This window comes from Bacillus sp. TH22, assembly GCF_016651015.1.
GTDB lineage: Bacteria > Bacillota > Bacilli > Bacillales > Bacillaceae_G > Bacillus_A > Bacillus_A mycoides.
The window spans coordinates 3931382-4046724 of sequence record NZ_JAEKER010000001.1 but is presented as its reverse complement, the minus strand read 5'-3'; the positions used below and the strand labels follow the sequence as shown (position 1 = coordinate 4046724).

At 36.6% G+C, this 115343-nt stretch carries 115 protein-coding genes, 2 tRNA genes and 5 other annotated features (1 of these 122 cut by a window edge); of the genes, 23 read left to right on the top strand and 94 right to left on the bottom strand.

From position 1 onward, the window contains the following. Window positions 1–839: 839 nt before the first annotated feature. On the top strand, window positions 840–1052 hold the full coding sequence (locus tag JFU18_RS20645; protein ID WP_201034352.1) for a DNA-binding protein: 213 nt from the start codon (window positions 840–842) through the stop codon (window positions 1050–1052). Window positions 1053–1878: 826 nt separating this feature from the next. On the opposite strand, the gene JFU18_RS20640 is transcribed toward JFU18_RS20645, so the two are convergent. The 15 genes from JFU18_RS20640 to JFU18_RS20570 form a co-directional block, all read right to left on the bottom strand. Beyond that, window positions 1879–2241, bottom strand: coding sequence for a helix-turn-helix domain-containing protein (locus JFU18_RS20640; RefSeq protein ID WP_201034353.1), 363 nt, complete (start codon window positions 2239–2241; stop codon window positions 1879–1881). Window positions 2242–2274: 33 nt separating this feature from the next. Beyond that, complete coding sequence (locus JFU18_RS20635; RefSeq protein ID WP_201034354.1) at window positions 2275–2451, bottom strand: hypothetical protein; 177 nt, start codon at window positions 2449–2451, stop codon at window positions 2275–2277. A gap of 29 nt (window positions 2452–2480) precedes the next feature. Beyond that, the gene (locus JFU18_RS20630; RefSeq protein WP_201034355.1) at window positions 2481–2681 is read right to left on the bottom strand and encodes a hypothetical protein; all 201 of its coding nucleotides are present in this window, start codon (window positions 2679–2681) and stop codon (window positions 2481–2483) included. Beyond that, the gene (locus tag JFU18_RS20625) at window positions 2678–3367 is read right to left on the bottom strand and encodes a hypothetical protein (protein WP_201034619.1); all 690 of its coding nucleotides are present in this window, start codon (window positions 3365–3367) and stop codon (window positions 2678–2680) included. The genes JFU18_RS20630 and JFU18_RS20625 overlap by 4 nt, the downstream gene beginning before the upstream one ends. Before the next feature lie 701 nt (window positions 3368–4068). Further along, complete coding sequence (locus JFU18_RS20620) at window positions 4069–5067, bottom strand: tyrosine-type recombinase/integrase (RefSeq protein WP_201034356.1); 999 nt, start codon at window positions 5065–5067, stop codon at window positions 4069–4071. A gap of 110 nt (window positions 5068–5177) precedes the next feature. Continuing rightward, a tRNA-Arg gene (locus tag JFU18_RS20615) sits at window positions 5178–5251 on the bottom strand. 1 nt (window position 5252) lies between these two features. Beyond that, window positions 5253–5326, bottom strand: a tRNA-Gly gene (locus tag JFU18_RS20610). Window positions 5327–5434: 108 nt separating this feature from the next. After that, window positions 5435–5938: a metallophosphoesterase gene (locus tag JFU18_RS20605; RefSeq protein ID WP_137057153.1), complete on the bottom strand. Its 504-nt coding sequence runs from the start codon at window positions 5936–5938 to the stop codon at window positions 5435–5437. Between the two features lie 13 nt (window positions 5939–5951). After that, window positions 5952–6560, bottom strand: a complete 609-nt coding sequence (locus JFU18_RS20600; protein ID WP_201031852.1) for an XTP/dITP diphosphatase — start codon at window positions 6558–6560, stop codon at window positions 5952–5954. An 11-nt stretch (window positions 6561–6571) separates the two neighbouring features. After that, window positions 6572–7309, bottom strand: a complete 738-nt coding sequence (gene rph, locus JFU18_RS20595; protein ID WP_002015340.1) for a ribonuclease PH — start codon at window positions 7307–7309, stop codon at window positions 6572–6574. Window positions 7310–7440: 131 nt separating this feature from the next. Then, on the bottom strand, window positions 7441–8490 hold the full coding sequence (locus JFU18_RS20590; protein ID WP_002129281.1) for a GerMN domain-containing protein: 1050 nt from the start codon (window positions 8488–8490) through the stop codon (window positions 7441–7443). Between the two features lie 130 nt (window positions 8491–8620). Further along, window positions 8621–9433 (bottom strand): glutamate racemase, encoded by an 813-nt coding sequence (gene racE, locus JFU18_RS20585; RefSeq protein WP_002015338.1) that lies wholly within the window; start codon window positions 9431–9433, stop codon window positions 8621–8623. 383 nt (window positions 9434–9816) lie between these two features. Continuing rightward, on the bottom strand, window positions 9817–10041 hold the full coding sequence (gene gerE, locus JFU18_RS20580) for a spore germination transcription factor GerE (RefSeq protein WP_000659484.1): 225 nt from the start codon (window positions 10039–10041) through the stop codon (window positions 9817–9819). A gap of 165 nt (window positions 10042–10206) precedes the next feature. Continuing rightward, a complete protein-coding gene (locus JFU18_RS20575; RefSeq protein WP_201034357.1) occupies window positions 10207–11502 on the bottom strand; it encodes a purine/pyrimidine permease in 1296 nt (431 codons plus the stop codon). A gap of 112 nt (window positions 11503–11614) precedes the next feature. Beyond that, a complete protein-coding gene (locus JFU18_RS20570) occupies window positions 11615–12856 on the bottom strand; it encodes an amidohydrolase family protein (RefSeq protein ID WP_201032274.1) in 1242 nt (413 codons plus the stop codon). Between the two features lie 362 nt (window positions 12857–13218). Here JFU18_RS20570 and JFU18_RS20565 point away from each other — a divergent pair, with 362 nt between their 5' ends. After that, the gene (locus tag JFU18_RS20565) at window positions 13219–13404 is read left to right on the top strand and encodes a PspC domain-containing protein (protein WP_002129290.1); all 186 of its coding nucleotides are present in this window, start codon (window positions 13219–13221) and stop codon (window positions 13402–13404) included. Window positions 13405–13474: 70 nt separating this feature from the next. Here JFU18_RS20565 and JFU18_RS20560 read toward each other — a convergent pair whose 3' ends face one another. Continuing rightward, entirely contained in the window at window positions 13475–14047 is a 573-nt protein-coding gene (locus JFU18_RS20560) for a helix-turn-helix domain-containing protein (RefSeq protein ID WP_002034214.1), read from the bottom strand. 101 nt (window positions 14048–14148) lie between these two features. Between JFU18_RS20560 and JFU18_RS20555 the strand changes: the two genes are divergently transcribed. Both JFU18_RS20555 and JFU18_RS20550 read left to right on the top strand, forming a co-directional pair. Next, on the top strand, window positions 14149–15114 hold the full coding sequence (locus tag JFU18_RS20555) for a DMT family transporter (RefSeq protein ID WP_002129291.1): 966 nt from the start codon (window positions 14149–14151) through the stop codon (window positions 15112–15114). Window positions 15115–15256: 142 nt separating this feature from the next. Further along, window positions 15257–15922, top strand: coding sequence for an aquaporin (locus JFU18_RS20550; RefSeq protein WP_002067333.1), 666 nt, complete (start codon window positions 15257–15259; stop codon window positions 15920–15922). Between the two features lie 84 nt (window positions 15923–16006). Here the strand turns inward: JFU18_RS20550 and JFU18_RS20545 are convergent, their stop codons facing one another. The 5 genes from JFU18_RS20545 to JFU18_RS20525 all read right to left on the bottom strand — a co-directional run bounded on the left by JFU18_RS20545 (window position 16007) and on the right by JFU18_RS20525 (window position 20103). Then, window positions 16007–16888: an IS3 family transposase gene (locus JFU18_RS20545; protein WP_201031949.1), complete on the bottom strand. Its 882-nt coding sequence runs from the start codon at window positions 16886–16888 to the stop codon at window positions 16007–16009. Between the two features lie 8 nt (window positions 16889–16896). Further along, window positions 16897–17193 (bottom strand): transposase, encoded by a 297-nt coding sequence (locus tag JFU18_RS20540; RefSeq protein ID WP_201031948.1) that lies wholly within the window; start codon window positions 17191–17193, stop codon window positions 16897–16899. 94 nt (window positions 17194–17287) lie between these two features. Beyond that, the gene (locus JFU18_RS20535) at window positions 17288–17719 is read right to left on the bottom strand and encodes an Rrf2 family transcriptional regulator (RefSeq protein WP_002088848.1); all 432 of its coding nucleotides are present in this window, start codon (window positions 17717–17719) and stop codon (window positions 17288–17290) included. A 270-nt stretch (window positions 17720–17989) separates the two neighbouring features. Beyond that, complete coding sequence (locus tag JFU18_RS20530) at window positions 17990–19216, bottom strand: ABC transporter permease (protein ID WP_002167617.1); 1227 nt, start codon at window positions 19214–19216, stop codon at window positions 17990–17992. A 2-nt stretch (window positions 19217–19218) separates the two neighbouring features. Beyond that, a complete protein-coding gene (locus JFU18_RS20525) occupies window positions 19219–20103 on the bottom strand; it encodes an ABC transporter ATP-binding protein (protein ID WP_016120853.1) in 885 nt (294 codons plus the stop codon). A 354-nt stretch (window positions 20104–20457) separates the two neighbouring features. Here JFU18_RS20525 and JFU18_RS20520 point away from each other — a divergent pair, with 354 nt between their 5' ends. Continuing rightward, window positions 20458–21285: a 5'-nucleotidase, lipoprotein e(P4) family gene (locus tag JFU18_RS20520; RefSeq protein WP_085312452.1), complete on the top strand. Its 828-nt coding sequence runs from the start codon at window positions 20458–20460 to the stop codon at window positions 21283–21285. A gap of 28 nt (window positions 21286–21313) precedes the next feature. Here JFU18_RS20520 and motB read toward each other — a convergent pair whose 3' ends face one another. After that, on the bottom strand, window positions 21314–22102 hold the full coding sequence (gene motB, locus JFU18_RS20515; protein ID WP_085312453.1) for a flagellar motor protein MotB: 789 nt from the start codon (window positions 22100–22102) through the stop codon (window positions 21314–21316). Beyond that, window positions 22092–22886 carry a flagellar motor stator protein MotA gene (motA, locus tag JFU18_RS20510; protein ID WP_002088856.1) on the bottom strand — a complete coding sequence of 265 codons (795 nt, stop codon included), beginning with the start codon at window positions 22884–22886 and terminating at the stop codon, window positions 22092–22094. Before motA ends, motB begins: the two co-directional genes overlap by 11 nt. A 264-nt stretch (window positions 22887–23150) precedes the next feature. Here motA and JFU18_RS20505 point away from each other — a divergent pair, with 264 nt between their 5' ends. Beyond that, window positions 23151–23930: a M15 family metallopeptidase gene (locus tag JFU18_RS20505; protein WP_201031854.1), complete on the top strand. Its 780-nt coding sequence runs from the start codon at window positions 23151–23153 to the stop codon at window positions 23928–23930. Between the two features lie 36 nt (window positions 23931–23966). Here the strand turns inward: JFU18_RS20505 and JFU18_RS20500 are convergent, their stop codons facing one another. The 4 genes from JFU18_RS20500 to sdhC all read right to left on the bottom strand — a co-directional run bounded on the left by JFU18_RS20500 (window position 23967) and on the right by sdhC (window position 27835). Next, complete coding sequence (locus JFU18_RS20500) at window positions 23967–24410, bottom strand: acyl-CoA thioesterase (protein ID WP_002088859.1); 444 nt, start codon at window positions 24408–24410, stop codon at window positions 23967–23969. A gap of 237 nt (window positions 24411–24647) precedes the next feature. Next, window positions 24648–25409 carry a succinate dehydrogenase iron-sulfur subunit gene (gene sdhB / locus JFU18_RS20495; RefSeq protein ID WP_002088861.1) on the bottom strand — a complete coding sequence of 254 codons (762 nt, stop codon included), beginning with the start codon at window positions 25407–25409 and terminating at the stop codon, window positions 24648–24650. Then, a complete protein-coding gene (gene sdhA, locus JFU18_RS20490) occupies window positions 25402–27195 on the bottom strand; it encodes a succinate dehydrogenase flavoprotein subunit (protein WP_002034228.1) in 1794 nt (597 codons plus the stop codon). Before sdhA ends, sdhB begins: the two co-directional genes overlap by 8 nt. 13 nt (window positions 27196–27208) lie before the next feature. Further along, a complete protein-coding gene (sdhC, locus tag JFU18_RS20485) occupies window positions 27209–27835 on the bottom strand; it encodes a succinate dehydrogenase cytochrome B558 (RefSeq protein ID WP_002015407.1) in 627 nt (208 codons plus the stop codon). A gap of 309 nt (window positions 27836–28144) precedes the next feature. On the opposite strand from sdhC, the gene JFU18_RS20480 reads away from it, so the two are divergent. Beyond that, window positions 28145–28594 carry a YslB family protein gene (locus JFU18_RS20480; RefSeq protein ID WP_002015405.1) on the top strand — a complete coding sequence of 150 codons (450 nt, stop codon included), beginning with the start codon at window positions 28145–28147 and terminating at the stop codon, window positions 28592–28594. Window positions 28595–28709: 115 nt separating this feature from the next. Here JFU18_RS20480 and uvrC read toward each other — a convergent pair whose 3' ends face one another. From uvrC to JFU18_RS20440, 8 genes are all read right to left on the bottom strand, one after another. After that, window positions 28710–30494 carry an excinuclease ABC subunit C gene (gene uvrC / locus JFU18_RS20475; protein WP_002088863.1) on the bottom strand — a complete coding sequence of 595 codons (1785 nt, stop codon included), beginning with the start codon at window positions 30492–30494 and terminating at the stop codon, window positions 28710–28712. A gap of 307 nt (window positions 30495–30801) precedes the next feature. Then, window positions 30802–31116 (bottom strand): thioredoxin, encoded by a 315-nt coding sequence (trxA, locus tag JFU18_RS20470; RefSeq protein ID WP_000974757.1) that lies wholly within the window; start codon window positions 31114–31116, stop codon window positions 30802–30804. A 211-nt stretch (window positions 31117–31327) separates the two neighbouring features. Next, entirely contained in the window at window positions 31328–32305 is a 978-nt protein-coding gene (etfA, locus tag JFU18_RS20465) for an electron transfer flavoprotein subunit alpha (protein ID WP_002015402.1), read from the bottom strand. Between the two features lie 36 nt (window positions 32306–32341). Beyond that, window positions 32342–33115 carry an electron transfer flavoprotein subunit beta gene (gene etfB, locus JFU18_RS20460; RefSeq protein ID WP_002088867.1) on the bottom strand — a complete coding sequence of 258 codons (774 nt, stop codon included), beginning with the start codon at window positions 33113–33115 and terminating at the stop codon, window positions 32342–32344. A 78-nt stretch (window positions 33116–33193) separates the two neighbouring features. Next, window positions 33194–33970 (bottom strand): enoyl-CoA hydratase, encoded by a 777-nt coding sequence (locus tag JFU18_RS20455; RefSeq protein ID WP_002088868.1) that lies wholly within the window; start codon window positions 33968–33970, stop codon window positions 33194–33196. Window positions 33971–33981: 11 nt separating this feature from the next. Then, window positions 33982–34569, bottom strand: a complete 588-nt coding sequence (locus JFU18_RS20450) for a fatty acid metabolism transcriptional regulator FadR (protein WP_012261773.1) — start codon at window positions 34567–34569, stop codon at window positions 33982–33984. Window positions 34570–34675: 106 nt separating this feature from the next. Further along, on the bottom strand, window positions 34676–36361 hold the full coding sequence (locus tag JFU18_RS20445) for a long-chain-fatty-acid--CoA ligase (RefSeq protein WP_201034358.1): 1686 nt from the start codon (window positions 36359–36361) through the stop codon (window positions 34676–34678). A 193-nt stretch (window positions 36362–36554) separates the two neighbouring features. Beyond that, entirely contained in the window at window positions 36555–37484 is a 930-nt protein-coding gene (locus tag JFU18_RS20440; RefSeq protein WP_201034359.1) for a BclA C-terminal domain-containing protein, read from the bottom strand. 406 nt (window positions 37485–37890) lie between these two features. Here JFU18_RS20440 and JFU18_RS20435 point away from each other — a divergent pair, with 406 nt between their 5' ends. The 4 genes from JFU18_RS20435 to JFU18_RS20420 all read left to right on the top strand — a co-directional run bounded on the left by JFU18_RS20435 (window position 37891) and on the right by JFU18_RS20420 (window position 41993). After that, a complete protein-coding gene (locus JFU18_RS20435) occupies window positions 37891–38865 on the top strand; it encodes an ABC transporter substrate-binding protein (protein WP_002143295.1) in 975 nt (324 codons plus the stop codon). 7 nt (window positions 38866–38872) lie between these two features. After that, a complete protein-coding gene (gene fhuB / locus JFU18_RS20430; protein WP_088293454.1) occupies window positions 38873–40909 on the top strand; it encodes a Fe(3+)-hydroxamate ABC transporter permease FhuB in 2037 nt (678 codons plus the stop codon). Window positions 40910–41022: 113 nt separating this feature from the next. Then, the gene (locus JFU18_RS20425; protein ID WP_201031858.1) at window positions 41023–41526 is read left to right on the top strand and encodes a DinB family protein; all 504 of its coding nucleotides are present in this window, start codon (window positions 41023–41025) and stop codon (window positions 41524–41526) included. A 134-nt stretch (window positions 41527–41660) separates the two neighbouring features. Further along, complete coding sequence (locus tag JFU18_RS20420; protein ID WP_003191665.1) at window positions 41661–41993, top strand: YfjL-like protein; 333 nt, start codon at window positions 41661–41663, stop codon at window positions 41991–41993. A gap of 63 nt (window positions 41994–42056) precedes the next feature. On the opposite strand, the gene JFU18_RS20415 is transcribed toward JFU18_RS20420, so the two are convergent. The 8 genes from JFU18_RS20415 to JFU18_RS20380 all read right to left on the bottom strand — a co-directional run bounded on the left by JFU18_RS20415 (window position 42057) and on the right by JFU18_RS20380 (window position 49224). Further along, window positions 42057–42752: an ABC transporter permease gene (locus tag JFU18_RS20415; protein ID WP_137056845.1), complete on the bottom strand. Its 696-nt coding sequence runs from the start codon at window positions 42750–42752 to the stop codon at window positions 42057–42059. Window positions 42753–42776: 24 nt separating this feature from the next. Then, entirely contained in the window at window positions 42777–43646 is an 870-nt protein-coding gene (locus JFU18_RS20410; RefSeq protein WP_201031859.1) for a DUF4097 family beta strand repeat-containing protein, read from the bottom strand. Between the two features lie 37 nt (window positions 43647–43683). Beyond that, on the bottom strand, window positions 43684–44388 hold the full coding sequence (locus JFU18_RS20405) for an ABC transporter permease (protein ID WP_201031860.1): 705 nt from the start codon (window positions 44386–44388) through the stop codon (window positions 43684–43686). Window positions 44389–44422: 34 nt separating this feature from the next. Then, window positions 44423–44584 carry a hypothetical protein gene (locus JFU18_RS20400; RefSeq protein ID WP_201031861.1) on the bottom strand — a complete coding sequence of 54 codons (162 nt, stop codon included), beginning with the start codon at window positions 44582–44584 and terminating at the stop codon, window positions 44423–44425. Continuing rightward, complete coding sequence (locus JFU18_RS20395; protein WP_201031862.1) at window positions 44577–45500, bottom strand: ABC transporter ATP-binding protein; 924 nt, start codon at window positions 45498–45500, stop codon at window positions 44577–44579. Before JFU18_RS20395 ends, JFU18_RS20400 begins: the two co-directional genes overlap by 8 nt. A gap of 240 nt (window positions 45501–45740) precedes the next feature. Further along, window positions 45741–47039, bottom strand: a complete 1299-nt coding sequence (gene ltrA, locus JFU18_RS20390; protein ID WP_201034360.1) for a group II intron reverse transcriptase/maturase — start codon at window positions 47037–47039, stop codon at window positions 45741–45743. Window positions 47040–47594: 555 nt separating this feature from the next. Beyond that, complete coding sequence (locus JFU18_RS20385) at window positions 47595–48530, bottom strand: HAMP domain-containing histidine kinase (protein WP_201031863.1); 936 nt, start codon at window positions 48528–48530, stop codon at window positions 47595–47597. A gap of 1 nt (window position 48531) precedes the next feature. Then, a complete protein-coding gene (locus JFU18_RS20380; RefSeq protein WP_201031864.1) occupies window positions 48532–49224 on the bottom strand; it encodes a response regulator transcription factor in 693 nt (230 codons plus the stop codon). Between the two features lie 170 nt (window positions 49225–49394). Between JFU18_RS20380 and JFU18_RS20375 the strand changes: the two genes are divergently transcribed. Together JFU18_RS20375 and JFU18_RS20370 are read left to right on the top strand one after the other, a co-directional pair. Continuing rightward, entirely contained in the window at window positions 49395–49568 is a 174-nt protein-coding gene (locus JFU18_RS20375) for a hypothetical protein (protein ID WP_002015431.1), read from the top strand. After that, window positions 49569–49763 carry a YwbE family protein gene (locus JFU18_RS20370; RefSeq protein WP_001014315.1) on the top strand — a complete coding sequence of 65 codons (195 nt, stop codon included), beginning with the start codon at window positions 49569–49571 and terminating at the stop codon, window positions 49761–49763. Window positions 49764–49806: 43 nt separating this feature from the next. Here the strand turns inward: JFU18_RS20370 and JFU18_RS20365 are convergent, their stop codons facing one another. Further along, window positions 49807–51006 (bottom strand): class I SAM-dependent rRNA methyltransferase, encoded by a 1200-nt coding sequence (locus JFU18_RS20365; RefSeq protein ID WP_002067464.1) that lies wholly within the window; start codon window positions 51004–51006, stop codon window positions 49807–49809. Between the two features lie 247 nt (window positions 51007–51253). Between JFU18_RS20365 and isdG the strand changes: the two genes are divergently transcribed. Beyond that, window positions 51254–51577, top strand: coding sequence for a heme oxygenase (isdG, locus tag JFU18_RS20360; protein WP_002015426.1), 324 nt, complete (start codon window positions 51254–51256; stop codon window positions 51575–51577). 69 nt (window positions 51578–51646) lie between these two features. Here the strand turns inward: isdG and srtB are convergent, their stop codons facing one another. The 13 genes from srtB to zapA form a co-directional block, all read right to left on the bottom strand. After that, window positions 51647–52411, bottom strand: coding sequence for a class B sortase (gene srtB, locus JFU18_RS20355; protein WP_201034361.1), 765 nt, complete (start codon window positions 52409–52411; stop codon window positions 51647–51649). 31 nt (window positions 52412–52442) lie between these two features. Next, window positions 52443–53213: an ABC transporter ATP-binding protein gene (locus JFU18_RS20350; protein ID WP_002088890.1), complete on the bottom strand. Its 771-nt coding sequence runs from the start codon at window positions 53211–53213 to the stop codon at window positions 52443–52445. After that, window positions 53203–54186 (bottom strand): FecCD family ABC transporter permease, encoded by a 984-nt coding sequence (locus JFU18_RS20345; RefSeq protein WP_002034255.1) that lies wholly within the window; start codon window positions 54184–54186, stop codon window positions 53203–53205. The genes JFU18_RS20350 and JFU18_RS20345 overlap by 11 nt, the downstream gene beginning before the upstream one ends. A gap of 27 nt (window positions 54187–54213) precedes the next feature. Continuing rightward, window positions 54214–55095, bottom strand: coding sequence for a heme ABC transporter substrate-binding protein IsdE (gene isdE, locus JFU18_RS20340; protein ID WP_201031866.1), 882 nt, complete (start codon window positions 55093–55095; stop codon window positions 54214–54216). Between the two features lie 69 nt (window positions 55096–55164). Beyond that, window positions 55165–58365, bottom strand: a complete 3201-nt coding sequence (locus JFU18_RS20335; protein ID WP_201034362.1) for an NEAT domain-containing protein — start codon at window positions 58363–58365, stop codon at window positions 55165–55167. Window positions 58366–58397: 32 nt separating this feature from the next. Continuing rightward, on the bottom strand, window positions 58398–58856 hold the full coding sequence (locus JFU18_RS20330) for an NEAT domain-containing protein (protein WP_012261783.1): 459 nt from the start codon (window positions 58854–58856) through the stop codon (window positions 58398–58400). A gap of 23 nt (window positions 58857–58879) precedes the next feature. Further along, complete coding sequence (gene isdC, locus JFU18_RS20325) at window positions 58880–59602, bottom strand: heme uptake protein IsdC (protein WP_201034363.1); 723 nt, start codon at window positions 59600–59602, stop codon at window positions 58880–58882. A gap of 459 nt (window positions 59603–60061) precedes the next feature. After that, a complete protein-coding gene (gene brnQ6 / locus JFU18_RS20320) occupies window positions 60062–61387 on the bottom strand; it encodes a branched-chain amino acid transport system II carrier protein BrnQ6 (protein WP_061673924.1) in 1326 nt (441 codons plus the stop codon). Between the two features lie 113 nt (window positions 61388–61500). Beyond that, window positions 61501–61751, bottom strand: a binding site (T-box leader). A 107-nt stretch (window positions 61752–61858) separates the two neighbouring features. After that, window positions 61859–62548: a 23S rRNA pseudouridine(2604) synthase RluF gene (locus tag JFU18_RS20315; protein WP_201031870.1), complete on the bottom strand. Its 690-nt coding sequence runs from the start codon at window positions 62546–62548 to the stop codon at window positions 61859–61861. Window positions 62549–62744: 196 nt separating this feature from the next. Further along, window positions 62745–65105 (bottom strand): endonuclease MutS2, encoded by a 2361-nt coding sequence (locus JFU18_RS20310; RefSeq protein WP_012261787.1) that lies wholly within the window; start codon window positions 65103–65105, stop codon window positions 62745–62747. Between the two features lie 19 nt (window positions 65106–65124). After that, window positions 65125–66843, bottom strand: a complete 1719-nt coding sequence (gene polX / locus JFU18_RS20305) for a DNA polymerase/3'-5' exonuclease PolX (protein ID WP_002088901.1) — start codon at window positions 66841–66843, stop codon at window positions 65125–65127. Window positions 66844–66898: 55 nt separating this feature from the next. Beyond that, the gene (locus JFU18_RS20300) at window positions 66899–67438 is read right to left on the bottom strand and encodes a CvpA family protein (protein ID WP_002034246.1); all 540 of its coding nucleotides are present in this window, start codon (window positions 67436–67438) and stop codon (window positions 66899–66901) included. Between the two features lie 2 nt (window positions 67439–67440). After that, window positions 67441–67710 carry a cell division protein ZapA gene (zapA, locus tag JFU18_RS20295; protein WP_002088902.1) on the bottom strand — a complete coding sequence of 90 codons (270 nt, stop codon included), beginning with the start codon at window positions 67708–67710 and terminating at the stop codon, window positions 67441–67443. Window positions 67711–67833: 123 nt separating this feature from the next. On the opposite strand from zapA, the gene rnhC reads away from it, so the two are divergent. Further along, entirely contained in the window at window positions 67834–68772 is a 939-nt protein-coding gene (gene rnhC / locus JFU18_RS20290; protein ID WP_098635294.1) for a ribonuclease HIII, read from the top strand. 217 nt (window positions 68773–68989) lie between these two features. On the opposite strand, the gene JFU18_RS20285 is transcribed toward rnhC, so the two are convergent. From JFU18_RS20285 to JFU18_RS20260, 6 genes are all read right to left on the bottom strand, one after another. Next, window positions 68990–69124, bottom strand: a complete 135-nt coding sequence (locus JFU18_RS20285; RefSeq protein ID WP_002112167.1) for a YuzL family protein — start codon at window positions 69122–69124, stop codon at window positions 68990–68992. A gap of 82 nt (window positions 69125–69206) precedes the next feature. Beyond that, window positions 69207–70109, bottom strand: coding sequence for an SDR family oxidoreductase (locus JFU18_RS20280; RefSeq protein WP_002129335.1), 903 nt, complete (start codon window positions 70107–70109; stop codon window positions 69207–69209). 129 nt (window positions 70110–70238) lie between these two features. Beyond that, window positions 70239–71630: an asparagine--tRNA ligase gene (asnS, locus tag JFU18_RS20275; RefSeq protein WP_002034242.1), complete on the bottom strand. Its 1392-nt coding sequence runs from the start codon at window positions 71628–71630 to the stop codon at window positions 70239–70241. Between the two features lie 52 nt (window positions 71631–71682). Then, window positions 71683–71934, bottom strand: a binding site (T-box leader). Window positions 71935–72086: 152 nt separating this feature from the next. Beyond that, window positions 72087–74507 (bottom strand): phenylalanine--tRNA ligase subunit beta, encoded by a 2421-nt coding sequence (gene pheT, locus JFU18_RS20270; RefSeq protein WP_201031872.1) that lies wholly within the window; start codon window positions 74505–74507, stop codon window positions 72087–72089. A gap of 18 nt (window positions 74508–74525) precedes the next feature. Continuing rightward, window positions 74526–75560 (bottom strand): phenylalanine--tRNA ligase subunit alpha, encoded by a 1035-nt coding sequence (gene pheS, locus JFU18_RS20265; protein WP_002015457.1) that lies wholly within the window; start codon window positions 75558–75560, stop codon window positions 74526–74528. A 43-nt stretch (window positions 75561–75603) separates the two neighbouring features. Beyond that, window positions 75604–75832, bottom strand: a binding site (T-box leader). Window positions 75833–75924: 92 nt separating this feature from the next. Next, window positions 75925–76722 (bottom strand): TrmH family RNA methyltransferase, encoded by a 798-nt coding sequence (locus tag JFU18_RS20260; RefSeq protein ID WP_002015458.1) that lies wholly within the window; start codon window positions 76720–76722, stop codon window positions 75925–75927. Window positions 76723–76804: 82 nt separating this feature from the next. Between JFU18_RS20260 and sspI the strand changes: the two genes are divergently transcribed. From sspI to JFU18_RS20235, 5 genes are all read left to right on the top strand, one after another. Further along, window positions 76805–77014 carry a small acid-soluble spore protein SspI gene (gene sspI / locus JFU18_RS20255; RefSeq protein ID WP_000009511.1) on the top strand — a complete coding sequence of 70 codons (210 nt, stop codon included), beginning with the start codon at window positions 76805–76807 and terminating at the stop codon, window positions 77012–77014. A 325-nt stretch (window positions 77015–77339) separates the two neighbouring features. Then, window positions 77340–77897: an HD domain-containing protein gene (locus JFU18_RS20250; protein WP_201031875.1), complete on the top strand. Its 558-nt coding sequence runs from the start codon at window positions 77340–77342 to the stop codon at window positions 77895–77897. Window positions 77898–78036: 139 nt separating this feature from the next. Continuing rightward, the gene (locus JFU18_RS20245) at window positions 78037–78750 is read left to right on the top strand and encodes a CPBP family intramembrane glutamic endopeptidase (protein ID WP_002167594.1); all 714 of its coding nucleotides are present in this window, start codon (window positions 78037–78039) and stop codon (window positions 78748–78750) included. A gap of 112 nt (window positions 78751–78862) precedes the next feature. Then, window positions 78863–79234, top strand: a complete 372-nt coding sequence (locus JFU18_RS20240; RefSeq protein WP_201031876.1) for a DNA-binding protein — start codon at window positions 78863–78865, stop codon at window positions 79232–79234. A gap of 24 nt (window positions 79235–79258) precedes the next feature. Continuing rightward, window positions 79259–79615, top strand: a complete 357-nt coding sequence (locus JFU18_RS20235; protein ID WP_201031878.1) for an ammonia permease — start codon at window positions 79259–79261, stop codon at window positions 79613–79615. Window positions 79616–79636: 21 nt separating this feature from the next. Here the strand turns inward: JFU18_RS20235 and JFU18_RS20230 are convergent, their stop codons facing one another. Then, window positions 79637–81430, bottom strand: a complete 1794-nt coding sequence (locus JFU18_RS20230; protein WP_085312483.1) for a DHA2 family efflux MFS transporter permease subunit — start codon at window positions 81428–81430, stop codon at window positions 79637–79639. 12 nt (window positions 81431–81442) lie between these two features. Continuing rightward, window positions 81443–82096, bottom strand: a complete 654-nt coding sequence (locus JFU18_RS20225) for an HlyD family secretion protein (protein ID WP_002190842.1) — start codon at window positions 82094–82096, stop codon at window positions 81443–81445. 296 nt (window positions 82097–82392) lie between these two features. Here JFU18_RS20225 and JFU18_RS20220 point away from each other — a divergent pair, with 296 nt between their 5' ends. Next, window positions 82393–83010, top strand: coding sequence for a TetR/AcrR family transcriptional regulator (locus JFU18_RS20220; RefSeq protein ID WP_002015467.1), 618 nt, complete (start codon window positions 82393–82395; stop codon window positions 83008–83010). Window positions 83011–83051: 41 nt separating this feature from the next. Here the strand turns inward: JFU18_RS20220 and JFU18_RS20215 are convergent, their stop codons facing one another. The 19 genes from JFU18_RS20215 to JFU18_RS20125 all read right to left on the bottom strand — a co-directional run bounded on the left by JFU18_RS20215 (window position 83052) and on the right by JFU18_RS20125 (window position 103175). After that, window positions 83052–84137 carry a M42 family metallopeptidase gene (locus JFU18_RS20215; RefSeq protein WP_002088917.1) on the bottom strand — a complete coding sequence of 362 codons (1086 nt, stop codon included), beginning with the start codon at window positions 84135–84137 and terminating at the stop codon, window positions 83052–83054. Between the two features lie 69 nt (window positions 84138–84206). Then, entirely contained in the window at window positions 84207–84698 is a 492-nt protein-coding gene (locus tag JFU18_RS20210; protein ID WP_085312485.1) for a dUTP diphosphatase, read from the bottom strand. Window positions 84699–85215: 517 nt separating this feature from the next. Continuing rightward, window positions 85216–85572 (bottom strand): 50S ribosomal protein L20, encoded by a 357-nt coding sequence (gene rplT, locus JFU18_RS20205; RefSeq protein ID WP_001138364.1) that lies wholly within the window; start codon window positions 85570–85572, stop codon window positions 85216–85218. A 38-nt stretch (window positions 85573–85610) separates the two neighbouring features. After that, entirely contained in the window at window positions 85611–85811 is a 201-nt protein-coding gene (gene rpmI, locus JFU18_RS20200; protein ID WP_001125945.1) for a 50S ribosomal protein L35, read from the bottom strand. 21 nt (window positions 85812–85832) lie between these two features. Then, the gene (gene infC / locus JFU18_RS20195) at window positions 85833–86336 is read right to left on the bottom strand and encodes a translation initiation factor IF-3 (RefSeq protein WP_002015470.1); all 504 of its coding nucleotides are present in this window, start codon (window positions 86334–86336) and stop codon (window positions 85833–85835) included. A 63-nt stretch (window positions 86337–86399) separates the two neighbouring features. Further along, window positions 86400–86520 (bottom strand) — a sequence feature (ribosomal protein L20 leader region). A gap of 206 nt (window positions 86521–86726) precedes the next feature. Beyond that, window positions 86727–88664, bottom strand: a complete 1938-nt coding sequence (gene thrS, locus JFU18_RS20190) for a threonine--tRNA ligase (protein ID WP_002034275.1) — start codon at window positions 88662–88664, stop codon at window positions 86727–86729. Between the two features lie 48 nt (window positions 88665–88712). Continuing rightward, window positions 88713–88940: a binding site (T-box leader), on the bottom strand. A gap of 31 nt (window positions 88941–88971) precedes the next feature. Beyond that, window positions 88972–89853 carry a putative sporulation protein YtxC gene (gene ytxC, locus JFU18_RS20185; protein WP_201031882.1) on the bottom strand — a complete coding sequence of 294 codons (882 nt, stop codon included), beginning with the start codon at window positions 89851–89853 and terminating at the stop codon, window positions 88972–88974. Between the two features lie 233 nt (window positions 89854–90086). Further along, entirely contained in the window at window positions 90087–91025 is a 939-nt protein-coding gene (gene dnaI / locus JFU18_RS20180; RefSeq protein ID WP_002015473.1) for a primosomal protein DnaI, read from the bottom strand. A 33-nt stretch (window positions 91026–91058) separates the two neighbouring features. Continuing rightward, complete coding sequence (locus tag JFU18_RS20175) at window positions 91059–92465, bottom strand: replication initiation and membrane attachment family protein (protein ID WP_002015474.1); 1407 nt, start codon at window positions 92463–92465, stop codon at window positions 91059–91061. A 145-nt stretch (window positions 92466–92610) separates the two neighbouring features. Further along, a complete protein-coding gene (nrdR, locus tag JFU18_RS20170; protein WP_001203686.1) occupies window positions 92611–93072 on the bottom strand; it encodes a transcriptional regulator NrdR in 462 nt (153 codons plus the stop codon). A gap of 196 nt (window positions 93073–93268) precedes the next feature. Continuing rightward, a complete protein-coding gene (speD, locus tag JFU18_RS20165; RefSeq protein WP_002003660.1) occupies window positions 93269–93652 on the bottom strand; it encodes an adenosylmethionine decarboxylase in 384 nt (127 codons plus the stop codon). A 385-nt stretch (window positions 93653–94037) separates the two neighbouring features. Beyond that, window positions 94038–95066 (bottom strand): glyceraldehyde-3-phosphate dehydrogenase, encoded by a 1029-nt coding sequence (locus tag JFU18_RS20160; protein WP_002129350.1) that lies wholly within the window; start codon window positions 95064–95066, stop codon window positions 94038–94040. 109 nt (window positions 95067–95175) lie between these two features. Next, window positions 95176–95778, bottom strand: a complete 603-nt coding sequence (coaE, locus tag JFU18_RS20155; protein WP_002129351.1) for a dephospho-CoA kinase — start codon at window positions 95776–95778, stop codon at window positions 95176–95178. 53 nt (window positions 95779–95831) lie between these two features. Continuing rightward, window positions 95832–96464 carry a sporulation membrane protein YtaF gene (gene ytaF / locus JFU18_RS20150; RefSeq protein WP_002129352.1) on the bottom strand — a complete coding sequence of 211 codons (633 nt, stop codon included), beginning with the start codon at window positions 96462–96464 and terminating at the stop codon, window positions 95832–95834. Window positions 96465–96536: 72 nt separating this feature from the next. Beyond that, a complete protein-coding gene (gene mutM / locus JFU18_RS20145) occupies window positions 96537–97367 on the bottom strand; it encodes a DNA-formamidopyrimidine glycosylase (RefSeq protein WP_201031885.1) in 831 nt (276 codons plus the stop codon). A 12-nt stretch (window positions 97368–97379) separates the two neighbouring features. After that, window positions 97380–100013 carry a DNA polymerase I gene (gene polA, locus JFU18_RS20140; protein WP_201031886.1) on the bottom strand — a complete coding sequence of 878 codons (2634 nt, stop codon included), beginning with the start codon at window positions 100011–100013 and terminating at the stop codon, window positions 97380–97382. 285 nt (window positions 100014–100298) lie between these two features. Beyond that, complete coding sequence (phoR, locus tag JFU18_RS20135) at window positions 100299–102062, bottom strand: sensory box histidine kinase PhoR (RefSeq protein WP_002167588.1); 1764 nt, start codon at window positions 102060–102062, stop codon at window positions 100299–100301. Then, complete coding sequence (gene phoP / locus JFU18_RS20130) at window positions 102055–102774, bottom strand: two-component system response regulator PhoP (RefSeq protein ID WP_002015484.1); 720 nt, start codon at window positions 102772–102774, stop codon at window positions 102055–102057. The genes phoR and phoP overlap by 8 nt, the downstream gene beginning before the upstream one ends. A 164-nt stretch (window positions 102775–102938) precedes the next feature. After that, complete coding sequence (locus JFU18_RS20125; protein ID WP_002129357.1) at window positions 102939–103175, bottom strand: hypothetical protein; 237 nt, start codon at window positions 103173–103175, stop codon at window positions 102939–102941. Between the two features lie 90 nt (window positions 103176–103265). On the opposite strand from JFU18_RS20125, the gene JFU18_RS30235 reads away from it, so the two are divergent. Continuing rightward, window positions 103266–103397 carry a hypothetical protein gene (locus JFU18_RS30235; protein ID WP_274606769.1) on the top strand — a complete coding sequence of 44 codons (132 nt, stop codon included), beginning with the start codon at window positions 103266–103268 and terminating at the stop codon, window positions 103395–103397. A 54-nt stretch (window positions 103398–103451) separates the two neighbouring features. Here JFU18_RS30235 and JFU18_RS20120 read toward each other — a convergent pair whose 3' ends face one another. From JFU18_RS20120 to JFU18_RS20100, 5 genes are all read right to left on the bottom strand, one after another. Continuing rightward, a complete protein-coding gene (locus tag JFU18_RS20120) occupies window positions 103452–103925 on the bottom strand; it encodes a MaoC/PaaZ C-terminal domain-containing protein (protein WP_002015489.1) in 474 nt (157 codons plus the stop codon). A 216-nt stretch (window positions 103926–104141) separates the two neighbouring features. After that, complete coding sequence (mdh, locus tag JFU18_RS20115) at window positions 104142–105080, bottom strand: malate dehydrogenase (protein ID WP_002034284.1); 939 nt, start codon at window positions 105078–105080, stop codon at window positions 104142–104144. A gap of 19 nt (window positions 105081–105099) precedes the next feature. After that, complete coding sequence (icd, locus tag JFU18_RS20110) at window positions 105100–106392, bottom strand: NADP-dependent isocitrate dehydrogenase (RefSeq protein ID WP_002088934.1); 1293 nt, start codon at window positions 106390–106392, stop codon at window positions 105100–105102. A gap of 160 nt (window positions 106393–106552) precedes the next feature. Then, window positions 106553–107668, bottom strand: coding sequence for a citrate synthase (gene citZ, locus JFU18_RS20105; protein ID WP_012261808.1), 1116 nt, complete (start codon window positions 107666–107668; stop codon window positions 106553–106555). A 419-nt stretch (window positions 107669–108087) separates the two neighbouring features. Next, window positions 108088–108549, bottom strand: coding sequence for a DUF441 domain-containing protein (locus tag JFU18_RS20100; RefSeq protein ID WP_000625507.1), 462 nt, complete (start codon window positions 108547–108549; stop codon window positions 108088–108090). 420 nt (window positions 108550–108969) lie between these two features. Between JFU18_RS20100 and ytvI the strand changes: the two genes are divergently transcribed. Continuing rightward, window positions 108970–110088 (top strand): sporulation integral membrane protein YtvI, encoded by a 1119-nt coding sequence (gene ytvI, locus JFU18_RS20095; RefSeq protein WP_002143350.1) that lies wholly within the window; start codon window positions 108970–108972, stop codon window positions 110086–110088. Between the two features lie 474 nt (window positions 110089–110562). On the opposite strand, the gene JFU18_RS20090 is transcribed toward ytvI, so the two are convergent. The 5 genes from JFU18_RS20090 to accD all read right to left on the bottom strand — a co-directional run. Beyond that, window positions 110563–110952 (bottom strand): FxsA family protein, encoded by a 390-nt coding sequence (locus JFU18_RS20090; RefSeq protein ID WP_201031887.1) that lies wholly within the window; start codon window positions 110950–110952, stop codon window positions 110563–110565. A gap of 231 nt (window positions 110953–111183) precedes the next feature. Then, the gene (pyk, locus tag JFU18_RS20085) at window positions 111184–112941 is read right to left on the bottom strand and encodes a pyruvate kinase (protein ID WP_002015497.1); all 1758 of its coding nucleotides are present in this window, start codon (window positions 112939–112941) and stop codon (window positions 111184–111186) included. Window positions 112942–112994: 53 nt separating this feature from the next. Further along, on the bottom strand, window positions 112995–113954 hold the full coding sequence (gene pfkA, locus JFU18_RS20080; RefSeq protein ID WP_002034288.1) for a 6-phosphofructokinase: 960 nt from the start codon (window positions 113952–113954) through the stop codon (window positions 112995–112997). A 128-nt stretch (window positions 113955–114082) separates the two neighbouring features. After that, window positions 114083–115057, bottom strand: a complete 975-nt coding sequence (gene accA, locus JFU18_RS20075; RefSeq protein ID WP_000818787.1) for an acetyl-CoA carboxylase carboxyl transferase subunit alpha — start codon at window positions 115055–115057, stop codon at window positions 114083–114085. After that, a protein-coding gene (accD, locus tag JFU18_RS20070) for an acetyl-CoA carboxylase, carboxyltransferase subunit beta (RefSeq protein ID WP_002015500.1) crosses the window boundary here: on the bottom strand, window positions 115045–115343 show its 3' portion. The gene runs 571 nt beyond the window's last position; only the last 299 of its 870 coding nucleotides appear in the window; its start codon lies beyond the right edge, outside the window — the gene reads right to left on this strand; its stop codon occupies window positions 115045–115047. Before accD ends, accA begins: the two co-directional genes overlap by 13 nt.

Here is a 115343-nt window from a genome sequence, read left to right as displayed (position 1 = left end):
ACTGAAATCGAACAGAATGCGCAGACCCCCTGTTTTCGAGAGAGGCGCCCATTTCCCGTTTTCAGCTAGTGTAAAGGCGATAACTCAACGTTAACCTACCGTAATCCCCTCGCATATCTCCGCGAAGTCTTATAAATGTAAACTACCGTCAACTTCTTTACGCTTATTTACATGCTTTTAACGTTTACTCTCGCAAGGGGTTCGGCGTTTCATCGAAAATATTACACGAGGTTACATCAATATTAACATTCGATTTATACAGTATGGAATTTAAATAAACAGAGGTACGATACAGATGCGGGAAAGGTCGAAAATAGTAAATGGACTAACCACCCTAGCACCCTTTTATCAGTTATTTAGTAGTCTTTTAAGAGGAATGTGTTTTCGCTACTTATGTTTTTAATCAATTTAAGGAAAAAGCATACGATTCAATTGCCTCATGTCAACTATATTGTATAATGAGGTTATAAAGAAAAAGAGGTGAAAACATGAATTTGTGGATAATCTTAGCTGCCGTTACAGCAACCTTAAGTCAAAATAGTGTAGATACATACTACAAGGTTAAAGAGAAAAGAGTCGCTCCCACCAAGAAGACGACTCAAAGTAACCACAGGGAGAGAGAAACCTCTCCTATACCTAAGATTATAACACATTCATACTAATTATGAAAAAATTCATCTGGACAAATGTCCCTGTTGCTTTATTTTTAATTTTTGTTTTAACAACCCTTGATTATAACAATCTAGATACGGGGAGTTATATCTACATTATTTTTACTGGAATAGCTTTATTTTTAATGTTGGTTAATATAATTACCCTGTATATAAAGGAGAAGAACAATGTTTAATTTTGAAACAAAAGAACAACTAACAAAATTCATACAAGATGAAATTTTGAATTCCTCGGAAGCTTTGGATATTCTCGGGTGTTCGAGACAGTATTTAAACAAGTTGATAAAAGAGGAAAAGCTAATACCGATTAAAGAGACAAGACGCGATAGATTATTCTATAAACAAGATATTTTAGTAAGGAAGGAAAAAATGAGAAAATAAAAAGCAGTTTGTGCATATCGCCTAATTATTAGTAATGTATAGAAAGAATGGCGAGATACATTACTAAACAATATAACAAAAAACGAAGTGGGCGCAAATTAATGCGTACCGCTTCGTTTAGAAGTGTTAGAAAATTATTATACAATTTCGCATACCTCAAAGCATAGTAGGTTATGATTACTTTAGGCTTGTTCCTAATAGTTTCAAAATAAAGATTTAGTTTTTTGTATAGAAAATAACTTTTGGAATCTATAACCAAGTTGGGTTATAATACGAATATACGAAAAAGCCTGTCATATTGGTAGTACGGCAGACTTTGCAAGGTGGTGAATACATATGGATGCAATCACCGTTACTGCGGTTTGCTCTTTACTCATGGTTGTTATGGGAATGATTAACATGAGCAAAGGAAAGAAGTAATATTTTTATCTAAAGTCTTTCAGTGTTGGTAGCACTTGAGAGACTTTTTTCTTTATATAGTATTCCACATCTAATGCAGAATATTACTTATAAACCTGTAGTTTACTAATTAGGTATGCAAAGTCTTCATTTTGAGAACATTTAGCTCATTGTTGTCCCTTAGGCAACATAAAGATAAAAAAAATAATCTAACAGTTAACTTTAAGTGAACTCATGTATCCCCGAAAGCGGCTTTCATCCCCCCGCCACCTGGGTCATTATGCTAACTTTTTATCATAATGGATACTTTTAGTATTCTTATAGCAACATTATAACTTAACTTAGAGTCCACTTACAAGCGAGTTAAGCTAAAAAATTCGCTTGAAGCGAACTCCGCCATCTTCCTGAATGTGATTTCTAATAGTTGTTATAAGGTGTCAGCTCCCCGTAATATGTGCGCCTCTAGTTTAGTTATGCGTTCATTAGCCTTTTCAAGCTCCCTTTGCAGTTCGACTATAAGGTCATATACATTATCGAATTCAGTGATATGAATTTCATCCCCAAATATTTGTGCCTCAGTCGCTCCCAGCGCTTTTGCTATCCTTTTAATGGCTTGCGTTGGTACTATTGTATTTCCATTTATGTAGTCGCTCATTGTACTTCTCTTAATTCCAGTCCTATCTACTAAGTCAACTTGCCTATATCCTCTTAGAATCATCAATTCTTTTATATTTGACGATATACGCTCCGCCACGGCTTTGTCTTCTGCTGATTTTAGATTACGAGCCATTATATCTGTCCTCCGTTGTATTTATTAAATCAATCACTCTCGAGTATCTCTGTCTCTTCTTCTCAGTATAATTTCGGTTAAACACGCCAAACCTACCGATAACGCGAATACAACACCGAAAGCTGATACGTATAGATTACCGAATGCCCTCGTTGCCCACATAAATAAAAATGCGAATATAATTAAATACCTCTCTTTACGCTTCCTCATAGCATAATTCCTCCGTCTTTTCCGAACCTTTATACATCCTCATCTTCTTTCCTCTTCCGCACAAACTGTCCAATCCTAGCAGTAATAACCGATGCGAGTACAGCCATTGCAAATACTACTGCTAGCCCACCTATGACGGCGTTTCCAATTATCTTCGTAACAACCAGCAATACAAATGCAACTATTAACAGGTTCACCCTTGTATTTTTCTCTTTCTTTCTATCCTTCACGCCTTATCTCCCTTTCTAATATTTCTTTTTCGGATTCTCTGCTTAAATCCCCTCACCGTACTTCTAGCAGAATCAAATGATCGCCCTGTCTTCTTCGATAATGCTCTAGAAATCGCAACCTCCGTAACTTTTTCGTTATTCTCTACCGTATGTATCATAGTATCTAGTACAATGAAATCTATTTTCTTCTTGCATATGTTTTCATATAGCTTTGCGTAAGTATCTCGGTTAGTCATTACATTGCAGATCGCCTTTTCTTCGGTAGTATCTGTACAGTCCTCTAGCGTTTCAAGCACTTTAATATCGCCTATAAGTGTTAGCACCTTCCTCCTTTGTCCTCTTCCTCTTTCTCCGCAATATTTACGTAAAGCTTGATAAATAAAACACTTAATCCTCTTATCGAAATCTCCCCTATTTATATCAAACGTTCTAATCGTATATTCTATTCTGCGGAAACAATCATCTATAAAGTGTACTTCGTTATTTATCTTATACCAGTTATCTTTAGCTAATCGCTCAATCAGTGGTATGTAATGCGCTTCAATTTTTTCTACATACTTATTATCGCATATTCCAGTGTAATAATCTTCCACTTCTTCCTTAGCTAGTATCGCTATTCTATTTAATGTTTCGTTTATGTCCTCGTCTTTATTTGCGTATCGCCTTATAGTAAGTCTGCTTTCCATGCGTAAGTCTTCCACCTCTTATAGCACCTGTATCCTCCGATATTCAACTCACTTCCGCTAGTCGCGTTTAATATCGAAGTTATGCTATTGACAATCGGTGACACATCGACTAGCAGAGGTGAGGAAGTCGTAGGAAGCTGGGCGCAGTTTGAACCCCTATTTCGCATAGATAAAAAAATAACAAAGCGTTTTAAACTTCGTCATAATTTCGTAGTTTCTATGCAAATAGAGGTAAGGCGTTAACAACTAGCGTCGGCTCGTTGTGTGAGGTTTTCAGTAACGCATTCCCCGTCCTTGTGCTTTCACACATATCGACTTTCTACACTACAAAACGTCCCATAGTGCGTAAATCTTTCGATACACCCTGTTACCGTAGTAACAACGTATTTCCACCCTTGCCGTACAATGCCCGCAATCGGCTAGACCTATACGACGCACGGGGAATGATATGCGTTGGATTGTATAGCGCTGATTTATTTGCGTCGGCTCTAGCTAACCTTTTACGTTTTTATAGCGCTACGGCATGCGCTTTTTGACTTACCGCATCAGTACCTAAAAAAGACATTACTAAAGACGCCTTGCAATCTTCGAATTTTTTCGATAGAATGCAAAGTAGATGGTCGGACTGATACGGCTTGTCCGTTATTTAGTTTCGATGTTAGTAGTTTTGAGTCTCCAGTTGGCGCTGGGGACTTTTTTATTTATAAGAAATTCCTTAAACTTTCCGCTACTTCATTTTTATCTAAATGTAGATAACGTGTTGTAACAGATATATCACTATGTCCTAGCGCTTTAGATATTAATGCAACGTTTGCGCCTTTCTTTAAAAGATTCTTCGCAAATCCTCTTCGTATAGCATGCGGATTGATGTTTTTTAGTCCATATTCCTTCGCATGTTTAGTCATTCGTTTTGTTATGATGTTATTCGTCGGACTAGTTACGACACTTCCGCCACTCTTCGTAATAAAGAGATAATCATTTTTCGCTTTATACTCTCTGCGAATGATTTCATTTTGTTTCATAAGAACGTCTAGCAATCGTGCGAGAGCATCGTCAAACGGCAGATATATCGATTCATGATTCTTAATAATACCGCCGTCAATACTTAATACTTTCGCATCTAAATCGACGTGTTTATGTTCTAATTGCGCCAATGTGCCGACACGTATTCCCGTTTGATACATAAGTAAGATAGCGGTAGCGTCTCGTAAATCTAAGAATCGTGTTAAATCGAGTACCGATAACAATATATTAATTTCTCTATCCGTCGCACCTTCTTTAACAGGCGTATCTACCTTTATCTTCACATTGCGCCAAAAGTTAATATCAATCCACCCGTTATCGTGGCAACGTCCTAGAAACGCCTTTAGACACTTCAAACGAGTTAATTTCGTTTGATTGCTAACGTTCATAGACGATAGCCACCCGTAAATATGATTAACGTTTAATTCTTCTAAGTACTGCGTATCTGTTATCTTCGTAAAGTGGTTAACGTGTAAATAATAGTCATTTATCGTACGCTCACGTAAGCCTGTCGCCTTCATTTGACGCACAACTATTTCGAGTGCTTTGTCAATTGTTAAATTAAATGTATAACGACCCTCTGTGGTCTCTTTCTTTCGCTGATCGCTTTTCAATCTATCGCTAAAAATATTCGATAAGTCTTCGCTAATCGTTAAAGAATCGCGTCTTTTTGACATAAAAAAATAAGCCCCCTAACTCGTTAGTGACCGCACATTGTACGATTCAACTGACGAATTAGAGAGCTTATATATCGCGGATTTTGACGTCACCGCAAAGGTTTTTTTAGCGTCCCAGGAGAGATTCGAACTCCCGACCGTACGCTTAGAAGGCGTATGCTCTATCCGGCTGAGCTACTGGGACATGGAGCGGGTGAAGAGAATCGAACTCTCGACCAGAGCTTGGAAGGCTCTTGTTTTACCACTAAACTACACCCGCATATGTTATTTTATTTTTCTTCGTTAGCGCCGTTGCCCTATCGACAATATTTATTATATTCATAACTACTTATAAAGTCAACACTTTTTTAAAAGAGGATAATTTTTCTTATCCTCTTTTAAAAATTGCTTGTTCCACCAGCTGTCCATCTAATGTTTCAAAACGAACTTCTATATGATTTTCATCCATTTCTAATAAAGCGAATGTCTTTTCCACACGAGAGCGCGGGAGCAAAATACTTCCTGGATTAATAAATAAAATCCCATCAAGTAATTCTGCCCCTAATACATGAGAATGTCCAAAGCACGCTACTTGTGCTCCTATTTCTTCTGCATGATACGCTAACGTTTGTAACGTCATTTTCACATTATGACGATGACCGTGTACAACTAAGAAACGAATTCCATCTACATCAGTTACAATTTCATCTTGAAAGTTAGCATAATCACAATTCCCTTTTACAACTTGGAAACCTTGTAGCTCTTCGTGAGCAGGCGTTAGCTCTGAATCACCACAATGAATCATGACATCTACTTTCCCTTCATATTTCTCTTTTAACTGCTGTAATTCCTTCACAGAGCTATGACTATCGCTTACGATTAAAGCTTTCATCAATCTCTCTCCCTTATTCTTCTAAAAACCATTCCGGGATTTTCTCTTCTAATTTACGAAGAGCGCGTCCGCGGTGGCTAATCGCATTTTTCTCATCCGAATTTAGCTCAGCCATCGCTTTTTTATATTCTTCTACATAAAAAATCGAATCGTATCCGAAACCATTTTCCCCGCGACGCTGTTCTAGAATTTTCCCTTCGCACGTTCCGTTTACAATAACCGGCTCTTTATCCACTTCAGGGAAAGCAACTGCTAGCGCACAGTAAAAACGAGCTGTACGTTTTTCTAAATCGACGTCAGTTAACTCTTGTAACACTTTATCTATATTCGCCTGATCATCTTTCGGCTCTCCAGCAAAACGAGCTGAATACACACCTGGTTTCCCGTTTAAGGCATCTACAATAAGACCAGAGTCATCCGCAATTACGATGGAATTCAACTGTCTACTAAGACTGTCCGCCTTTAAAATTGCATTTTCTTCAAATGTTTCACCAGTTTCTTCGACTTCTTCAATATGAGGAAAATCGTGTAAAGATTTCACTTCTAAGTCAAATCTCTCAAATAACTCAGCAAACTCACGTACTTTTCCAAGATTTTTCGTCGCTACAACAACTTGCTTCATATTTTCCACCTCTACTCTATATGAGATACGATGTCACCTAACGCTTCTTTTTGCTTTTCAACAAGTTGGAAAATCCCTTGTTCAGCAGCATCAAGTAATTCATTTAATTCAGCTCTGCTAAACGTCGCTTCTTCTCCAGTTCCTTGCACTTCAACAAACTGACCTTTTCCAGTCATAATAACGTTCATATCAACGTCTGCTTTAGAATCTTCAGCATAATTTAAATCTAAAACAACACCTTGTTCTTCAACAACACCTACTGACGTTGCCGCTAAATAATCTTTCACCGGAATTTTAGATACTTTTTCTGCTTGCAATAATTTTTCAAAAGCTAATACCATCGCTACATAAGCACCTGTAATAGAAGCTGTTCTCGTTCCGCCATCCGCTTGAATTACATCACAGTCAATCCAAACCGTTCTTTCGCCAAGCGCTTCTAAATCAACAACCGCACGTAATGCTCGTCCAATTAAACGCTGGATTTCCATTGTGCGCCCTGTTACTTTCCCTTTACTTGACTCTCTGATTGTACGTTGCTCTGTCGCACGTGGAATCATTGAGTATTCTGCTGTTACCCAGCCTTTTCCTTCTCCGCGCATAAACGGCGGTACACGCTCTTCAATTGTCGCTGAACAAATTACCTTTGTATCCCCAACTTCAATTAGTACTGATCCCTCTGGATGTTTTAAATAATTTGTATGAATATGTATATGGCGTAGCTCTGCTTTTCCTCTACCATCTACTCGCATAAAAATAACCCCCTCATAAATACTCTCATTAGTATAGCCAAATTTAAATGTACGATATGTATAACAATAAAAGAAGGGGAACTCAAAAAGCAATTCCCCTTTCTTACATAAGTATATCAAATTATTCGCGATTAAAAACTACCTGTATTCACGTTTTGTGGACGATCAACAGGTTTTATTAACTTTTCACCTTTCTCATCCATAAGATTTGCTTTCCCATTCACTTCAATAGAAACATTTTTCACACCTTGTTTTTCCGTTAAAGATAAGACTAACGATTTCAACACATAATTTGAAATCATGTTTTTGTCTGGGTTCACAAATATATTTTCATTAAAGTTTAATGTAATATTTCCGTTCTCCACTTTTGGATTCGTAATAAGCTTAGCTCCTGGATTAAAATCATTTAGTAGCGACCCTTGAATCGGACCTTTTACAAGCTCATCCACAATTGCCGAGTAATCATTTTCTTTTCCTTCTGCAACGCGCCTTGTTACCGGTACGTAATATTGCTGCTTATTATTATTTTGCGCCATAAAGTAAAGTGTAACCGGTTTTGTATGCGTCACATCTGCTACTTGTTCATCATCAAAGTTAATACCATTCGCACGACTTACACCTTCACCAAGCGGTGTACCCGCAACAGGCATCTTCACTAACTTTTCACCATTTATTTGGAACTGCACTTGTTTTATTTCTGTAAATTGAGTCAAAGTCCACGCTACTGATTCAACAATTTGACGTTCTTCTTCTTTTGAATAATTTTTCATTTCTTTAGAGAAATCAATTACTGCTGTCCCGCCTTTTTTCAAATTCAAGGTCATCGTCGTATTCGCTGGAAGGACTGCTCGAAATCCATTTGGCAATAAATTTGTAACTGGTCCATCTTTCACAAGATACTCTAACGTTTGCTGTACAACTTCATTCGCTTTCGGAGTAGGCATTGCAATAGTTTGCGGTACGACATATCCATTTTTATCAACGAGGTATAACTCTCTATTTACTGTTTGCCCTTGTTTATCTTTTTTAGCAGTTTCTTTCTTTTCACCTTCTGTATACGTAACTTTTTTTGGCGGATCAATTTGTTCTGTCGCTTTCTCTTGATTTAACAAGCCACACCCTGATAATAAAATCGCACTCACAGTAGCACCAACAACCCATTTAAAAGTGGATTTAGGCATGCCATTCCCCCCTAAAATCTAAGTTTGTACTATTATGTATACGAGCTGTTTCATGTTTTAGAACAAGCTATGGCTACTTATATAGAAAAAACCCCTGATTTCTCAGGAGTTCTCTTATATGAATCTACTATTATTCTGTTTCTAAATTGATATGCTTCACATTTTCAATCGGCTGACCGAACCACTTTGATGCAATTTCTTTAAACAGGCCTATTTTACCAGTCGTTAAGAAGAGATGATCACTTTGTTCTTCTCCCTCATTTAGCATCTTACTATGGTATAAAATCGTACTTACCTCACGCGCTGTTTCATCACCCGAACTAATTAATTGTACTTGATCCCCCATTACCTTTTTAATAACAGGACCTAAAATCGGATAATGTGTACATCCTAGAATAAGCGTATCAATGTCAGTACTTTTCAACGGTTGCAATGTTTCTCTTACAACTTCATACGCCATTTCACTTTCGAAATTCCCACTCTCTACAAGCTCAACGAAAGGTGGGCACGCTAAACTTTCTACCATAACACGGTTATTAATAGACTTTAGCGCCTCTTCATAGGCGCCACTTTTTACTGTTCCAATCGTTCCAATAATCCCAACATGATACGTATTTGTCACTTTTAAAGCTGTACGTGATCCTGGATGAATAACTCCAACTACTGGAATTGGTAATTGTTTCTGCATTTCTTCTAATACAACCGCAGTTGCTGTATTACACGCAATAACTAACATTTTGATATTTAAATCTAATAAATGCTCCGTCATTTCCCACGTAAATTGACGCACTTCTTCACGAGAACGCGGACCATAAGGGCAACGTGCTGTATCCCCTAAATATATAATACGCTCTTTCGGCAACTGACGAATTAATTCCTTCGCTACTGTTAAACCGCCCACTCCTGAATCAATAACACCGATCGCTCTATTCAACTTAATCACCCGTTTTCTCATTCATCATCTTTTATGTTTATCAGTATATTTCACACACTTTAAGTTCGCTAACTTAAAGTGCCCCTGTATAAAAATTTTCATTTGTACCTATATAGATCAGGACCTTTTTTATTTTGCTCCTTTTTTTCATAATTTGCAAGACAGAAAAATAACCGACCTTCTATATGAAAGTCGGTTTCTTCTATATAAAATGCTCATTCAAAATAAAACTCCCGCTACTTTTATTAATAGCGGGAGTTTTATTTCTATATTTTATTTATCGCGTTCTTTATAGCCTTACCTATTTATGTATGAAACATTCTTATCATTCATATGGAGCATGAAACAAACAGAAAAATAGCCGACCTTTTGTATAAAAGTCGGCTGCTTTCTTATAGTTCAAGCTCTCCCATACGAAGAAGCTCAACAACTGCTTGTGAACGTCCTTTAACCCCTAGCTTTTGCATTGCGTTTGAGATGTGATTACGTACTGTTTTTTCACTTATAAACAGTTCACCTGCAATTTCCTTCGTCGTTTTATCTTGAACCAGTAATTCAAATACTTCTCTTTCTCTCTTTGTGAGTAACGGTTTAGATTGATACGCTTTTTCCTTCAACTGGTATAACCCTCCTTGCTTAAGCCAGAGCTGTATATGTGTAAGTTGGGTGTTTATTTAGTCAAGATATTGTATGAACGAAATGTGCAGGTGGTGAATGAAAATAGGCTTTATTTCTTATGTTATTTTAGACTTTTATACAGTGCGTACACTCTTTTTATCCACTTACTTTTCAGTACGCCATATTTGTTCTAGCAATATACTTACAACAGTACCTACGAACAAACCATTTCCGAATATATATTGCATCACAGACGGCAAGGATTGGAGTGCTCCAGACGGTAAAAACATAACACCACTTCCAAATAATATAGCAACTCCTAAAATCGTTACATTCCTTTCGCTGATTGGCACTTGTTTTATATTATTAAATCCAATTCCAATTAACTGTACGAACGAAGCCATTAAAACCGCAGATGCGACCGCGGATGGCAGAGAGGCTAAGTAGCGGATAATACTTGGAAACAGCGACATACCGACTAATAGTACACATGCAAATAAGAATGAACGCATGTACTTTTGATTTGTTAAACGTATGAAACCTGCCGTTGCTGGTAGTGGAACGACACCTACAGTTGAAAACAAAGAGGAAATCATATGCGAAATCCCTCCGACCCACGTACCATTTCTCAACTGTTTTTGTTCAATAGTCGCTTTATGAATCGTAGCTTGATTGATTGCTATAATAGCTGCCACTGTATTTGAAACTAAAATACATACCATAACGAAACTTGATACAGCCATACCTGTATTCCATTTTGGAATTCCCCACGCGAATATATGTGGAAGTTGCACAAACTGAGTTACTTGAGATGGGATCGTCACTTTTCCTGCAATGAGAAAAATAATCCAGCCACTAATTAACCCTATTAAAACCGCATAACTTTTAACAAACCCTTTTCCGAAGTTGGAGAGTATGACTACGAATAAAAATATGCCAAAAGCAATTAATGCTGTAAATCCATCAATTTGAGAAGCAGTAGCTGTAATTCCTAGCATTCCTTTTAAAAATACACCACTTAATTGTAAACATAATAAAAGTAAGAACGTCCCTGTCACGAGCGGCGTAAATAAAAATAAAATACGCCCGATAACTCCCGTTACTCCTAGCCCTATTAAAACAACTCCCGCAACCATCATTCCTAATTCTAAAATTTGCAATGTACTATGTAATTGATCCTGCCCTACAGTTGCATAAGCAAGCACGGTAAATACACCAACCCAAGATCCTGCTGGTCCATCCGCAATCGGAAGCTTATGTCCAAGCCATCCTTGTAAAAAAGAAGATATACCAACTACGAAAAACGTACGCTGCATTAAATAAAATACTTCTTCCGTCGTAAGATGAAATAATCCGCCAACGACAATTGGTAGCGCGATTGAGTTTGCTAATAAAAAAATAAACCATTGCAAAGTTCCCATAATATGATTTTGATTATGTTGATTGTCCAAACTTTTCATCCCTTCTTGCTTCCTTATAAGGAAGTATAGTACTTCCGTGTTTCTACTAAATAAAAAAGAAGGGTTCTATTTTCACAATTAGAACCCTTCTCAAAACATCTAAACGATTCCTCTATACAAGATTATCAGATTTCACTTGATTTAAATCCCCTATAACAACATTTCCTTTATACATAACTACACGCTTCTCTGTTTGACGAGCCACTGCTTCCGCGGCGCATGTTGCATTCGTTAAAACAAAACTTGCCTCATCACCTACATTCGGCCACACTCGTTTCCCTTCATTATTTAACGTTTCTTTCCCTCCAGTAATAAAACGAAGAGCTTTCCCTAAAGACCTTTCATCACTCCAACCAAATCGTTCTGCCAATCGATTTGCCTTTTGAAGCATATCACCTGTGCCAAACGGAGACCAATGATCTGTAATACTATCATTTCCTAATGAAACTTTAACTCCTTTTCGATCTAATAATGGAATTGGGATTACTTGTTTACCGATTGGAACGGTTGAAGTGATATCAATCTTTAATGCTGCTAGTCTTTCTGCCACTTCTTCAGCTTCTTTATCAGTAACACCACCAAGTCCAAGCGCATGACTAATTGTTACACGACCTTGCCATCCTGCTTCTTCCGTTAGACTGGCTAATCTCTTCATTGTAAACGTTCCAAGATTATTCGCATCGTGCAAATGAATATCAACATCCGCATTAAATTCTACCGCAATGTCCATAATCGTATGTAATGATTTTTCAATATCATTATCTACTGTAGCTGGGTCCACTCCGCCAACTAATTGTGCGCCCATACGCATCGCATCTTTCACAAGTTGCATAGAATTACTTCGCAATAATCCATGTTGCGGAAATGCAACTATTCTACCAGACAACCGATCTTTATATGTTCCTAAAGCCGCTAACGTTGCCTCTAAATTACGAAGTCCAATAACCGGATCCACATTACAATGCGTTCTAATATTTGTTGCGCCATTTCGAAGCAATAACTCTAGCATATTTTCCGCCCTGTCTTGAGCAGTTGCTAATTGCTTTGGTAAAATCGTTTTTTCTTCATTAAAACGTGTAAAAATATTTTCTGCTGGCATACAAGCTTTCCAAGGCCCACTATAATATGTTTTATCAATATGAATATGCATCTCTTCAAAAGCTGGTAAAACTAATAAACGATTAGCATCAAAAGTTAACGTTCCTTCCTCTTGGGCGATTCCCGCTATAATTCTTTTAATTCGCCCATCTTCAATAAGAAGACTGCATATCTCAGTTTCCGTTTGTGAAATTTTCGCTTCTTCATATGTATAACCTGTTTCAAGCTTTACATTAGTCAACCAATATAATGTCATTACCATTTCCCCACCTTATATTAGAAAATACGTCACACCCTCATTTTCATTTTAATACCAACTGAAAATTAAGACAATTAATCCACTGTATTGTCCTTTCACAAAAAAATGTAATATAACCTAATGGTCTTCTCATAAAGTGAAACTATAATCAGTGGGGGGGCATCCCCCACTGATTATTAGCCTTCACCAATCGGGCGTTTACGGGCAGTTGATCTCCCACCTAACTTCTTTGCTTCAGCCAAATTTTGAGGTGGGAGTTTTACTACCCACAAATAGCGGGATAAATTTCCATATAGAATAAAAGTACACTGTATCACTCATACATAACAGCGGTGATATAAAAAGGAGAGGATCATAATATGTCGAAGAGGTTATATAAATCCGAAACTGATAAAATGTTATTTGGTATATGCGGTGGTTTAGGAGAATATTTTGATATTAGCTCTACTCTCATTCGCATACTTTGGGTCATTGCTATTTTATGTTTTGGGACGGGGTTTTTAGTTTATTTTATTTGTTTATTACTTATGCCACGCTCTTACTAATAACTTTCTTTCATATATTTGAGCATAGCGTATAAAAAATCCCCTATAGATTTTTCTATAGGGGATTTTTTCATGAAGAATATTTCATCGTTAAATGTAATACCGCTACTTCATCCTCTTCATTTTTATAACTATGTTTCTTATTAGCTTCAAACTGAATGGAGTCAAACTCATTTAGCACATATACGTCGTTCTCAACTTGAATAGAAACTTTCCCTTTCATTACTGTTACCAGCTCAATTGCTCCTTCATGATGAGCTTCCGGTTCATATATACTATTCGCTCTTAAACAAGCACGGTGCATTTCCATCCCTGTTTCTTTCGTGTAACGGAACATCGTTTCTAAATGCCATGCTTGTCCTACATCTACTGCAAATCCTTCTCCGCAGCGCGCAACAGCTACAGGTTCTCCAACAACCATTAATCTCGATAAAGGAATCGATAACCCTTTCGTTATTTTCCAAATGACAGCTAACGTTGGATTCGTTTCGCCTCTCTCAATTTTCCCTAATGTTAATTTACTAACCCCTGTTTTTTGGGCTAATTCTTCTAAACTTAATTTTTGTTCATTTCGAATTTGTCTTAATAGCTGACCTACTTGCTGAATTACTTCTTTCGTTTGCATATCTTCATTTTCTTTCATATATAAAAACCACCTTAAAATATAAAAAAGTTTACTTTTATTAACTTTAAGTATATTATAATATACATAAATACTCAATTCCGAAAGGAGTGCCATACTTCATGCGCGCAATATTACTAGGTCTTTTATCATCGGCCTTTTTTTCTGCAACCTTTATTATTAACAGAGCAATGAATGTATCTGGAACAAGCTGGGCTTGGACTGCTTCCTTCCGTTTTCTATTTGCTCTCCCTATTTTATTCCTTATCGTTTTATTTCGCAAAAACTTAGGAGCTTTATGGGCAGAATTAAAAAAACATCCATTTGTATGGATCGGGTGGGGCTCGGTCGCTGGCATCGGCTTCTATTCTTTATTAAGTTTCGCAGCTGTTTTTTCTCCAGCTTGGCTCGTTGCTGGAACTTGGCAAGTTACGATATTAGCAGGTTTACTACTATCACCATTATTTTTCGTTAAAATAGAAACGAAATCAGGTACAAAACTTGTACGTGGAAAAATTCCACTTCGCAGTTTATATGTAGCATTATTTATTTTACTTGGTGTAATTTGTATGCAAGCGACTGCAGCGGGTCATATTACAATGACTCAGTTCATCTCGGGATTTTTACCTGTCGTATTAGCAGCTTTCTTATATCCGTTCGGTAACCGAAAAATGATGGAACTTGTTGGCGGGCGTCTTGATACATTCCAACGTGTATTAGGAATGGCAATCGGAAGTCTCCCTATTACAATCCTACTTGGTATATACGGATTTTCCACTACCGGTATTCCATCATCAAGTCAAATGATGCAAGGATTTTTGTTAGCATTATGTTCCGGAGTTATTGCGACGATGACATTTTTCTTTGCTACTGACTTAGCAAAAGACAATCTTGCTTTACTTGGAGCTGTTGAAGCAACACAAGCTGGAACGATGGTCTTCACTGTGCTTGGTGAGATTATTTTCTTAAATGGTTCATTCCCTAGCGGGCTGTCACTGATTGGGATGATTATTATCATGCTAGGAATGATCGTAAATAGTGTTTTAAACCGTTCTGTTCCAGTCATTAAACAAAAAAAATCAGCATAAAAATAGATATGGTTCTTCTTCATAGAACCATATCTATTTTTATTATCTCCCTATTTCGCCTTATCAGAATAGTATTTCATTAGCTGTTTATACTAAAACCTATGTTATAATACCTTTCATGCGCATTAATAGGAGGTAAATTATGTTAAAAAAAGCAATTGCTGAATTTATTGGTACATTTGTACTTGTATTATTCGGAACTGGAGTAGCTGTCATTGGTGGCGGAATTGAAGGAATTGGAACATTAGGTATCGCTATGGCTTTCGGATTATCTATCGTGGCTATGGCATATAGCATTGGAACAATTTCTGGATGTCATATTAACCCAGCAGTATCAATCGCTATGTTCATCAACAAAAGAATGAACGCTATGGAACTTAGCTATTATTTATTAGCTCAAATTTTAGGTGGTTTATTAGGAACTGCAACGTTAGTAACAATTTTACGATCTGCTAAATTACCTTTAGATAATTTAGGACAAAATAGTTTTGGAACTCTTGGTTTATCTGGAGCATTTTTAGTTGAATTCATTTTAACTTTCGTATTTGTTTTAGTTATCGTTGCTGTAACAGGTAAAAAGGGAAGTTCTTCTTTAGCTGGACTAGTAATTGGTTTCACATTAGTATTAATTCACTTATTAGGTATTCCGTTAACTGGAACATCTGTTAACCCAGCTCGTAGTATCGCACCAGCTCTATTCGCTGGCGGAGAAGCAATTTCTCAACTATGGGTGTTCATCGTTGCCCCAATTTTTGGTGGTATCGTAGCAGCTGTTGTAGGAAAGTTTATTTTAAATACGGAAAAATAGAACTTTCAATATTTCCGAATAAAAAAAAGCGAGCCCTCATCATGCAGTGACCCCTGTCAAGTAGACAGTATTAAAAAAGCGCAACTAAGCAACCTGAGTTCTATATTTATATGGACTCAGGTTATTTAATTTCTTTTGAAATCTTTGATGATTATAAAAGTACATATATTTACGCACGGCAAGTTTGACCTCATTCGCTTTATGGAAGGAGTGTAAATGAAAACACTCTGCCTTAAAGTGACTGAAGAAGTTTTCCATACAAGCATTATCCCAACAGTTGCCTCTTCGAGACATACTTGCCTTCATCTGATATTTTTTAAGTAATTGATTATATTGACGAGATGTATACTGGGACCCTTGATCACTATGTAAGAGGATTCCCTTCACATTTCGTTTTTTCTTTGCCTTTTTAAGTGTATCTAACACAAGTTTTAAGTCGTTTCTACGACTGGTTTCATAGGCAACAATTTCATTATTGTATAAATCCTTAATAGCGGATAAGTACAAGCGCTGTCCATTGAAAATCAAATAGGTAATATCGGTTACCCATTTCTCATTCGGTTTTGAAGCTTGAAACTCCCTATTTAGATGGTTCTCTGAAATCACATAAGCTTCTTTTTTTCCGTAATAAGGTCGTTTTTTCCTAATTACGGCTTTGATACCTAGTTCACTCATCAATCTTTGGATGCGTTTATGATTCAAATGAAGGTTATATGTGGCTTTCAGCCACACTTGTATTCTTCTATATCCATAAATTCCTCTTAATTTTTTATGACACTTCAATATCTTTTTCTTAATTTCGATATCCTCTGATTGTTTTTTTGAAGGCGTCGTATGCCGTTTTATCCATTTGTAGTACCCACTTCTGGTTACACCAGCAATATCGCATAGAATGGTCACTGTATAACCTGTTTTTGTCATTTCATGGATGACTTCGAATTTTTTTATTTTGGATACGACTTTCATTCCTCCTTTTACATCCCTAAGAGCTTTTTTAACATTTCATTTTCCGCTTCTAATCGTCTGATCTTAGCTTCAGGATCTTCGGGTCTAACCCTTGGTCTACCTAAACCTGGTCCTTTCGCTTTACCGCGTTTTTCTTCTAGTCCTTTGATTCCTTCAGCTTCAAAGTGTTTCACCCAACGACTTACAACCGAGTGATGAATACCTAATTCTTTCGCAATGGTTTTATAGCTCATGCCTTCTATTAAGTATAAATCTATAGCTTGTTTCTTAAATTCTACATCGTAAGTGACTCTAATTTTTCCCATGAAAAAATCCCCTCCATAGTAAACAGGTTAATGTGCTTTCTTTTTCCTGTCTACTATAAGGGGATCATATCATCATGAGGAAGCTCGCTTTTTTTTATTCTTTAATTTTCGACTTTAAATTTGTAACTAATTGCTGCACCGTTACATTTGCAAGTACGTTTTCCATCGCTTCTTGCGATTGTATTAAAATAATCTCTAATACCGATTGAATATTAGCTCCTACTGGACATTCAATGTTGGGATTTTCATGGAAAGAAAATAGATGTCCTTCTTCTACAACTTCCACAGCTTTATATACATCAAGTAATGTAATTTCATCTAAATCACGAGCAAGTGTCGTACCACCTTTACCAGCTTGTACATCAACAAGTCCTGCTCTCTTCAACATTCCTGTAATGCGACGAATCACAACTGGATTTGTATTCACACTACCAGCAATCCATTCAGAGGTACAGCGAGAGTTTCGATCTATTGCAAGTAACGTTAACATATGAACACCTACTGTAAAACGACTACTAATTCCCATCTGCACACCCTCCTTTTTATTCATTCTATTAAAAGACAACTCTTATTATTATATACTATTTTTAATTTATACATAAAGTGAAACTTTAATCAGTGGGGGTTTTGTTCATCCCCCACTGATTATTAGTTGAACCAATCGGGCGTTTACGGGCAGTTGATCTCCCATCTAACTTCTTTGCTCCAGCTGAATTTTGAGATGGGAGTTTTACTGCCCGTTAATGCGGGGTAAAGAAAAAGCATGATTCCATTAGAAAATCATGCTTTCCCTCTATTATTGACGCTTTATAAATTTCGCTAAATCTTTAAACTTCACTTTATCAGAGTAATTCATTACACCATTTACATAGATACGACTTGTAACAGCATTTAATATACCAATTGTCGCCAATAAAACTACTAATGTTATCGTAATCTCTAGCATACCTGCTTCACCGGCTACAATCCGCGAGAAGGTAACCATCGGTGTGAAAAACGGAACATACGAACTTACAACAACAATAGTACTATTTGGATCACTTAATGATTTAATACTAATGAAGAATGCAGCCATGATCAAAATCATTATCGGGAAAGATACAGCTTGTAAATCCTCTGTCTTAGACACAACAGCTCCAGCCGCAGCGTACATCATCGCATAAAGTAAATACCCCGTAATGAAATAAACAAGAAACATACTTATAACCTTTGCATCTAATTTTGTAAAGTCAATTGGAACACCAAGTAATGAAGCACTTTCTAAATCGACCCAACCTAACAAATAAGGAATAAGATAACCACACGCCAATATTACAAGTTGTAATAACGCCGTTGAAACAACCGCCAAAATTTTCGCATACATCATCGTAAGAGGCTTTACTTTCGGAAGCATTACTTCCATTACACGTGACGCCTTTTCAGATGCAATATTCATTGCGATTGTATTTCCGAAAGCTACAATAAACATATACAAAGCAAATGTAAAGAAATATGCAATTCCGAAAGAAGATGTACGATCTTTTATCGCTTCTTGCTTCACTTGAATTTCTGCTTGTAATTGCTGCGCAATTTCTGGTGAAACATTATTTTTTGCAATCGTCACCTTCGTATATTGTTGTTTTAAATAACCCGCCATAATCGCAGAAGTCGCTTGGCTTGGAAATCCATTATACATATATGTAACTGCTGGAGTCCCATCCTTTTCCGTCACATGGAATAGACCATCTAAATCTCCCTCTTCTACTTGCTTATGCAGTTTATCAAAATCATCTTTTGAACCGACCGTTATTTTTGCTGATGGCAATAGCTTATTTAGCTCTTCTTTTTGTACTTTGTATGTGGAACTCTCTACTACAACTGCAATTTTATCTTTATCCTTATTTTTATCATCGCCTGAAGTAAAATGATTAAATGCAAAAATCCCAAACACAACCAAAAATAAAATCGCACTCGTAATTAATGATTTTTTAGATAAAAATGCTTCTTTAAAATAAAATGAAAATACATGAGAAAATTTACGCATCTTTATTTCGCCCTCTCTACAAAGATTTCGTTTAACGTCGGCTCTAACATTTTAAATTGTCGTAAACCAACACCTTGTTCTTGCAATTGTTGCAAAATCTTTAGAGCTTCTGCATCATCTTGTACTTTCACATAAAGAAGGCCTTGTTGTTTTTCATATGAAACATGTATAGCTTCTAATCCTTTTTCATTCTCTTTTGTATCTTCGATTGTTAAATTACGAAAACCGTATTCTTTCTTAATATCACTTAATTGTCCTTCTACGACCGCTTCACCTTTTTTCAAAATACATACATGTTGGCAAAAAGCCTCTACTTGCTCCATACGGTGACTAGATAAAATAATTGTCTTTCCGCTCTGTACTTGTTCTCCAATAATACTAGCCAACATTCCAGCATTAACTGGATCAAGTCCGCTAAATGGTTCATCCAAAATAAGAAGTTCTGGATCATGAAGAAGAGCAGCAATCAATTGAATTTTTTGCTGGTTCCCTTTCGAAAGTTCTCCTGCTGTTTTGAATTTATATTCTGGGATTGCTAAGCGCTCTAACCAGTAATCAATTGCAAGATCCACTTCTTTTTTCGTCATTCCTTCTAATCTGCCAAAATATCGCAACTGATCTATTACTCTACTTTTTGTATATAAGCCTCTTTCTTCTGGTAAATATCCAATTGTTACCCCGCTATCACCAAATGATTTTCCATCCCACGTAATAGAACCTTCATTTGGCGTTAATAAACCTAGTAACATTTTAATTGTCGTTGTTTTCCCTGCACCATTTCGGCCAAGTAACCCTAACACTTCACCTTTCGGTAAAGAGATTTGCAAACCATTAACTGCTTTAGATTCTCCGAATATTTTTGTTAAGTTTTGAATTTGTAAACTCAATGTATAAAGCCTCCCCTTTAGTATCATTCGTACCCTCTGTTAAAGCCTATGATTGTTCAGAATGAAATATAGTACTATATTTCATTCTCTTATATGTATCACTACACCTAACCCATCATTTGTTTCATTTAGTTAAAATTGTAAATAAAAATCCCGTTTTTGTCAATTATAATTGTCATTACGACAATAAAACTTGTCAAAATAATTATTATTATTTAACCCATCTTTCTAATATAGGACAAACTACTACATATACAAAAGACAATATGCAAATGTTCATAAAAAAAAAATATAAAAAGCATTATATTTTAATATATAATATTAAATGATTTACTAACATCAAGGAGGATACATATGAAGATGAAGAGGGGTATTACCACTTTATTATCTGTAGCCGTTCTTTCCACATCGCTTGTAGCATGTTCAGGAATAGCTGAGAAAACAGTGGCGAAAGAAGAAAAAGTACAATTAACAGACCAGCAATTGATGGCTGATTTATGGTATCAAACAGCTGGTGAAACGAAAGCACTATACTACCAAGGATATAATCTTGGTCAATTGAAGCTTGATGCAGCTCTTGCAAAAGGGACAGGCAAAAAACCTGCTATCGTACTTGATTTAGATGAAACTGTTTTAGATAACAGTCCCCATCAAGCAATGAGCGTAAAAACAGGAAAAGGCTATCCTTATAAATGGGACGATTGGATTAATAAAGCTGAAGCTGACGCTCTTCCAGGCGCGATTGATTTCTTAAAATATACAGAGTCTAAAGGTGTAGATATTTACTACATCTCAAATCGCAAAACGAATCAACTAGATGCAACTATTAAAAACCTTGAGCGCGTTGGTGCTCCACAAGCAACAAAAGAGCATATCTTATTACAAGATCCGAAAGAAAAAGGGAAAGAAAAACGTCGTGAACTTGTTTCTCAAACACATGACATCGTCCTATTCTTCGGTGACAACTTATCTGATTTCACTGGTTTTGATGGGAAATCTGTAAAAGATCGCAATGAAACAGTGGCAGAATCAAAAGCACAATTTGGTGAAAAATTCATCATTTTCCCTAACCCAATGTACGGTGACTGGGAAGGTGCTTTATACGATTATAATTTCAAAAAATCAGATGCAGAAAAAGACAAAATTCGTCATGAAAACTTAAAATCATTTGATGCAAAATAACAAAGAGGATGGCTTGCGCCATCCTCTTTTATTGCATATTTCTTGTTAAAGGCAAGATAAACACTTCAACACGTCTATTTTTCGCTTTTCCTTCTGGCGTATCATTTGGTGCAATTGAACGGTATTCTCCATAACCAACTGCACTAAATTTTTCTGGTTGCAATTCTTTATTTTGAAGTAACACCTGCATAAAATTAACTGCACGCTGCGTACTTAATTCCCAATTCGATGCAAACTGTGCGTTTGAAATAGGAACATTGTCTGTATGGCCCGATACGGTAATTTCACGAGGTGATGCTGAAACAAGTAGGTTAGACATCTCTTTTGCAATCCCTAACGATTCCAACTTCACATCTGCTTTCCCTGAATCAAATAGTACATTTTCTAATATCGTTAACATTAATCCTTTTTCAGTTAACTTAGTTTGAAAAGAAGAGGATAGTTGTGTCTCATTAATATATTGATCAATCTTTTTTTGTAATGCTTTCAACTCATCCATTTCTTTTTTTTCTTTAGCTCTATCTTCCGCTTGTTTTTTTGCTTGTTCTGCCTCAAGGCTATTTGCTGATAATTCTTTTTCCTCATTTGGTTTTTGATCGCTTAAAAATTCTTTATTTCCTGTTCCACCGGCTAACTCACTTCGAAAAGCAACTGCCATCTGTTTAAACTTCGCAGCATCTATACTACTCATTGCGAATAATACGATGAACAATGCAAATAACAACGTTAACATATCAGAATACGGAATTAACCAAGTTTCATCAATATGCTCTTCATGTTTTTTCTTTTTGCCTCTTCTATTTTTCTTACTCCGCATTTTTTTCCGCTCCTTTTTCTAGCTTCTTACGCTCAGTTGCAGAAAGCGCACCTAAAATGCGGTTTTTCATAATAAACGGATATGTACCTTCTTGTAACATTAATAAACAATCAATAATTAAACGTTTCTTCTCTAATTCAGCAGCAGACTTTTGCTTCAATTTGTTTGCAAATGGATGCCATAATACGTAACCTGAAAAAATACCGAAAATCGTTGCAATAAACGCACCTGAAATAGCATGCCCTAGCTTTTCAATATCAGTTAAATTTCCAAGTGCAGCTACAAGACCAATAACAGCACCTAAAACCCCTAGTGTAGGTGCATATGTACCAGCTTGCGAAAAAATAGCAGCCCCTTTTGCATGTCTCTCTTCAATCGCTTCTAATTCGGCTTCTAAAATTTGTTCTAAATCCTCTGCAGATACACCATCAATAACAAATTTCATACCACGCAAAAGAAATTCATCTTCAATTTCATCTAATTGTTGCTCTAAAGACAAAATACCGTATTTTCTACTCTCAGATGTCCAATGAACAAATAATTCTAGCAATTGTTCATAACTTAAATCTTTTTTATTTGAACCAAAAAGAACTTTAAATAATTTTGGAACTTTTTTTAGTTGATTCATCGGAAATGCAATACACACTGCAGCAAATGTACCGACGAAAATAATTAGTGCTGCGGCAGGATTTAGTAAGGCTGTTATGTCAGCGCCCTTGACGACCATCCCTACGACTACCGCTAATACTCCTAAAATGATTCCAATAATTGTTGCAAAATCCATTCCCAATCACTCCTAGTCTATACAAGAGGTCTTTTATTCTCAATAATCGCTACATCTTCTTATATACATATATTACATAAAAAATGCACTTCATGAAAGATAAGAAATGAATTATATGAAAAAATACTACATTTTCACACATTTTCTGACATTTTCTTTGCATTTCTATTACGTTACGACTCTTATATTTCTTTTTCAACAAACTAGACTTATAATAAAAACGATACATACTTTATTAAGAAAGGACTGTGATTACAGGGCATCATGAAAAAAATAATAATTATTTCTGCCGCTACTATTGTAATCGGCATCACATCTTTCGTTTACTTTGGTTCTAAATCACCACTACAAAACGAAGCGAAAGCTGTCGAAAATCAAAAACATAATAACCACCAAAAAGAAGAGATTCCTGCTTTTCAAAAAGCTGATCATAATGCAAAGAAACTAGATGATAATTTTTCCGTTGTAACAAATCCAGATTCTGCTCTTGTATTAGTCAATAAACATCGTAAATTACCAGATGGGTACATTCCAGAAGATTTGACGAAACCGAACGTACCATTTACTAGTCCAAAAGATAAAGAGAAAACATTACTTCGCAAAGATGCTGCAGACGCTCTTGAAAAAATGTTCCAAGCAGCGAAAGAAGAAGGTTTAGAACTTACAGCAGTTTCAGGTTACCGTTCTTACAAACGCCAACAGTCATTACATACTACATATATTAAACGCCAAGGAAAAGCTGAGGCTGATTCGGTAAGTGCAATTCCTGGAACAAGTGAGCATCAAACCGGTCTAGCAATGGATATTAGCTCAAAATCTGCTAAATTCCAATTAGAACCAATCTTCGGAGAGACAGCAGAAGGAAAATGGGTTGCAGAACATGCCCATGAGTTCGGATTTGTCATTCGTTATTTAGAGGATAAAACAAAAACAACAGAGTATGCATATGAACCGTGGCACTTACGCTACGTCGGCAATCCATATGCCACATACATATATAAGCACCATCTAACATTAGAAGAGGCGATGGAGGACAAAAAATAAGAGAGCCAATCGCTCTCTTATTTTTCTTTTATTCTATTATAATAGCAATTCCTTCCATTCCTCAGGCCACGGTTCGCCTCTTCCAGTTTTTTTCGATGCTTGGACCATCATACCGCGTCCAACTAAGCAAACTTCTCCTTCTGCATTTTTGACCATATAGTGTAAATCTAAAGAGGAATTCCCAACCGCTCCCGCCTTTACATATACTTTCAACTGCTCATCAAAATAAATTTGTTTAATAAAATTGCATTGTAGATCTGCGACGACTATCATCGTTTCTGATGATTCATGTGTCCATTCTTGCATAAATCCGAGTTCTTTAAACAATGCGATACGCGCTTCTTCAAAATATGTAAAAGCAACGACATTATTTACATGTCCAAACATATCTACTTCACCAAAACGAACTTTGACAGGATTATAAAATGAAAAACCACTTTCCCATTGCTCAAAGTCTTCAATATAAGAAATTCTCTTCATCGTTCCCTCTCCTTTTCGCCCTTAAAATAAAGTGAAACTTTAATCAGTGGGGGTTTTGTTCATCCCCCACTGATTATTAGCCTCCACCAATCGGGCGTTTACGGGCAGTTGATCTCCCACCTAGCTTCTTTGCTCCACCTGAATTTTGAGGTGGGAGTTTTACTGCCCGTTAATGCGGGATAAACAGAAATATAAAGTTATAAATATTGCCTCTTCAACATGAAGAGGCAATATTTATTAATAGTTATTATCGCTACCAAAGAAATCTTTGAACGATTGAATTGTTGTATCACGGTTTAATGCTGCAATTGAAGTTGTTAATGGAATACCTTTCGGACATGATTGCACACAGTTTTGAGAGTTACCACAGTTTGCAAGTCCTCCATCACCCATAATTGCACGTAAGCGATCTGCTTTATGCATTTCACCAGTTGGATGCGAGTTAAATAAACGCGCTTGTGAAAGCGGTGCTGGTCCAATAAAGTCAGACTTACTGTTTACGTTCGGACATGACTCTAAGCAAACACCACATGTCATACATTTCGAAAGTTCATATGCCCATTGACGCTTTTTCTCTGGCATTCTTGGACCTGGCCCTAGGTCGTACGTACCGTCGATTGGAATCCAAGCTTTAACCCGTTTTAACGCGTTAAACATACGGCTACGGTCAACTTGTAAATCACGTACAATCGGGAATGTCTTCATCGGCTTTAAGCGAATTGGTTGCTCTAACTGGTCAATAAGAGCTGTACATGATTGACGTGGTTTTCCGTTAATCACCATCGAACAAGCACCACATACTTCTTCTAAACAGTTCATATCCCATGCAATCGGAGTCGTCTGGTTTCCTTTTGAATCGACAGGATTACGGCGAATTTCCATAAGCGCCGAAATAATATTCATATTAGGACGATATGGAATTTCAAACTCTTGGTCAAACTCTTGTGCATCTGGTCCATCTTGTCTCGTAATGATGAGGCGGATTGTTTTCTCAGACATGTTGCTTATCCCCCTTCTCTTCACCCTTAGCAGCTACATCGTGTTTTGAGGAATAATCACGTTTACGTGGTTTAATTAATGAAACATCCACTTCTTCGTAATGGAATGCTGGTGCCTTTCCTTCTCCCTCAAATTTCGCCATCGTAGTTTTTAAGAAGTTTGCATCATCACGATTTGGGAATTCTGGTTTGTAATGCGCTCCGCGGCTTTCATTACGGTTATATGCGCCAATTGTAATAACACGTGCTAACTCGAACATATTTGCAAGTTGGCGTGTAAATGAAGCACCCTGGTTACTCCATCTAGCTGTATCGTTAATGTTAATGCGTTTGTAACGCGCCATTAACTCTTCAATTTTCGCATCAGTTTCTAGTAACTTTTTATTTTCACGAACTACTGTAACGTTATCTGTCATCCATTCTCCAAGCTCTTTATGAAGAACATATGCATTTTCGTTACCATCAAGCATTAAAATATTGTTAAATTTCTCTGTTTCGATTAATTCATTTTGCTCATATACAGTAGATGAAACAGCATCAGATGATTTAGAAAGACCTTTCATATACTCAATTGCGTTCGGTCCTGCTACCATACCACCGTAAATTGCTGATAATAATGAGTTCGCACCAAGGCGGTTACCACCGTGCATAGAATAATCACACTCACCTGCTGCAAATAAACCTGGAATACTTGTCATTTGCTTATAATCAACCCATAATCCGCCCATTGAATAGTGAACTGCTGGGAAGATTTTCATTGGTAGTTTACGAGGATCATCACCTGTAAATTTCTCATAGATTTCAATAATTCCACCAAGTTTAATATCTAGTTCTTTCGGATCTTTATGAGAAAGATCTAAGTACACCATGTTTTCACCGTTAATACCTAGTTTTTGCTCTACGCAAACATCAAAGATTTCACGCGTTGCAATATCACGAGGTACAAGGTTTCCGTAAGCTGGATATTTTTCTTCTAAGAAGTACCATGGCTTACCATCTTTATACGTCCAAACACGTCCACCTTCACCACGTGCAGATTCACTCATAAGACGTAACTTATCGTCTCCAGGAATTGCCGTTGGATGAATTTGAATGAACTCACCGTTCGCATAATATGCACCTTGTTGATATACAGCAGACGCTGCTGTACCTGTATTAATAATAGAGTTTGTTGATTTTCCAAAGATGATACCAGGGCCCCCTGTTGCCATAATCACGGCATCAGCTTGGAAACTTTTTATCTCCATAGTTTGTAAGTCTTGCGCGACGATTCCTCGGCACACACCTTCATCATCTACAACAGCTCGTAAGAAATCCCAACCTTCATATTTCGTTACAAGTCCTGCTACTTCATGACGACGTACTTGCTCATCTAATGCATATAGTAATTGTTGACCAGTTGTTGCGCCAGCAAATGCTGTACGGTGATGTTGTGTTCCACCGAAACGACGGAAATCCAGAAGTCCTTCTTCCGTACGGTTGAACATAACACCCATGCGATCCATTAAATGAATAATACCAGGTGCTGCATCACACATCGCTTTAACTGGTGGTTGGTTCGCTAAGAAGTCCCCACCATAAATTGTATCGTCAAAGTGGATCCATGGAGAATCCCCTTCACCTTTTGTATTTACGGCACCGTTAATTCCACCTTGGGCACATACAGAATGTGAACGTTTTACTGGTACTAAAGAAAATAGTTCAACATTTACTCCTGCTTCTGCCGCTTTAATCGTTGCCATTAAGCCGGCCAAGCCACCGCCGACTACTATAAGTTTCCCTTTCATGCTCTCCCACTCCTTACTGGTTTGCTAGCTGTGGATCGATGAACGCTAATAATGCACTCACACCTACATAAGATAGACCTAAGAAAATAGCTAATGTTACATAAGTAGAGATTCTTTGTGAACGTGGAGATACTGTAATTCCCCAGCTTATACAGAATGTCCATAGTCCATTTGCAAAGTGGAAAATTGTTGAAACAACACCAACTAAATAGAAACCAAACATAAATGGGTTGTTTAAAATATCTGCCATCATATCATAGTTTACCTCTTTACCTAACAATGCTTGAATACGAGTTTCCCAGACGTGCCAAGAAATGAAGATCAGCGTAACGATACCTGAAATTCGTTGGAAGACGAACATCCAGTTACGGAAATAGCCGTAAGATACCGCATTGTTCTTAGCTGTAAATGCAATATATAAGCCATATATAGCATGGTACAGTATAGGTAAAAAGATGATGAAAATTTCTAGCGCATACCGGAATGGAAGGAGCTCCATAAAGCCTGCAGCTTTGTTAAAAGCCTCTGCTCCCCTTGTTGCAAAGTTGTTTACAATTAAATGTTGCGTCAAAAAGACACCAACCGGAATGACCCCCATTAATGAGTGCCACTTACGAAACGTATACTCGCGGCCTTTCATGTCCCCATTACCCCCTTGAATGTTTGACTGCTGTTTTCAGATTAATTTACAACAATAATGTTTTTTCACTATTGGCATAAGAAAAACTGAAAAAATTATTCGAAATATTTCAGCATAATTTGATAACAAGTTCATTTTACCCCTATTTTTGTCGAAGCGTCAAGAAAACGTATACATAATTTGCACATAATTTGCATATAATTTGCCAATTCTTTTTTTTTCTTATATATTCAGATTTCCCCAAAGAAAAATCTATTTTTATAAATGAAAAATGTTATATAATAATCCCTATAGAAAGAGGGGAATATTGTGAGCAAAAATACAATCGATATAACATCTTTAGAAGATGTTTCATTGAACGCCTTCGCTTATGAATTGCTACGTGAAGAATTACTACCTGATTTAATTGGTAACGATTTAGATGGTATTTTATACTGGGCTGGTAGAAACCTTGCGAGAAAATATCCGCTAGAAACAATTGAAGAAGTCATTCAGTTTTTTGAAAAAGCTGGTTGGGGCACTTTAAGTATCATTGAACATAAACGTCGTGAAATGCAGTTTCAACTTAAAGGTACACTTATTACTGAGCGTCAAAAACAAAAAAGACATTCATCTTATCAATTAGAAGCTGGATTTATCGCCGAGCAAATTCAAAGACAAAGAAACGTCGTTGCAGAGTCCTATGAGGAACAGAAAAAGCGTTCAGACTCTATTACATTTCTTGTTAAATGGGATATAAAAGATCTCATTGAAGTGTAGCATCTACTTACAGTCAACTAGACATATAAGTTTAGTTGACTTTTTTGTATATTCATTCAGATGAGTTTATTTTAAATCTTCAGAAATTATACCAAAAAACAGAAGACGTTGTAAACTACAACGTCTTCTTATCTGTTAAATAAGTATATATCATCTCTGCAACATTTTTCGGCATACCTGCTTCGACAAATTCAGCTATGGAAGCTTCTTTCATCTTTTTTAACGAGCCAAAATGTTTTAACAATACCTTTTTTCGTTTATCGCCGATTCCTGGAATATCATCCAATGCTGATTGAATGACCGATTTCCCGTGCAACTGGCGATGGAATGTAATTGCAAATCTATGCACTTCATCTTGAATGCGTTGCAATAAATAAAATTCTTGGCTATTCCTCTCAAGCATCACAGGTTCAGGTGGATCTCCAATAATTAAATGGGAGGTTTTATGTTTGTCATCTTTTACAAGCCCTGCCATCGGAATATATAAACCGAGTTCGTTCTCCAGAACATCACTTGTAGCGGCCAGATGGCCTTTTCCACCATCAATAATGATTAAATCTGGTAAAGGTAAATTCTCTTTAAGCGCCCTCGTATAACGGCGTCTTACAACTTCCCTCATAGATTCGTAATCATCAGGACCTTGAACCGTTTTAATTTTATATTTCCGATATTCTTTCTTCGCTGGTTTCCCATCGATAAAAGCAATCATTGCTGAAACAGGATTTGTTCCTTGAATATTTGAATTATCAAACGCTTCAATACGATATGGTGTTTCAATCCCTAGTTGCTTCCCTAGATTATCAACAGCTTTAATCGTCCGTTCTTCATCACGTTCAATTAAGTGAAATTTCTCTTCTAGTGCAATTTTTGCATTTTTATTTGCTAATTCTACAAGATCTTTTTTCTTTCCACGCTTCGGCTGTGTCGCTTCAACTTCTAAAAAGCGCTCTACTAATTCTGAATCTATACTTCCTGGAACAACAATTTCCTTCGGCTTGAAATGACTACTGTTTTCATAAAATTGACCGATAAAAGTTAAAAATCCCTCTTCTGGTTCATCATAAATCGGGAACATAGAAACATCACGTTCAATTAGCTTTCCTTTTCGAACGAAGAAAACTTGAACACACATCCACCCTTTATCAACTGCATATCCAAACACATCACGATCCACTAAATCACTCATAATCATCTTTTGCTTTTCCATAATTGCATCAATATGAGCAATTTGATCTCGCAACTCTTTCGCCCGTTCAAATTCTAGCTTTTCTGAAGCCTCATACATCTTCGTTTCTAATTCTGAACGAATTTCTTTATGCCCACCGTTTAAGAATTTAATAATTTCATCAACAATTTCTTTGTTTTGCTCATCCGTTACTTCTTTCACACAAGGTGCTAAACATTGACCCATATGATAATACAAGCAAACTTTATCTGGCATATTTGAACATTTACGAAGTGGATACATACGATCTAATAATTTCTTTGTTTCATGTGCCGATTGCGCATTTGGATAAGGCCCAAAGTACTTTCCTTTATCCTTTTTTACATTGCGCGTAATGAGTAAGCGCGGCTGTTTTTCAGCTGTAATTTTAATGAAAGGATATGTTTTATCATCTTTTAATTGAATATTATATTTTGGATCATATTTTTTTATTAAATTTAACTCTAAAATAAGAGCCTCCAAATTTGAGGAAGTCACAATATATTCAAAATCAACAATTTCTCCAACAAGCCGAAGTGTTTTCCCATCATGCGAACCAGTAAAGTACGAGCGCACACGATTTTTGAGTACCTTTGCTTTTCCGACATATATAACCGTTCCCTGCTTATCCTTCATTAAATAACAACCAGGTTGATCGGGCAAAATTGCTAACTTCTCTTTTAAATGCTCGTGCACTCGTCTCCCTCCATTTCTACATGCTTATGCTTATCATTTTTATTTTCACATAAAGTGAAACTTTAATCAGTGGGGGTTTTGTTCATCCCCCGCTGATTATTAGCCTTCACCAATCGGGCGTTTACGGGCAGTTGATCTCCCACCTAACTTCTTTGCTCCACCTGAATTTTGAGGTGGGAGTTTTACTGCCCGTTAATGCGGGATAAAAACATACTATGCCAAAACACCCAACATACGTTCTTTTATTGTAACGGAAAGGTTGTAAAAAAGAAAATAAAAAAAGCTACCAAATGGTAGCTTCTTTATTTTAGAAGTGTTTAGAAACTAATTCTACTAACGCTTCTTTCGGTTTATATCCTAACGCTTGATCAACCACTTTACCGTCTTTTAATACGAAAAGAGCTGGAATGCTCATTACTTCGAATTGACGAGCAGTTTCTTGGTTTTCATCAACGTCCACTTTTACTACTTTTACTTTCTCGCCTAACTCTGAATCGATTTCCTCTAATACAGGAGCGATCATTTTACAAGGTCCGCACCAAGGCGCCCAGAAATCTAATAGTACAACACCTTCGCTAGTTTCAGCTGCGAAGCTTTGGTCATTTGCATTTATAATTGCCATTTTATTTCCTCCTTCAAGTATATTCTACCAAGAGTATATCATTAACTTTTATACGTGGCGAATATTATGTATCGTTATGTATTGTAACAAAAAAATGTTCCTTTATACTATATAAAAATATGGATGAAATACTAAAAAGATGAGAGACAGGGGATCTCTCACCTTTTTCTATATATAGGGGTACTTCACTTGGAACTCAAGGGTACTCAAATCATGAATGTACTTTTAACTTTTTAAACTCTTCTGTTAAAAGAGGTAATACTTCAAACAGATCACCGACAATACCATAGTCAGCTACTTTGAAGATACTAGCTTCTGGATCTTTATTAATCGCAACGATTATTTTTGAATTAGACATACCAGCTAAATGCTGAATTGCACCAGAAATCCCGCATGCAATGTATAGGTCTGGTGTAACAACTTTACCTGTTTGACCAATTTGTAATGAATAATCACAGTACTCTGCATCACAAGCACCACGAGATGCTCCAACAGCGCCGCCTAGTACGTCAGCTAATTCTTTTAACGGTTTAAATCCTTCTTCACTCTTCACACCACGTCCACCAGCTATAATAACTTTCGCTTCAGAAAGATCAACACCTTCTGCAGTTTTACGGACAACATCTTGAATGATTGTACGTAAATCTTTCACATCAACTGTAATAGAAGACACGTCAGCTGTGCGAGACTCGTCTTTTTCAAGAGTTGCAATATTATTTGGACGCACTGTCGCAAATAATATACCATCTGTTACAATCTTCTTCTCAAATGCTTTACCAGAGTAAATCGGACGAGTGAAGATAACATTTCCACCTTCAACTTCTAAAGCCGTTACGTCAGAAATTAAACCAGCTTCTAATTTCGCTGCTAATTTTGGTGATAAATCTTTACCAAGTGCCGTATGTCCAAATACAATGCCTTCTGGCTTTTCTTCAGCATATACAGCTAAAAACGCTTGTGCATATCCATCAGATGTATATGATTTTAATTTATCATTTTCAACTGTCACAACGCGATCTGCACCGTAATGAATCAATTCATTTGCAAAAGAGGCAACGCTGTCTCCAACTAGAAGACCTACCACTTCACCGCCTTCTGCAATTGTTTTTGCTGCTGCTACCGCTTCAAACGAAACGTTACGTAGCGATCCATCACGAACTTCACCCATTACTAATACTTTACGAGCCATAGATTTTCCCTCCTGCATATATAATTTCGTATTTTATTAGATTACTTTCGCTTCTGTATGGAGCAACGATACAAGTTCTTTTACTTGATCTTGCAGCTCGCCTTGTAACACTTTTCCTGCATCTTTCTTAGGAGGCAAATAGATTTCAATTGTTTTTGTTTTTGCTTCCACATCATCTTCTTCTAAATCTAAATCATCTAATTCTACTTCTTCTAGTGGCTTCTTCTTCGCTTTCATAATACCTGGAAGTGATGGATAACGCGGTTCATTTAAACCTTGTTGCGCTGTTACTAGAAGAGGTAATGATGATTCAATTACTTCTGTATCCCCTTCAACATCACGCTCAATCTTCACATTTGTACCATCAATTTCAAGCTTCGTAATCGTCGTTACGTATGGGATATTTAACGCTTCAGCTACTCGTGGACCAACTTGTCCAGATGCACCGTCAATCGCAACGTTCCCGCCTAAAATTAAATCGATTTCTTTATCTTTTAAATATTCAGCGAGCACTTTTGCTGTTGTAAATTGGTCACCATTCTCAACATCATCTTCAATGTTAATTAGTACCGCTTTATCGCAGCCCATCGCTAATGCTGTGCGAAGTTCTTTTTCACTATCCTCGCCACCAACTGTTATAACAGTAACTTCTCCACCTTGTGCATCTCTTACTTGAATCGCTTCTTCAATCGCATATTCATCGTAAGGGTTGATGATGAATTCCGCTTCGCCATCGTAAATTGCACCGTTTTTAATTACGATTTTTTCTTCTGTATCAAATGTTCGTTTCATGAGTACGTAGATGTTCATTCCATTTACCCCCTTATTTTTCAGAAAGATTCTATCAATTTTAAAATTCTGTTAATTTTTATTAAAAAAATAATTAGACTACCTACCACTAAATGAAGGCTTACGCTTTTCTAAAAACGCTGCTACGCCTTCTCTTCCATCTTCACTCGTAAATACTTCACCAAAAATCTGTGATTCACGCTGTACACCTTCATAATAATGAGACGATTTTGTCGTTTGTAATAACTCTAGCACAGCACGAGTTGTTGCTGGGCTTTTTCCAGCAATCTGTTTTGCAATTTTAAGCGTATCTTCTAAAATGGATTCTTCAGAAAACACTCCGTTAACAAGTCCCCATTGTAATGCTTCTGCACCAGTAATTGGTGTACTTGTTAACATCATTTCACAAGCTTTCGCTTTACCAACATAACGTGGTAAGCGCTGTGTACCTGCAAAACCAGGAATTAATCCAAGTGTTAATTCAGGTAAACCAAGCTTTGTACTTTCAGTTACAAAGCGCATGTGGCAAGACATAGCAAACTCAAGGCCGCCGCCAAGTGCCGCTCCATGAATTGCCGCAATAACTGGTTTTGAGCATTTTTCAACACGCTCAAACGTAACTTGTCCAAGCTGTGCTAACTCTGTTGCTTGCTTCGCTTCAGTAACAGATGTAAATTCTTTAATATCTGCCCCTGCTGAGAAGAAGCGTCCTTCACCATGTAAAACAACAACACGAATGTTATCATCCTTTTCCACTTGATCGATTAATTCAGTAACGTCATGCATAACTTGTGAAGACATCGCATTAGCTGGCGCATGATTTAACGTCGCCACCGCGATATGATCTTCAACTTTTACAGATAGGAATTTCAACATGATCCCTCCCATTATTGACGATAACCACAAGCTGCAATAAGTAGCCCATGTACCGTTTTTGAAAGTGCGACCAGATCATACTTATGATCGCTCATTACCCAATTGGTCACAACTTCATCTACTGTTCCAAAGATCATTTGTCTTGCCACGCGAACGTTTAAATCCGCCTGAAATTCACCTTGCTTTATACCTGTCTCTAAAATCTCATCCATAACTTGTAAGTAGCCTTTTAATACTTCATTTATTTTAAGGCGCAAGTCTTGATTGGACTGCCTTAGCTCTAATTGCGTAACGATAGCAAGAGGATCATTTTGTGACAACAGCAAGAAGTGCGTTTCTACCAACATGAATAACTTCGCTACAGCGCTTTCAATTCCTGCTATTTTTTGACGAATTGTTTCAACAAATTCTCCCATCTTCTCTTGGAATAAGGATATTAATATATCTTCTTTATTTTTAAAATATAAATAAATCGTGCCATCAGCTACCCCAGCTTGCTTTGCAATTTTAGAAACTTGCGCTTGATGGTATCCATTCTCCGCAATCACAATGACTGCAGCATCAATAATCTGATTGTATTTCGGTCTATTTTTCTTCACTTTACTGTCCCCTTCAAGAAGATGACTGAATGAATAGTCATTCATATTCTTATAATACTGACTATTTAGAAAAGTGTCAATCCTATTTTTTCAAAAAGAAAGGGCCTTAGCCCGTTTGCTCATCCTCATTCTTTCTCTTCTCTTCATCTATTAGGACACGGCGTAAAATTTTTCCGACTGTCGTCTTCGGCAACTCACTTCTAAACTCATATACCTTCGGAACTTTGTAAGCTGCTAAATATTTACGTGCAAACTGATCTAATTCTTCTTCAGAACACTCAGTTCCTTCTTTCAAAACAACAAACGCTTTTACAGTTTCCCCTCGATACGGATCAGGAACACCGATTGTTACCACTTCTTGCACCTTTTCGTGTTCATATAAAACTTCTTCTATTTCACGAGGATATACGTTAAAGCCACTAGCAACGATCATATCTTTCTTACGATCTTTCACATAGAAAAAGCCATCCTCATCCATGTATCCTACATCACCTGTATGGAGCCAGCCATCTTGCAGTACAGCTGCCGTTTCTTCTGGCTTATTCCAATACCCTTTCATAATTTGTGGGCCCTTTACAACAATTTCACCAATTTCACCTGGAGGTAATGACTCTCCTGTTTCAAGTGACATGATGATTGCCTCTGTATCCGGCCACGGTACCCCAATACTTCCCGGCACACGCTTTTCCCACAAAAAATTCCCATGTGTAACTGGTGATGACTCCGTTAATCCATAACCCTCTACTAATTTACCACCTGTAACTCTCTCAAACTCCTCCTGCACTTCTACAGGAAGCGGTGCAGAACCACTAATACAAGCCTGAATTGAAGAAATATCATATTCTTTTAAAAGAGGACTATTTAATAGAGCAATATAAATGGTTGGTGCTCCTGGAAATAGTGTAACTTTATGTTTCTTAATTGCTTCAAAAACCATTTTCATATCAAACTTCGGAATAAGCACCATTTTATATCCTTGCATAATACTTAAATTCATTACAGCTGTCATCCCGTACACATGAAAAAACGGAAGAACACCAAGAATTACCTCTTCTCCTTCTTTACAATTATATAACCAATGCGCTCCCATTAAAGTGTTCGAAACGAGGTTTTTATGCGTTAACATAACCCCTTTTGGAAACCCTGTCGTTCCCCCTGTATACTGCAAAAGGGCTAGATCATTTTCAGGATCACATGGAACTTCAACATCAGCATTACTTTCTCTTTCTACCGATTTCCAAAGATGAATCGTTTCGCTTTCCGACACATTCACAACAAGATTTGCCTGCTTTTTTTGTACAAATGGATAAAGTAAATTTTTAGGGAATGGTAAAAAATCTGCAATACGGGTTACGATAATATGCTCAAGCTTTGTTGCAGTTTGAACATTAGTAACTCTCGGAAACACTAAATCCAGACAAAGAATAGCTTTTGCCCCTGAGTCATGAAGTTGGTACTCAAGCTCTCTTTCTGTATAAAGAGGATTCGTTTGTACAACAATCCCCCCCGCAAGCAAAGTACCATAATAACCAATTACAGATTGCGGACAATTCGGTAACATAATCGCAACTCTATCGCCTTTTTCAATACCAAGCCTTTGAAGGTAATTCGCAAATTTCTTTACCTTGTCATGGAAATCTGAAAATGTAACATCTTTCCCTAAAAAGTGAAGCGCTTTCTTTTCTGGATAACGAGCAGCCACTTTCTCTAAATATCCATGAAGTGGCTGAATATCATATGAAATCGTACCTGGAATTTCATCTGGATAGCTCTGCAACCAAGGTTTTTCCACTCTCATTCCCCCTTCCAATACTTGTGAAAATAAATGAATGTTCATTCATGATGGTTGTTTTCATTATATTATAGTCGTAACATCGTTACAATCATAATATTCTGACTTTTTTATAACTATGCTTTACTTCCTTAACTTCTTATTATATGTAGAAACTCTCCTAATTTTAAAAGAATAAGAGAGTTCACGTTACTTAGCTTAATCTTATAATCGTTAAAACTGCACCAGGTGTAGTCGTTGATAATGTGGCAACAGCTAACAATCCAAACAACTGCAAACTAATTGCACTACCCGCTGCCAAAGTTGTAATAATTGTCGCACTAAATGAAGTCGTTGCTAATGCGGGAGAATTGATAGTCCCAGCAAGCGGTGCACCATTAATTGTAATTCGCGAACTAACTAATAATGAAGCCGTTATATTAATTGTATATGAAATATAATAATTCCCCGCATTTGCGGCCGTAAATACAGTGTTCCCCCCCGACACTGTAATTCCCGGACCGATATTCTGATTATTTGGAAGTGGGACATTTGTTCCACCAAGAAGCACTGATATTGCCGCTCCTGATGTATTATTCGCAAATGCATACGTTGCCGTGATACTTGTACCTGTTACTCCCGTCGCTCCTGTTTCACCTGTTGCTCCCGTTGCTCCTGTTGCTCCTGTTGCTCCTGTTGCTCCCGTTGCTCCCGTTGCTCCTGTTGCTCCTGTTGCTCCTGTTGCTCCTGTTGCTCCTGTTGCTCCTGTTGGGCCTGTTGGGCCTGTTGAGCCTGTTGGACCTGTCGCTCCTGTTGCTCCCGTTACTCCTGTCGCTCCCGTTGCTCCCGTTACTCCCGTTGCTCCTGTTGCTCCCGTTGCTCCCGTTGCTCCCGTTATTCCCGTTGCTCCTGTTGCTCCCGTTGCTCCTGTTGCTCCCGTTGCTCCCGTTGCTCCCGTTGCTCCCGTTGCTCCCGTTGCTCCCGTTGAACCTGTCGCTCCTGTATCACCTGTCGCTCCTGTTAGACCTGTTGGACCGAGCTTAGGAACTGTCCCATCGCAACTAAAACAGCACGAATCAACATGTAAACCATTTTGATTATTACATCCACAATATCCATTTGCATTATTACTCCATAAAGACATGTTGACCCTCCTTCGTGTTCGATCTTTTAAGTAAGCCCACTAATTAAAAATATCTTTCTAATAAAAATCAGTTTTTATTTTCCTTATCGACTACCCGCTCTGGAACAAACCTTTTATAAACAAAGTTTTTTTCCTTACATTCTAATAAATATTACATGCAATACGCTCTCCTTTCGCTTGTACTTTTGCCTTCCTCATTAAAGGAATTTCAGCTCCTTCAACCTTGATACACGTATGCATTTCAATACGATATATTAAAATCCGTATAAATCATTATTTTTAGTCAAAACTTTAAAAAAATATTGACACTTAAAACGCCCTCATAGTATGATTTTGGTGTTGTAATTGATAACGATTTTCAATATCGTACATATTGCAAATAAAACATTTTATTTGGGGGCAGAAGATGAAGAAAATTTTCAGTATTTTCATAGTAGTTCTTCTATTCGCTGTTGGATGCGGGCAGCAAAAAGAGGAGAAAAAAGAAACAAAAGCGGACAATAAAAATCAAGCTATAACAATTAAACACGCTGAAGGGGAAACGAAGTTAGATAAACCAGCGAAAAAAGTTGTTGTACTTGAGTGGGTATATTCAGAAGACTTATTAGCGCTTGGTGTTCAGCCAGTAGGGATGGCAGACATTAAGAATTATAATAAATGGGTAAATACAGCAACAAAACCAGGTAAAGATGTTGTCGATGTAGGAACACGTCAACAACCAAACTTAGAAGAAATTAGCCGTCTAAAACCAGATTTAATTATCACAGCTTCATTCCGTAGTAAAGCTATTAAAAACGAATTAGAGCAAATCGCTCCTACAGTTATGTTCGATCCATCAACAAGCAATAACGATCACTTTGCTGAAATGACAGAGACATTTAAACAAATTGCAAAAGCAGTTGGAAAAGAAGAAGAAGGTAAAAAAGTATTAGCTGATATGGATAAAACATTTGCAGATGCAAAAGCGAAAATTGACAAAGCAGACTTAAAAGATAAAAACATCGCAATGGTACAAGCATTTACAGCTAAAAACGTACCAACATTCCGTATATTGACTGACAATTCTACAGCTTTACAAGTTACAAAAAAATTAGGTTTAACAAACACTTTTGAAGCTGGGAAATCAGAGGCAGATGGTTTCAAACAAACAACTGTAGAATCATTACAAAGTGTACAAAATTCAAACTTCATTTACATTGTAGCGGATGATGATAACATTTTTGACACGCAACTAAAAGGTAACCCTGCTTGGGAAGGGTTAAATTTCAAAAAAGAAGACAAAATGTATAAATTAAAAGGCGACACTTGGATTTTCGGTGGTCCTGAGTCTGCAAAATCTTTAGCAACACAAGTAGCAGATGTAATGACAGCGAAGAAGTGATTACACGATGAATAGCTTACAACATACACTTCGAGCAAGTCTTGTATTCGGAGGAGGAGCAGCTCTCTTGCTCCTCCTTTTCTTTATTCATATCGGACAAGGGCAAGCAAACATTTCCTATAGTATGATTATTGATGCTCTTATCTCACCGAACCAATCACTAGAGCATCAAACTTTAATCATGCTTCGATTACCTAGAGCTGTAATTGCCATTTTAGCTGGAGGTGCTCTTGCTGCATCTGGGGTTATTTTACAAACATTAACGAAAAATCCACTTGCTGAATCCAGTACAATGGGTATTCACTCTGGCGCATATTTCTTTCTAGTAGCGGCTACAATTTTCTTACCGAAAGGTCTGCAAATTAATTCACTTCTTTTCACATTTATCGGCGGTGCTATTACTGCTTTATTTGTATACCGTATTTCTGGTGGGAAAAAGGGAACCCCACTTAGAATGGCACTAGCTGGTATGGTCGTTACATTAATGCTTTCTGCCTTTACCGGAACGATGCAGCTTTTCTATGAAAATGAAACAGCTGGTTTATTTTTATGGGGAGCTGGATCTCTTATTCAAAATAACTGGGATGGCGTTCAATTTGCTTTTCCATTTATCATTATTTCTTTCCTAGTTTTACTATTTATGTCTCGTAAACTCAACATCCTCTTACTTGGTGATGATGTTGCTGTTTCTCTTGGTGAAAAAACAGCAGTAACACGTCTTATCGCCTTCATTGCTGCGATCTTTTTAACAGCAGTAATTGTAACTGTTGTTGGACCAATTGGATTTGTCGGCTTAGTTGCACCACATTTAATGCGTCTTATTGGCTACCGTCAACACTTTACTCTCCTTCTCTCTTCTTTCTTATGGGGAGCTGTACTATTACTTGGAGCTGATGTCGTTGGTAGACTAATAGATCCAACTGGGGCTGAACTTCCTGTCGGAGCAGTCACAGCAATGATTGGATCACCTTGGCTTATTTATTTAGTGTATCGAATGATGAAATCGAAACAATATATGAATGATAACGGCGCAAATGCAGCTGGAGCTAGTTCTCGCTATTACTCTTATAAAAAGGTAATCATTATCTCTATCACACTTTGCATTGTGACGATTGCTCTTGGTGTTACAATCGGTAGTAACGCTTATATCGAAAGTATTACAAATGTTATATCAGGACAATTAACACAATTTGATAAAAATATGATGATGAACCTTCGTTTACCAAGAATGCTCGTTGCTGCTATCGCTGGAGCATGCCTTGCGATAAGCGGACTTGTTTTCCAAGGTATATTACGAAACCCACTTGCCGATCCTTCTATTATTGGTATTTCATCGGGAGCAGGTGTTGGCGCTTTAACTATTATGTATGTCTTCCCTGCACTTCCTGGTTTCTTCCTACCAATTGGTGCGTTTATTGGTGGACTACTTGCAGTTGGAATTGTCCTCTTCTTCTCATGGAAATCAGGATTTAGTCCAACAGCTCTTGCTTTAATAGGAATTGGCATTTCAGCGCTCGGCTCAGCGATTATTCAAATCTTTATCGTTAGAGCAAATTTGAATGTTGCTGCGGCCTTAACATGGTTGTCAGGCAGTACGTATGCAAGAGGATGGAATCACTTAGAAAATATCATTCTATATCCATCTCTTATTCTTATACCAATTATCTTTTTCTTAATGAAACAACTTGACGTTCTTGTACTTGGAGATGATTTAGCAACCGGACTCGGGCAGCCTGTAAATAAAACGCGTCTTGCTCTAATTGTGTTAGCGACACTACTTGCATCTGTAAATATCGCAGCTGTCGGTACGATTGCCTTTCTAGGTCTTGTTGCACCTCACTTAGCACGAATCGTCGTTGGTATGAATCATCAAAGACTATTCGTTTGTTCAGCACTATTTGGAGCAATCCTTCTTTCCATTGCTGATTTACTCGGACGAACAATTGCATATCCGAAAGAAATCCCTTCTGGCCTTGTCGTTGCTGTACTTGGAGCACCTTATTTCTTATGGTTGATGAGGAAGAGTGGGAAGAAGGTTGGTTAAAAAAAGAGGCTTCTTAATATGAGAAGCCTCTTTTTTATTCGTTCTGATAGGTTAAAAGGAAACTATCTTTTTTTCACGAATGTAACCTATAAACATAACTAGGAGGGATAAATATGTACCAAACTATTGAAGGTTTTCTACAATCATGGACATACGAGGCTGAGTCTACTCAAAAGATGCTCGATGTATTAACTGATGAATCTTTATCACAGGAAATTGCACCTGGGCACTGGACTTTAGGGAGAGTCGCTTGGCATATCGTTACAGCACTTCCTGTTATGCTATCAGGGACAGGGCTTAAGTTTGAAGGAGAAACGAAAGATTATCCTGTACCAACTTCAGCAAAAACAATTGCAGATGGGTATCGCAAAGTGAATACGGCTTTTATTGAAGCACTTCAAAGTGAGTGGACTGATGAAGACTTAACTACTATTAATAACTTCTTTGGTCGTCCTATGCCGAATTCTATATTTTTAATGACACTCATCAATCATCAAAATCACCACCGCGGACAGATGACTGTTTTAATGCGTCAAGCTGGCTTAACAGTCCCTGGTGTATATGGTCCTGCAAAAGAAGAATGGGCTGCTACTGGAATGGAAGCTCCCAAAATGTAACGACAGAAAAAGACAAGGTGTTTATGCACCTTGTCTTTTTCTGCAACTTGTTTCATGTGAAACTATTTTCTACTAAATGGTATTTTATGAGAAAATACGTTAAGATAAATTCATATTAATTGGAGGGAACTAAATTGAATACAAAAAACAAAAAAATAACAATAAGAACTCTCTTACTAACTTCTATCATTGGAGTTATCGGTGTATCTCTTTATTTCACAAGTTATGGTACCCCTTGGGGAAAACAAACAGCAATTGCTGAATCAAAAGAGTATATTACAAAATACTTTAATCTAGATGCAAAAGTCAAAAATACTTCTTACGATTCTAAAATAGATAGCTATGCAATCTCCTTTGAAACAAATGAAGATGGAGAGTTTACTATCGAATATAAAGGTCCAAATAACTTTAACATTTCTCCAGGAGTTCAAGAATATTTAAGTAAACACTACAAATATACAGAGTAGTAATGAAGCATACATATACAAAAAAGAGTTGGTGTAACGCCAACTCTTTTTTACTTATTCTTTTCACACTGTTACGTCTTCTCTTTCAATGTTTTTAATTCCGTAATAAGCAATCGCCATACCGATCACTGCAAATGTGAATTGAAGGGGGAGAAACGTCGCTATAGGAAATATTGGCTGGTTATTAAGTGCAATTGACACAACGATAAGAGATGCAACGATTGTAGTTGGTACCGAACGTTTACGCATTCCAAAATATAGAGGGATTAAACTCATTCCAGCAGTGGCAATGGCTAAAGGAACAAGGTTTATCCCTTCTTGCGTCAATTGATCTACTGTGAATGAATTAGGAAGAATTGAAAAATAGCTATCTATCCCAAAGAAAACTCCTACTACTAAAATGTTAGATAAAATAACTGTTATAAATGTTACTATCGCTGTAATAGCCAACTTACTAACCATCATTTTCTTGCGGTTAATTGGATAAGAAAACATGAGTAATATTGTTTTGTTTTTATATTCATCAATTATCAACTTTGCTATTAGCACACCACCAAAAACAACAAATGTCGCTCTTACTAACGCACTAGCCATCAACAAAATTATCTGTGGATCCCTTATTTCTGGATCAGCTTCTACTGGAGCAACGATGCTCGTAGAGATCATTAATGCTAGTATAGCGATATTTGCAATAACTGCTCCTTTCACATACCATCCGAGTTTAAACTTCTTCAGTTCTAGCTTCATAAGACGTAGCATGATAGTCCTCCTTTCATTTAAATTTTAATCGATATAAATTACCCCTGTTTCACTTAAAATCTCCACTTTGTTTTTTGCATCACCAATAGTTCCTTCTTTTATCTTTTCTGTATTTTTATCTTTCTTAAGTCCGTTTACATTCACCATTATGTCAGCCGAATTACTTTTAGCCGTAAGCTTTAAAGAAGCCGGAACACCTTTATACCTTACGCCAATATCTCCTGATTTTGTTTCTACAAATAATGATTTTCCTTCTTTCATATCTTTCAGTAATACTTCCCCAGATGTTGAAGTGATGTTCATATTTGAGTTACTTACATTTGTTATATAGTTATCACCAGTCGTAGACTTTATATTTAACTCTTGTACTGAACTATCTTTTAGAACTAACTCTCCACTTTGCGATATGAATTCACCTTTCTCTGCGGATAGTCCTACAATCATTTCATCTCCAGACTTGCTTTTTGTGACGATATGTTTCACTGCTATATCGCTTATTTTCACATCACCAGATTTATTATTTAATACAATTTTATCTATTTCTTTCTTCGGAATAAATATAGAAATGATATTCTTCTTCCTAAACGTAAAACCATTAACGAATCCGTTCATCTTCTGTTCTTGCTTAATCATCATTTTATTTCCGTCATTTTCTATTTTAACGGGATCTATCTCTTTATCTAATCGTTGGCCTTGAGCCGAAATTACTATTTTGTTAGCGTCTGTACTTTTAAATTCAATATCCCAGTTTTCATTGTCCACTTCTATTTCTTTTATATTATTTATCTCAAAAGACTTTTTTTTCTTAAAATCTTTCCCCTGCAATGTCTTAAAACCAAAAACCACACTAGCAATTGTAATCAATAAAATTGCAATTACTATTATTTTTTTCACTATTCATACCCCAGTTCGTTGTTGTTTTAAGCTTGCTTCACGCCACATCGATCTTGTCGATTTTACGATATGAAAAATAACTAATTAAAATCCCTAATAAGCAGAGCACAATTGGGATAAATATAAAATCAAACATACTTACTTGACCGTTTCCAGTACCAACGTTACCGTTAATTATCATCGCGATTATTACTGCAGAAGTAATCGTTGTCGGTGCCGATTTCTTTCTCATCCCAAAAAATAAAGGAATTAAACTTATACCAGATATCATAAATGCATTTATAAAAGCAGCCGGAACAGTAGCTATTATTTCGCCCATCGTAACAGGTGTTTCAAGTAGGCCCATCATTGGATTCATACAGAATAGAAGCAAACTAATAATGAAAGTAGCGATAATCGTGCTCACAAAGCAAAAACTAAAAACAATTGCTAATTTCGCTCCCATTACCACTTTTCTTTGCAGTGGGTACATAAACAATAATTGCATTGTTTTATTCTTGTACTCATCAATTACTAAACGTGATAAAATGACCGAACTAAAAATAATGAATGTTATCCTAATAATAAGATTTGCTAAAATCATATATTTTGTGAAGTCAGTGATTGCCGCGTCTCCTTCACCTTTCATTCCCAATGCCATAAGGCTCACCGCAGCAAAAATTGCTATAATACAAATGGCTACCCCTTTAAAGTAACTAGATAATTTATGTTTCTTCCATTCAAGTTTCATTAATTTAAACATATAAACCACGCCTCCATTACTGACATAACTACCTCTATGCTACTAACATTCTAATTCCAGCCGTAACTACGCTTACTATCCCTATCACTAGTGCAATTAACAACCATTTCCGCTCTGGTTTTCTATAATATAAAATCCCACTTATGAACATTACGATCAATCCACTTACTAGATTCACTAACAATCCATTAAGCATGAATGCCCTCTCCATCCATTACATTTAAGAAATACTCTTCTAAGGAACTATGTTTCTTATTAATACTTTCAATTTCCACATCGTTCATAATAAGTGCTTTTGAAATGGCTTGCTGAGATGCTGCCGTATCATACACACGAATCATATTTCCACTCATTATTTTGTAGTTTTTTATACCAAGTTTATCTTCTAAAATATAAGCTGCACACTTCACATCAGGAACAGTAATTTCAATATACTCTGTTTGTTTTCCGTTAATACTCTTCATTGAAACTTCTTTTATTAGTTTTCCGTTTTGAATCACACCAATTGTATCTGCCATTTGTTCCATCTCACCTAAAATGTGACTAGAAACTAATAACGTAATGCCATATTCTTTGCAAAGCATTTTAAATAAGTCTCGTAACTCTTTAATACCAATTGGATCTAAACCGTTAATTGGCTCATCTAAAATAAGTAGTTCTGGCTTTGTCATGATCGCCCTTGCAATACCAAGTCGTTGTTTCATTCCTAATGAAAAATCTTTTACTTTTTTATTATCTATACCGTGCAGTTTCACTAAATTTAAAGCATGATCAATTGCGTTTTTATCGTAATATCCCATATATTCACAATGTAATTCTAAGTTTTCCTTCGCCGTTAATTTATCATAAAAGATTGGATATTCAATAATTGTCCCCATTCTTTTTAATACTTCATAAGATGTGTCTGTTAACTTCTCACCGAAAATTTCAATATCACCGCTCGTCGGTTTTATTAAATTTGTAATCATTTTCATAATCGTTGTTTTACCCGCGCCGTTCGGTCCTAAAAAGCCGTAAATCTCTCCTTTTTTCACATGCATATTAACACTAGAAATAACTTCTTTCCCTTTAAACACTTTCGTTAACTGGTTCGTTTTTAATATATATGTCATGTCACTTTCCCCTTTCGCACTACTCTATATTTCTATAATAGACAACGGAAATCTCTTTTTTCTTACCCGTTCCTTACAAATTCCTTACGCGTAGAGTAGAAAACTGAAACAGATTAAATTTTCTTTAGGGATGGCTTTGCCATCCCTTTTCTGTTTCAGCTTCCCCTCATCAAACCGTACGTGAGGTTTTCCCTCATACGGCTTTCCGATGTTCTTCCTTCTTTGGCGTTCAGTTTTGTTCTATCCTCCTACTTTCACGAGTGTATATGTTGTTTTCTTCATCAAGTCCTTGATACGACCATGTTTCTTTCGAACATTTCTTTTCTTATTCCAAAAAAGGTTAAGTCGTTCTAGGACGTACCAGTCTATTTTACAGAGCCACCTCTGTCCAATTGAAGATAAGCTATAATAATTCTTGAATCCTTGCAGAATTCTATTTAAACCTTTCACCATCTCTTCCAATTGTAGATACAGTTTGTTCCTCGGCTCTGTGTATCTTTTAATGCGTTCCCGCATTTTCTTCATGGCTTTCTGGCTCGGAATATGTGCCATCACATGCACTTTCTTCCCGCCTTTCACATGTTTAGGGTATTTTCGGTGGTGAAATCCTAGAAAATCAAATCCCTCGTTTCCATCCCACGTATTCACTAGCTTCGACTTTTCTGTATGGATTGTAAGTTCTAACTTATTCATAATGGATTGTAGTATCCGAATACTCTCTAATGCTTGTTGTTTTGTTTGACATACGATGACAAAGTCATCCGCATATCGAATTAGTTCCCCCAAATGTTTACACTTCTTTTCCCAAATGGTATCCATATAGTTTAAATATATATTAGAAAGTAATGGAGATATCACGCCACCTTGTGGTGTACCTAATGTCGTTTCATGAAATTGCGCATGTTCCATGATTCCCGCTTTCAACCATTTTCTAATGAGTTTTAACACTCTTCGGTCACTGATTCTTCTTTCTACAAGCCTCATTAATTTGTCATGATTAATATTGTCAAAGTATCCTTGTATGTCTACATCTACAATCCAATGAGATGTTTTACTCGCTTTCCGTATCTTCGATATCGCTTGATGTGCGTTTCGTTTCGGGCGAAATCCATACGAACAGTCTTGAAAATCGGCTTCGAAGATAGGTTCTATCACCAATTTCGTTGCCATTTGTACAACCCTATCCTTGATCGTGGGAATTCCAAGCGGTCTTTGTTTTCCATCACCTTTTGGAATATACATTCTTCTTACAGCTTGTGGATGGTAGGATTTACTTTTCAATTCTATATATAATTCATTGAGAAAGTTTCGTTCTCCATATTGATACACGATTTCTTCAATCGTCTGTCCATCAATTCCACCGCTCCCTTGATTCCATTTTACCCTTCTCCATGCTTCAGCCAATATGTCAGGACGATATATTTTGTCATACAACGCGTGAAACCTACGACTTGAACTTTCTTTGGCACAAAGATATAAAGTCTTCCAAAGTTCTTGAGCTTTTACATCAGTGTAGTTAGCTAGTTTTCCAGCATTCACTCACTCTTACCTCCTTCCAACTTATGAACAAAGTAGAGGTCCTTCCCTACATAACGTTGTGTTGTCGTTATGATATTCAGTACTATGACCTCCTCCGACTCCCTCTTTACAGTCCACCATTTCGTATATGCTTATAGGTTTCCTCTCTCCTTTCTGAAAGAAAGGGCAAAGGAGGGTCTCCCCAGTTCCAGACACTACTTTCTCAACATACCGCCCTCCGTACCCCGAGGGATTCTTCGATGTCATATTTCCAAGTTCTTCACATCTTCCATGGTCTTCGCCCATATTCACCAGGCTCGACTTCCCTTTGTCCTATTGCTAGGTTGCTTTTAACGAGGCGGCAAGGTTCACTTTATGTTACGGTCTGTTGATTCGCTCGCACTTCTAGTAGAAGTTACTTTGTCACAGGGCTTCAACCTTAGGATTTCTCCACCAGCTGCCTGTCAGCTACTAGGCGACTTGGCTCTTACCTAGGCTGGACTTTCACCAGCAAGCAGTGCCCAGCTTAGCTGGGCACGCTGAAAAAAAAGCTTGTAGAATCTACTTCTCTACAAGCTAAAACAGCATCTTTGTTAATACAACTGTAAAAATTGTTTTTTCATACGGCTTACTAGAAAGATGTATTTCTCCGTCCATCGCTTCCACAAGCCTTTTCGTAATCGTTAACCCTAAACCGCTTCCTTGGTACAATCTATTTCTCGAATCTTCAAGTGTGTACATACGCTCAAACACTTTATCAATATGAGATTCATCAATTCCTTTTCCTGTATCCCATACGTCTATATACACACTCGTTTCATCATCTCTTAAAGTCATACCAAGTATCTTTCCATCGTCCCCATATGTAATCGCATTTGATATTAAATTATTCAATACTCTGCCTAATACTTCTACATTTCCAAGTGCATATATATTTCTTTCTGGTATATCAATATGGACATGAAAACCTTTCGTCGTCACTAAATCATAGAAAGATAAAATCTTCTCGCGGCAAACTTCATTCATATTTACTTTTGTCATCTCGATTGCCTTGTCACCAGATTCTAATTTTGCTAAATCAAAAAACTTATGAATCATCCCCATAACTTCCAGCGTTTTTACATGCACCTTTTCAAGTAATATTTGCTGTTCTTCCTCATTTATCGTTTTATCCTTATTTAACATTTCTGCATATCCAAGAATAACTGTTAGTGGCGTTTTTAAATCATGTGAAATATTTGAAAGCATTTTTCTCATCGAAATTTCCACTTTCGCATGATCTGCATTCGTTTTCTGTTTTGCATCTAATAAATGATTAATCGCCACTAATAACTTTTGCAATTCCAGATTATCTGTCATAACGAGTAACTTCTCACCTGTTTTTTCATTTACAATACCTTCTAATTTTTCATATGTGTACCGTAAATTATTGCTGCTAGTTTTTCTCATTTTATACTGTATGTAAATGACACATAACAATATAAAAATAATACCAATTAACAGATTGACCATATTACATCCCTTCCAACTTATAGCCGATGCCCCATAACGTTTTAATATATTCTGGATTAGATGGATCACTTTCAATTTTCTCACGTAATCTTCTCATATGAACATTTATAACGTTATCGTCACCGTAATACTCGTCATTCCAAACTAACGTATATATTTGCGCTTTCGTAAATACACGATTTTGATTCTTTACGAACAGTTTTAAAATCTCAAATTCTTTTAAAGTAAGTTTGAGCGACTTTCCGTTTTTTTCCACAGTGAAATTAATTGGATCGATTGTTAAATCACCAATCTGAATGGCCTCATCTTTCGATTCCACCGCTGAGTACTTTGTAGATCTTCGAATAGCAGCTTTTACACGTGCTGCCAATTCAATCATAGAAAATGGTTTACAAATGTAATCATCTGCTCCCAGGCCTAATCCAACCGCTTTATCAACATCCGTATCTTTTGCTGACATCATTAAAATCGGAACTGCACTTTTTTCTCGAATGATTCGCACAACCTCTAAGCCATCTAACTTTGGCATCATAATATCGAGGATAATCAAATCAAATGAACCTTTTAAAAATGCGTTAACTCCTTCTTCTCCATCAGATGCGATTGTAACTTGAAAACCTTCTTTTACTAAATATGTTTCAACCATCTCTTGAATTGAGATATCATCTTCAACTAATAAAATATGATGTGACATATTTCTATCCCCTTTTTTAACAAACATTAACAATTTAATTGTATCGTAACGAATGAATGCTGGAAAGAATTATATGAATTTTCAAACCAACTTCCCTTCCTTCCTTAACAATGATATGATGAAATTCACTACGATTGTTCATAATTAACTTTATATAAAGGAGACTTATCATGTCAGAAAACAAAAAAGTAAGCTTAGCTGATTTAATGCGCGAACAACTTGCGAAGAAAAAGCAAGGAAATGGAAACGGCTCAAATAATGGAAGTCAAAGTCAAGAAACGAAAAAATTACAAAACCAACAAACGAAGAAAACAAACAACCAACGTAGACGTACAGGTGTATAAATGAACGGGCAAAAACGATCTAACATTTCATCAGGTCTTGAAGTTGATATTGTATTAAAACAAGATCAACGTACAGGTAAGCTAACAAGAGGAATTGTAAAAGATATTTTAACGAACTCACCTTCACATCCGCACGGCATTAAAGTAAGATTGCAAGACGGACAGGTTGGCAGAGTACAAAATATTATTCAATAAGAAAAGGAGCTCATTTAAACTTGAGCTCCTTTTCTTATTTTCATTAACCTTTAATTTTTTCGATGAAAACTACTTTTAAATAGTCTCCCTCTTTAAATTGATCAATTGTACGGAAATCTTCCGGCAAAGAATGTTCTTCTAATATTTTATATTTACCGTTCATTTCTTTAAATGCTGTATCGATAAAGCCATTAAACTTTTTCATATCGAATGCGCTACAATTTGTAGAAGCAACGATAATACCGTTATTTTCTGTAATGGCAATTGTTTCTTTTAATAAGTTTTTATAATCTTTCGCCGCACTGAACGTATATTTTTTCGAGCGTGCAAAGCTTGGGGGATCAAGTACAACCATATCAAATTTCATCTTTTTCTTAGCTGCATATTTGAAATACAGAAATACATCTTCTACAATAATATCTTGTGCTTCATAATCAATTTCATTTACACTAAACTGCTCAATCGTTTTACTTAAACTACGATTTGCAAGGTCCACACTTGTTGTTTTACTTGCACCGCCAAGCGCTGCAAATACAGAGAAAGCCCCAGTATAAGAGAACATATTTAAAACCGTTCTTCCTTTTGCATATTTATCACGAATTTGTTTTCGAACGTTACGCTGATCTAAAAACACACCAACCATCGCCCCGTCATTTAAATATACAGCAAAGTTTACACCGTTCTCTTTTACGATAAGTGGGAACTCACCGCGCTCTCCTGCGACGAAATCATCACCTTCAATGTATTTCCCTTTCGTATCAAAACGCTTTTTCTCATAAATCCCTTTGAAATTTGCTACTTTTTGAAGTGCTGCTATAATCTCATCGCGGAAAGTATAAACCCCTTCACTATACCAACTTATTACGTAATAGCCGTCATAATAATCGATGATTAAACCACCAAGGCCATCGCCCTCACCATTCAGGGCACGAAATGCTGTTGTATCATTTGATTTATAAAAATCTTTTCGTTTATGTAAAGCAGATTTGATTTTACTTTCAAAGAAAGGTTGATTAATTTGCTCTTTCTCTTTTCTCGTTAAAATCCATCCATATCCTTTATTTTGTTTTCCATAATAGCCTTTTCCGATGAATTGGTTCTTCTCATCTACTACGTTGATGATTGTTCCTTCTTCACGTACATCATTTAAATTTTGAATAGCATCTTTTAAAATAAGTGGATATCCACTTTTAATTTCTTTTATAAACTTCGGTTTTATTTTTATAGTTACTTCAGATCGCATGTAATGTCTTCCTTTCCATTTGAATGCTTTCTAATTAGTAGGAAGCAATGTAAAAAACGAGGCTGAAAAAAGCCTCGTTTCACTATACCATATTATTGCTTTGCTAGTACAACTAGCTCATCCTCTCACATAACCGAAAAAAAATTATATATTTCATTATTACTATTGACAATGATAATGATTTTCATTATCATTTAATGTATATGAGTTCTTGAAAATAAAGGCTACATTTATAGGAGGAATAAACATGATTATTGTTACAAATACAACTAAAATTACAAAGGGAAATGGCCATAAATTAATTGAGCGTTTTAATAAAGTGGGTAAAGTCGAAACAATGTCAGGATTTTTAGGATTAGAAGTTCTTTTAACGCAAAATACAGTTGATTATGATGAAGTAACAATTAGCACTCGCTGGAATGCAAAAGAAGATTTCCAAGGTTGGACAAAGAGCTCAGCATTTAAAGATGCTCACTCACATCAAGGCGGGATGCCAGACTATATTCTTGATAATAAAATTGCTTACTATGATGTAAAAGTTGTACGTATGCCAATGGCTGCAGCACAGTAAGCATATTTCTTTTTTAAAGTATAGAATATGAAGAGTGTTACCACTTCTCATATTCTATACTTTTTTTATTTAATGTCTTTTTACTAGTTTCGCATGTACTACTAATCTTCCCGCTTCTGGATCAAGTGCATAGTCACACGTCGAGAGTGTTACGATTTGATCACTTTCTGTCACTTTTGTATCCGTTTTGTACAGCGATTTTTCTTGAATTTTCTCCAAAAATGATGTGTATTCCGTATCACTACTAAAATCCGTTTCAATGTAATAAAAATCAGTTGTTGTTGTATACACCGAAAACACTTCAAGATCATATCCTTCAAATAATGTATCGTAATATAATTTACGATGCGATATGAAGAAATCTTCATCCAACATTTTCTTTAAACTTCCAAACATAGAACCATCTTTCATACGGTGACCATATAAAATAGTATTTCGATTTTGAGATTTCACATCATTACGATAGTCCATAAAAATGCTTCCTGCTCTCATATCTTCACCTTTATAATTTCGAAATAAATAGTAATCATTGTCTTTTGCTTGAACGATTGGATAATTAATTTGTGTATCATCCATCGTAATCCATCCAACTATTTCTTGGTTAATTTGCTGCAGAACTTTGAACTGTTTACGTACTTCCCCGTCTTGTGATTGCTCTTCCATCGGACTTTTTTCATAAATGTTTTGTGCTTCGGCCATTACTTTACGATTTTCATAGTAATCCATGAAAATATCACCTAATTCATATACTGAATAGAAAAAGGTACCTAAAAAAACAACTGTAAGTATTCGTTGAAAAAAAGAATTCTTCTTCCTTTCTTTTTTGCTACTCAAATTATCACCTCAAAACGGATTGTTCCCATGTTTAAATACCCATTGGGACCATATACAATCCTGTATCTTCATCTTGCTTTACAACGACATCTACACCGTATATCGTCTTTATCATACTTTCTGTCACAACATCATTCGGCTTGCCTTTTGTAACAATTTCGCCGTCTTTCATAACAATGATATGATCACTATAGCGAATCGCCTGATTAATATCGTGTAATACCATAACGATTGTCAATCCTTGTGCTTCATTTAATTCTTTTACTAACTCTAATATTTCAAGTTGATAATAAATATCTAAATATGTTGTCGGTTCATCTAAAAAGAGCATTGGCGTCTTCTGAGCTAACGTCATGGCAATCCAAACACGCTGTCTTTCTCCACCAGATAAAGCATGAATTTCCTTATCACGTTTACTTAGCAAATTCGTACATGCTAAAGCCCTTTCTATTGCTTCTCTATCTTCATCAGTTTGCGAAGAAAATATATTTTTATGAGGCATACGGCCAAAGCTTGTTAATTTCTCTACCGTCATATCTGCCGGTGCTTCATTTTGTTGATGGACAACGGCTAACTTTCTAGCAAACTCTTTCGGTTTATATTGGCTAATTGCCTTCCCATCAAGTATTACCTCTCCACTACGAGGATCGTGATTTCTTGACATCACACCAAGTAATGTTGATTTCCCGCAACCGTTTGGTCCAATAATTGTTGTAATTTTACCAATCTCTATTTCACTACTAACCGACTTTAATCGATCCGTTACATTATCGTACGAAAAGGTTACATTTTTAATTTCCATGAACTTTATCACTCTTTCTAAGCAAGAATATTAAGAATGGGCCACCAATAACTGCCATAATCGTCGCTGCTGGAATTTCGTTAGGTGGCACAATTAACCTTCCAATCGTATCCGCCGTCAAAATTAATAACGCCCCTGCAAGAGCAGAAAATGGAATTAATGCTTTATGGTCTGAACCAACTAGTTGTCTTGAAATGTGCGGAACGAGTAATCCTACGAAAGCGATAACACCTGCAATTGCTGTTGATACTGCCGCTAAGAGTACTGCAATGGCAGAAATAATAAGACGAACTCTCGTCACGTGCAAGCCTAAGTTTTTTGCAGTCTTATCTTGTAGAGATAATAAGTTACACCAAGCTCCGACAAACAGTGCAAGAATAAGACCAATTGTTCCATAAGTAACCATTATTTCTACATCGCCCCACGTCTTCATCGTTATATTAGAAGTCGTCGTTTGCTTAATACTCTTAATGAAGTATCCACAAATCGTAATGAACGATTCATTTAATCCAGTGAACATCGCATTAATGGCAATACCAATTAAAATAATGCGAAGCGGACTTAATCCTGATTTCCATGAAAACGAATAAACGAGATAACACGCAAACGCACCACCTAGAAAGGCGAATACCGGCGTCCAGAAAAAGAATTGCGGGAATAGCGTAATAATAACAAGTGTCATAAAACTTGCTCCTGAAGATATCCCGATTACCCCAGCATCAGCAAGTGGATTTTTCATGACAGCTTGGAAGAGCACGCCCGAAACAGCAAGAGCTGCTCCAGTAAATAGTGCAATAATAATACGTGGGAAACGTAAATCTTTAATCACTTCAACATCTTCATTTGCCCCTGTAAATATTCCTTGTACAAGGTCAATAATACCTACTTCTAAACTACCTTTCGTCGCTGACAACAAAGTCATAATGATGAGTAATACAGTAACAATAAAGAAACTCCAAAATTTTTTATTCATGCTAATCTTCCTTTATATTAAAATGCATCACGGATACATCATTTTTTTCAATTCATCTAGTGCTTCAGTCGCTGCTAAATTTCCTGTCGTTCCAAATAAACGCTCTTCTAAATCGTAAACACGATTATTTTTAACTGCAGCGAAGTGTTTCCAAATATCATTTGTTTTAAATTCTTTATCAAACATTTTTACAACTTCATCAGGCATACCATGTGCCGCTCGTAAAATAATGTCTGGATCAGCTTTTTTTAAATACTCTGTATTAGAAGCTAAATACTCTACTTGTTCACCTTGTACAATGTTTTTACCACCTAATTGTTTCACTAAATCTCCAATATAAGAATGCTCTGTTGCTACTAAATAACTCCCCGGTACACCTAATAAAATAAGCACTGTCGGTTCTTTCTTTCCCTTTACTGCTTTTTGAATCTCTGCAACCTTGTTATCTAACTTAGTTACAACTGCTTCAGCCTGCTTTTCACGTCCATATTGCTTACCTAAATTACTAATGGAATTTTGCATATTTTTTAAACTTGTTAGATCTAAAAAGTTTGCTTTCATACCTACACCATCAAAAACTGGCTTTAATTCATATTCAAGTGTTGTCACGGATAATACTTCTGACGGCTTTAATGATTTTACCTTTTCCATATCAGGACTCATCGGATTCCCAACTTCAGATAAACCTTTATATCTCTTTGGTAAATCTTTAGTACTTGTTGGTACACCAATTAAATCTACTTCTAACGCATCCATAATTTCAGTAACAGCAACTGTCGTTGCAACAATTCTCTCTTTACCCTCACTCTTTACCTGTTTTGCTGCTTCTTTTTTGGGCGCCGAGCATCCAGCTACACTCACTAATAGAATGATAGCCATTAGTACACTAGCAATTTTCTTCACTCTCAATCACCACTCCTTTCCAAACAATATGAAACAAGTCTTGATGCATGCGAACATGCATCAAGACTCCAAAAATTACAATCTTCCTGCTCTATATTTACGAACTAGTAAAGCAAGTGACCCAAGCAATAGCACCATGTATAAACCTAGTTGTGCTGTATCTGCCGTTTTTGAGTTTTTCTCTTTTTTTGGATCATTTTTTTGATCTTCTTTTTTCTTCTTATCATCTGCATTTCGGTTAAAATCAGGATTATCTACTTTTTTTACATTATCTACTTTCGGTGTAATCACTGGATTGTTCGGATCATTTTTCGGATCTTTTTTTGGATCCTCTTTAATTGTTCCTAACGCACCAATATTATTTGTATCAAATTGAATTTGGACATCGTAGAAATGATGGTAGTTCATCTCATCAATGTCTACTTTCACTTTTGCATTTAATTTTTTAAATAAATCTTCTACTTCAAATTGTACTACTCGCGTATTTGCATTTTTATCTTCACTTACTACTTTTGCATCAGCAAAAAGACTATTGTTTTCTGTTTGGAATTTCGTAATCCACGCACTATTTTTCAGCGTCATCTCAATGTACTTTTTACCATCTTTAACGATTAATTTTGCTGGATTTACAGTATAGTCATGCATCTTTGAAAGTTCTTCTGTTTTGTTTTTTAACACTTTAAATGTAATATCATATTGACCATCTACTAAATTTTTCGGATCAACTATTACTTTCGGTGTATTATTTCCACCTTGATTGTCATTTCCGCCTTGGTCATCGTTTCCGCCTTGGTTATCGTTTCCACCTTGGTTGTCGTTTCCGCCTTGGTTATCGTTTCCACCTTGGTTATCGTTTCCACCTTGGTTCCCTAAAGCTTTGATACTATCTTGATCAAATACAAATTGAACATCGTAGAAATGGTGATAATTCATTGAATCAATATCTACTTTTACTTTTGCATTTAATTTTTTAGACAAATCATTTACTTCTACTTCTACTACTCTTGTATTTTGCTCTTTATTTTCACTTAATACTTTTGCATTAACGAACGAGCCATTCTTCTCAAAATCAAACTTTGTAATCCATGTACTATTTGTTAATGTAAACGATACATATTTCTTACCATCTTTTACTTTCAATACACCTGGGCTTTTTGTGTATGTATTCATCATTGATATTTCATCTGTTTGATCTTTTAATACTTTAAAGCCAATGCTGTATTCACCGTCTTTAAGAGCGTTTGGATCAATTGTTGTATTATTGCCTTGGTTGTTGTTTCCACCTTGGTTGTCGTTTCCGCCTTGGTTGTTGTTTCCACCTTGGTTATCATTTCCGCCTTGGTTGTCGTTTCCGCCTTGGTTGTTATTTCCACCTTGGTTGTCGTTTCCGCCTTGGTTATCGTTTCCGCCTTGGTTATCGTTTCCGCCTTGGTTATCTAACGGTTTAATGCTATCTTTATCAAATGCAAATTGAATATCATAGAAATGATGATAATTCATTGAATCGATATCGACTTTTACTTTTGCGTTCAATTTTTTCGATAAATCTGCTACTTCCACTTCCACTACACGCGTATCAGCTTTCGTATCTTCACTCAATACACTCGCATCAACAAACGAACCATTTTTATCAAATTCAAACTTTGTAATCCAAGCGCTATTCGTTAATGTGAATGATACATATTTTTTACCATCTTTCACTTTTAACACGCCTGGACTCTTTGTATACGTGTTCATCATTGAAATTTCTTCTGTTTGATCTTTTAAAGCTTTGAAATTGATACTGTATTCACCATCTTTAATTGTTTCAGCATCTGGATTTTTGTTTCCATCTGGTTTTTCTACTTCCGGTTTCTCTACTTCTGGTTTCTCTACTTCTGGTTTTTCTACTTCTGGTTTCTCTTCATTTTTAATTTGTTCAAGCTTATCTTGTTCAAATAAAAGTTGCACATCATGTGTTTGCTTATAGTTTCTTGATGCCATTTCGATAAATACTTTTGTATTCAGTTTTTTAGATAAGTCGTTTACTTCAAACTCTACTACTCTTGTATCTTTTTCTTTATCTTCACTCACTACTTTTGCATCAACAAACGCACCATCTTTTTCCGTTTGGAAATTTTTAATTAATGAGCTACTTTTTAGTGTTACAATTGCTTTTTTCTTACCATTTTCTACTTTTAATACCCCTGGATTTACCATGTAAGTATTCATCTTAGATTCTTCATCTGTTTGATCTTTTAACACTTTAAACGGAACGCTGTACTCTCCATCTTTAATTGTTTCAGTATCTGGTTTTTCTACTTCCGGTTGTTTCTCTTCATTTTTAATTTGTTCAAGTTTATCTTGTTCAAATAAAAGTTGTACATTATGTGTTTGCTTGTAACCTTGTGATGCCACTTCAATAAATACTTTTGTATTTAGTTTTTTAGATAAATCGTCTACTTCAAATTCTACTACTCTTGTATCTTTTTCTTTATCTTCACTCACTACTTTTGCATCAGCAAATGCGCCATCTTTTTCCGTTTGGAAATTTTTAATTAATGAGCTATTTTTTAACGTTACAATTGCTTTTTTCTTACCGTTTTCTACTTTTAATACCCCTGGATTTACCATGTAAGTATTCATCTTAGATTCTTCATCTGTTTGATCTTTTAACACTTTAAATGGAATGCTGTACTCTCCATCTTTAATTGTGTTAGAATTTGGTTGTTGATCTGGGTCAGGCTTTTGGTCGGGCTTCTGACTCGGATCCGGATTTTCATTTGGATCTGGCTTATTAGCTGGGTCCTCTTTTTCATTTGGTTGTTCTACATGAATCGGTGTAATACTATTTTGATCAAATGCAATACGCACATCATAGTCATGATGATAATTTAAAAAATCAATGTCTACTTTTACTTTCGCATTTAATACCTTCTCTACATCGTCCACATCAAATTCTACGACTCTTGTATCTTTTTCTTGATCTTCACTAATTACATTTGTCGCAACAAACTGACCACTTTTTTCCGTTTCAAACTTTGTAATCCATGAACTATGTTCTAACGTAAAGGATACTTTCTTTTTCCCATTCTTCACTTTTAAAGTTCCTGGACTTACAGAGTATTGATTCATCATAGATTCTTCATCTGATGTGTCTTTAAGAACTTTGAAACCGATTGAATATTCACCGTCAGCTAGTTGACTAGCAGCTTGAACTGCAAGAGGTTGTAGCGTTGATACGAATGTGAAAATCGTTAGAAACATTGCAACAACAATTTTAAAATACCTGTTCAATAGAATGACTCTCCTTTTCAAAAAATTCCCAATTATTTAATGCTGTTCCCATCAAATACAAAACGAATATCATATGAAGCGTTATAATTAATAATTGGGATATTAATTTTCACCTTGCCATTTAGTTTTTTTGACAAGTCAGCAACTTCAAATTCTACAACTCTAGTATTCTCTTTTGTATTTTCACTTAACACAGTAGCTTCTACGAATTGACCATTTTTTTCTACTTGTAAACTTTTAATAGAAGTACTATCTTTCACTTTGAATGAAACATATTGTTTTCCATCTTTAACTGTTAATGTTGCCGGACTTTCAAAATAACTATTCATTCTAGATGATTCATCTTTATCGCCTTTCCATACAGTAAAAGCAATATTATATTTTCCATCAGCTAATTTTGTAGCAGCCTTTGTATCTTGTGAACCTAGTGTTGCTATAAACGTAAATAAAACAGCAAATACGGCAATAATCATTTTAAATTGTTTAAACATATATTCATCACCCTTCAAAAGATTTATTTACTTAACTTCACTTTACGAATTAAGAAAACACCTGAAATAAGAATTAACGCTGCAAATAATCCGATGCGTGCTTCATCGCCTGTTTTTGGGTTATCTGTTTTTTCAGCTTTCCCACTTTCATTTGTTCCTTTATTTACATCTTTGTTTGTTTCTTTGTTTGTTTCTTTGCTCTCTTCTTTCTTCACTTCTTCTTTTACTTGTGTATTTTTTTGAGTTTGATCTTCATTTTTTATTGCAGCAGTTGTCTTATTCTCTCCACCTACTGCTTTTACATTTGCATCAAACGCAAAGCGAATTGTGTAGTTATGGTCATAATTTACGTTCGGTACAACAACATGAATTTTTACAGCTGCTGGTTTAGATAAGTCGTCTATTTTAAACTCTACAGTTCTTTTATCTGCAGATTCATCTTTACTAACAACTTTTGCATCAACAAAGTTCCCGTTCTCTGGTGCTTTAAATTCTGTAATCCAAGCACTATGATTCATAGGAATTTGTACTCTCATCTCACCATTTTTTACAATTAACTTAGCTGGTTTTTCAAAATAATCATTTGCCATTGAAGCTGAATCATTTTCTGCTTTTTGTATGACATAGTTAATATCGTAAGTACCGTCAGCTACATTTGCCGAAGCTTGTCCGAATGGCACTACGAGAAAAGCTAGCATACATACGAATGTCATAATAAAAGCGGGTAATACCGAAAACTTTCTCATTTACCTTACTGCCTCCTTGTTTTTCTTTTTTTGAAAATGATAATTATTCTCAATATATAAGAAAAAAATAATCTTTCTATCTCTATTTTATAACGAGTAACACTATGTAGTTAGAAATATATTGATTATCATTCTCATTGATAGACAAAAAAATAATCCCACCAATTTTTCCTATAAGAATAAACATAAAACTCTTTCATCATTTTATTGATTATCATTCTCAACGAATTTCAAAAAAATAAACCGCCTAATTCTATCGTTCTATCACCTCTTCTTACAAAAATGATATAGTCATAGAAAACCTCTTCCCTTTCAATATTTCCACAACTAAGTCAATCTTAGCCTACTGGTAATTTTTTTGTCAACTATATTACGTATAAAATTTTTAATATCTGAATTCTTCTATATATAATTTTTCTACAAAAAAAGAGGCTTTCTTTTAAAGAAAGCCTCTTTCCCTTATTTTTCTACAGCAATTTCTTGCTTTTGAAATAAAGAAACTACATATCCAATTGCAATTCCAATGATACCCGGAACTAGCCAACCAATCCCTACACTATATAATGGAATTTTATCTAAAATAGGAGCAAGGGCCGCTACTTGAAGATTTGCATTATGCAATCCATCAAAGAAGCTAATTGCAAATGCGCCTACAATACCGCCTACATACATAGCTAATGGAAGACGAATATAGTTTTCAACAAGTGATAATACGATCAGTACGATACCAATTGGGTAAATTGCAATTAAAATCGGCAATGCTAATGCGTTTAACTGAGTTAAACCAAGATTTGCTACCATAAATGCTAATACAGAGAAAATAAAAATGACTTTTTGATAAGAAAGCTTTGGTAATAACGAAGAAAAATATTCTCCACAAGCTGCTACAATACCGACAGAAGTTGTTAAGCATGCTGCTGTAATTGCGATACCTAATAATAATGTTCCGTAGCTACCAAATAAATGATTCACGACGTTTGTTAAAATAATTCCGCCGTTTGCTCCCATTCCAAGTGAAACACTTGAAGCTCCAAGGTAAGCAAGTGCTAAATAAACAAGAAGTAAGCCAAGTGCTGCAATAAATCCTGCAAAGATTGTTACTTTCGCAATACTGTTCTTATTTGTAATGCCTTTTGCTTTTAAAGCATTGATCACAACATTTCCGAAAACAAGTGCTGCAAGTCCATCTAAAGTTAAATATCCATCAATAAAACCTTTAAAGAGCGGGGCACTATACGCTTCTGTAGGGGCACCAAACTCTCCCATTGGAGTCATAATTGCTTTCGCTACAATAATTGCAATAACAGCTAATAAAATTGGAGTTAACACTTTACCAATGCGCCCCACTAATTTCGATGGGTTTAATGCTAAATAGAAAGTTACCGCAAAGAAAATAAATGTAAAGATGACAAGTGGATAAGCCTGACTAGCTACCTCACTTGGTAAAAATGGTGCAATGCTCATTTCATAAGCAACAGTCCCTGTACGTGGCACACTAACAAATACGCCTAAACATAAATAAATTGCAGTAATGAAAATTAGCGCGAATACAGGATGTACACGTCTTGCTAATTCATTAATATCTCCCTTTAGTGCTATAACAATAACTCCTAATAAAGGCAGTCCTACACCTGTTACGATAAAGCCAAATAACGCGATCCATACATCTGTTCCAGCACCTTGCCCTAACGCTGGTGGAAAAATCATATTACCGGCACCGAAAAACAGTGCAAATAACATTAAGCTTATTGCAAACATCTCAGAAAACTTTAAAGATGACTTCATTTCTACTACCTCCTAATTATTTTATTGACAAAATATTCTGAATTAAAATCCGTCACATATCCTCTTTCAAGCATACTTCCCCGTAAAAGAACGCAAAAAACACCCGTCCCTAACAAAGGGACGAGTGTTGAAATCGTGGTTCCACCCTTATTCTAATAAAATGAATTTATAACGAAATAAGCTCATTTTATAGCTCGTGTAAATTGATAACGGTTTTATCCGCCAAGAATTACAATGCATCTGCAGTTCACTCTTGAAGTTTAGAGGTGGTAAGTTTGTCTTTCCGTATTAGGAAGCTCACAGCCTAAGGCTTCCCTCTCTGAGAATCGTCAAAAACAACTCATGTCCTCATCATTACTTTTATAAAATATGTTGTCGAAACTTGTTGTTTTTTATTATATGGGCTATTTTTTAAAAAATCAATAGTTTTATTTTTTCTGACAAAAAAATATAGGGAGAAAACTTTACACCCTATAACTGCCCTATTAATATTTCTAATTCCTTAGGTGTAATGTCTCGCCATTTTCCAGCTTCAAGCTCATTTAGCTCTATATTCATAATGCGTACTCGCTTTAGCTTTGTTACAGTAAATCCGAAAGCACGACTCATTCTACGAATTTGCCTATTCATTCCTTGCGTTAAAACGATGCGGAATGTAGACTGATTAACTCTCGTCACTTTACATGGCTTCGTCATTCCATCTTTAATCTTTACACCGCTGGACATCTCATCAATAAACCAATCTGTAAACGGCTTATCGACAGTGACAACATATTCTTTCTCATGCTCATGATCACCGTGCAAAATTTGATTCGCAATCGCACCGTCATTCGTTAATAAGATGAGTCCTACCGATGCTTTATCTAATCGTCCAACAGGAAAGATTCGTTCTGGATGATCGATATAATCAATAATATTATCTTCAATATGTTCAGCTGCTGTACAAGTAATTCCGACTGGTTTATGGAAGGCAATATACACCTTTTCTTTCTCTTCTTTTACAATAACTTGCCCATCAATCGTTACAATATCACCTTCATTAACGAGTGCACCGTGCGTACATACTTCACCGTTAATACAGGCACGTCCTGCTTTAATGAGACGGTCTGTTTCACGTCTTGAGCAGGATTTTGCTTCGCTTATGTATTGGTTGATTTTCATGTTTTGTTCCTTTTCTTATAGATTAAAAGCGTCAATCCATGGCGATATCATTATGCCAAGATTGACGCTCCTTTACTTCGCAAAAACAACTAAATAAATAACCCCAATTACCAAAAATATTCCGCAACAAGCTAACAATACTTTTGCAAGTTTGTCCATAAACATATAATGGTTTCCCCTTTTGTTTGGTTGTTTGCTATTTTAATTCGACAACTGTTACGCCTAGGCCTCCCTCGCCCATGTCACCGTAGCGGTAGGTTTTCACACCGCGATGTTTCTTCAAGTAATCTTGTACACCTTGGCGAAGCGCTCCTGTTCCTTTACCGTGAATGATTGATACACGAGGATAGCTTGCAAGCTGTGCATCGTCTAAATATTTTTCAACGCGCATCATTGCATCTTCATAACGTTCGCCGCGAAGGTCTAGCTCTAACGACACGTGATAATCTCTACCCTTCACACTTGCGACTGCTTTTTTCTCAGTTTGCTTCGGTGTATTAATGTATTCCATATTGGATTCTTTCACTTTCATCTTCAGAATACCAATTTGTACGCTCCACTCTGTATCACTTACTTTTTCAAGCAATTGACCTTTTTGACCGAACGTTAACACTTTTACTTCATCACCTGATCGTAACTGTTGTTTTGGCGCTGTGTTTTTCACGTTTACTTTTTGTTTCTTCACAAGCTCTGGCGCTGCACCTTCTAGACGGCTCTTCGCTTCAATAAGCTCATGGTCTTTCACGTTTATAAGCTGTGCTTTACGCAATTGACGAAGTTCTTGAATAATGCCTTCTGCTTCTTGCTTTGCAGCTTCGACTTTTTCTTCCCCTTCTTTTTGCGCTTTTAATAATTTTTCATCGCGCTCATCGTTAAATTCAATAATTTGACGTTGTAATTCACGATGAAGTTTTTCAGATTGCTTACGATGCTCTTCCGCTTCTTTTCGTTCGCGCTCTGCATTTTTTTGGCTTTCTTCTAGCTTTGCAATCATATTTTCGATTTTGTTCGTATCTGTACTAATATGGTTACGAGCGCGATCAATAACGCGATCAGACAAACCAAGACGCTTCGAAATTTCAAAGGCGTTACTACGTCCTGGTACACCGATTAATAATTTGTACGTTGGGCTTAATGTATTCACATCGAACTCAACGCTCGCATTAATAACTTGCTCACGATTGTATCCATATGCTTTTAATTCTGGGTAATGCGTCGTTGCAACAACGCGAGCACCACGGTTACATACTTCATCTAAAATAGAAATCGCTAGTGCAGCCCCTTCTTGCGGATCTGTCCCAGCACCTAATTCATCAAATAGGACTAAACTTTCAAAATCAGCTTTTTCTAAAATATCTACAATGTTTACCATATGAGAAGAGAATGTACTTAAATTTTGTTCAATCGATTGCTCATCACCGATATCAGCAAAGATGTTTTTAAATACACATATCTCTGATTCATCCATTACTGGAATATGAAGACCAGATTGCGCCATTAAGACACAAATACCGACTGTTTTAAGTGTAACTGTTTTACCACCTGTATTCGGTCCTGTAATAACGATTGTTGTAAAGTCTTTACCAAGCATAATGTTATTTGGCACGATAATTTCCGGATCAATAAGCGGATGGCGTGCTTGTTTTAAATCCATGTAGCGTTCATTATTTACGATTGGCTTCGTCGCTTTAATTCGCTTCGCATAAAGAGCTTTCGCAAAAATAAAATCAAGATTTGCAACTACTTCTACGTTTGATAAAACAATATCAGCTTCCACTGCTACTTCTTCCGTTAACATCATTAAAATGCGTTCTACTTCTTGTTTTTCTTTCACACGTGCTTCTTGAAGTGCGTTATTTAATTCCACGATTACTTGCGGTTCGATAAATAATGTTTGTCCAGAAGCAGATTGATCGTGAACAATACCACCATATACGCCGCGGTATTCTTGTTTTACCGGGATTACGTAGCGTTCGTTACGAATCGTTACAATTGCATCTGATAACATTTTTTGCGCGTTTGAAGAACGCGTCATGTTTTCTAATTTCTCACGAATACGGCTTTCCGCAGTACGAATTTGATTACGAATACCACGCAATTTGTCACTTGCGCTATCGACTACTTCACCGCCGTCACCAATACAATTTGTAATCTTCTTTTCTAAATCATATAAAGACACAATTTGTGCGACATGTGTTTCTAAAATTGGAAGCTCAACACCGTTGTCAATCATATCGTCAATGAAACGTTTCATTTGGCGACTACCGTACATCGTACTTGCGATTTCAATTAATTCATGAGGACTTAACATACTTCCAATTTTCGCACGCTTAATATTTGCACGAATATCAGAAATCCCTCCAAGTGGTACATGTCCTTTTAAACGGATGACTTTCGCTGCCTCATCCGTTGTTTCTTGCAATTCCACAATTTCTTCAAAATCTGTGCTTGGCACTAAATTCTTCACTTTATCACGACCAAGTGAAGATGCTGTATGTTCAAGTAATTGTTCTTTTACTTTATTGTATTCTAATACACGCAACGTTCGTTCTAACATGTTGCAGGTCCCCCCTGTATTACTTATTACGTTTAATATAGTCTAATAAACGTTCAATATCCCATGTGTTAATCACGTTATCTTTTTGAATCCAACCTTTACGCGCTGCTGCTACACCTGTTTCCATATCTTCTAACATTTCAAGTGTATGGGCATCCGTATTAATCGCTACTTTTACACCAGCATCTTGTGCTTGTTTTAGTAATTTCGCGCTTAAATCTAGACGGTTTGGATTTGCATTTAATTCTAAAACTGTATTTGTTTCTTTTGCGAGCTGGATTAATAAATCTGTATCTACATCGTAACCCTCACGGCGCCCAAGAAGACGTCCTGTCGGATGGGCAATCATTGTGACATGCTTATTCTCAAGTGCAGTGCGAAGACGCTTCATAATCGTTTCACGGTCTTGTGAGAAGCTAGAGTGAATGGCTCCAATGACATAATCTAGTTCTGCTAATACTTCATCGTCAAAATCAAGTGTCGCATCTGGTAAAATGTCCATTTCAATCCCGCGCAAAATTGTAATGTCTGGATACTTTTCATTCATACGTTCAATTTCTTTCGCTTGTTCACGAAGACGCTCTTTCGTTAAACCGTTCGCTACTTTCAAGTATTGCGAGTGATCAGTAATTGCCATAAATTTATATCCACGAGCGCGGCACGCTTGTACCATTTCTTCAATTGAAAAAGCACCGTCACTCCACGTTGTATGCATATGTAAATCACCCTGTATATCAGAGAACTGAATTAAGTTCGGATACTCTTTAATTAATTCAATTTCTTTTCCATCTTCACGCACTTCTGGTGGGATGAATGGAAGGCCAAAGTGGGCGAAGAATGCTTCTTCTGTTTCGAATGTTTTCACTTCACCGGTCTCTAAGATTTCCACACCGTATTCACTAATTTTCTCGCCTCTATCTTTCGCAATTTGGCGCATTTTTACGTTATGGTCTTTTGATCCGGTGAAATGGTGAAGAGTTGTAATAAATTCTTCTGGTTTTACTAAGCGGAAGTCAATTGAAATATCATATTCATATTGAAGACGAACAGATACTTTCGTATCTCCACTTGCAATCACTTCAATCATATTATCAAATTGTAGTAAATGTTCACGCACTACTGCTGGCTCTGTCGTTGCAATGATGAAATCTAAGTCCTTCACTGTCTCACGAACACGGCGTAAACTACCAGCGCGTGAGAAACGAATTATTTCAGCAACATTCGACAATTTCTCCTCTATTTCCCCGGCAATAGGCAATACCATCGCAATCGGTAAACGCTCTGGACGAGAGCCTACTTGATCAATTGCTTCTAATATTTTCTCTTCTGTTTTCTTACCGAAACCTGCTAAAGCTTGTACTTTATTTTCTTCACAAACAGCTTTTAACGTTTCCATATCAACAACACCAAGTTCTTTGTATAACTTGGCCACCTTCTTACCACCAAGGCCTGGTAGTTTTAATAGTGGTAATAAACTGCTTGGTACTTCTTTTTCAAGTTCTTGTAGTACTTCAGATGTTCCCGATTCTATATATTCTTGAATAACTGCTGCTGTTCCTTTTCCGATACCTGGAATCTTTGTGAAATCTTCAATTTCAGAAAGACTACGGTCATCACTTTCTAGTGCTGCCGCCGCTTTACGGAATGCAGATATTTTAAATGGATTCGCGCCCTTTAGTTCCATAAATAGGCCGATTGTCTCTAGTAATTTGATAACTTGTTTTTTATTCACTTTCATCATTTCCCCGCCTTTCTTTCATAGAAAAAAACTTCTCTTTCCGAAAAAAGAGAAGTTACACTCTGCTACCTGTCTGCCATAGTTCCTTCACCTTTTCAGAAAGAATCGGTGTATCGTCTACAATTATTTTGCTAATTGATGATTTTTGTAATGGTGTTTGTATTTGTTCAATTGGAAGAATTGTTCCAACAATAATTAAGACAAACAGAATGATATACACTTCTAAAAAGCCAAGAAGTGCCCCAGCAACCGCATTGACTTGCTTTAAAACTGGGATTTCTGCAAACATATTCAGTAAATTACCAAGTAGTGAAAGTGCGATTTTTGTAATAATAAATAATACAATAAACGCAATTGCTTGATAGAAGACACCCTCAATATTATTCGCATCTATCCATTCTGGAACAGATACATTCTTATCGAATGGATACGGAATAAATTTCGCAAGCGTTGGCGCTAAATCTTTACAGTACCAGTATGCAACGAGGTATGCGATAATAAAGCTTGTTAACTTTACAAGTTGCAAAATAAATCCTCTGCGTAAACCGAGGAAAAATCCCATAACAAGCAATAAAATGATAATAATATCAATCATGTTTATTCCATTCCTTTTTGTGTCATACTTTCTTTCAACTTCTCATGTTCTTCTTTTAATTTTATGTAATCGTGTATGACGTTTACCGCCGTCAATACCGCTAGTCTACTCGTATCAAGCGAAGGATTCTTGGCATTGAGTTCGCGCATTTTATCATCCACAATCGCTGCTACCATGCGGATATGACTTGTACTTTCATCGCCAACAACTGAATACTGTTGGCCATATATTTCTACATTAATTCGACTTTTATTTCCCTTTTGTTGTGACAACTCACCGGCCTCCAATCACGTACAGAATCCTAAAGTTTATCATACCATGAACCATCATAATATGGAAACAGAAAGAACAATCCGATATGATAAAAATAACAACATAAAAAAGGAGCGACCATTTTGTCAAATTCTATCGTAATACAAACAAGTTCTACAGTAATTGAAGACATGAAACAACAATACAAACAAGCACTTAGCCCCAAAATTCCGCAAGGCGGTATCTTTATGGCAAAGGTTCCATCTTGCACAATTACAGCCTATAAATCAGGGAAAGTAATGTTTCAAGGTGGACGTGCTGAAGCAGAGGCTTCTCGTTGGCAAACTGTCTCTCAAACACCAAAATCCGCTGTAAAAAAATCGGTCAATTCGCATCAATATGCACCACCTTCTTCTATTGGTACAATGTCGATTTTAGGGTCCGATGAAGTAGGTACTGGAGATTTCTTTGGACCGATGACAGTTGTTGCTGTATATGTGGATGCGAAGCAAATTCCACTTTTAAAAGAACTCGGTGTAAAAGACTCCAAAAACTTAAATGATGCTCAAATTGCTGAGATTGCAAAACAACTCCTTCACGTTGTTCCTTACAGCTCCCTCGTTCTTCATAATGAAAAATATAACGAGCTATTTGATAAAGGAAACAACCAAGGTAAACTAAAAGCTTTACTACATAACAAAGCCATCACAAACTTATTGGCTAAAATCGCGCCTACAAAACCAGAAGGCATCTTAATCGACCAATTTACACAGCCTGATACATACTATAAATATTTAGCGAAACAAAAACAGGTACAGCGTGAAAATGTTTACTTCGCTACAAAAGGTGAAAGTGTCCATTTAGCAGTAGCCGCCGCTTCCATTTTAGCTCGTTACTCATTCGTAAAACAATTTGACGAACTAAGCAAAAAAGCTGGTATGCAACTTCCGAAAGGTGCTGGTAAACAAGTTGATATTGCCGCTGCTAAATTAATTCAAAAAGTCGGTAAAGAAAGACTACCTGAATTTGTGAAAGTGCATTTTGCTAATACAGAGAAGGCGTTTCGGTTACTGAAAAAATAACTACTTTTTAGTATCGACAGGATATGGATGAACTAAACAAGGCGAAAAGAATTGAATTCTTTTCGCCTTTTATGAATGAAAAATGGATAAATAGGATCTCACACGTTCCTATTTTCGCCGCACTCATTCTGTGTATCTATATATTTAAATTTAGACTGATATATATTCATTTACTATTCACCTAAAAAAGAGAGTCTCCATGACTCCCTTTTTATGTTTAACTTCGTTTCTGCTTCTTATTTGATGAAGGTACTTTATAAGAACCCGTTTCATGCGTAGTCGTTCCTTGTCCTTCCACTTCCGGAGAACCTAAGCTTGATCTAGAATGGTCTGTTTTCACTTTCTTACTCATTACAATCACCCCCAAGATTACTTTTCACTTAAGAGTAAAAAACTATTCAGCATAACCATCTGAACATATACTGGCTACTCTTTTATCCTCCTGTCTGTTTTTCACTAATGTCCCATAGACGTTTTGCGGCATCCTTATCCAAGGCAGCTTCAGACATTTTTCCTATTTGCTTATCGGCATAGTAATAACCACTATGATCAGTAAATTCAGTTGATTCTGCTAGCCATATTAGAGTTTCAGCACCTTTCTCGGGTGTACGAGAGAAAGGTTTCATTGCTGCCATAGTTAAGCGAGCAACTAGACCATTGTCCTGGTTGAAATTCGTAGCCACTAGCCCTGGATCGAAGCTGTATGCACTAACACCCGTCCCCTCCAACCTCTTTGCCAATTCAGCGGTAAATAAAATATTTGCTAGTTTTGATTGAGCATAACGCATTGTAGGACCACCCATAAATTTCTTAACACCACGATAAAGTTGTTCTGCATCTAAATCACCGAAATCAATTCCCTTTTTAGCCATTTTGTGACCGTGAGATGCGGTGGTGATAACACGAGCAGGAGCACTTTCTTTTAAACGCTCCAACAGCAAATTAGTGATTAGGAATGGACCTAAATGATTAACCGCCCAAGTCATCTCCAAATCGTCCTCTGTAAGCTGCCTTGTTTGAAATAAAGCACCAGCATTATTCACTAATATATCTATTCTCGGACACCTTTCCAAAATATCAGTAGCTACCCGGCGTATAGATTGTTGAGAAGCCATATCAGCTAAAAATAGATCTATCATCACATCCCCATTCGTTACATCCTTAATTTGAGCAATAGCAGCATTCGCTTTTTCCTCGTTACGTGCAATGATTCCTAGTTTGGCACCGCGCTCTGCAAATGTCTTAGCTGCCGCTAATCCAATACCACTTGTTGCACCAGTAATCACCACATACTTGTCATGCAGTGTCCACTTTGTATGACTTGGAATCTCCCCCATTGTACAAAAACCCCTTCCCTTGCCCATAAATATTTCATTCGTTTTACTATATGTGAGATATGAACGAACCTATGAACAACATTTTTCCAAACAAAAAAAGCGAGAGCAGTTGCTCTCGCTTTTTTCATCTTAAAACTCAGAAGAACCTGGAGTTCTTGGGAATGGAATTACGTCACGGATGTTAGCCATGCCAGTGATGTACATTAGGAAGCGCTCGAAACCTAGACCGAATCCAGCGTGTTTTGTACCGCCGTATTTTCTAAGTTCTAAGTACCACCAGTAGTCCTCTTCGTTCATACCTAATTCTTTAATTCTGTCTACTAAAACGTCCATTCTTTCTTCACGTTGACTTCCGCCGATTAATTCGCCGATGCCAGGAACTAGAAGATCAGTAGCTGCTACTGTTTTACCATCTTCGTTCATACGCATGTAGAATGCTTTAATGTCTTTCGGATAGTCAGTTACGAATACAGGGCGTTTGAAGATTTCTTCTGATAAGTATCTTTCGTGCTCTGTTTGTAAGTCAATACCCCATTCTACTGGGTATTTGAATTCAGCACCTGATTCTTGAAGTACTTTAATTGCTTCTGTATAAGTGATGCGACCGAAGTCAGAGTTGATTACGTTGTTCATGCGCTCTAGAACTGTTTTATCAACGAAGCTGTTGAAGAAGTCCATTTCTTCTGGTGCATGCTCTAGTACGTATTTCATTGCATATTTCAGCATATCTTCTGTAAGATCCATTACATCGCCTAACTCAGCGAATGCAATCTCAGGCTCAACCATCCAGAACTCCGCTGCGTGGCGAGTTGTGTTTGAGTTTTCTGCACGGAATGTAGGTCCGAATGTGTACACATCACGGAACGCTAATGCATAAGCTTCAGCATTCAGCTGTCCACTTACTGTTAAGTTTGTTTCTTTGCCGAAGAAGTCTTTTGATTCGTCAACTTGTCCGTCTTCACCTTTTGGTACGTTGTTTAAATCTTGCGTTGTTACGCGGAACATTTCGCCTGCACCTTCTGTATCACTACCAGTAATAATTGGTGTGTGAACATGTACAAATCCACGCTCTTGGAAGAATTGGTGAATTGCAAATGCTGCGATAGAACGCACGCGGAATGTTGCTGAGAATGCATTTGTTCTTGGACGTAAGTGAGCGATTGTACGTAAGTATTCAAACGTATGACGCTTCTTTTGAAGTGGGTAATCAGAATCTGATAAGCCCTCGATATCAATTTTTTCTGCTTTAATTTCAAATGGTTGCTTCGCTCCAGGTGTTGCAATTACTTTACCTTCTACTTTAACTGAAGAGCTTAGTGGAAGCTTTGCAATTTCTTTGAAGTTCTCTAATTCTGTATCGAAAACGATTTGAACACCTTTGAAGAAGCTACCGTCGTTTAATTCGATGAAACCAAATGCTTTTGAATCACGTAAGTTACGAATCCAACCCGATACTTGTACTGTTTGATCTGCGTATTTATCTGTATCTCTATACAGACTTTTTACTAATGTGTTTTCCATAGTAAAATTCTCCTTTACTCATATATTTAAATACAAAAAAACCTTTCATCCATAAAGGGACGAAAGGTTAAACTTCGCGGTACCACCCAATTTGTCATAAAGACCAACTTTAACTCGTATGTAATACATACTTCCCGGTTTGTAACAGGCCGGATTCCCGTCTAAGTCTACTCTTGAATACAAGCTTCAATTTCGGTTAGCAACTCCAAGGTGTTCTTCACATATACCGCCTCATCAGGCTCTCACCGTCCCTGACTCGCTTTGGATTATAGTATATACTACTTTTCCTTATCATCGTCTTTCGTTTTGTTAAACTAAAATTAATGTACTACATTCGAGAGAAAGATGCAAGATGCCAGAAAATATATCAGCGATTTTTATAATATATCGACTTACCGACATTTTCCGACAATCGTGCCATAAAAAAATTGCCGGAACTAATCCGGCAATTTTTTATTACTTACGTAACTCCGCACCAAATTTCTCTTCTACCGCTGTTAATACACGATTATGTGCTTCTGTTACTTCTTCGTCTGTTAATGTACGTTCTGCATCGAAGTAGTTCATAGAGAATGCAAGTGATTTCTTGCCTTCTTCCATTTTTTCACCTTCGTATAAGTCGAATAGTGCTACGTCTTTCAGAAGTTCTCCGCCAGCTTCAGCAATGACTTGCTTCATTTCACCAGCTTTTGTTTCTGTTGTTACTACAACAGCCATATCACGTGTCATAGATGGGAAACGTGGAATTGCTGAGTAGTAAGTTTCCTCAGCGTCTGCACCGAATATTTTTGCAAGAGATAATTCGAATACGAATGTATTTTTCACATCTAATTGTTTTTCTGTTTCCGGGTGCAATTGACCGATGAATCCGATTGCTTCACCATCTAATACGATGTCAGCTGTACGGCCTGGATGCATACCTTCACGTTTTGTTGGTGCATAAGTGATTTGATTTGCCACGCCAAGTACGTCGAATAATCCTTCTAATACACCTTTAACAACGAAGAAGTCTACAACTTTCTTCTCACCTTGCCATGCATGGTGAAGAGCAAGACCTGTCATAACACCTGCAAGATGTTGTTCTTCTTTCGGAAGTTCTCCTGCTTCTGTTGGTAAGAAGATAGAACCTACTTCATATAATGCAACGCTATCGTTTTTACGTGCAACATTGTATGAAACTGCTTCTAACAATTGTGGCACTAAGCTTAAACGAAGTTGGCTACGCTCTTCACTCATTGGAAGCGCAAGATTTACAGGAGCTTTTTCGTTCGGCTCAATCATATATTGTTTCGCTTTGTCAGCGCTTGTTAATGAATATGTGATTGCTTCATATAAACCAGCACCTTCTAGGAAGCGGCGTACTTTACGACGTTTCGTTTGTGCTGATGTTAATTTACCACGTGTCATTGTTCCAGATGGTAATGTAACTGGAATGTGATCATAACCATACAGACGACCTACTTCTTCTACTAAGTCTTCTGAAATTGTAATGTCAGGACGACGTGCTGGTACATTTACATGGAATGTTCCTTCTACTTCTGTGAATGGGAATTTTAAGTTTGTGAACATTGTACCCATTTCACTCGCAGAAATATCTGTACCTAATACACGGTTTACTTTTTCAGCTGTAACAGATACTGTACGTTCTTGTACTTGTAAGTTATCAGCTTCTACTACACCTTCAAGCGCTTCTCCACCAGCGTATTTTGCCATTAAAGCAGCTGCATGTTGAATTGCTTCAAATGTACGTGTTGGGTCGATTCCTTTCTCAAAACGTGCACTTGATTCGCTACGAAGACCTAAGTCTTTTGATGTACGACGCACTGTTTGACCTGCAAAGTATGCAGACTCAATTAGAACGTTTACTGTCTCGCTATCAACTTCAGAATCCGCTCCGCCCATTACACCAGCAACAGCTAACGCTTTTTCACCGTTTGTAATAACAAGGTGGTGGCTTTGTAACGTACGTTCTTGAGCATCTAATGTTTGAATCTTTTCGCCTTCTTTTGCAAGACGAACAACGATTTCTTTTGAACCTAATTTATCGTAATCGAATGCATGTAACGGTTGACCGTATTCCATTAAAATGTAGTTTGTAATATCAACTACATTACTAATTGGACGAATGCCAGCTGCCATAAGACGAGTTTGCATCCACATTGGTGATGGACCAATCTTTACGTTCTTCACCATTTTTGCAATATATAATGGGTTTTCTTCTTTCGCTTCTACACTTACAGAAATGTAATCAGAAGTTTTTTCTGCTGTTTCTTGTAAGTCGATAGCTGGAAGTTTTACTTCACGGCCGTAAATAGCAGCTACTTCATATGCAACACCTAACATATTTAAGCAATCTGCACGGTTTGGTGTTAAACCAAGCTCAAGTACTTCATCATGTAAATTTAAAATTTCAAGTGCATCTGCACCAACTTCAGCATCACTTGGGAAGATGAAGATACCGTCTGCATATTCTTTCGCAACGAATTTCCCATCAATACCAAGCTCTTGAAGAGCACAAACCATACCGTGAGAAGCTTCCCCGCGTAGTTTTGCTTTTTTAATTTTGAAGTTACCAGGAAGTACAGCGCCAACTTTTGCAACTGGTACTTTTAAACCTTTTGCAATGTTAGCAGCTCCACAAATAATTTGAACCGGCTCTTCTTCACCGATATCGATTAAGCATTTGCTTAATTTATCAGCTTCTGGGTGTTTTTCACATTCTAATACGTGACCAACTACAACACCTTTTACACCTTTATTTAATACTTCAACACCTTCTACTTCAATACCACTTTTCGTGATTTTGTCTGCTAGTTCTTGTGCTGTTACATCTTTAATATCTACATACTCTTGTAACCAACGATATGATACGAACATATTTATCCTCTCCTTCCCTTACGCTCGTTTGAATTGTTGTAAGAAACGTACATCATTTGTATAGAAATGACGAATGTCATCTACGCCGTATTTCAACATTGCGATACGCTCTGCGCCCATACCGAATGCGAAACCTTGATATTCTTTTGAATCATAACCAGCCATTTCAAGTACGTTCGGGTGAACCATACCTGCTCCTAAAATTTCGATCCAGCCAGTCCCTTTACAAGTGCCACAACCTTTACCGTGACACATCATACAAGAAATATCCATCTCTACAGACGGCTCTGTGAATGGGAAGAAACTTGGACGAAGACGGATTTCACGATCTTCACCGAACATCTTTTTCACGAATACTTGCAGTGTACCTTTTAAGTCACTCATGCGAATGTTTTTATCAATTACAAGACCTTCAATTTGCATGAATTGGTGTGAATGCGTTGCATCATCGTCATCGCGGCGATACACTTTACCAGGACAAATAATTTTAATCGGTCCTTTTTCTTTATTCTTTTCCATCGTACGTGCTTGCACAGAAGATGTATGTGTACGTAGTAACGTTTCTTCTGTAATGTAGAATGTATCTTGCATATCACGCGCTGGGTGATCTTTCGGTAAGTTTAATGCTTCGAAGTTGTAGTAGTCTTTTTCTACTTCTGTTCCTTCAGCTACTTCATAACCCATACCGATGAATACATCTTCAATTTGTTCAACAACTGCTGTTAACGGATGGTGACAACCTGTTTCAACAGGACGACCTGGCAGTGTAACATCAATTGTTTCAGTAGCTAATTTCGCCTCAATTACTGCTTTTTCTAAGTTACCAATTTTGTCTTCTAGACGCGTTTGAATCGCTTCACGTACTTCATTTACTAATGCTCCCATACGTGGACGCTCTTCTGCTGATAATTTTCCCATGCCGCGTAATACTTCTGTAATTGGACCTTTTTTCCCTAAATACGCTACGCGTACGTCGTTTAAGCCCTTTAGCTCTTTCGCTTCTTCAATAAGCTCTAACGCTTTTTGCTTTAGCTCTTTTAAACGTGCTTCCATTTGGAACCCTCCTAATTTTAAAAATAAAAAAACCCCGCTCCCAAAAAGGGACGAGGTAAATTCGCGGTACCACCCTAAATTGACAGAACAAGTCTGCCCACTCATTAGTTATAACGATCAATTCTGACCGGAACGCCTTTACATATAAATGGTCCTGGCGCCAACTCCAGAGGTGAATTCACTTCCATCTACCATAAGAATGCTTTCAGTCTACGGCACTCTCTCCCTATATGGCGATTTTGTAAGCTACTCTTCTCTATCAACGTTTTTCATTAATATACTTTTATTATATGTTCAAAAAAGTTCGATACTCATTTCACCACTTTTTTATGAACATGTACTTCAACTTATTATAAGAAGTTTTTTATCGATTCGCAACTGGGCTTTGTAAATAATAAGTTAAAATCCCTGCTGCAACCGCAACATTTAATGATTCTGCCCCGCCGTAAATCGGAATATACAAGTTTTGATCACTTTTCGCAAGAATTTCTTGGCGTACGCCGCTTCCTTCATTCCCTACAATTAATGCAAAACTTCCAGCCGGGGTTACTTCACCAAATGGAACTCCATTTTCAAGAGCTGTTCCATATACAGGGACGTTATTTTCTTTTAACTTGTCTACCCATTCTTCTAAGTTCCCTTTTACAACCGGTAAGTGGAAAATAGAACCTTGTGTAGATCGTAGTACTTTACTATTATAAACATCAACGCACCCTTCTCCAAGCACAACGGCATGAATACCAGCTGCATCCGCTGTACGAATAATCGTTCCCAAATTACCTGGGTCTTGAAGGCCGTCTAATAAAAGAAATTTCCCATCAGTAAGAGCTACTTCTTTCTCATGTTTCTCACAAACAGCAAATACACCTTGCGTTGTTTCTGTTTCGCGAAGTACTTTTACAATTGCTTCAGGCACAATATACATTTCAACATCATTAACTGTCCAATCTTTCGGAAGATCTGTCTGATCTGAAACGATAAGTTCTGTTACAACTCCTGCCTTTAACGCTTCCTCTACTAAATGGAATCCTTCTACAAAAAATAAAGCTTTGTTATCGCGCTCTTTTTTCGTCTGCAGCTTTTTCCACTGCTTCACACGCGGGTTTTGTACTGAATCAATGTTTTTCATAATATGTATTTCCCTCTCTTCTTGTCTTATCATTATAGCCTATTTTTCATACATATTTACATAAAAAAGAACAAAAACTAACGTCAGTTTCAATTCTGAAGAAGAGGTGAAGATAATGAGTTTTAATTTACGCGGCGCGGTATTAGCGAATGTATCTGGAAATTCACAAGACCAATTACAAGAAACGATTGTCGATGCAATTCAAAGCGGTGAAGAAAAAATGCTTCCAGGTCTTGGCGTTTTATTCGAAGTCATTTGGAAAAATGCTGATGAAAATGAAAAACACGAAATGTTAGGAACACTGGAGCAAGGATTAAAAAAATAAGCAATTTGAAAATCACCTTCGCATAAGCCAAGGTGATTTTTTTTACGAAAAATTTTTTTCTTCTCCTAAACATTTCTACTTTACTAACGCTACCCCGATGGAGTACAATGTTCAAAATACATTTAAACCGATCGATTTTTCTTCATATATATCATTAGATAAAGTGAAACTTTAATCAGTGGGGGGTCCCCCCACACTGATTATTAGTTGAACCAATCGGGCTTTTACGGGCAGTTGATTCCCCACCTAACTTCCTCGTATTCGCTAAATTTTAAGGTGGGAATCTTACTGCCCGTTAAAGCGGGATAAAAGGAGTGAATGTTTTATGCAACGTATTACGCTTGAACAAGTTTTTAAACATCACATTACACAAAAATATGTAAACCGTTCTGGAATGGTCCACGCGATTGCTGTCGCTTACCATGCGTTTCACTTAGCCAAAAAGCATCACGCCTCAGTCGATGCTGCGACAAAGGCTGGCTTCCTTCATGATATCGGACATCATACGTGGTACACAGGTGGCGAATGGGACTATGACTTGTACAAAAAGAATGATATACATGCGATTAAAGGGGCAGAAAGATCTCATAAATTGCTTATTAGATTAGGAGAACATCCGAAACTAGCAAAAGAAATTTCTGTTGCAATTCTTCTGCACACTGATTCTTTCCTACTAGAACAAACACTTGAAAGAACACCTCTACAAAATGTTATTAAGTGGGCGGATGAAGCCGATGAAGAACCAGGTGGCGCACACCATTATAGAACTATTTCTTATGAAAAAGCATTGAAAGCAATTCAGCAATTAGACCGATTGGTAGAGCGTGAATTACAAATAGAGCAAAAGAAGTTGAATGACAAGGTAGAACATAGTTATCAATGAGAAAGAGGCATCACTATAGGGTGATACCTCTTTTATTATTTTGCGAAAAATACACCTTTGTATGTAATATTTAAATGTTACACCCAAAAGAAAAATACTTTATAATTAAATATACAAATATAAAGAGGTGATTTTACAAATGCAACCCGCTACACAACTTTCTAATGAACAGAAATACTCTATGTCATGGGGACAATTTATTAGCTCCGTTTTATTCGCTTTTTTCGGAACCGGACTTATTACTGTGTTCCTCGCAATGCCCTTAACAATTTATACAGCCGGTCTTACAGATAAAAAACAAATTGCCCTGTATGAATCTATTGCAAATACTGCAAGTATCGTATTACAACTAGCCGTGTTGTTATTCTTCATTTTTAAATTCGAACCCGCAAAAAAATTACTACTAAAATCTTTTAACTTTAAAGTACTTAAAGAATGGCGTACATACGTATACTTACTTCTTTTCTTCGCTATAAACATTATACTCAATTACATCTTGTTAAATTATGTGTTCCAAGACGCAACAAAGCAGCAATCTTCCGCACTAAACTTAGACGTTTTTAAGCAATATCAAATATTATTACTTCTCGGCTTCGCTATACTCACACCAATTTTTGAAGAACTTATTTTCCGTGGCTTTATACTTCGCTTCTTCTCAGAGCGCTTTCCATTTTGGATTGCAGCCATCATAACAAGCTTCTTCTTCGGTATCGCTCATACATACTCACTTGGAGTAATGGTAATTACTTTCTTCATGGGATTATTAATGGCTATTTTATGTAAAAAAACAAAATCCATTATTCCAGCTATGTTATTTCATATTATGAATAATATGTTAGCATTCTTGAGTTAAAAAGAGGTATCATCACTTCTCATTTCTATCAATTTATACATATTTATTAATAATACCCAAAATAAACCTCATGTAGTAAAATATAACTCATCACCATAGAAGGAGATTATTTATGTCGAGCTTACTTTGGATTTTTTATATGCCACTTCTTGTTTTATGCGGATTTTTCGGTGGTATTTTTTTAATTATTACTAGCATTAAACATCTTAAATTATTTGTGGGTTTAACGGGGCTACTTAGCCTATCTTTTGTCACACTACCTTTTGTTTTTTGGGGCATGGGGGTGAATAGCGATACGATCCTCCCTATTTCAACTACTTTATATTGGATACTGTTTTCTTTAACTGGATTATTGGCAGGATTAAATGGATTACAGGCAAAGATTAAAAGTATACGTAATATGGGATTCATTATTTTTATCGCTGGCATATTAGGGGTTATTTTCTGGGTACTTATGTCTGTAGGGGATTCATTCTATATATAATATTTTATCGGAGGTAATACAGAAGTGTTTGGAATATTAACTTGGATGGTTTTGGCTCTTACTTTGATGTTATGCCAATTCATCGTTGGCATTTTTTTAATTATTGCTGGCATTAAATATCGTAAATCACTTACTATTATAGCTGGTTTAATTAGCATATCGCTTATCTTTGCTCCTATCATTTGTATAGGTTTTGGAATAGATTTAGAGGGGATGGTTCCAATTTCAGGAACTTTATATTGGTGTTTCTTCTCTTTAGCTGGACTATTAGCTATTATAAGTGGAAGACAAATATCTAGCATTCGTGCTATGGGAACAATTTTGTTTATAACAGGGCTGTGCTCCATAGCTGGTTATCATTTTTTATATCTCACTCTTTAAAAAGACAAAAAAGCAGGGAAATTAATTCCCTGCTTTTCTATTTGGTTTATTGCCTGATGGTAAGAAGAACGATAACACCCAAGCAATACCGGCTAATATTGTTGCAATTAAGAAGGCATCGTTAATACCGTTAATTGCAGATAGCTTTGAAATTTGTCCGAATAATAGTTGTGTACTCATCGCATCTCCTGCTTGAGCTGAGCCGGCTAATGCCGCTAAGCTTTGGCCCATACCGTGTACTTTATCAACTAAAATCGGGTTTGACGTTGTTAACATATTGCCGTAATCCGCTACGTGAGCAGTAGTTTGTTGTGTCATAAGCGTGATTAATATCGCTGTTCCAATTGAACCAGCTACTTGTCTTGACGTATTTTGCGTTGCTGTACCGTGAGAAATTAATTTCATCGGCAGTGCGTTCATACCAGCTGTCATAATTGGCATCATAATGAATGACATACCAATTGAGCGTATAATATAATCCGTCATAATAACACTATACGGTGTATCCATCGATAACGTTGTAAATTTATATGTCGCAAATGTTGTAATGGCTAATCCGACAATTGCTAACGGACGAATACCATACTTATCAAATAGTTTACCTGCAACTGGTCCCATGATCCCCATAATTAATGATCCTGGAAGTAATAATAAACCAGATTCCATCGGTGTAAAACCGCGAATGTTTTGCAAGTATACTGGAAGTAATAACATACCTCCGAATAAGGCCATCGTTACAATCGCGTTAATTACTAATGTGAAAGTGAACGTCGGATATTTAAACACTTGTAAATCAAGCATTTTATTGTCTGTTGTTAACTCTCTCCAAATAAATACAGCTAAACCAATGACACCGATGATAAGTGTTATAACAACTTCTGCACTAGTCCAGCCATTATTTCCAGCTTCACTAAATCCGTACAGTAAGCTACCTAGTCCAATACTTGAACTAATAACACCGAATACATCTAACTTTGTTTTAGACACTGGCTGAGCTAGTGTAAAGAATTTAAAAGATAAGAACGTAATAATTAAACCGATAACAAACATCCCATAGAACATTAAGTTCCAGCTATAGTTTTCAATTACCCAACCTGTTACAGTTGGTCCGATAGCTGGTGCTAAAATCATCGCTACCCCAAGTAACCCCATAGCTGCTCCGCGTTTATTAGGCGGGAATAATGTCATGAAGATATTCATACCAACTGGCATTAAAATACCTGCACCAACCGCTTGAACAACACGGCCTGTCATCATCATTGTAAAGTTTCCTGATGTAGCACAAATGATAGATCCTACAGTGAAGAATAACATTGCTGCTATGAATAATTTACGATACGTAAATCGTGAAACTAAAAATGCACTGATTGGTACTAAAATTCCGTTTACAAGCATGAAGCCTGTAATTAACCATTGTGCTGTTGAAGTTGATACGTTAAATTCATTCATTAATGGAGGCAGTGCAACATTAATGATTGTTTGGTTTAAAATAGAAACGAACATACCGAGAATTAATACAGCTACAACTGCCTTTACATTCACATTCTCTACCGGCAATTGTCTCTTCAGCATTTCTTTTTCCTGTTTTACTTGCTCTTGCTTCCCTGTTTCTAATTCCACTACGTTAGAAGCTTCTGTTTCTTGTTTTTGTTCAAGTTCTTTCTCTACTGTTTCTGCTTGACTTACTTCTATCTTACTTACGGCTGGGACTTGTTCTTCTCCCACATTCGTTTTTTTCTTTCGTAAAAGACGATTTATAAGGAAGAAGACGATTATACAAAATAGTGCATATCCTACAATTGCAATTGAGGACATCTCATCTCCCCCTTACTTATGAATACGAACTGACACATTCATTCCAGGAACAATATTTACTGATTTACTATGATCTAAAGAAACTTTAACTGGTACAACTTGCTTTACTTTCGTATAGTTCGCTGTTGCGTTACTTGATGGTAACATCGAGAATGTATTCGCTGTTGTTAATCCCACTTGTTCTACTTTTCCCGTTAACGTTGTATCTGGGTATGCGTCTACATACACATCTACTGTTTGGCCTTTTTGAACATCATCAATATTTGTTTCTTCAATATTTGCTGTTACCCATAAATTACTCATATCAAATGCATAAGCAATTGGGCTACCTGCCCCAACGAACGCATTAGTTGTTGCATTTGATTGTACAACTGTTGCATTTTGCGGAATTGTTACATCTACTGTTTGCTCACCATTTGCTCCTGCTACAGTAACCGCACCTAATTTATCGTTCTCATTGTAATTTTTTCCGACTTCAGCTTTCCAGTCTGTTAATTTACCTGCTACTGGTGATGCAATTGGGATTACTTTCCCGTCAATCTTTGCATTTTCTGTTTTTAAATAGTTTTCCGCTTGATTGTAATAGTAATAACCGCCAATACCGCCGCCAACTAATACAATTAATGTGATAATGTTGATAATTACCATTCTTCGAAACTGATTCATTGCATTCCTCTCCTTATATCGCATATAATTTTTTTCTAAACTATTTACATCCTTAGTGTTTATATTGTTTAATTGTTAATTATATTAACCTTTAAACAAAAAAAGCACACCTTTTACGACGCAAACTATGTTTTGTCTGCATCCTAGCGGTGCTGATTTCTAAAGGACTATCGTTTATAATTATAAATAATTATCCCAAATCTACAACCAACAATTTAAACCTATATGTTGTTTAAACAACATTACACTATACATGTGTTGTTTAAGGTTAAAAAATTAAACGAGGTGAAGTAAAAATGTCTATTAAAAATACAAATGATCCACGTGTAAAACGAACGAGACAACTCATACAGGATGCTTTTGTCGCTTTAGTAGGCGAAAAGGGCTTCGAAAATGTAACTGTGCAACATATCGCGGAACGCGCTCCTGTAAATCGTGCTACATTTTATAGCCATTACCATGATAAATATGATTTATTAGAAAAAAGCATAGAAGAAATGTTAGAAAAACTAGCTGCAGTAATTAAACCACAAAATCGAAATAAAGAAGATTTTCAGCTCACTTTTGATTCGCCGCATCCAACTTTTTTAGCTTTGTTTGAGCATATCGCAGACAATACTAATTTCTATAACGTTATGCTCGGCGATAAGGCAGCTGGAAACTATTCTTATAAAATGATGAAAACAATTCAAACACATTTAACATTAAGCCTATCTATTTCCCAGCCAGATGATGAAGACCTTATGGTCCCTCGTGATATTCTTATTAGTTATGTTACAGGCGCTCATATCGGAATGATTATGTCATGGTTAAAAAGAGGCATGATTTATACCCCACATTTCATGGCAATGCAATTAACTCGCTTAATTATTTTAGGAGCTCATACTGCAGCAGGATTAGAAAGACCGTTTTAAAAATGAAAAAAGCGAAGGAGGTTATCCTTCGCTTTTTTCTATTAATTAAATGTAATGTTATGTACAGCCTCTTTATCAAGACGTTTAATAACTTCTACAATTAACTTCACTGCGTTTTCATAATCATCACGATGTAACATCGCTGCATGAGAATGAATGTAGCGTGTCGCAATCGTAATTGCCATAGACGGAATACCATTTACAGAAATATGAATTGCTCCTGCATCCGTTCCCCCGCCCGCTACAGAATCATACTGATATGGAATTTGTAATTCATCAGCAACATCAACAACGAAATCACGTAAACCTGTATGACCAATAACGGAAGCATCATATAAAATAATCTGCGGTCCATCACCCATTTTACTTTGTGCTTCTTTTGCTGTTACACCTGGTGTATCCCCAGCAATACCAACATCTACAGCGAATGCGATATCGGGCTTAATATAGTTTGCAGATGTTTTCGCACCACGAAGACCAACTTCTTCTTGTACAGTACCAACGCCGTATACAACGTTTGGATGCTTTTCATCTTTTAATTGTTTTAATACGTCAATTGCAATTGCACAACCAATTCGGTTATCCCATGCTTTTGCAAGTAACATCTTTTCATTCTTCATCACTTGGAATTCGAAGTACGGTACAACTTGATCTCCTGGTCGTATGCCCCACTCCATCGCTTCTTCTTGGCTAGAAGCACCAATATCGATGAACATGTCTTTAATTTCAACTGGCTTTTTACGAGCTTCTGGAGGTAAAATGTGCGGTGGTTTTGAACCAATTACACCTGTTACATCTCCTTTACGCGTTACAATCGTTACACGCTGTGCAAGCATAACTTGCGACCACCAGCCACCCACCGTTTGGAAACGAAGGAAGCCTTTGTCATCAATTTGCGTAATCATAAAGCCAACTTCATCTAAATGACCTGCAACCATAATTTTCGGGCCGTTTTCTTCCCCAACTTTTTTCGCAACTAAACTTCCTAAATTGTCAGTAGAAAGTTCATCTGCAAACGGCTCAATATATTTCTTCATTACTTCACGTGGTTCGCGCTCGTTACCCGCAATACCGCGTGCGTCTGTTAATTCTTTTAGCATTGTCAATGTCTCGTCTAATTTTATCATTGCCAACACCCTCCTTTTTCTTCAGTCACTTTATTATACAAAAGGAAATTGAAATATTCAAAAATTAAATTAGTATCCTTGTGTTTGACGCTGATGATTTACTTCATTTTTATCTAAATATGCTTTTTCAATTTCATCTTGTTCAAATTCAAGCGCTTGTCCAAGGCGAAGATAGCTTGTAAATAGTTCAATATAGTTCGTAATAGAAGGTTGATCTGTAAAACGAATTACTTTCGCATATGTGTCTAAGAAAATTTCCACTTGTGTTTTATTCGTTTGCGCACATTTATAGAATAAGAAGTTTTTATCAATTCCTAAATCGATTCCGATTGATAAAATAAAATGTAAACCATCTACGTATTCTTCTAATATTACTTCACGTTCTGAAGCTGGTTTATTGCTCCAATATTTAAAACAACGTGTTTCATTTGCAAGTTCTCCAATTTCTACAAGAAGAGCTAACATTTTTTCTTTTAACAATTTCTTCGGTTGTAATTCATGTTCTTTCACAATACGATCATCTAATTCTTTTTGTAATTTAAATAGTTGTAGTAAGTCCATTCTATTATCCTCCTCCAACATCGCATTTTCCGCAACAATGTTGTTTCATCTCAAAGTTCATTATTATTTTTCGTTTCTTATTAACAAGTCAGCTACCTACATCTTTATAAAGATAGCTTGTCCTTAATTTGCAAATACGTTTCAATCATCACTCATATATTGTTCACTTGATGAAAGTTCCATATCATCTTTCCATTATAGCAGTGTCGTTTCTGCTAGGAAAGATACACTTCTTCACGAATGAGTTCAAATAAAAAAAGTCAGGAGGATTCTCCTGACTTTATATATATATTCTTTTATATCGCTATAGCTTTTATATTGATTTTGTCATATCGATAACGACACATCCGTTAATCTTTCCTACTTTCATGTAAAAACCTCCTCGTTATCGTTACAAAACTTCTTACAAGCACATCTTAATATACTTGAGCAAGAAATAACGATAATAAGTGGAGGGTTTTACAATAAATGCAAATAAAAAAAACCTTAGAAGAAAATCTTCTAAGGTTTTAAACAATTAGTTAATGTTGTTTTTTGCAACTGTTGCTAATTCAGCGAAAGCTTTTTCGTCATGAACAGCTAAGTCAGCAAGCATCTTGCGGTTAACTTCGATGCCAGCATTTTTTAAACCGTGCATTAAGCGGCTGTAAGAAAGACCATTCATACGAGCTGCTGCGTTGATACGTGTAATCCATAATTTACGGAAGTCACGTTTCTTTTGACGACGGTCACGGAATGCATACATTAGAGATTTCATAACCTGTTGGTTAGCAACCTTAAATAATGTACTCTTAGAACCGTAGTAACCTTTTGCTAATTTTATAACTTTTTTACGACGTTGACGAGTAACTGTACCACCTTTTACTCTTGGCATAATATTACCTCCTAGTTTGTTCTATATATCAGCCGAACTTATTTTAAGTTGTCAAGCATTTGACGAATGCGTTTGAAGTCACCAGCGCTAACTACACCAGCTTTACGTAGTTTACGTTTAGCTTTTGTAGATTTGTTAGCGAATAAATGGCTTGTGTAAGCGTGAGAACGCTTCAGTTTACCAGATCCAGTCTTTTTGAAACGCTTTGCAGCGCCGCGATGAGTTTTTTGTTTAGGCATAGGTATTTCCTCCTCTATCTATTACTTATCGTTTTTCGGTGCTAAAACTAAGAACATACTACGTCCTTCCATTTTAGGCTTAGATTCAATTGTACTAACTTCAGCACAAGCTTCTGAGAAGCGATCTAAAACACGTTGACCGATTTCTTTATGAGTAATGGCACGTCCTTTAAAGCGAATTGACGCTTTAACCTTGTCGCCTTTCTCTAAAAACTTGACAGCATTACGAAGTTTTGTGTTAAAGTCATGTTCATCAATTGTTGGACTTAAACGAACTTCTTTCATGCTAATTACTTTTTGATTTTTGCGCTGTTCTTTTTCTTTCTTCTGTTGCTCAAAGCGGAATTTACCGTAGTCCATAATGCGGCATACTGGTGGTTTCGCATTTGGAGCAACCAATACTAAATCAAGATTAAGACCTGCAGCTAAGTCTAAAGCGTCATTACGAGACTTGATTCCAAGTTGATCGCCGTTTGCGCCAACTAAGCGTACTTCACGTGCACGAATTTGCTCGTTAATCATCATATCCTTGCTAATAGTAAGCCACCTCCAAGGTTTTCTTAGAATACGTTTTGCAATTGTAGAACCCGAACAAAAAAAGTGCGGGCACACGGCACCCACACTTGTAATATCTTTAGTAAGAAATACATTTACCTGCTAACTGCGAGTGCGTCCATCAGGTGAGAAGCGGGTGCTTCTACTTGTCAAAACCATATTCTATTATCCTTGATGAGTTTATCATAGGACATGACGTCTGTCAAGAAGACGCGATGTGTTTTACTAACAACAAGAAATATTGTAACAAACAACCAGCATACTTGCAATACTTTTTTATGATAAGTATTGTTTGGTTATTTTTTCTAGATTTTCTTTTTTATAATACATAAAAAAGCCGCGGTATACCGCGGCTCTTTCTTATCGTTTTCCTTCTACCTTAATCATGTCAACAAACGCATCTAATGCAATTGTTTCTGATTTTTGTTCACCATATTTACGTACGTTAACGCCATTTTCAGTAACTTCATTGTCACCTACTACAAGCATGTACGGAATCTTTTGCATTTGTGCTTCACGGATTTTGTAACCAATTTTCTCTTCACGAGTGTCTAATTCAACACGGATACCAGCACGTCGTAATTCATCTTGTACTTTCTTCGCATAGTCTAAATGTACTTGCGGAGAAACTGGAATTACTTGCGCCTGAACTGGAGCTAACCAAGTTGGGAATGCGCCTTTGTATTCTTCAATTAAGAAGGCTACGAAACGTTCCATAGTTGATACAACACCACGGTGAATTACAACTGGACGATGTTGTTTACCGTCTTCACCAACGTAAGTTAATTCAAAGCGTTCTGGAAGTAAGAAGTCTAATTGTACAGTTGAAAGTGTTTCGTCTTTTCCAAGAGCAGTACGAACTTGAACGTCAAGTTTCGGACCATAGAATGCCGCTTCACCTTCAGCTTCATAGTAATCAAGACCCATTTCATCCATAGCTTCTTTTAACATACCTTGTGCTTTTTCCCACATCTCATCATCAGCATAATACTTTTTAGTATCTGCTGGGTCACGATAAGATAGACGGAATGAATAGTTTTCTAAACCGAAATCTTTGTACACTTCTAACGTTAAGTTTACAACACGTTTTAATTCTTCTTTAATTTGATCTGGACGAACGAAAATGTGCGCATCATTTAAAGTCATTCCGCGTACACGTTGTAATCCAGATAATGCTCCAGACATTTCATAGCGGTGCATTGTTCCAAGTTCCGCAATACGGATTGGTAATTCACGGTAGCTGTGAATATCATTTTTATAAACCATCATATGGTGAGGGCAGTTCATTGGACGAAGAACTAACTCTTCATTATCCATTTCCATTGATGGGAACATGCCATCACGGTAATGGTTCCAGTGACCAGAAGTTTCATAAAGCTCTCTACTTCCTAATACTGGAGTGTATACGTGATCATAGCCTAAGCTTGCTTCTTTATCAACGATGTAACGCTCGATAATACGGCGAATTGTTGCACCTTTTGGTAACCAAAGTGGTAAACCTTGTCCTACTTTTTGGCTATTAGTAAATAGTTTTAACTCTTTACCTAATTTACGGTGATCGCGTTCTTTCGCTTCTTCAAGCATACGTAAGTGCTCATCTAATTCTGCTTTCTTAACGAATCCAGTACCGTAAATACGTTGTAACATTTTATTATTGCTATCGCCGCGCCAGTAAGCACCAGCAACACTTAATAATTTAAACACTTTAATCTTCCCTGTAGATGGAAGGTGAACACCACGGCAAAGGTCGAAGAATTCGCCTTGCTCATAGATTGAAATAACTGCATCTTCTGGAAGATCGTTAATTAAATCTAATTTTAACTCATCGCCGATTTCTTCAAAGCGACGAAGTGCTTCTGCACGCGGTACTTCATGACGAACGATTTCTAAGTTTTCGTTCACGATTTTTTGCATTTCTTTTTCGATTTTCTTGAAGTCTTCAACTGTAATTGCTTCTTCCATATCAATATCGTAGTAGAAGCCATTTTCGATTACTGGACCAATGCCAAGCTCAAGCTTAACATCTTTATATAAACGTTTTAACGCTTGTGCTAAAAGGTGAGCTGTTGAGTGGCGTAAAATATATAAGCCATCTTCAGAATCTAATGTAATAATAGAAACTGCACCATCTTCTTCGATTGGTGTAACAAGATCGATCATCTCATCGTTTAATTTTCCAGCCACAGCTTTTTTCTTTAAGCCTGGGCTAATAGAAGCTGCGATTTCTTCAGTTGTTACTCCTTTTGGAAACTCCTTCACAGCTCCATCAGGGAAAGTAATTTTAACTACATCTGCCATCACTGGTCACTCCTCTTTTTTTTCAAAATAAAAAACACTCATCCCATAAAAAGGGACGAGTGTTGAATTCGTGGTTCCACCCTTGTTCCAATTAACCTTATTGTTAATTGCTCAAGTTCAACATAACGGTGTTGTCCGTTAGCAATTACTAGAAAAACGTTCACTGCTAAAGTTTAGAGGTGGTAAGTAATAATCCCGTACTAGGAAGCTCGCACCCTAAGGCTTCCCTCTCTGAAAATCGTAGATAACTACTCATGTCCTCATCATGACATTTCAATATATTTCATTTATGTAGGTAATTATATGCTCAAAAACTTAGAAAATCAAGGGCGTTACCTTTATTTTTTAAATTTTTCACATTGCGCTCAAACTCATGTAATCCATGTAGTTGCACTCGTTCCTGAAATACATTTCGCAAAGTAATAATCATATTATGATCTTGTTCTTTCGTATATAAATAAATCTTTTTCGGCGAAATAGAAAGAAGTGGTGCAATTACTTTCGTATCGATATATACATCCTGTTTCTTTAATAATTCTTCATCTATATATTGAACCAATTTCTCCTGTTTTAAACGCCTACCTTTATCATCATAGAAAATAAAACTTTCATCAAAAATAAGATGTACACAGGACAAACGTGATTTCCGGCTACTTACTTGTTGGCGAAGTGTCTCAATGAATATTTGGTATTCCTGCTCCATCTTATACTCATCAATTGCAACTTCAGCAAGCTTAGTTACCATTTCCCTATATGTACGAAGACGAAAACGAACGTATGATGAAAACGAGAATGAGAGCGGATCACAAAGCCAATCCTTCAAAGACGACGCAATATAAGATTCAAATTTTTGACGTGTTAAATCACTAGATACTCCTTTTCTTCTTTCCTTTAAAATCTCATGTGCCATATGCAATATTTGATGACACTCTTCTTGTTCTTCATAAAAAAACTTTTCCTTTAAAATGGTGTGAATCCATTCATTTTGTTTCACATTCATAATGAAATATAGTAATACTGGCAATAAAATCTTTTCAATATAATTCGATTCACATAATGGTATATGGATAACAACCTTTTGTTCGTTTAAATATACACTTGTTTCCTTATATAAGGATTCCGTTCTTTTCGTTAGTTGTCTGTATACGTGCACAGCATCATTTTTTTCTTCGAAGCAAATTTCAATCACTTTTGTCCCCCCCTTTATCCCCGCTCTAAAGGATTGCATCTATACGTTACAAATCCTATAAGAGTCCGATCTATGGAAGTTCACTCTTAGTAGAAACCTATCTCCCATTGTTAGAACATCCACTCGATATGGCTTGCTAATTTTATATATATTAAGGGAGGGAGAAAAAAATGATACAAGCTACTCTGAAAAAATGATTAAAATAAAAAAGAGCAAGCTTCTCAGCTCGCTCTTTACTTATTACGACGGTTCTTCCCGCCAATTGGGATTGGCTTCGCTAAATATTTAATTCGTTCCATAATACGGGCCGCTTTCATCTCTTCTGCTTCACCGCGCTGTGTATACGTTAAATGATGTTCCAACTGTTTGAAATCAAAGTTAGATGTAAAGAACGTCGGTAAGTTTTCCAACATACGGAACTGTAAGATTGCACCGAGTACATCATCACGTACAAAACTTGACATCGCTTCTGCCCCGATATCATCTAACATTAATACTTGTACACGTTTGACAGCATCAATCTTTCCGCTAATCGAATTATCTTGAATCGAACTTTTGATTTCACGTAAAAATTCAGGGAAGTATACGAGCATCGAACTAATTTTCTTTCGCGCAAGCTCATTTGCAATTGCCCCTAAAAGATACGTTTTCCCTACACCAAATTTACCGTACAAATATAAACCTTGTGCTTTTTTACCTGGTTCGTATGTGTTTAAAAATTCATTCGTTGCACCTATTGCATCAATACGTGCATCTAAATCTGAAGGGTCTAAATTTTCCATAGTTGCCTGCAAAATGTCAACTGGCATATATACACTTTGAACAAGTTTTTCATATTTTTTTCTCTCATCATATGCTACTTTTCTAATACAACGATCGTATTGAATATCAATCATCTTACCTTGGATGACGAGCTTCGGCTCATATCCTTGTAGCATATTTTTACATGACCCTAAATCTGGACAATCCGCACACCCTACACTTTGTCCAATATATTCATATAACTTCACAAGACTTCGTTCAATCATAGAAGTCGTTACTTCACCTTTATGTTCGTCTATAAATTCTTTCACACGAGGGTGCGCCATCACTTCTGCCTTTAAGACTTCATATCTATTTTTAAAGTTTTTATTTTCCATTAATTTCGTAAATGAATTTTGAATATGCTCCATTTTCTCACCTCAAAGAGCGTTCATTTTCTTTTATTAATCACGCTTATATTTTTTCAATACTTCTTCTAATCGTTTCCGTTCATCTTCTAACGTACTTGCATCTTTTTTCGCACTTACGTCATTTTTTACAGGTTCTTTCTCTTCTTCTTTCGACTCTTCTTTAAGCCAATCTGGTACCATTTCTTTTCTCACTGTTTTCTTCGCTGTACGACCTTTTTTCTTCGTCTCAGCCCACTCTTGATATTGACGATTCTCTTCTTTCGCTAGCGCCATCGCCTCGCCTACTGTACCAACCTTTTTTCGCGCCCAATGTCCAGCAATCTTCTCGACATACGTTTTAGCAAGCTTCATATCTGAGCGTAGCATAACGTAATATATAAGTACATTCACAACCCCTGGCGTTAACTTTTGGTTTATCATTACATCCTCAACGATTTGCAAGTCCGCTTTCGTCGCCTCTGCACCACCTGAAATCTCTTTCAATAGTTGTTTTGGCGAGATTTCCTCTAACTGCTTCATTAGCATCTCTTCTTGCGTAGATGGCTCTTTCTCTTTCATTGTACGAGCAGCATGAGGTTGCACTCTTTCACTTAATACAGGTAACGCTTGACCATTTTCGAATTGATACCAATCGCGTGCTCCCTTCCGAAGCCTTTCGATATCAATTGTTTGCACTTCTGTCACTGCGCCAAGAACGATATTTTGCATCGATAACACATCCACACCGTACACATAAGCGAGTGTAATAACACATTCTCTCACTTGATCTGTAATCGCCTTTTTAGGAACAAGCGCTGATAGTCCGTCTACAAATAAAGAGAAATCAAAGAAATCGTTCCAAACTTTCGGAGCATCCCCATTCTCGTTACTTGGCATAATTGTCGTTTTCGGGATACGCAGTTCTTCTTGCGCATATTCAAACTGACCTGGGTTAAACGAATCAAATATATCGTTGAAGGAGCGCGTAACATTTTCATAAGAAGCAAAATCGAATTCTTCTTCTAAGAAATATTGCTTTACTTGGTTGTATTTTGTCCGACTCAAGCGATTATATAAAAAAATACTTAAAACAATATCATCAAAAAACTGCTTCGGAGATAAAGGTGGTTGCAATTCATATATAAACATCCGAATATCTTTTTCTTTCTTAATATATACATTTAAAAGACCAATCGCTTCTAACTTTACTCGTTCCCCATATATTTCAGGAAGTTGCATTTGCATAGTCACCATAAGGGAGTGATGTGTATTCTCTTTTCCAAACACACGATCTTGCTCTAACTCTCCCCATAGTGTCATGTATAAGCTAAAAGCTCTACTACCTATTAACGGCTGATACAACATCGTTAATACTTTCCGGTCGTAATTATGTAACAACCCTTTCGCACTTACTTTATAACGATCAATCGGCAATAGCTCCATCCATGACTGTTTTTCCATTCTTGCTTTTCCTTTCTCTCATCCAATCTAGCCTACATTTCACTCGTTCTATCTTTATTATATAATTTATTAGCGAAAAAGAGCTATTAGCTTCCGCTTCTAGCTCTCTTATCTCGTTTACTTACAGTATATAAAGAGATTCCTTCTACTCTCTCTCTTTTTGCAGTATATCTTTTAATTCTTCAATAAATACATTTAAATCTTTAAATTGACGATACACAGAAGCAAAACGTACGTACGCAACATCATCAATATCACGAAGTTCTTCCATAACAATTTCACCAATCATATCACTTTTCACTTCTGATATACCTAAGTTACGAAGTTCACGCTCCACACTTTGTGTTACTTCCTCTAACTGCCTTAAAGATACAGGTCTTTTTTCACACGCTTTAATTAAACCGCGTAAAATTTTCTCTTTATTAAACTCTTCTCGTGTTCCTTCTTTTTTAACAACGATAAGAGGTGATTCTTCTACTCTTTCAAATGTCGTAAAGCGACTTAAACAACTTTCACACTCTCTTCTTCTTCGAATAGAGCGCCCCTCGTCTACCGGACGCGAATCTAACACTCTTGTTCCATTATGAAAACAGGATGGACAACGCAATTCATTCACTCCTTTACACTATAATCTTTATTCTTTCGCTACTCACCTACATGTGAAAATATATATACAATATTATATAACTCATTCTTCTATAATGACCACTCTAAGTTATTACATATCGTGATCCTATTTTATATAAACTAAAAAAGAGGTGCATTATACACCTCTTTACATTTTAAATCAATTATGTTCTTTTTTAAAGAGCTTTTGTTTCTCTCTGCTTAATTTCGAAGCTACCAGTGCCTCGAGGAAGCTCGATGCTCTCACGCGTTTTCGCGTTTAAACCTTCTGCAATATATTCTGCAGCAACATTTGGATCAATACGATCCCCACAAGTATAAACATCAATACTTGCGTAACCGTGCTCCGGAAAGCTATGAATTGTTAAATGTGATTCCGAGATAATTACTACTCCACTTACACCTTGTGGTGCAAATTTATGAAAAGCAACCTCACGTACTTCAGCACCAGCTCTTAGTGCTGCATCCACAAATAATTGTTCAATATACGGCATGTCATTAAGCTTGTCGAAATCGCAATCCCAAAGTTCAGCGATCACGTGACGACCCATCGTATCCATAGTATCCATTCTACAGTTCCCCCTTGTAAATTTATTCTAACTGTTCGAATTGAAAACTAATTTGCAATTTGGCTTGCTCCACTACCACGGGGGAAAGTTAGTCCAGAGAGGTCCTAACCCTTTAAGTAGTGACTACGTACCTCAGCTCTTAAGTTTACGAGTGTTAGTATACTTTGTTTATTTTCATTTTGCAACAACAGTTTTTTCGATTTTCTGTCATATTTTCCTCTTTACTTTTCCCTAAAAAAAATTAATGATTCACGAATACAGTAATCCCAACGTTTCGTGGTATGTCCACTATTTAAAAATATACTTATATAATTTTTTTCCTTTTCAGAAAAAAATAAAAAAGAGGGCAAATTTTCACTTGCCCTCTCTCGTTCACTTAAATATGTTGCACATTTTTTTGTTTCGCTAATTCATCAACAACTAACGTTACAAGATCTACAACACGACGAGAGTAGCCCCACTCGTTATCATACCAAGCAAGTACTTTCACTTTACGATCACCCATTACCATTGTAGACAAACCATCAATAATAGCTGAGTGTGTATTTGTATTAAAATCGATAGACACTAAAGGCTCTTCGCTGAATTCTACAATTCCTTTTAATGCACCGTTTGCAACAGTTTTGAACGCTTCATTAATATCTTCAACTGTTACATCACGTTTTACGTCTACTACTAGGTCAACAAGAGACACGTTTGGTGTTGGTACACGAAGTGCCATACCATGAAGTTTTCCGTTTAAGTGTGGAAGAACTTTTGCTAGCGCTTTTGCAGCACCCGTCGTTGTTGGAATGATAGACTGTCCGCAAGCACGCGCTCTTCTTAAATCTTTATGTGGGTTATCAATATTTTTTTGGTCATTTGTATAAGCATGAACAGTTGTCATTAAACCGTTTTCAATTCCGAACTGCTCATCTAACACCTTTACAACAGGCGCTAAACAGTTTGTTGTACAAGATGCATTTGAAATAACAGTATGCTTTGTAATATCTAATTGGTCTTCGTTCACACCAACTACGATTGTTACATCTTCATTTTTACCAGGTGCTGTTAAAATAACTTTTTTCGCTCCAGCTTCAACATGAAGAATTGCTTTTTCTTTCGAGTTAAATTTACCAGTTGCTTCAATTACAACTTCAACACCTAGATCTTTCCAAGGCAACTCCTTTGGATCGCGGTTGTTTAAAAGGCGAATCATTTTCCCATCAACTAGTAAGTGATCTTCAAATGCTTCCACTGTTCCGTCAAACTTTCCATGAACTGTATCATATTTAATTAAATGCGCTAACGTTTCTGATGGATAGCTTGCATTTATCGCTACAATTTTGAATGCGCTTTCTTTTATTGCTTGACGAAATACCATTCTCCCGATACGTCCAAATCCATTAATTGCCACACGAGTCATAATATGTTATCCCCCTTGAATGCGTTATACTATTTATCTCCAATCCCAATAATAGTATAACACAAAAAGGAGATATGTCACTAAGCATTTTCATTAATTTCACAATTTTTTAATCAATAATGTTCCATTCTTTCAAAATAGAAGCTAATTGTGTTTTCGTTCCAGTAATTGTGCCATCATTATAAATTACCTCATCTGCCTTCTTTACTTTTTCTTCTAACGGCATTTGAGATTGAATACGAGCCGTTGCTTCTTCTTCTGAAAAGTTATTTCGTTTCATTAAACGTTCCAATTGCGTATTCGGTGTGACTGCTACAACTAAAACACGATCAACGAGATTTGTTAATTTACTTTCAAACAAAAGAGGGATATCTAACACAACCGCTTGCATACTTTCTTTTATGTACATCTCCTTTTGTGCATTCATTTCTTCACGCACTGCAGGATGAACAATTTCGTTTAACTGCAATCGTTTTTCTTCATTATAAAAAACGACACTCCCAAGCTTTGGTCGATCAAGCTCTCCATCTTTTTGTAACACTTCCGTTCCGAACACCTCTACAATTTTGTTATATGCCGGTTTTCCTCGTTCTACAACTTCTCGCGCAATAATATCTGCATCAATAACCGGTATACTCATTTCACGAAACATTTCTGATACCGTACTTTTTCCGCTTGCAATGCCTCCTGTTAATCCAATTACTACTGTCATAATAATCCCCCTCACAATATTAAAGGCGCGAAACTAATGTTCCACGCCCCTACTTACATTTTCCAAATCCCAATAATAATGAGTAATACCCCAGGCAGGAATGTAAATTTTTGTAACCATTTCATATTTGATAAAATCGTACCGAGCTTCATTCCAATAAATAAAAATAAAGAACTCATAACCGCGACTAATACCGCCATCATCGCGGGTGCATAACCTAATAAAGATGCACCAATTCCAGCACCAAACGAATCTATAGAAAGAGCGATACCGAGAAGTAACGCTTCTCCTGCAGAGATAGTTCCTGATTTATCAAAATCCGCAACAGTCGGCTTCCGCAAAATTTGAATCACTAACCCTAGCGAAGCAATTTCTAGTTTCCAAACCTTTTCCTCTTGCTTCGGTTCTTCTTTTTTATCACTTCGAAAAAATTGATATAATACCCAAATACCTATTCCAATAAGAACAAATCCGCCGATACGCGTTGCGATAACAGGTGAAAATATTTTCGCGATCATATGTCCAATCCCCATGGAAACGAGCATTACAGCTGCTGAACAGATCCCGATAATTATAATTGATCTTAGTGGAATTCTTACGCTCCTTAACCCGTATGTTAGCCCTACACTACAGCTATCTAAGCTTAATGTAAAAGCTAATAAAATAAGAGATAAATAAAGGTACATCGGTAAGCTCCTCCCTTATACATAGCTCTGCTCTATGTATATGACAAATGCCTATCCGATGTTATCCCTTTTCTATATTCTAGGTTGGCAAATTGGGCAGTAATGTGTTCCCCTTCCGCCAACAACTGTTTTTTCTAATATCGTACCGCAAGTCACACATGGTTCTCCTTTTTTCCCATATACATTTAGAAGTTCTTGGAACGAACCAATTTGTCCTTGTGAATTAATATACGTTCTAATTGTACTTCCGCCTCGCTTAACAGCTTCGCCCAGCGTTGTAACAATCGCCTCGTAAATTCTTTCTATTTCTTCTTCTGTTAAAGATGCAGCTTCTCGTTCCGGATGAATTTGCGAACGGAATAATACTTCATCTACATATATATTTCCAAGCCCTACTAAAAGACGCTGATCTAATAATACGACTTTTATTTTGCGATTTGTCTTTTGCAATCTTTCTTGTAAGTACTGCGGTGTCAATTCAGCATCAAATGGCTCTGGTCCTAAATCTGCAAGAGGCATTTGCGTAAACTCTTCACCTTTCTTAAAGAGATGCATCGTACCAAACTTTCTCACATCTTTATAATGTAATTCAGTTCCATCTTTAAATAAGAAACGTACGTGTGTATGTTTATCAATTGGCTCATCCTCTTGATGAAGTAAAAACTTACCTTCCATACGCAAATGTGAAACAATTACATAGTTCGTTACATACAAAAGCAAAAACTTACCTCTTCGCTTTATATTCTCGATCATTTCGCCTCTTAGCATGTCTTTAAAGATTTCTGCATCGTCCGGTCGTTTCACTATTTTTGGATAGGTGACAATTACATCTTCGATCACTTTTCCTGTTACAAGATTTTCAAGCGTCCGTCTAACATTTTCAACCTCTGGTAATTCCGGCATTTCATCACGTCCTTATTTCGCATCGTACCAAGTTGGACCGTAAGAATAATCAACTTTCAATGGAACGGCTAGTTCAATTGCATGCTCCATTACTTCAGGTACAAGCTTCTCTAATTTTTCAATTTCTTCTTTTGGTGCTTCAAATATCAATTCATCGTGTACTTGCAGAAGAAGACGCGCTTGTAATCCTTCTTCTTCTAGACGATCTGCCATAATAATCATCGCTTTTTTAATAATATCAGCCGCACTACCTTGAATTGGTGTATTCATAGCTGTACGCTCAGCAAAGCTACGTAAATTGAAATTACGACTCGTAATTTCCGGAATATAACGGCGACGATTTAATAATGTAACCACATATCCTTTTTGTTTCGCATCTTTTACGATTTCATCCATGTATTCTTGTACACCAGGGAAACTTTCTAAATACTTTTCAATAAATTCCGCTGCTGCTTTTCTTGTAATTCCTAAGTTTTGCGAAAGACCATAATCACTAATACCATACACAATTCCGAAGTTAACAGCTTTTGCTTGTCGTCTCATGTTAGATGTTACTTCATCTTTCCCAACACCAAATACATCCATAGCTGTTTTCGTATGAATATCCATGTCATGTTGGAACGCTTCAACTAACCCTGGATCTTTTGCAATGTGAGCAAGCACACGAAGTTCGATTTGTGAATAATCAGCCGCGTACATGATCCATCCTTCTTCTGATGGAACGAATGCCTGACGAATCTTTCTTCCTTCTTCTAAGCGAATCGGGATATTTTGTAAGTTCGGATCTGTTGAACTTAATCGACCTGTTTGCGTTAACACTTGATTAAAACGAGTATGGATTTTAGATGAATCTTCATGTACAACTTTCAATAAACCTTCAATGTAAGTTGAATTTAGCTTTCCTAATTGACGGTAATGTAAAATATTCGGAATAATTTCATGACGATCCATAAGTTTATCTAATACATCCGCCGACGTAGAATAACCTGTTTTCGTCTTTTTAATAACTGGTAAGTTTAAATTCTCAAACAGAATAACCCCAAGTTGCTTCGGTGAATTAATATTAAATTCTGTTCCCGCAAGCTTATAAATTTCCTGTTCCATTTCCTTTAATCTACCTGCAAGTTCTTCTCCCATATTACGAAGACGCTCCGTATCAACTTTTACACCTTTCACTTCCATATCAGCTAATACACGTGCAAGTGGTAATTCTAATTCCGTAAATAATTCATATTGCTCGTTCTTTTTTAATTCTTCTAAGAACGTTTGCTTTACATCATATAATACATGCACTTTACGAGCTACATGCTCCGCTACTACCTCTAGCCCCGGAACAGCACGCTTCGCACCTTTCCCGTAAACTTCTTCGTCAGATTTTACGGCATGCGTTTCTTTCATTTTCGCTACAGTACGGAAATCTTTATCTGTATCGGCTGGATCAAGTAAATAAGCGGCAATTAATAAATCAAAGTCAATCCCTTGAATATCTACACCTTTCCATTTGAGAGCAACGATAGCACGCTTCGCATCAAATGTATGTTTTCTCATTTCTCCATTTGCAAGCCACTCTTTAAAAGCATCCGATTTAAGAGCAACATCGGCTGGAATGAAGTAACAACCATTTTCATTTTGAATACCAAAACCTTGAATATCGGCTTTATGATAATTATCTTCTTGCACTTCAACAATAAGCGCACTATCTTGCTGAAGCATTTCTTCTGTAACTTCTTCTACAATATCAAATGTAATATCATCTAATTCGGCTGGAGCCGTTTCCTCCGGCGTAACACCTAACTTATTTAAAAGGGATGTAAATCCTAAATTCTCGAACATTGGAATCAAATCGCTCGGTTCATACCCTTTATATTCCATATCATCTACATGCACAGTAATCGGTGCGTCTGTAATAATAGTCGCAAGTTCTTTACTCATAAGAGCTTGTTCTTTATTCGCTTCTAACTTTTCTTTTAATTTCTTTCCACTCACTTGATCTAAGTTTTCATATACTGCTTCTACCGTTTCAAATTGCGTTAATAATTTAATGGCTGTCTTCTCACCAACACCTGGTACACCTGGAATGTTATCCGATTGGTCTCCCATTAAACCTTTCATATCGATAATTTGCTTTGGTGATAAGCTATATTTCTCAAATAAAGCTTCTTTCGTATATTCATCTACTTCCGTAATCCCTTTGCGAGGAATACATACGAGTGTATTATCTGAAACAAGTTGCAGTAAATCTTTATCTCCTGAAATAACTTTAACATGAAACCCTTGCTCACTCGCTTCTTTCGCTAACGTTCCCATAATGTCATCCGCTTCATAATTTTCCAGCTCATAACGCGGTACATTGAATGCATCAAGCACCTCACGAATAAACGGGAATTGCTCTGATAACTCAGGTGGAGTCTTTTGACGCCCTCCCTTGTAATCACTATACGTTTTATGACGGAATGTTGTTTTCCCCGCATCAAACGCCACAAGCATATGCGTCGGTTTTTCTTCCTCTAGTATCCTCATTAACATCATTGTAAAACCATAAATTGCATTCGTATGTATACCTTTGTCGTTATTTAAAAGCGGTAGTGCAAAGAAAGCACGATACGCGATATTATTACCATCTACTAATACGACTTTTTTTTCCAAACTACAAACCTCCCCATACATATTTGAAACGGTTTTTTCCACAGAAAAAAAACCGTTCCTGTCCTCTCTCTATATTAACATGACTAATAGAGAGAAGAAAAATAACGGTTTTTTTCTATCATATATAAACAGACTTACATTGGCATAAAGGGAAGTGACGAGAATAGCATAACTACTCTCGTCCAAAATTACTCCTTGGATGAAGGGGTTTTCATATATTATATTAACAGAGCTTTATTAATATTTAATTAAGCCATTGTTAATATATTGTAAATATCCTTCATCCTATTTTTCAGTAGCTGATTTTGGCAAAACAACTGTAAATGTTGTTCCTTCCCCAACCTCACTATCCACTGTAATCGTACCTTGATGCGCTTCAACTAAATGTTTTACAATTGATAAACCAAGACCCGTTCCACCCGTATTTCTACTTCTTGCTTTATCCACTCGGTAAAAGCGTTCAAAAATACGTGGGATTTCCTCTTTACTAATACCAATTCCAGTATCAGATACTTTTATATAAGCATTATATTTATCTTCTGCCAATTCAACAGAAACAACGCCTCCAGCCGGTGTATATACAATCGCGTTATTAATTAAATTAATAAAGATTTGTTTCAAGCGGCCTGGATCTCCAATAACGGAAACTCGTTTCAATGCATTCACTTGTAAAGAGATTTCTTTTTCTCCCGCTTTATTATCAAGCACCATATGAATATCTTCAAGAAGTTCCTTCATATCAACGGTCCCCATATTTAGTTTAAACCCTTGTTGCTCGATCTTTGACAAGTCTAATAAATCTTCAATTAATCCTTGCATGCGTTCACTTTCTTTTAAAATAATATGTAAGAAATGTTCGCAGAATTTTTTATTATCCATAGCCCCATCCAAGAGCGTTTCGGAAAAACCTTTAATAGAAGTAATTGGAGTCTTTAGTTCATGAGAAACATTCGCTAAAAAGTCTTTTCTCATTTGTTCTAATTTCTTTAACTCTGTTATGTCATGGAACACAAGAACAATACCTTTCCATTCATGGTTCGTCCCGATAATCGGCGCTCCATATACTTCAAAATGCTTTCGCTCAATTCCAAGCGGCAATAACATTTGTTTACGCACTTTCACTTCTGTCATAAAGATTTCTTCCACAAGCTCAATAATTTCTGTATGGTGAAATGATTCATAATATAAGCGATCTAAATATTCTTCATCTGTTACGTGGAAAGTTTCCTTATAAGAACGGTTTACAAGGTTTATATAACCGCGGCTATCAATTAAAATCATTCCACTTCCCATATTTTCAATTAACGTATGCAGACGATCCTGTTGCATTTCCTGCTCAAGAGTCATCTCTTGTAAATTACGAGCTAAAATATTAATCGCTTTACTCAGCATTCCTGTTTCATCCGAATGACTTTCATAAGCGCGTGCTTTATAATTTCCCTTCGCTAATTCAATGGCAACTTTCGTAACCGATTCAATCGGCCTAATATATTGCCCCGTAATTTTCATACCTAAAAATACGACTACGAGACAAGCGATAACAAATCCTATAATTAATAATCCCCACGTTTTTTGATGTACGTCTTTCAATGGCTCAATTGTACTTTTCACCAAAATATATCCTTGTTTTCCTGCTAGATCTTGAACGAACACCGCATGATAAAATTCATTCTTTTGATCTGTTTCTTGCGTAATCACTTTACTTCGTTGTTTTGCCGCTTCAGAAGAAAGTTCTTTAATCATCTCTTGATTAAATGCAGATGGTTGCCCTCCGCTATATTGAACTTTCTTTTTTTCATCAACAAATATAATAGAAGCTGGTATTTTTTCTTCTAACTTTTCAAATACATAAGGCTTTTTTAAAACAGCATCAAACCCTTGCTCTTCTGCTAATACCGCAACATACTGTGTCTCTTTTATCATTCTCTCTTTAGCATGATCTATATAGTAGTTTTCAAATACAGTTTCTAATAATACACCTAGTCCAACTAAAATAAAAACGATAAGAGAAACAAATGTAAAAAGAAGCCTGGAACGAAACTTATTCATCCACTTTTGGCTCCTCTAATTTATAACCTAAACCACGTATCGTTTTAATGTACGTCGGTTTTTTCGTATTTTGTTCAATTTTATCGCGCAAATGGCTAATATGGACATCAACAATTCTTGTATCACCGGCAAAATCATAATTCCATACAGCACTTAATAATTGGTCACGAGTTAATACACGACTTTTATTTTTCGCAAGATAAACAAGTAACTCAAATTCTTTCGGTGTTAATTCCAGTTTCCTTCCTTGGAAGTACGCTTCATAAAACTCCGGTAAAATTTTAAGCTCTGCAATTTTGATGCTCTCTTCATCTGGCGATTCTGAAACTTGTTCTTCCTGCTGTAATTTCGTACGGCGTAAAATCGCCTTCACACGAGCAACAACTTCCCTTGGACTAAATGGCTTCGTCATATAATCATCAGCCCCAAGCTCAAGACCTAGCACCTTATCAAATTCATCATCTTTTGCTGTTAACATTAAAATCGGCGTCATAATACGCTGCAATCGTAATTCTTTACAAACTTCCATACCATCCATTTTTGGAAGCATTAAATCTAATATAATTAAATCTGGGCGTTCTGTAGTCGCTTTTTGAAGCGCCATTTCTCCATCCATTGCTGTAATAACTTCAAACCCAGCTTGTTGTAAATTAAATTCAATTAAAGTTAAGATAAATTCCTCATCATCAACTACTAAAATACGATTGTTCATTCTTTTCCTCCAAGTTATAGACTTGAAACCTTCTTCATCCTAGTATTTCCCCCGTTATTCTCATCATACTAGAAAACAAGGTCTCCCTCAATATAATTGTCTATTCATGGAGCTCGTTTGTACTAGAGTTTCGGAAAATAAAAGCAATCGTAACTTCATTCCCTCTATCCGGTCGCTATCCAAACTTTATAGATGAATCTATCTTTTTTAAACTCTTCTTCCGTATGAACTATAAACTCTCGATTTTGCGCTAGGAAAAACGAAAGAGCATACGCAATTTTATAATCTGGTGTTTCATATCCATCAAATACTTTCCCGTACATTTCATTCGCGATTGAATCGGCCCATACTTCAGCTTCTCTTATCGTTTCAAAGATAACGTCTTCTCTTTTCCACTTCATCTAAAAAACCTCCCCCTTAATTGACTTCAATTACCAATAAACATATTATTAATTTGAATATATAAATAAATTCGATAAAAGAAGGCTATTATGCGAATATTACTACCTATTTTAACTTTAGTAGTAACATGTTTCCTTACTTTTAACGTACCTAGTCGGGATACGATTAAAACAGGTTGTTCAGAATTTGCTGAAGGGTTCAAAGAAGGATTTTTCAACTAAAATAGCGCTAGCCCCTTATAAAAGGTTTGCTAGCGCTATTCATATTTTCATATTTTAAAAATTATCTAATGCTTTTTCCATAATGGAAACAGATTTAAAAGGTGGTGTTACTGTTAATGAACCTTTTACAACAGTTTCTCCTTTTTCATCATGAGCAAATACAAGCATATCAATTGTATGTTCCTCCTCTGAAACAGCCACAACTTCAAAGTGGATTTGTAACGTTTCATAATGGTGAACATGTTTCACGAACGTAAGGTCCTTCCTAGTAATATGACTACCTGGACCTGGTAAATATTTCGTAACCGCCGTTGTAATCAGCCCCGTTAGCATAATGCTTGGGACAATCGGCTTTTCATACGGAGTTTGGGATGCGTAATCATGCTGAATATATAATGGATTGGCATCATTCGTTAACCCTAAGTACAATAACAAATCTTTATCCTCAATTTTTTCAGTGATAGATAATTTCTCTCCTACTGTAATTTCATCCATTCTACGACCAATTTGAACTTTTTTCTTTAACATGTTACAACCCCCTCCGATTTTTTCACCTTATTATCCTACTAAAAGCGATACCTTATCCGAAATTTACTGTGATGAGGGCAATGTATAGTATAAGTCTATAGTTTCATTATAGGATACACCAAATGATAGCGTTTTCATATTATTTCAAAAAAACATTTCAATATATAGTAGAAAAAGATTCGGGGCCCCGAATCTTTTTCCACTTATATTTAATTATTAAACAAGAACTTTCATAACGTTACGTACAGATTCTACAGAGCGATCTAACGCTTCTTTCTCATCTGCAAGAAGTTCTAATTCAATAATTTTTTCAATTCCGTTACCACCTAGAATTACTGGTACCCCTAAGTAAAGGTCACTATAACCATATTCACCTTCAAGGTACGCAATAGCTGGTAATACACGGCGTTGATCTTTCAAGATCGCTTCTGTCATTTCAACTAAAGAAGCTGCTGGTGCGTAATATGCACTACCGTTTCCTAATAAGCCTACAATCTCACCGCCACCTTTACGTGTACGTTCTACGATTGCTTCTAAACGCTCTTTTGGAATTAATGTTTCTAACGGAATGCCACCTGCATAGGAATAGCGTACAAGAGGTACCATATCGTCACCATGTCCACCAAGAACAAATCCTGTAATGTCTTTCACAGAAAGGTTTAACTCTTGTGAAATAAATGTACGGAAACGAGCTGTATCTAATACACCCGATTGACCGATAACACGCTCTTTCGGGAATCCTGCTTCTTTAAATACAGAATATGTCATTGCATCAACTGGATTTGTTAATACAAGAATAATCGCATTTGGTGAATGTTTTGCAATGTCGCGCGTAATACTTTTCATAATTTTAGAGTTTGTTGCTACTAAGTCATCACGGCTCATACCAGGCTTACGCGCAATACCTGCTGTAATAACGACAACGTCAGAATCAGCAGTATCTGCGTAATCAGATGTACCAATAATGTTAGCATCAAAACCTTGTACTGGGCTCGCTTCTAACATATCTAACGCTTTCCCTTTTGTTGGATTTTCCAGCTGTGGAATGTCCACTAATACAACATCTGCAAGTTCTTTTTGTGCTAATAAGAATGCTGTTGTTGCTCCTGTAAATCCTGCACCGATGACTGAAACTTTCTTGCGTTTGATTGTCATAATTTACCCCCCGCTTTAATTATGCGTTTTTGATTATCGCTACATCCATGTTTTTAATAAGTTCATTAGCGAACTCAGAACATTTCACTTCTGTTGCACCTTCCATTAAGCGTGCGAAATCATAAGTTACTACTTTTGATTCAATTGTTTTCTCAACTGAATCAGTTACTAAATTCGCAGCTTCGTTCCATCCTAGGTGCTCTAATAATAATACACCAGAAAGAAGAACTGAAGATGGGTTTACTTTATCTAAACCTGCATATTTTGGAGCTGTACCATGTGTAGCTTCAAAGATAGCATGTCCAGTCACATAGTTAATGTTTGCACCAGGTGCAATACCAATTCCACCTACTTGTGCAGCAAGTGCATCAGAGATGTAGTCTCCGTTTAAGTTCATTGTTGCAACAACATCAAACTCACGTGGACGAGTTAAAATTTGTTGTAAGAAGATATCTGCAATAGAATCTTTTACGATGATTTTCCCAGCCACTTCTGCGTCTGCCATCGCTTTATTCGCTGCATCTTTACCATCTTTTTCAACAATGCGATCATATTCAGCCCAAGTAAATACTTTGTCGCCGAATTCTTGTTCCGCTACTTCGTAACCCCAGTTTTTGAAAGCACCTTCTGTAAATTTCATAATGTTTCCTTTATGAACTAATGTAACAGAAGAGCGTTTTTCGTTAATTGCATATTGAATTGCAGCGCGAACAAGACGCTTTGTCCCTTCCTCTGAAATTGGTTTAATACCAATCCCTGATGTTTCTGGGAAGCGGATTTTATTAACACCCATTGCTTCTTTTAAGAAAGCAAGAACTTTTTCTGCTTCTGGAGAACCTTGTGCATATTCAATTCCAGCGTAAATGTCTTCTGTATTTTCACGGAAAATAACCATATCAGTATCTTCCGGACGTTTTACAGGTGAAGGAACACCTTCAAAGTAACGCACTGGACGTAGACATACATATAAATCTAATTCTTGACGAAGCGCTACGTTTAGAGAACGAATACCACCGCCAACTGGAGTTGTAAGTGGACCTTTAATTGCGATTAAATATTCACGAATTAAATTTAAAGTCTCTTCTGGTAACCACTCGCCTGTTTGGTTGAATGCTTTTTCCCCTGCAAGCACTTCTTTCCAAACGATTTTCTTCTCACCATCATAAGCTTTTTCAACTGCTGCTTCTATTACGCGAGATGCTGCAGCCCAAATATCAGGACCAATTCCATCTCCTTCGATAAATGGAATAATCGGATTGTTTGGTACATTCATAACACCATTAGTTACAGTAATTTTTTCACCTGTCGTCAATGTGATAACCCCCATGTTTGAAATTTCATATGTATGAAACTGAGGGAATAACCCCTCAGTTCAAACCGTTAGTCAAATTTAAATATTCTAATCATTACATCTTCCCAAAAAAATCAGACTTTTGAAAGCGTATTTTCACTATCAAAATAGTGTTTTTCGCTTATCGTTGCGCTAGCGGAACGTACACTTGATGTGTCGGTCCATCATAATCAGCACGCGGACGGATTAAACGGTTGTTTTCATATTGTTCTAGAATATGAGCTAACCAGCCTGACATACGGCTAATTGCAAAGATAGGTGTAAATAAGTCATGGTCAATTCCTAAACAATGGTATACAGAAGCTGAATAGAAATCAACATTTGGTGGAAGACCTTTTTCTTTTGTTACAATGTCTTCAATTTTGATAGACATATTATACCATTTGTCTTCTCCTAAAAGCACGCATAATCTCTTAGACATTTCGCGTAAGTGTTTCGCGCGTGGATCACCATGCTCATATACGCGATGACCAAATCCCATAATTTTCACTTTATTTTGAAGAGCATTATGAATATATGATTCTACATTTTCTTCTTCGCCAATTTCAGTTAACATCTTCATTACATTTTCATTTGCCCCGCCGTGAAGAGGACCTTTTAATGCACCGATTGCTGCTGTAATACCAGAATACACATCTGAAAGTGTAGCTACGCAAACACGTGCAGTAAATGTAGAAGCGTTTAACTCATGATCGGCATGAAGTACAAGTGCCTTATCAAAAGCCTCAATTTCAACTTCATTTGGCTCACGATCATTTAACATGTACAAGAAGTTTGCAGCTAATGATAGATCTTTTCTTGGCTCAACAACATCTAAACCTTTGCGAATTCTTGCATAAGCCGCAATTAAAGTTCCGACTTGAGCCTGTAATTTAACCGCTTTCAAATAATTAGACTTTCCATCCATTATTTCAGCGCTCTCATCATATAATGATAGCATGGAAATCGCAGTTCGTAAAACCGACATCGGGTGCGCGATTTTTAAATCTACTTGTTTCAAATATGTTAAAACCTCACCTGGTACCTTATAGTATTCAGATACTGTTCCACTAAATTCCGCTAGTTCTTTTTCGTTAGGAAGCTTGCGGTGCCATAATAAGTACACTACTTCTTCGAACGTAGCATTCTCAGCTAAATCATCAATATTATACCCAACATAAGTTAATGTATCATCAATAATAGAGCTCACAGATGATGTTGTTGCTACTACCCCTTCTAAACCTCGAATAACAGTCATGACATTCTCTCCTTTTCCTGAAAATTCTCCCAACCTTGCTCCTTATATCTATTTGCTCCCCTTATAAATTATGAACGCTCGTTCACTCTTTAGGCAAGCAAAATGCACGTTCATGCAAATTTATTGCGATGTTCCCCTCTTATTGTCCATTGCTTACATGGAAAGCATGAGCGTGAATGTCTCCCCGAATCCTCACGCTCAGAACAACAAGTTAGTGAGGAAAATGAATTCCGAAGAGTTTATGATAAAAACAACATAAAACAATATCATTATAAAATTGTTTTATGTTGTTTTTATTTTATCTGGTGTAAAGTCTCTGCTGTTATGTAACTTTTCAAAGTTTCTAATCCTATTATAAACAATTATCTGACTTTTGTGAACAGAAAGAATTCAAAAATTTTATATTACTATAAAATTCCTTATTTAAACATCTGTATAATACTCATAACTGCATAGGCAATTCCAGCCCCAATTAATGGACCTACAGCGACTCCATTAAATAAAGCTACAGCTATAATTGTCCCAAAAACAAGTGCGGTTGTAATATGTGGGTCCGTCGTCAATAATTGTACGCCGCCTTTCGCTAACAAAGCGACCGCCACACCTGAGGCTAAAGCAATCCATGCATAATACGATTTCGCTGCTTCTCCGAGTTGTTTAAAGCCTATTTCCCCTGTCGCAATCGGTACGAGCACTGCTATTGTAATGACTGTTACACCAAGGTTAATCCCTTTCGTTTGTAGATAAGGAAAGACTTTATCTCCTAAAAACGTAAATTTCAATAAGAATAACACTCCAATAGCTACAGTAAGCGATTGGTTTTTAGCAATAAGTCCTATAATAAGTAGTATGAATAAAAATAACGTTGACTGACTAATCATGTTTGCACTTCCTTTCTGAAAATAATGAACTCGCTTCCAAACAAAAATACCTTTAAACCTATCGTTATACATGCTATATCGATGTATATGCAACAATAACCACTTCATTTTTTTCATATTTTAAAATGCCAAACTGAAACTCTAACCATCAAAAATTTAAGCATGTATACATTTTTAAAAACGGTCGTCTCTCCTTTCTTTTCTATTAAGAAACAGGTAAAATAAAAAGAAGAGAAAATGAAGTTTTTACCATATAGTAGAAGCATCAACACCAAGCTTTTCCGGTCACTCATATATTGAAAAAGCAGGAAAAATCCATCATTCCACTATAACATAAAGTGAAACTTTGATCAGTGAATCTCACTAGTTATAAGTTGAACGAATTAGGATAATCCAAATTGGAATGGGAGGTATACATCTTTGAACCGAAACTTACTATATATGATATTACGACTCATGTTTGTCATTGTAGCAACGGTAGTTGGGTTCTATGCATTGCTGTACATGTCAGGCCTTATCTACCCTTTTATTATCGCTTTTGCATTCGCTTATTTGATTAATCCTGTCGTCAATTTCCTTAATCAAAAACTACAATTCCCTCGCGCATTAGCGGTACTCGTTAGCTTAATTCTCGTATTCGGAGCTATCGTCGGACTTGTTACATACCTTGTAACTGAAGCAATATCTGCCACAACGTACTTACTACAAATTGTTACAGTTAAGTTTCCAGATATCGTTGCATTCGCCCAACAATTTGCACTTAATCATATTATGCCTCTCTATGATGATTTAATCTCTAAATTTAATCATCTCGGAGAACCACAGCGATACACTATTACACAAAACATTCAAAACTTAGGCACCGAAGCAACGACACAAATGAAAGAACTTTTAACCGCCATTATAAGTGGGTTAACAAATTTCATTAGTGCATTACCAACAACTTTAACTGTCCTTGTCTTCGTCTTATTAGCCACCTTCTTCATTAGTTACGATTGGCACCGTCTTGCTCATAAAGTAAGAAAACTTCTACCTAATCGTTTGCATGGATACGGAAAAACTATTTTTGTCGATTTAAGAAAGGCTTTGTTTGGTTTTGTTAAAGCGCAACTTACACTCGTATCTATGACAACTATCATTGTACTAATCGGCCTTTTAATATTACGCGTGCCATACGCAATTACTATCGCGATTATTACAGGGGTTGTAGATTTACTCCCGTATTTAGGAACTGGAGCCGTCTTCGTTCCTTGGGTTATATACGTATTTTTCACAGGCGATACTGCATTCGCCATCGGTCTTCTCATCCTATACATCGTCGTGATTGTCCAAAGACAAATCATGGAGCCAAAAGTACTTTCATCTAATATTGGACTAGATCCATTAGCGACACTCATCGCTCTATTTGTCGGCTTTAAGCTCTTTGGTTTTTTAGGATTAATCATCGGTCCAGTCATATTAGTACTACTTAATACATTACACAAAGCTCATGTATTCCACGACTTATGGAAATTCATTAAGGGTTCACCATCAAAATAATATTTCCTAATTCATACACAATAAAAAATTAACTGTAATCAGTGGGAAATTCCCACTGATTACTCACTGTACTTTTTTGCACTACATACATCTATAAGAGAATTTCCTAAAAAAGGATAATCCTCTTATTTTTTTGCATAAAAACGCATGTTTTAGGACGAAAATACATTTTTATTCTAAATATTTTATAATTATTACTTACATTTATTACTTTTTATGTAAACGAATAAATATACAAAACGAGGCAGATGAACCCTTTAATCAGTAATTTTTCTTCTCCTGTCTAACTTCTGCTCACTAGTCGAATCTTACTACAAGCAAAAAACAGCATCCTAATGTAACACTTTTCATTCACAAGAACCCTCTGCATCCTATCGTTTAATAACTAACAAAAATCCAACCCGAGCAGGAAGCTAACGATTGACTATAAATAGCAAATAAAAAAACAACGCGTAGATCGCTATAATCTACGCGTTACTTCTGAACAATAATAGCAGTTCTCTTTCTAAATTTCCAATCAATCCACTTCATAACAGCCGGCTTCAATAAAGCCCTCGTTATAGGAACAACAAAGATAAAACCTATTATATCCGTCACATATCCAGGCAGTACTAAAAGAATACCTCCTACGAATATAAAAATACCATCTAGAACCGCATCACCCGGCATTTCTCCTCTATTTAGCCTAAATTGAATCTCTCTAAGTACTTTAAACCCTTGTCGTTTCGCCAAATATACACCCACAATACCCGTAAATACAATCATAGCGAATGTAGACCATAAACCTATTACATGACTCGACCCTATTAACACCGTAATCTCAATCGCCGGCACTAAAATAAGTAAGAACAGTAACCACTTCATAGCTCGCACTCCTTCATATTTCATTTAAAAGGTTTGAAAGTATCACCCTTACAAAACCCCTTATAAGCCCCTTAAAACGCTCATACAAGCTTCACAAGGTACAAATAACCCTCTCCCACTAAACATTATAATAAACGTTTTTCAAAGAGATTTCAGGCGTTTAAAGCTATCTCTATCCTTTTTTGTGTAAAAAAAAGAGAAGGACTCCGATCCTTCTCTCCGTATTACTTCTTATAGCACTTCCGCATGTCCATTATAAACAATTCCGCGTGCTGCATCAACTGTTACTTCTTGGCCATTTTTTAAAGTTGTTGTTACGCCGTTTACACCAACGATAACAGGAATACCGATTGATACACCCACAACAGCTGCATGGCTTGTTAGACCGCCTTCTTCTACAACTAGAGCAGCAGCTTTTTCAATTGCAGGAATCATATCTTTATCTGTGCTTGTTGTAACAAGGATATCACCTTTGTTTACGTTCGCTACAGCTTCAGCAGCTGTTTTCGCTACAACTACTTTACCTTTTGCAGATTTACGACCGATTCCTTGCCCTTTAGCAACTTTTTCACCAACAACGTGGATTTTCATTAAGTTTGTTGTACCAGTTTCAGCAACTGGAACACCAGCAGTGATTACTACAGTATCTCCAAGTCCGATTAGACCCGCATCCATACCTGTTTGAATTGCTGTATCTAACATTTCGTCAGTAGAAGCTGCACGTTTCTCAGACATAAATGCTTGAACACCCCAAACAAGTGCAAGACGACGTCCTACTTGCTCGTCAGATGTTACAGCTACGATTGGAGATTTCGGACGGTATTTAGAGATCATTTTCGCAGTATGTCCACTTTCTGTTGGAGCTACGATTGCAGCTACATCAAGAGCAAGTGCTGTGTGCGCAACAGATTGGCTAATTGCATCTGTAATTGTTGGTGTGAACTCTTTAATACGTTTTTTGAACATATCTTCATATTGTAATGATTTTTCAACACGTACCGCAATGTTAGCCATCATTGTTACAGCTTCTACAGGGTATTGACCCGCAGCAGTTTCACCTGAAAGCATGATTGCATCTGTTCCATCGAAGATTGCGTTTGCTACGTCACTTGCTTCCGCACGAGTTGGACGTGGGTTACGTTGCATAGAATCTAACATTTGTGTTGCAGTAATAACTGGTTTGCCTAATACGTTACATTTTTTGATTAGACGTTTTTGTACTAATGGTACTTCTTCTGGTGGAATTTCTACACCCATATCACCACGAGCAACCATTAAACCGTCAGAAACTTCTAAGATTGAATCGATGTTGTCGATACCTTCTTGGTTTTCGATTTTTGGTACGATTTGGATGTATTGAGCGTTATGCCCTTCTAATAATTCACGAATTTCTAATACATCAGATGCTTTACGTACGAAAGATGCTGCGATGAAATCAACTTTTTGCTCGATACCGAAAACGATATCTTGCACGTCTTTTTCAGTGATACCTGGAAGCTTAATGCTTACGTTTGGTACGTTAACACCTTTTTTATTTTTTACAGTTCCGCTGTTTAATACTTTTGTACGGATGTTTCCGTCAGCTTTCTCGATTACTTCTAGTTCGATAAGACCGTCATCGATTAGAATACGAGAGCCTGGATCAACATCATCATAAAGACCAGCATAAGATACAGAGAACTTCTCTGCAGTTCCTAATACTTGTTCAGTAGAAAGAATTACTTCTGCACCTGTTACAAGCTCAGCTTGTCCGTCTACGAAGTCATGTGTACGGATTTCTGGACCTTTTGTATCAAGTAAGATACCAACTGTTTTACCAGTTTTCTTTGAAGCTTCACGAATATTTTTAATACGAGCTCCATGCTCTTCATGGCTACCATGAGAGAAGTTTAAACGAGCAACGTTCATACCCGCTTCCATTAATTGCTCTAATTTCTCAATACTTTCACTAGCAGGACCTATAGTACATACAATTTTAGTTTTACGCATATTGCACCTCCGAAAATTATGAAACCGTTCCCAAATACAAGGCATTAAGCCGATTAGATAGATAATTCTTTAGATAATTGATACATATCTTTATCGATTGTATGCTTTTGAGCTAACGCTTCGATAATGTCATGATCAACAAGTTTATTATTTTGAATACCAACACAACGTCCGCCATTACCAGCAATTAATAATTCAACTGCTCTTGCACCAAGACGACTAGCTAATACACGGTCTTGTGCACTTGGTGATCCACCACGTTGTACGTGACCTAATACAGTTACACGAGTATCAAAGCTTGTTGCTTCTTCAATGTGCTTACCGATGTCAATTGCACTTCCAACACCTTCAGCTACAACGATAATACTGTGCTTTTTACCACGTTCACTACCGCGTTTCAGACGAGCGATAACATCTTCCATGTCATACTTTTCTTCTGGAATTAAGATAGTTTCTGCACCATCAGCTAAACCAGCCCATAATGCGATATCTCCAGCGTGACGTCCCATTACTTCGATAACATATGTACGTTCATGAGATGTAGCTGTATCACGGATTTTATCAATTGCATCAATAACAGTGTTTAAAGCTGTATCAAAACCAATTGTGAAGTCTGTTCCAGGGATATCATTGTCGATTGTACCTGGTACACCTACACATGGGAATCCTTGCTCAGTTAATTTTTTTGCGCCTTGGTACGAACCATCTCCACCAATAACGACAAGTCCTTCAATACCATGTTTCTTTAATTGCTCGATTCCTTTTAGTCGTACTTCTGGGTCTTTAAACTCAGGACATCTTGCTGTATATAATTTTGTACCACCACGGTGGATAATATCGCCAACAGAACCAAGTTCTAATTTTTCAATATGACCAGAAATTAAACCAGCGTATCCATGGTAAATACCATATACTTCAATATCATGGAAAATCGCTTTACGAACAACTGCACGAATGGCAGCATTCATACCAGGTGAATCTCCACCACTTGTTAATACACCAATACGTTTCATTTGTACTCACCTCATAAAGATTATTTGCCTTATAATAAAATAACACGAAAAAATACAAAAACACAATGGAGAAGATGTGTCTTTTCATAATAAAAACGTGCATTCGCGAAGAGGAACGCACGCTTTTCTTATTTTATCCCAATGGAAGCGTTTGAAAACGAAACTTGCCCAATTTTCATATATTTTTCATAACGTTTTTCGATTAATTCATCTTTCGAAATTCCGCTTAATTGTTCAAAAGTTTTCTTAAGCATTAAATCTATATTTTCTGATTGTTTCAAAACATTACGATGTGCTCCGCCTTTTGCCTCTGGAATAATTTCGTCAATTACACCTAATTCTTTCAAATCTAATGCTGTAATTTTCATCGCTTCTGCAGCTTCTTTTGCTTTACCAGCATCTTTCCAAAGAATCGCCGCCGCACCCTCTGGTGTAATAACAGAATAAGTGGAATTTTCCAGCATATGAATGTAATCTCCTACTCCAAGACCTAACGCACCACCGCTACCACCTTCACCGATAACGATACAAATAACAGGTACAGTTAAACCCGCCATTTCAAATAAATTACGGGCAATTGCCTCACTTTGTCCACGTTCTTCAGCTGCTTTACCAGGATAAGCTCCCTTCGTATCGATGAAACAAATAATGGGACGATTAAACTTTTCCGCTTGTTTCATTAGACGCAGTGCTTTTCGATATCCTTCTGGATGAGGCATCCCAAAATTACGACGAATATTTTCTTTCGTATCTTTTCCGCGTTGGTGCCCAATTACAGTTACGGGCATCCCCTTATATTTCGCAATGCCGCCGACAATCGCTGCATCGTCGCCAAATAGGCGATCTCCATGACATTCAAAAAAATTAGTAAATAAGTGCTCAATATAATCGAGCGTTGTCGGTCGTTCTGCATGACGAGCAATTTGAACACGGTCCCATACTTTCATATTGCCGTATATATCTTCCTCTAGTTTTTCTAGCTTGTCTTCCAAAATACGAATCTCCTCACTGAAGTCCATCTGGCTGTTTTTCGTATAGTCTTTCAGTTCACGAATCTTATTTCTTAGCTCAACAACTGGTTTTTCAAATTCTAGCTCTGCCATACAGCCATTTCCCCCCCTTGATGAACTTCTAAAATCTTACGGAGTGATTCTCTCATATCATCACGATGCACCACCGCATCTAATTGACCGTGCTCTAGTAAAAATTCTGCCGTTTGGAAATCTTCCGGTAGTTTCTCACGCACTGTTTGTTCAATTACGCGTCTACCAGCAAATCCGATAAGTGCACCTGGCTCTGCAAGATTGTAATCACCAAGTGAAGCGAAACTCGCTGAAACCCCGCCCGTCGTTGGGTGAGTCATAACAGAAATAAATAACCCTCCTGCAT

What these genes read in the sequence shown, in the direction of transcription:
- thrS (WP_002034275.1), bottom strand. Translation starts at nt 88,664, where the DNA reads ATGGCAGATGTAGTTAAAATTACTTTCCCTGATGGAGCTGTGAAGGAG.
- JFU18_RS20545 (WP_201031949.1), bottom strand. Translation starts at nt 16,888, where the DNA reads ATGAAAGTCGTATCCAAAATAAAAAAATTCGAAGTCATCCATGAAATG.
- etfB (WP_002088867.1), bottom strand. Translation starts at nt 33,115, where the DNA reads ATGAACATCTACGTACTCATGAAACGAACATTTGATACAGAAGAAAAA.
- sdhB (WP_002088861.1), bottom strand. Translation starts at nt 25,409, where the DNA reads ATGTCTGAGAAAACAATCCGCCTCATCATTACGAGACAAGATGGACCA.
- JFU18_RS20560 (WP_002034214.1), bottom strand. Translation starts at nt 14,047, where the DNA reads ATGAAAGAAAATGAAGATATGCAAACGAAAGAAGTAATTCAGCAAGTA.
- JFU18_RS20125 (WP_002129357.1), bottom strand. Translation starts at nt 103,175, where the DNA reads ATGAAGTGGAAAAGAGAAGACGTTATCTTTGAAACGATAAGAGAAGCT.
- motB (WP_085312453.1), bottom strand. Translation starts at nt 22,102, where the DNA reads ATGCGGAGTAAGAAAAATAGAAGAGGCAAAAAGAAAAAACATGAAGAG.
- JFU18_RS20120 (WP_002015489.1), bottom strand. Translation starts at nt 103,925, where the DNA reads ATGTTAAAGAAAAAAGTTCAAATTGGTCGTAGAATGGATGAAATTACA.
- JFU18_RS20635 (WP_201034354.1), bottom strand. Translation starts at nt 2,451, where the DNA reads ATGAGGAAGCGTAAAGAGAGGTATTTAATTATATTCGCATTTTTATTT.
- sdhA (WP_002034228.1), bottom strand. Translation starts at nt 27,195, where the DNA reads ATGAAAGGGAAACTTATAGTAGTCGGCGGTGGCTTGGCCGGCTTAATG.
- JFU18_RS20375 (WP_002015431.1), top strand. Translation starts at nt 49,395, where the DNA reads ATGTCAGAAAACAAAAAAGTAAGCTTAGCTGATTTAATGCGCGAACAA.
- pyk (WP_002015497.1), bottom strand. Translation starts at nt 112,941, where the DNA reads ATGCGTAAAACTAAAATTGTATGTACTATAGGTCCTGCTAGTGAAAGT.
- fhuB (WP_088293454.1), top strand. Translation starts at nt 38,873, where the DNA reads ATGAATAGCTTACAACATACACTTCGAGCAAGTCTTGTATTCGGAGGA.
- pheS (WP_002015457.1), bottom strand. Translation starts at nt 75,560, where the DNA reads ATGGAAGCACGTTTAAAAGAGCTAAAGCAAAAAGCGTTAGAGCTTATT.
- rph (WP_002015340.1), bottom strand. Translation starts at nt 7,309, where the DNA reads ATGCGAGTAGATGGTAGAGGAAAAGCAGAGCTACGCCATATACATATT.
- sdhC (WP_002015407.1), bottom strand. Translation starts at nt 27,835, where the DNA reads ATGAAAGGCCGCGAGTATACGTTTCGTAAGTGGCACTCATTAATGGGG.
- JFU18_RS20175 (WP_002015474.1), bottom strand. Translation starts at nt 92,465, where the DNA reads ATGGAAAAACAGTCATGGATGGAGCTATTGCCGATTGATCGTTATAAA.
- JFU18_RS20345 (WP_002034255.1), bottom strand. Translation starts at nt 54,186, where the DNA reads ATGAATAAAAAATTTTGGAGTTTCTTTATTGTTACTGTATTACTCATC.
- JFU18_RS20210 (WP_085312485.1), bottom strand. Translation starts at nt 84,698, where the DNA reads ATGGACTTACTACAACTATTTAAATTACAAAAAGAATTAGATGATCGT.
- pfkA (WP_002034288.1), bottom strand. Translation starts at nt 113,954, where the DNA reads ATGAAACGTATTGGTGTATTAACAAGTGGTGGAGATTCACCTGGTATG.
- JFU18_RS20300 (WP_002034246.1), bottom strand. Translation starts at nt 67,438, where the DNA reads ATGATTGATATTATTATCATTTTATTGCTTGTTATGGGATTTTTCCTC.
- JFU18_RS20310 (WP_012261787.1), bottom strand. Translation starts at nt 65,105, where the DNA reads ATGTTAGAACGAACGTTGCGTGTATTAGAATACAATAAAGTAAAAGAA.
- JFU18_RS20600 (WP_201031852.1), bottom strand. Translation starts at nt 6,560, where the DNA reads ATGAAGCAAGTTGTTGTAGCGACGAAAAATCTTGGAAAAGTACGTGAG.
- JFU18_RS20160 (WP_002129350.1), bottom strand. Translation starts at nt 95,066, where the DNA reads ATGACTCGTGTGGCAATTAATGGATTTGGACGTATCGGGAGAATGGTA.
- JFU18_RS20245 (WP_002167594.1), top strand. Translation starts at nt 78,037, where the DNA reads ATGCAACCCGCTACACAACTTTCTAATGAACAGAAATACTCTATGTCA.
- JFU18_RS20380 (WP_201031864.1), bottom strand. Translation starts at nt 49,224, where the DNA reads ATGTCACATCATATTTTATTAGTTGAAGATGATATCTCAATTCAAGAG.
- JFU18_RS20330 (WP_012261783.1), bottom strand. Translation starts at nt 58,856, where the DNA reads ATGTTTAAACAATTTAAAATGATTATTGCCGTATTTGCTGTTTTATTT.
- JFU18_RS20550 (WP_002067333.1), top strand. Translation starts at nt 15,257, where the DNA reads ATGTTAAAAAAAGCAATTGCTGAATTTATTGGTACATTTGTACTTGTA.
- JFU18_RS20215 (WP_002088917.1), bottom strand. Translation starts at nt 84,137, where the DNA reads ATGATAAAATTAGACGAGACATTGACAATGCTAAAAGAATTAACAGAC.
- JFU18_RS20315 (WP_201031870.1), bottom strand. Translation starts at nt 62,548, where the DNA reads ATGAAAATCAACCAATACATAAGCGAAGCAAAATCCTGCTCAAGACGT.
- JFU18_RS20455 (WP_002088868.1), bottom strand. Translation starts at nt 33,970, where the DNA reads ATGTTGAAATTCCTATCTGTAAAAGTTGAAGATCATATCGCGGTGGCG.
- JFU18_RS20520 (WP_085312452.1), top strand. Translation starts at nt 20,458, where the DNA reads ATGAAGATGAAGAGGGGTATTACCACTTTATTATCTGTAGCCGTTCTT.
- JFU18_RS20260 (WP_002015458.1), bottom strand. Translation starts at nt 76,722, where the DNA reads ATGATAAGACAAGAAGAGAGGGAAATACATATTATGAAAAACATTGAT.
- motA (WP_002088856.1), bottom strand. Translation starts at nt 22,886, where the DNA reads ATGGATTTTGCAACAATTATTGGAATCATTTTAGGAGTATTAGCGGTA.
- accA (WP_000818787.1), bottom strand. Translation starts at nt 115,057, where the DNA reads ATGGCAGAGCTAGAATTTGAAAAACCAGTTGTTGAGCTAAGAAATAAG.
- JFU18_RS20555 (WP_002129291.1), top strand. Translation starts at nt 14,149, where the DNA reads ATGCGCGCAATATTACTAGGTCTTTTATCATCGGCCTTTTTTTCTGCA.
- JFU18_RS20575 (WP_201034357.1), bottom strand. Translation starts at nt 11,502, where the DNA reads ATGAAAAGTTTGGACAATCAACATAATCAAAATCATATTATGGGAACT.
- JFU18_RS20535 (WP_002088848.1), bottom strand. Translation starts at nt 17,719, where the DNA reads ATGGGAATTAGTAGTCGTTTTACAGTAGGTGTTCATATGTTAACGTTA.
- JFU18_RS20365 (WP_002067464.1), bottom strand. Translation starts at nt 51,006, where the DNA reads ATGCGATCTGAAGTAACTATAAAAATAAAACCGAAGTTTATAAAAGAA.
- JFU18_RS20435 (WP_002143295.1), top strand. Translation starts at nt 37,891, where the DNA reads ATGAAGAAAATTTTCAGTATTTTCATAGTAGTTCTTCTATTCGCTGTT.
- JFU18_RS20090 (WP_201031887.1), bottom strand. Translation starts at nt 110,952, where the DNA reads ATGAAGTGGTTACTGTTCTTACTTATTTTAGTGCCGGCGATTGAGATT.
- rplT (WP_001138364.1), bottom strand. Translation starts at nt 85,572, where the DNA reads ATGCCAAGAGTAAAAGGTGGTACAGTTACTCGTCAACGTCGTAAAAAA.
- JFU18_RS20625 (WP_201034619.1), bottom strand. Translation starts at nt 3,367, where the DNA reads ATGGAAAGCAGACTTACTATAAGGCGATACGCAAATAAAGACGAGGAC.
- infC (WP_002015470.1), bottom strand. Translation starts at nt 86,336, where the DNA reads ATGATGATTAACGAGCAAATTCGTGCACGTGAAGTACGCTTAGTTGGC.
- speD (WP_002003660.1), bottom strand. Translation starts at nt 93,652, where the DNA reads ATGGATACGATGGGTCGTCACGTGATCGCTGAACTTTGGGATTGCGAT.
- JFU18_RS20415 (WP_137056845.1), bottom strand. Translation starts at nt 42,752, where the DNA reads ATGCTACGTCTTATGAAGCTAGAACTGAAGAAGTTTAAACTCGGATGG.
- JFU18_RS20620 (WP_201034356.1), bottom strand. Translation starts at nt 5,067, where the DNA reads ATGTCAAAAAGACGCGATTCTTTAACGATTAGCGAAGACTTATCGAAT.
- JFU18_RS20385 (WP_201031863.1), bottom strand. Translation starts at nt 48,530, where the DNA reads ATGGTCAATCTGTTAATTGGTATTATTTTTATATTGTTATGTGTCATT.
- JFU18_RS20280 (WP_002129335.1), bottom strand. Translation starts at nt 70,109, where the DNA reads ATGGGGGAGATTCCAAGTCATACAAAGTGGACACTGCATGACAAGTAT.
- JFU18_RS20350 (WP_002088890.1), bottom strand. Translation starts at nt 53,213, where the DNA reads ATGGAAATTAAAAATGTAACCTTTTCGTACGATAATGTAACGGATCGA.
- isdC (WP_201034363.1), bottom strand. Translation starts at nt 59,602, where the DNA reads ATGAGAAAGTTTTCGGTATTACCCGCTTTTATTATGACATTCGTATGT.
- phoR (WP_002167588.1), bottom strand. Translation starts at nt 102,062, where the DNA reads ATGAATAAGTTTCGTTCCAGGCTTCTTTTTACATTTGTTTCTCTTATC.
- JFU18_RS20250 (WP_201031875.1), top strand. Translation starts at nt 77,340, where the DNA reads ATGCAACGTATTACGCTTGAACAAGTTTTTAAACATCACATTACACAA.
- JFU18_RS20220 (WP_002015467.1), top strand. Translation starts at nt 82,393, where the DNA reads ATGTCTATTAAAAATACAAATGATCCACGTGTAAAACGAACGAGACAA.
- mdh (WP_002034284.1), bottom strand. Translation starts at nt 105,080, where the DNA reads ATGACAATCAAACGCAAGAAAGTTTCAGTCATCGGTGCAGGATTTACA.
- JFU18_RS20540 (WP_201031948.1), bottom strand. Translation starts at nt 17,193, where the DNA reads ATGGGAAAAATTAGAGTCACTTACGATGTAGAATTTAAGAAACAAGCT.
- rpmI (WP_001125945.1), bottom strand. Translation starts at nt 85,811, where the DNA reads ATGCCTAAACAAAAAACTCATCGCGGCGCTGCAAAGCGTTTCAAAAAG.
- sspI (WP_000009511.1), top strand. Translation starts at nt 76,805, where the DNA reads ATGAGTTTTAATTTACGCGGCGCGGTATTAGCGAATGTATCTGGAAAT.
- JFU18_RS20565 (WP_002129290.1), top strand. Translation starts at nt 13,219, where the DNA reads ATGTCGAAGAGGTTATATAAATCCGAAACTGATAAAATGTTATTTGGT.
- JFU18_RS20500 (WP_002088859.1), bottom strand. Translation starts at nt 24,410, where the DNA reads ATGAAGAGAATTTCTTATATTGAAGACTTTGAGCAATGGGAAAGTGGT.
- JFU18_RS30235 (WP_274606769.1), top strand. Translation starts at nt 103,266, where the DNA reads ATGCGAATATTACTACCTATTTTAACTTTAGTAGTAACATGTTTCCTT.
- citZ (WP_012261808.1), bottom strand. Translation starts at nt 107,668, where the DNA reads ATGACTGTTATTCGAGGTTTAGAAGGGGTAGTAGCAACAACATCATCT.
- coaE (WP_002129351.1), bottom strand. Translation starts at nt 95,778, where the DNA reads ATGACAGTAGTAATTGGATTAACAGGAGGCATTGCAAGCGGAAAAAGT.
- mutM (WP_201031885.1), bottom strand. Translation starts at nt 97,367, where the DNA reads ATGCCGGAATTACCAGAGGTTGAAAATGTTAGACGGACGCTTGAAAAT.
- phoP (WP_002015484.1), bottom strand. Translation starts at nt 102,774, where the DNA reads ATGAACAATCGTATTTTAGTAGTTGATGATGAGGAATTTATCTTAACT.
- pheT (WP_201031872.1), bottom strand. Translation starts at nt 74,507, where the DNA reads ATGTTCGTATCATATCGTTGGTTACAAGAGTATGTAGATATTAAAGAT.
- isdG (WP_002015426.1), top strand. Translation starts at nt 51,254, where the DNA reads ATGATTATTGTTACAAATACAACTAAAATTACAAAGGGAAATGGCCAT.
- JFU18_RS20570 (WP_201032274.1), bottom strand. Translation starts at nt 12,856, where the DNA reads ATGACATTATATTGGTTGACTAATGTAAAGCTTGAAACAGGTTATACA.
- JFU18_RS20590 (WP_002129281.1), bottom strand. Translation starts at nt 8,490, where the DNA reads ATGCCTAAATCCACTTTTAAATGGGTTGTTGGTGCTACTGTGAGTGCG.
- JFU18_RS20395 (WP_201031862.1), bottom strand. Translation starts at nt 45,500, where the DNA reads ATGACATATATATTAAAAACGAACCAGTTAACGAAAGTGTTTAAAGGG.
- JFU18_RS20440 (WP_201034359.1), bottom strand. Translation starts at nt 37,484, where the DNA reads ATGTCTTTATGGAGTAATAATGCAAATGGATATTGTGGATGTAATAAT.
- polX (WP_002088901.1), bottom strand. Translation starts at nt 66,843, where the DNA reads ATGAAAGTGAATAAAAAACAAGTTATCAAATTACTAGAGACAATCGGC.
- asnS (WP_002034242.1), bottom strand. Translation starts at nt 71,630, where the DNA reads ATGGAAAACACATTAGTAAAAAGTCTGTATAGAGATACAGATAAATAC.
- trxA (WP_000974757.1), bottom strand. Translation starts at nt 31,116, where the DNA reads ATGGCAATTATAAATGCAAATGACCAAAGCTTCGCAGCTGAAACTAGC.
- ytaF (WP_002129352.1), bottom strand. Translation starts at nt 96,464, where the DNA reads ATGTACCTTTATTTATCTCTTATTTTATTAGCTTTTACATTAAGCTTA.
- JFU18_RS20605 (WP_137057153.1), bottom strand. Translation starts at nt 5,938, where the DNA reads ATGAAAGCTTTAATCGTAAGCGATAGTCATAGCTCTGTGAAGGAATTA.
- JFU18_RS20225 (WP_002190842.1), bottom strand. Translation starts at nt 82,096, where the DNA reads ATGAATCAGTTTCGAAGAATGGTAATTATCAACATTATCACATTAATT.
- JFU18_RS20230 (WP_085312483.1), bottom strand. Translation starts at nt 81,430, where the DNA reads ATGTCCTCAATTGCAATTGTAGGATATGCACTATTTTGTATAATCGTC.
- etfA (WP_002015402.1), bottom strand. Translation starts at nt 32,305, where the DNA reads ATGGCTCGTAAAGTATTAGTAATGGGTGAAGTTCGTGATGGATCGCTA.
- JFU18_RS20370 (WP_001014315.1), top strand. Translation starts at nt 49,569, where the DNA reads ATGAACGGGCAAAAACGATCTAACATTTCATCAGGTCTTGAAGTTGAT.
- JFU18_RS20285 (WP_002112167.1), bottom strand. Translation starts at nt 69,124, where the DNA reads ATGAGTAAGAAAGTGAAAACAGACCATTCTAGATCAAGCTTAGGTTCT.
- JFU18_RS20425 (WP_201031858.1), top strand. Translation starts at nt 41,023, where the DNA reads ATGTACCAAACTATTGAAGGTTTTCTACAATCATGGACATACGAGGCT.
- JFU18_RS20400 (WP_201031861.1), bottom strand. Translation starts at nt 44,584, where the DNA reads ATGCTTAATGGATTGTTAGTGAATCTAGTAAGTGGATTGATCGTAATG.
- JFU18_RS20640 (WP_201034353.1), bottom strand. Translation starts at nt 2,241, where the DNA reads ATGGCTCGTAATCTAAAATCAGCAGAAGACAAAGCCGTGGCGGAGCGT.
- JFU18_RS20645 (WP_201034352.1), top strand. Translation starts at nt 840, where the DNA reads ATGTTTAATTTTGAAACAAAAGAACAACTAACAAAATTCATACAAGAT.
- JFU18_RS20405 (WP_201031860.1), bottom strand. Translation starts at nt 44,388, where the DNA reads ATGTTTAAATTAATGAAACTTGAATGGAAGAAACATAAATTATCTAGT.
- JFU18_RS20100 (WP_000625507.1), bottom strand. Translation starts at nt 108,549, where the DNA reads ATGATTAGTCAGTCAACGTTATTTTTATTCATACTACTTATTATAGGA.
- JFU18_RS20240 (WP_201031876.1), top strand. Translation starts at nt 78,863, where the DNA reads ATGTCGAGCTTACTTTGGATTTTTTATATGCCACTTCTTGTTTTATGC.
- JFU18_RS20505 (WP_201031854.1), top strand. Translation starts at nt 23,151, where the DNA reads ATGAAAAAAATAATAATTATTTCTGCCGCTACTATTGTAATCGGCATC.
- brnQ6 (WP_061673924.1), bottom strand. Translation starts at nt 61,387, where the DNA reads ATGAAGTCATCTTTAAAGTTTTCTGAGATGTTTGCAATAAGCTTAATG.
- JFU18_RS20530 (WP_002167617.1), bottom strand. Translation starts at nt 19,216, where the DNA reads ATGCGTAAATTTTCTCATGTATTTTCATTTTATTTTAAAGAAGCATTT.
- dnaI (WP_002015473.1), bottom strand. Translation starts at nt 91,025, where the DNA reads ATGGAGCATATTCAAAATTCATTTACGAAATTAATGGAAAATAAAAAC.